Annotated in this window: 99 protein-coding genes, 1 tRNA gene and 2 pseudogenes (1 of these 102 only partly in view); 67 read left to right on the top strand and 35 right to left on the bottom strand. The window is 63.3% G+C overall.

Features of this window, described 5'->3' with window-relative positions; all coding sequences use genetic code 11:
• Window positions 1-164, bottom strand: partial view of a serine hydrolase domain-containing protein gene (locus JQ641_RS08250; RefSeq protein ID WP_211995481.1) — the 5' portion only. Its footprint begins 1,093 nt before the window's first position; 164 of the gene's 1,257 nt are visible here — the first part of the coding sequence; it begins with the start codon at window positions 162-164; its stop codon lies beyond the left edge, outside the window.
• A gap of 182 nt (window positions 165-346) precedes the next feature.
• Here JQ641_RS08250 and JQ641_RS08245 point away from each other — a divergent pair, with 182 nt between their 5' ends.
• The 3 genes from JQ641_RS08245 (at window position 347) to JQ641_RS08235 (ending at window position 6,629) form a co-directional block, all read left to right on the top strand.
• Window positions 347-1,324 carry a sensor histidine kinase gene (locus tag JQ641_RS08245; RefSeq protein ID WP_211995480.1) on the top strand — a complete coding sequence of 326 codons (978 nt, stop codon included), beginning with the start codon at window positions 347-349 and terminating at the stop codon, window positions 1,322-1,324.
• A 181-nt stretch (window positions 1,325-1,505) separates the two neighbouring features.
• Entirely contained in the window at window positions 1,506-3,323 is a 1,818-nt protein-coding gene (locus JQ641_RS08240) for a putative bifunctional diguanylate cyclase/phosphodiesterase (RefSeq protein WP_211995479.1), read from the top strand.
• 198 nt (window positions 3,324-3,521) lie between these two features.
• Window positions 3,522-6,629 carry a bifunctional diguanylate cyclase/phosphodiesterase gene (locus JQ641_RS08235; protein ID WP_502754937.1) on the top strand — a complete coding sequence of 1,036 codons (3,108 nt, stop codon included), beginning with the start codon at window positions 3,522-3,524 and terminating at the stop codon, window positions 6,627-6,629.
• 24 nt (window positions 6,630-6,653) lie between these two features.
• Here JQ641_RS08235 and JQ641_RS08230 read toward each other — a convergent pair whose 3' ends face one another.
• Window positions 6,654-7,733 carry an LLM class flavin-dependent oxidoreductase gene (locus JQ641_RS08230; protein WP_211995478.1) on the bottom strand — a complete coding sequence of 360 codons (1,080 nt, stop codon included), beginning with the start codon at window positions 7,731-7,733 and terminating at the stop codon, window positions 6,654-6,656.
• A 169-nt stretch (window positions 7,734-7,902) separates the two neighbouring features.
• On the opposite strand from JQ641_RS08230, the gene JQ641_RS08225 reads away from it, so the two are divergent.
• Window positions 7,903-8,307 (top strand): YccF domain-containing protein, encoded by a 405-nt coding sequence (locus tag JQ641_RS08225; RefSeq protein WP_211995477.1) that lies wholly within the window; start codon window positions 7,903-7,905, stop codon window positions 8,305-8,307.
• A 40-nt stretch (window positions 8,308-8,347) separates the two neighbouring features.
• Here the strand turns inward: JQ641_RS08225 and JQ641_RS08220 are convergent, their stop codons facing one another.
• A complete protein-coding gene (locus JQ641_RS08220; RefSeq protein ID WP_192736345.1) occupies window positions 8,348-8,821 on the bottom strand; it encodes a universal stress protein in 474 nt (157 codons plus the stop codon).
• A gap of 183 nt (window positions 8,822-9,004) precedes the next feature.
• Between JQ641_RS08220 and JQ641_RS08215 the strand changes: the two genes are divergently transcribed.
• Window positions 9,005-9,081: transfer RNA gene (locus tag JQ641_RS08215), tRNA-Arg, on the top strand.
• 63 nt (window positions 9,082-9,144) lie between these two features.
• Complete coding sequence (locus JQ641_RS08210; protein WP_211995476.1) at window positions 9,145-9,519, top strand: hypothetical protein; 375 nt, start codon at window positions 9,145-9,147, stop codon at window positions 9,517-9,519.
• Window positions 9,520-9,525: 6 nt separating this feature from the next.
• Here the strand turns inward: JQ641_RS08210 and JQ641_RS08205 are convergent, their stop codons facing one another.
• On the bottom strand, window positions 9,526-10,158 hold the full coding sequence (locus JQ641_RS08205) for an aspartate/glutamate racemase family protein (RefSeq protein ID WP_211995560.1): 633 nt from the start codon (window positions 10,156-10,158) through the stop codon (window positions 9,526-9,528).
• Between the two features lie 188 nt (window positions 10,159-10,346).
• Here JQ641_RS08205 and JQ641_RS08200 point away from each other — a divergent pair, with 188 nt between their 5' ends.
• Complete coding sequence (locus JQ641_RS08200) at window positions 10,347-10,550, top strand: hypothetical protein (protein ID WP_211995475.1); 204 nt, start codon at window positions 10,347-10,349, stop codon at window positions 10,548-10,550.
• Between the two features lie 74 nt (window positions 10,551-10,624).
• On the opposite strand, the gene JQ641_RS08195 is transcribed toward JQ641_RS08200, so the two are convergent.
• From JQ641_RS08195 to JQ641_RS08150, 10 genes and pseudogenes are all read right to left on the bottom strand, one after another.
• On the bottom strand, window positions 10,625-11,059 hold the full coding sequence (locus JQ641_RS08195; RefSeq protein ID WP_349628519.1) for an aminoacyl-tRNA deacylase: 435 nt from the start codon (window positions 11,057-11,059) through the stop codon (window positions 10,625-10,627).
• Window positions 11,060-11,321: 262 nt separating this feature from the next.
• On the bottom strand, window positions 11,322-12,068 hold the full coding sequence (locus JQ641_RS08190; protein WP_211995474.1) for a di-trans,poly-cis-decaprenylcistransferase: 747 nt from the start codon (window positions 12,066-12,068) through the stop codon (window positions 11,322-11,324).
• 32 nt (window positions 12,069-12,100) lie between these two features.
• On the bottom strand, window positions 12,101-12,484 hold the full coding sequence (locus tag JQ641_RS08185; RefSeq protein WP_502754936.1) for a transcriptional regulator: 384 nt from the start codon (window positions 12,482-12,484) through the stop codon (window positions 12,101-12,103).
• On the bottom strand, window positions 12,468-13,085 hold the full coding sequence (locus tag JQ641_RS08180; RefSeq protein ID WP_211995472.1) for a hypothetical protein: 618 nt from the start codon (window positions 13,083-13,085) through the stop codon (window positions 12,468-12,470). The genes JQ641_RS08185 and JQ641_RS08180 overlap by 17 nt, the downstream gene beginning before the upstream one ends.
• A gap of 124 nt (window positions 13,086-13,209) precedes the next feature.
• Window positions 13,210-13,572: a DUF1428 domain-containing protein gene (locus JQ641_RS08175; protein WP_192736337.1), complete on the bottom strand. Its 363-nt coding sequence runs from the start codon at window positions 13,570-13,572 to the stop codon at window positions 13,210-13,212.
• 58 nt (window positions 13,573-13,630) lie between these two features.
• Window positions 13,631-14,367, bottom strand: a pseudogene (locus JQ641_RS08170) (DUF899 domain-containing protein).
• A gap of 23 nt (window positions 14,368-14,390) precedes the next feature.
• Window positions 14,391-14,768, bottom strand: a complete 378-nt coding sequence (locus JQ641_RS08165; RefSeq protein WP_349628522.1) for an SRPBCC family protein — start codon at window positions 14,766-14,768, stop codon at window positions 14,391-14,393.
• Window positions 14,735-15,202, bottom strand: a complete 468-nt coding sequence (locus tag JQ641_RS08160) for an ArsR/SmtB family transcription factor (protein WP_211995471.1) — start codon at window positions 15,200-15,202, stop codon at window positions 14,735-14,737. The genes JQ641_RS08165 and JQ641_RS08160 overlap by 34 nt, the downstream gene beginning before the upstream one ends.
• A 58-nt stretch (window positions 15,203-15,260) precedes the next feature.
• The gene (locus tag JQ641_RS08155) at window positions 15,261-15,545 is read right to left on the bottom strand and encodes a DUF3551 domain-containing protein (RefSeq protein ID WP_349628518.1); all 285 of its coding nucleotides are present in this window, start codon (window positions 15,543-15,545) and stop codon (window positions 15,261-15,263) included.
• A 65-nt stretch (window positions 15,546-15,610) separates the two neighbouring features.
• Complete coding sequence (locus JQ641_RS08150; protein WP_211995470.1) at window positions 15,611-16,588, bottom strand: Bug family tripartite tricarboxylate transporter substrate binding protein; 978 nt, start codon at window positions 16,586-16,588, stop codon at window positions 15,611-15,613.
• 134 nt (window positions 16,589-16,722) lie between these two features.
• Between JQ641_RS08150 and JQ641_RS08145 the strand changes: the two genes are divergently transcribed.
• Both JQ641_RS08145 and JQ641_RS08140 read left to right on the top strand, forming a co-directional pair.
• On the top strand, window positions 16,723-17,142 hold the full coding sequence (locus JQ641_RS08145; protein WP_211995469.1) for a VOC family protein: 420 nt from the start codon (window positions 16,723-16,725) through the stop codon (window positions 17,140-17,142).
• 123 nt (window positions 17,143-17,265) lie between these two features.
• Entirely contained in the window at window positions 17,266-18,846 is a 1,581-nt protein-coding gene (locus JQ641_RS08140) for an AMP-binding protein (RefSeq protein WP_211995468.1), read from the top strand.
• Between the two features lie 104 nt (window positions 18,847-18,950).
• On the opposite strand, the gene JQ641_RS08135 is transcribed toward JQ641_RS08140, so the two are convergent.
• Entirely contained in the window at window positions 18,951-20,048 is a 1,098-nt protein-coding gene (locus JQ641_RS08135) for an HD-GYP domain-containing protein (protein ID WP_211995467.1), read from the bottom strand.
• Window positions 20,049-20,935: 887 nt separating this feature from the next.
• Here JQ641_RS08135 and JQ641_RS08130 point away from each other — a divergent pair.
• On the top strand, window positions 20,936-21,724 hold the full coding sequence (locus JQ641_RS08130; RefSeq protein WP_283815172.1) for an MOSC domain-containing protein: 789 nt from the start codon (window positions 20,936-20,938) through the stop codon (window positions 21,722-21,724).
• A 102-nt stretch (window positions 21,725-21,826) separates the two neighbouring features.
• Here JQ641_RS08130 and JQ641_RS08125 read toward each other — a convergent pair whose 3' ends face one another.
• Window positions 21,827-23,134: an aminotransferase class V-fold PLP-dependent enzyme gene (locus JQ641_RS08125; protein WP_211995465.1), complete on the bottom strand. Its 1,308-nt coding sequence runs from the start codon at window positions 23,132-23,134 to the stop codon at window positions 21,827-21,829.
• Window positions 23,135-23,361: 227 nt separating this feature from the next.
• On the opposite strand from JQ641_RS08125, the gene JQ641_RS08120 reads away from it, so the two are divergent.
• Both JQ641_RS08120 and JQ641_RS08115 read left to right on the top strand, forming a co-directional pair.
• Window positions 23,362-24,015 (top strand): alpha/beta fold hydrolase, encoded by a 654-nt coding sequence (locus JQ641_RS08120; RefSeq protein WP_211995464.1) that lies wholly within the window; start codon window positions 23,362-23,364, stop codon window positions 24,013-24,015.
• A gap of 151 nt (window positions 24,016-24,166) precedes the next feature.
• Window positions 24,167-24,784: a hypothetical protein gene (locus JQ641_RS08115; RefSeq protein WP_211995463.1), complete on the top strand. Its 618-nt coding sequence runs from the start codon at window positions 24,167-24,169 to the stop codon at window positions 24,782-24,784.
• Between the two features lie 223 nt (window positions 24,785-25,007).
• On the opposite strand, the gene JQ641_RS08110 is transcribed toward JQ641_RS08115, so the two are convergent.
• Window positions 25,008-27,299 (bottom strand): xanthine dehydrogenase family protein molybdopterin-binding subunit, encoded by a 2,292-nt coding sequence (locus JQ641_RS08110; protein WP_211995462.1) that lies wholly within the window; start codon window positions 27,297-27,299, stop codon window positions 25,008-25,010.
• Window positions 27,296-27,787: a (2Fe-2S)-binding protein gene (locus tag JQ641_RS08105; protein ID WP_192736324.1), complete on the bottom strand. Its 492-nt coding sequence runs from the start codon at window positions 27,785-27,787 to the stop codon at window positions 27,296-27,298. Before JQ641_RS08105 ends, JQ641_RS08110 begins: the two co-directional genes overlap by 4 nt.
• A 324-nt stretch (window positions 27,788-28,111) precedes the next feature.
• On the opposite strand from JQ641_RS08105, the gene JQ641_RS08100 reads away from it, so the two are divergent.
• The 3 genes from JQ641_RS08100 to JQ641_RS08090 all read left to right on the top strand — a co-directional run bounded on the left by JQ641_RS08100 (window position 28,112) and on the right by JQ641_RS08090 (window position 29,986).
• Complete coding sequence (locus tag JQ641_RS08100) at window positions 28,112-28,900, top strand: alpha/beta fold hydrolase (protein WP_211995461.1); 789 nt, start codon at window positions 28,112-28,114, stop codon at window positions 28,898-28,900.
• Entirely contained in the window at window positions 28,897-29,241 is a 345-nt protein-coding gene (locus tag JQ641_RS08095; RefSeq protein WP_211995460.1) for a hypothetical protein, read from the top strand. The genes JQ641_RS08100 and JQ641_RS08095 overlap by 4 nt, the downstream gene beginning before the upstream one ends.
• A 73-nt stretch (window positions 29,242-29,314) precedes the next feature.
• Window positions 29,315-29,986, top strand: a complete 672-nt coding sequence (locus JQ641_RS08090) for a dienelactone hydrolase family protein (RefSeq protein ID WP_211995459.1) — start codon at window positions 29,315-29,317, stop codon at window positions 29,984-29,986.
• Between the two features lie 174 nt (window positions 29,987-30,160).
• Here JQ641_RS08090 and JQ641_RS08085 read toward each other — a convergent pair whose 3' ends face one another.
• From JQ641_RS08085 to JQ641_RS08070, 4 genes are all read right to left on the bottom strand, one after another.
• Entirely contained in the window at window positions 30,161-31,168 is a 1,008-nt protein-coding gene (locus JQ641_RS08085; protein WP_211995458.1) for a Bug family tripartite tricarboxylate transporter substrate binding protein, read from the bottom strand.
• Between the two features lie 181 nt (window positions 31,169-31,349).
• Window positions 31,350-32,084: a polysaccharide biosynthesis/export family protein gene (locus JQ641_RS08080; RefSeq protein WP_349628517.1), complete on the bottom strand. Its 735-nt coding sequence runs from the start codon at window positions 32,082-32,084 to the stop codon at window positions 31,350-31,352.
• Between the two features lie 255 nt (window positions 32,085-32,339).
• The gene (gene msrA, locus JQ641_RS08075; RefSeq protein ID WP_211995457.1) at window positions 32,340-32,999 is read right to left on the bottom strand and encodes a peptide-methionine (S)-S-oxide reductase MsrA; all 660 of its coding nucleotides are present in this window, start codon (window positions 32,997-32,999) and stop codon (window positions 32,340-32,342) included.
• A gap of 166 nt (window positions 33,000-33,165) precedes the next feature.
• Window positions 33,166-33,483, bottom strand: coding sequence for a hypothetical protein (locus JQ641_RS08070; protein ID WP_211995456.1), 318 nt, complete (start codon window positions 33,481-33,483; stop codon window positions 33,166-33,168).
• 347 nt (window positions 33,484-33,830) lie between these two features.
• On the opposite strand from JQ641_RS08070, the gene rpsT reads away from it, so the two are divergent.
• The 12 genes from rpsT (at window position 33,831) to JQ641_RS08010 (ending at window position 53,023) form a co-directional block, all read left to right on the top strand.
• On the top strand, window positions 33,831-34,097 hold the full coding sequence (gene rpsT / locus JQ641_RS08065) for a 30S ribosomal protein S20 (protein ID WP_192736317.1): 267 nt from the start codon (window positions 33,831-33,833) through the stop codon (window positions 34,095-34,097).
• A 1,214-nt stretch (window positions 34,098-35,311) separates the two neighbouring features.
• The gene (gene dnaA, locus JQ641_RS08060; RefSeq protein WP_192736316.1) at window positions 35,312-36,742 is read left to right on the top strand and encodes a chromosomal replication initiator protein DnaA; all 1,431 of its coding nucleotides are present in this window, start codon (window positions 35,312-35,314) and stop codon (window positions 36,740-36,742) included.
• A 240-nt stretch (window positions 36,743-36,982) separates the two neighbouring features.
• On the top strand, window positions 36,983-38,101 hold the full coding sequence (dnaN, locus tag JQ641_RS08055; protein ID WP_192736315.1) for a DNA polymerase III subunit beta: 1,119 nt from the start codon (window positions 36,983-36,985) through the stop codon (window positions 38,099-38,101).
• A 133-nt stretch (window positions 38,102-38,234) separates the two neighbouring features.
• Window positions 38,235-39,374, top strand: a complete 1,140-nt coding sequence (gene recF, locus JQ641_RS08050; protein WP_211995455.1) for a DNA replication/repair protein RecF — start codon at window positions 38,235-38,237, stop codon at window positions 39,372-39,374.
• A 117-nt stretch (window positions 39,375-39,491) separates the two neighbouring features.
• On the top strand, window positions 39,492-41,612 hold the full coding sequence (locus tag JQ641_RS08045) for a hypothetical protein (protein WP_211995454.1): 2,121 nt from the start codon (window positions 39,492-39,494) through the stop codon (window positions 41,610-41,612).
• A 182-nt stretch (window positions 41,613-41,794) separates the two neighbouring features.
• Entirely contained in the window at window positions 41,795-44,002 is a 2,208-nt protein-coding gene (locus JQ641_RS08040) for a hypothetical protein (protein ID WP_211995453.1), read from the top strand.
• 391 nt (window positions 44,003-44,393) lie between these two features.
• On the top strand, window positions 44,394-46,829 hold the full coding sequence (gene gyrB, locus JQ641_RS08035; RefSeq protein WP_211995452.1) for a DNA topoisomerase (ATP-hydrolyzing) subunit B: 2,436 nt from the start codon (window positions 44,394-44,396) through the stop codon (window positions 46,827-46,829).
• A gap of 14 nt (window positions 46,830-46,843) precedes the next feature.
• Window positions 46,844-48,142: a UDP-N-acetylglucosamine 1-carboxyvinyltransferase gene (murA, locus tag JQ641_RS08030; protein ID WP_192736310.1), complete on the top strand. Its 1,299-nt coding sequence runs from the start codon at window positions 46,844-46,846 to the stop codon at window positions 48,140-48,142.
• Window positions 48,143-48,292: 150 nt separating this feature from the next.
• Window positions 48,293-49,696: an MATE family efflux transporter gene (locus JQ641_RS08025; RefSeq protein ID WP_211995451.1), complete on the top strand. Its 1,404-nt coding sequence runs from the start codon at window positions 48,293-48,295 to the stop codon at window positions 49,694-49,696.
• Window positions 49,693-50,160 carry a DUF2867 domain-containing protein gene (locus tag JQ641_RS08020; RefSeq protein ID WP_211995450.1) on the top strand — a complete coding sequence of 156 codons (468 nt, stop codon included), beginning with the start codon at window positions 49,693-49,695 and terminating at the stop codon, window positions 50,158-50,160. The genes JQ641_RS08025 and JQ641_RS08020 overlap by 4 nt, the downstream gene beginning before the upstream one ends.
• Before the next feature lie 168 nt (window positions 50,161-50,328).
• Window positions 50,329-51,657, top strand: coding sequence for an SMI1/KNR4 family protein (locus JQ641_RS08015; protein WP_211995449.1), 1,329 nt, complete (start codon window positions 50,329-50,331; stop codon window positions 51,655-51,657).
• Between the two features lie 40 nt (window positions 51,658-51,697).
• A complete protein-coding gene (locus tag JQ641_RS08010) occupies window positions 51,698-53,023 on the top strand; it encodes an SMI1/KNR4 family protein (RefSeq protein ID WP_211995448.1) in 1,326 nt (441 codons plus the stop codon).
• 176 nt (window positions 53,024-53,199) lie between these two features.
• Here JQ641_RS08010 and JQ641_RS08005 read toward each other — a convergent pair whose 3' ends face one another.
• Window positions 53,200-54,318 (bottom strand): FUSC family protein, encoded by a 1,119-nt coding sequence (locus tag JQ641_RS08005; RefSeq protein WP_211995447.1) that lies wholly within the window; start codon window positions 54,316-54,318, stop codon window positions 53,200-53,202.
• Window positions 54,319-54,450: 132 nt separating this feature from the next.
• Between JQ641_RS08005 and JQ641_RS08000 the strand changes: the two genes are divergently transcribed.
• Window positions 54,451-55,821, top strand: coding sequence for an MmgE/PrpD family protein (locus JQ641_RS08000; protein WP_192736304.1), 1,371 nt, complete (start codon window positions 54,451-54,453; stop codon window positions 55,819-55,821).
• A 192-nt stretch (window positions 55,822-56,013) separates the two neighbouring features.
• Here JQ641_RS08000 and JQ641_RS07995 read toward each other — a convergent pair whose 3' ends face one another.
• Together JQ641_RS07995 and JQ641_RS07990 are read right to left on the bottom strand one after the other, a co-directional pair.
• Window positions 56,014-57,459 (bottom strand): serine hydrolase domain-containing protein, encoded by a 1,446-nt coding sequence (locus JQ641_RS07995; protein WP_211995446.1) that lies wholly within the window; start codon window positions 57,457-57,459, stop codon window positions 56,014-56,016.
• Window positions 57,460-57,770: 311 nt separating this feature from the next.
• Window positions 57,771-58,881 (bottom strand): annotated as a pseudogene (locus JQ641_RS07990) (AraC family transcriptional regulator).
• 190 nt (window positions 58,882-59,071) lie between these two features.
• Here JQ641_RS07990 and JQ641_RS07985 point away from each other — a divergent pair.
• From JQ641_RS07985 to JQ641_RS07965, 5 genes are all read left to right on the top strand, one after another.
• Window positions 59,072-59,989 carry a pirin family protein gene (locus tag JQ641_RS07985; RefSeq protein ID WP_211995445.1) on the top strand — a complete coding sequence of 306 codons (918 nt, stop codon included), beginning with the start codon at window positions 59,072-59,074 and terminating at the stop codon, window positions 59,987-59,989.
• Window positions 59,990-60,058: 69 nt separating this feature from the next.
• Entirely contained in the window at window positions 60,059-60,973 is a 915-nt protein-coding gene (locus tag JQ641_RS07980; RefSeq protein WP_211995444.1) for a phosphoribosylaminoimidazolesuccinocarboxamide synthase, read from the top strand.
• Window positions 60,974-61,144: 171 nt separating this feature from the next.
• Window positions 61,145-61,951: a crotonase/enoyl-CoA hydratase family protein gene (locus JQ641_RS07975; RefSeq protein WP_211995443.1), complete on the top strand. Its 807-nt coding sequence runs from the start codon at window positions 61,145-61,147 to the stop codon at window positions 61,949-61,951.
• Window positions 61,952-62,044: 93 nt separating this feature from the next.
• The gene (locus JQ641_RS07970) at window positions 62,045-64,243 is read left to right on the top strand and encodes an SLC26A/SulP transporter family protein (RefSeq protein ID WP_211995442.1); all 2,199 of its coding nucleotides are present in this window, start codon (window positions 62,045-62,047) and stop codon (window positions 64,241-64,243) included.
• A 27-nt stretch (window positions 64,244-64,270) separates the two neighbouring features.
• Window positions 64,271-65,311, top strand: a complete 1,041-nt coding sequence (locus JQ641_RS07965) for an alpha/beta fold hydrolase (protein ID WP_211995441.1) — start codon at window positions 64,271-64,273, stop codon at window positions 65,309-65,311.
• 150 nt (window positions 65,312-65,461) lie between these two features.
• Here the strand turns inward: JQ641_RS07965 and JQ641_RS07960 are convergent, their stop codons facing one another.
• Entirely contained in the window at window positions 65,462-66,955 is a 1,494-nt protein-coding gene (locus JQ641_RS07960) for an NAD-dependent succinate-semialdehyde dehydrogenase (protein WP_211995440.1), read from the bottom strand.
• A 146-nt stretch (window positions 66,956-67,101) separates the two neighbouring features.
• A complete protein-coding gene (locus JQ641_RS07955) occupies window positions 67,102-67,419 on the bottom strand; it encodes a hypothetical protein (RefSeq protein WP_211995439.1) in 318 nt (105 codons plus the stop codon).
• A gap of 352 nt (window positions 67,420-67,771) precedes the next feature.
• Here JQ641_RS07955 and JQ641_RS07950 point away from each other — a divergent pair, with 352 nt between their 5' ends.
• Window positions 67,772-68,965, top strand: coding sequence for a serine hydrolase domain-containing protein (locus tag JQ641_RS07950; RefSeq protein ID WP_211995438.1), 1,194 nt, complete (start codon window positions 67,772-67,774; stop codon window positions 68,963-68,965).
• 159 nt (window positions 68,966-69,124) lie between these two features.
• Complete coding sequence (locus tag JQ641_RS07945) at window positions 69,125-70,819, top strand: AMP-binding protein (RefSeq protein WP_211995437.1); 1,695 nt, start codon at window positions 69,125-69,127, stop codon at window positions 70,817-70,819.
• Window positions 70,820-71,656: 837 nt separating this feature from the next.
• Here JQ641_RS07945 and JQ641_RS07940 read toward each other — a convergent pair.
• The 3 genes from JQ641_RS07940 to JQ641_RS07930 all read right to left on the bottom strand — a co-directional run bounded on the left by JQ641_RS07940 (window position 71,657) and on the right by JQ641_RS07930 (window position 74,726).
• Window positions 71,657-72,658 carry an adenosine kinase gene (locus JQ641_RS07940; RefSeq protein ID WP_211995436.1) on the bottom strand — a complete coding sequence of 334 codons (1,002 nt, stop codon included), beginning with the start codon at window positions 72,656-72,658 and terminating at the stop codon, window positions 71,657-71,659.
• A 167-nt stretch (window positions 72,659-72,825) separates the two neighbouring features.
• Entirely contained in the window at window positions 72,826-73,896 is a 1,071-nt protein-coding gene (locus JQ641_RS07935; protein WP_211995555.1) for a PAS domain-containing sensor histidine kinase, read from the bottom strand.
• Window positions 73,897-73,937: 41 nt separating this feature from the next.
• Window positions 73,938-74,726, bottom strand: a complete 789-nt coding sequence (locus JQ641_RS07930) for an alpha/beta fold hydrolase (RefSeq protein ID WP_211995435.1) — start codon at window positions 74,724-74,726, stop codon at window positions 73,938-73,940.
• Window positions 74,727-75,084: 358 nt separating this feature from the next.
• Here JQ641_RS07930 and JQ641_RS07925 point away from each other — a divergent pair, with 358 nt between their 5' ends.
• The 18 genes from JQ641_RS07925 (at window position 75,085) to trmB (ending at window position 92,825) form a co-directional block, all read left to right on the top strand.
• Window positions 75,085-76,920, top strand: coding sequence for a cation:proton antiporter domain-containing protein (locus JQ641_RS07925; protein WP_211995434.1), 1,836 nt, complete (start codon window positions 75,085-75,087; stop codon window positions 76,918-76,920).
• 53 nt (window positions 76,921-76,973) lie between these two features.
• Window positions 76,974-78,533 carry a murein biosynthesis integral membrane protein MurJ gene (gene murJ / locus JQ641_RS07920; RefSeq protein WP_211995433.1) on the top strand — a complete coding sequence of 520 codons (1,560 nt, stop codon included), beginning with the start codon at window positions 76,974-76,976 and terminating at the stop codon, window positions 78,531-78,533.
• Between the two features lie 53 nt (window positions 78,534-78,586).
• The gene (gene trpS / locus JQ641_RS07915) at window positions 78,587-79,639 is read left to right on the top strand and encodes a tryptophan--tRNA ligase (protein WP_211995432.1); all 1,053 of its coding nucleotides are present in this window, start codon (window positions 78,587-78,589) and stop codon (window positions 79,637-79,639) included.
• 93 nt (window positions 79,640-79,732) lie between these two features.
• Window positions 79,733-80,227, top strand: coding sequence for a universal stress protein (locus JQ641_RS07910; RefSeq protein ID WP_211995431.1), 495 nt, complete (start codon window positions 79,733-79,735; stop codon window positions 80,225-80,227).
• Between the two features lie 122 nt (window positions 80,228-80,349).
• The gene (locus tag JQ641_RS07905; protein ID WP_192736285.1) at window positions 80,350-80,919 is read left to right on the top strand and encodes a NifU family protein; all 570 of its coding nucleotides are present in this window, start codon (window positions 80,350-80,352) and stop codon (window positions 80,917-80,919) included.
• A 144-nt stretch (window positions 80,920-81,063) separates the two neighbouring features.
• The gene (gene tsaB / locus JQ641_RS07900; protein WP_211995430.1) at window positions 81,064-81,759 is read left to right on the top strand and encodes a tRNA (adenosine(37)-N6)-threonylcarbamoyltransferase complex dimerization subunit type 1 TsaB; all 696 of its coding nucleotides are present in this window, start codon (window positions 81,064-81,066) and stop codon (window positions 81,757-81,759) included.
• Between the two features lie 29 nt (window positions 81,760-81,788).
• On the top strand, window positions 81,789-82,274 hold the full coding sequence (gene rimI / locus JQ641_RS07895) for a ribosomal protein S18-alanine N-acetyltransferase (RefSeq protein WP_249150262.1): 486 nt from the start codon (window positions 81,789-81,791) through the stop codon (window positions 82,272-82,274).
• 50 nt (window positions 82,275-82,324) lie between these two features.
• Entirely contained in the window at window positions 82,325-82,774 is a 450-nt protein-coding gene (locus tag JQ641_RS07890) for a Fur family transcriptional regulator (protein ID WP_211995428.1), read from the top strand.
• Window positions 82,775-82,779: 5 nt separating this feature from the next.
• Window positions 82,780-83,454, top strand: coding sequence for an HAD family hydrolase (locus tag JQ641_RS07885; protein WP_211995427.1), 675 nt, complete (start codon window positions 82,780-82,782; stop codon window positions 83,452-83,454).
• Window positions 83,455-83,521: 67 nt separating this feature from the next.
• A complete protein-coding gene (locus JQ641_RS07880; RefSeq protein ID WP_211995426.1) occupies window positions 83,522-84,205 on the top strand; it encodes an HAD family hydrolase in 684 nt (227 codons plus the stop codon).
• Window positions 84,206-84,352: 147 nt separating this feature from the next.
• The gene (gene miaB, locus JQ641_RS07875) at window positions 84,353-85,771 is read left to right on the top strand and encodes a tRNA (N6-isopentenyl adenosine(37)-C2)-methylthiotransferase MiaB (RefSeq protein WP_249150261.1); all 1,419 of its coding nucleotides are present in this window, start codon (window positions 84,353-84,355) and stop codon (window positions 85,769-85,771) included.
• Window positions 85,772-85,775: 4 nt separating this feature from the next.
• Window positions 85,776-86,831, top strand: coding sequence for a PhoH family protein (locus tag JQ641_RS07870; protein ID WP_211995425.1), 1,056 nt, complete (start codon window positions 85,776-85,778; stop codon window positions 86,829-86,831).
• Window positions 86,832-86,914: 83 nt separating this feature from the next.
• Window positions 86,915-87,439: an rRNA maturation RNase YbeY gene (gene ybeY / locus JQ641_RS07865; protein ID WP_249119654.1), complete on the top strand. Its 525-nt coding sequence runs from the start codon at window positions 86,915-86,917 to the stop codon at window positions 87,437-87,439.
• A 1-nt stretch (window position 87,440) separates the two neighbouring features.
• Window positions 87,441-88,559 (top strand): hemolysin family protein, encoded by a 1,119-nt coding sequence (locus tag JQ641_RS07860; protein WP_249150260.1) that lies wholly within the window; start codon window positions 87,441-87,443, stop codon window positions 88,557-88,559.
• Window positions 88,556-90,166 (top strand): apolipoprotein N-acyltransferase, encoded by a 1,611-nt coding sequence (gene lnt / locus JQ641_RS07855; RefSeq protein ID WP_211995423.1) that lies wholly within the window; start codon window positions 88,556-88,558, stop codon window positions 90,164-90,166. Before JQ641_RS07860 ends, lnt begins: the two co-directional genes overlap by 4 nt.
• Before the next feature lie 248 nt (window positions 90,167-90,414).
• Complete coding sequence (locus JQ641_RS07850) at window positions 90,415-90,831, top strand: helix-turn-helix domain-containing protein (RefSeq protein ID WP_192736276.1); 417 nt, start codon at window positions 90,415-90,417, stop codon at window positions 90,829-90,831.
• A 120-nt stretch (window positions 90,832-90,951) separates the two neighbouring features.
• The gene (locus tag JQ641_RS07845) at window positions 90,952-92,085 is read left to right on the top strand and encodes a M20 family metallopeptidase (protein ID WP_211995422.1); all 1,134 of its coding nucleotides are present in this window, start codon (window positions 90,952-90,954) and stop codon (window positions 92,083-92,085) included.
• Window positions 92,082-92,825: a tRNA (guanosine(46)-N7)-methyltransferase TrmB gene (gene trmB, locus JQ641_RS07840; RefSeq protein WP_211995421.1), complete on the top strand. Its 744-nt coding sequence runs from the start codon at window positions 92,082-92,084 to the stop codon at window positions 92,823-92,825. The genes JQ641_RS07845 and trmB overlap by 4 nt, the downstream gene beginning before the upstream one ends.
• Before the next feature lie 151 nt (window positions 92,826-92,976).
• On the opposite strand, the gene JQ641_RS07835 is transcribed toward trmB, so the two are convergent.
• Entirely contained in the window at window positions 92,977-94,059 is a 1,083-nt protein-coding gene (locus JQ641_RS07835; RefSeq protein WP_211995420.1) for a DUF2336 domain-containing protein, read from the bottom strand.
• A 336-nt stretch (window positions 94,060-94,395) separates the two neighbouring features.
• Between JQ641_RS07835 and rimP the strand changes: the two genes are divergently transcribed.
• From rimP to JQ641_RS07790, 9 genes are all read left to right on the top strand, one after another.
• Window positions 94,396-95,172: a ribosome maturation factor RimP gene (gene rimP, locus JQ641_RS07830; protein WP_211995419.1), complete on the top strand. Its 777-nt coding sequence runs from the start codon at window positions 94,396-94,398 to the stop codon at window positions 95,170-95,172.
• Between the two features lie 3 nt (window positions 95,173-95,175).
• A complete protein-coding gene (nusA, locus tag JQ641_RS07825; RefSeq protein WP_211995418.1) occupies window positions 95,176-96,789 on the top strand; it encodes a transcription termination factor NusA in 1,614 nt (537 codons plus the stop codon).
• Between the two features lie 15 nt (window positions 96,790-96,804).
• Entirely contained in the window at window positions 96,805-97,488 is a 684-nt protein-coding gene (locus tag JQ641_RS07820; protein ID WP_211995417.1) for an RNA-binding protein, read from the top strand.
• Between the two features lie 59 nt (window positions 97,489-97,547).
• Window positions 97,548-100,202 (top strand): translation initiation factor IF-2, encoded by a 2,655-nt coding sequence (gene infB / locus JQ641_RS07815; protein ID WP_211995416.1) that lies wholly within the window; start codon window positions 97,548-97,550, stop codon window positions 100,200-100,202.
• A gap of 157 nt (window positions 100,203-100,359) precedes the next feature.
• Window positions 100,360-100,773: a 30S ribosome-binding factor RbfA gene (gene rbfA / locus JQ641_RS07810; RefSeq protein WP_211995415.1), complete on the top strand. Its 414-nt coding sequence runs from the start codon at window positions 100,360-100,362 to the stop codon at window positions 100,771-100,773.
• Window positions 100,774-100,778: 5 nt separating this feature from the next.
• Complete coding sequence (gene truB / locus JQ641_RS07805) at window positions 100,779-101,930, top strand: tRNA pseudouridine(55) synthase TruB (protein ID WP_502754938.1); 1,152 nt, start codon at window positions 100,779-100,781, stop codon at window positions 101,928-101,930.
• Window positions 101,931-101,932: 2 nt separating this feature from the next.
• Window positions 101,933-102,202, top strand: a complete 270-nt coding sequence (gene rpsO, locus JQ641_RS07800) for a 30S ribosomal protein S15 (protein WP_027538116.1) — start codon at window positions 101,933-101,935, stop codon at window positions 102,200-102,202.
• Between the two features lie 316 nt (window positions 102,203-102,518).
• Entirely contained in the window at window positions 102,519-104,678 is a 2,160-nt protein-coding gene (pnp, locus tag JQ641_RS07795) for a polyribonucleotide nucleotidyltransferase (protein WP_192736266.1), read from the top strand.
• 200 nt (window positions 104,679-104,878) lie between these two features.
• A complete protein-coding gene (locus tag JQ641_RS07790) occupies window positions 104,879-105,631 on the top strand; it encodes a superoxide dismutase (protein WP_211995413.1) in 753 nt (250 codons plus the stop codon).
• A gap of 84 nt (window positions 105,632-105,715) precedes the next feature.
• Here JQ641_RS07790 and katG read toward each other — a convergent pair whose 3' ends face one another.
• Window positions 105,716-107,854: a catalase/peroxidase HPI gene (gene katG, locus JQ641_RS07785; protein ID WP_211995412.1), complete on the bottom strand. Its 2,139-nt coding sequence runs from the start codon at window positions 107,852-107,854 to the stop codon at window positions 105,716-105,718.
• 103 nt (window positions 107,855-107,957) lie between these two features.
• Between katG and JQ641_RS07780 the strand changes: the two genes are divergently transcribed.
• The gene (locus JQ641_RS07780) at window positions 107,958-108,893 is read left to right on the top strand and encodes a LysR substrate-binding domain-containing protein (RefSeq protein WP_211995411.1); all 936 of its coding nucleotides are present in this window, start codon (window positions 107,958-107,960) and stop codon (window positions 108,891-108,893) included.
• 251 nt (window positions 108,894-109,144) lie between these two features.
• Window positions 109,145-109,741 (top strand): glutathione S-transferase family protein, encoded by a 597-nt coding sequence (locus JQ641_RS07775; protein ID WP_211995410.1) that lies wholly within the window; start codon window positions 109,145-109,147, stop codon window positions 109,739-109,741.
• Between the two features lie 143 nt (window positions 109,742-109,884).
• Here JQ641_RS07775 and fabB read toward each other — a convergent pair whose 3' ends face one another.
• Together fabB and fabA are read right to left on the bottom strand one after the other, a co-directional pair.
• A complete protein-coding gene (gene fabB, locus JQ641_RS07770) occupies window positions 109,885-111,108 on the bottom strand; it encodes a beta-ketoacyl-ACP synthase I (RefSeq protein WP_211995409.1) in 1,224 nt (407 codons plus the stop codon).
• A 79-nt stretch (window positions 111,109-111,187) separates the two neighbouring features.
• Window positions 111,188-111,715 carry a 3-hydroxyacyl-[acyl-carrier-protein] dehydratase FabA gene (gene fabA / locus JQ641_RS07765; protein ID WP_192736260.1) on the bottom strand — a complete coding sequence of 176 codons (528 nt, stop codon included), beginning with the start codon at window positions 111,713-111,715 and terminating at the stop codon, window positions 111,188-111,190.
• Between the two features lie 385 nt (window positions 111,716-112,100).
• Between fabA and irrA the strand changes: the two genes are divergently transcribed.
• Window positions 112,101-112,556, top strand: a complete 456-nt coding sequence (irrA, locus tag JQ641_RS07760; protein WP_283813786.1) for an iron response transcriptional regulator IrrA — start codon at window positions 112,101-112,103, stop codon at window positions 112,554-112,556.
• A 106-nt stretch (window positions 112,557-112,662) separates the two neighbouring features.
• Here irrA and JQ641_RS07755 read toward each other — a convergent pair whose 3' ends face one another.
• Window positions 112,663-113,190: an SH3 domain-containing protein gene (locus JQ641_RS07755; protein ID WP_211995408.1), complete on the bottom strand. Its 528-nt coding sequence runs from the start codon at window positions 113,188-113,190 to the stop codon at window positions 112,663-112,665.
• Between the two features lie 444 nt (window positions 113,191-113,634).
• On the opposite strand from JQ641_RS07755, the gene JQ641_RS07750 reads away from it, so the two are divergent.
• Both JQ641_RS07750 and JQ641_RS07745 read left to right on the top strand, forming a co-directional pair.
• Window positions 113,635-114,636: a 2-hydroxyacid dehydrogenase gene (locus JQ641_RS07750; protein ID WP_192736258.1), complete on the top strand. Its 1,002-nt coding sequence runs from the start codon at window positions 113,635-113,637 to the stop codon at window positions 114,634-114,636.
• 19 nt (window positions 114,637-114,655) lie between these two features.
• A complete protein-coding gene (locus JQ641_RS07745) occupies window positions 114,656-115,327 on the top strand; it encodes a nucleoside/nucleotide kinase family protein (protein ID WP_211995407.1) in 672 nt (223 codons plus the stop codon).
• Window positions 115,328-115,343 lie beyond the last annotated feature (16 nt).

The following is a 115,343-nucleotide window of genomic DNA, read 5'->3' as shown; positions in this document are numbered from 1 at the left end:
ACGTATTTCTGGGTCACCGCCTCGATGCGCGCCAGCTGGCTGGAGGACAGGCCGACGTCTTCGGGTGTCACGGCCATGGGGAGGACCGGGTCCGCCCAACTGTTCCCGGTCGCTGCAAGGATAAAGAGAGCCGAGGCGCCGAACGCGCGAATGAGACGGTTCATCCATTCCTCCCGTTTTTGTTGATGCCAATATTCCCGCCCGCCGGGAACAACGCAAGCGAGCTTATCGCGCTGACTTCGCCATGGCAGAACCGCCTTATCGTCGCCGGCGGGCTCGAAATCCCCGGTTTCCGTCAGGGTCGGCCTTATTTTGGATTCGCTGATCACGTGAAGTGACAACACCGATGACGAAATTGATCGACGAGTTCAGGCGCGGCTGGCAGGGAATTTCCCAGCCCTCACTGCTGTTCAGCACCGCTTTTGCGGTCTGCTGCCTTGTCTTGGCGACCCTGGCGCGGTGGGGACTGGCCCAGATCCGCCCCGACGTGTTCTTCACGCCGTATTTTCCGGCTGTGTTCTTTGCCACCGCCTTTGGCGGTTTCCGGATCGGGATCGCAACGGCGCTTGCCGGCGGCACGCTGGGCGTCGCCGTCAATTTCAGCGACGCCGTGGCCGATTCCGCCCGCCTGGCTTTGCTGCTGATTTTCTGGGCGGTCTGCGGCATCACGATATGGGGTGTCGAGCACTACCGGACCCTCGTCGCGCAACAGCGGCAGATCGCCAGGCGCCTGATCGAGGAAGAAGAATACCGCAAACTGATCGTCGAAGAGCTGCAGCACCGGCTGAAGAACAAGACGTCGACGATCCACGCCGTTCTGCACCAGGTCTTGCACGAAGAACCGCAGGCCTGGAGCAGCATCGATCACCGGATCCGCGCACTGTCGGCAACCGACGATCTGATCGCACGGATCGACGGCAGCGGCTGCGATATCAAGGACTTGCTGCGCTCCGAACTCGGGCCTTACGGCCATGTCCGGTTCAACCTGAACGGCGATCCGCTATTCCTTCCAGCCAAGCTGGCGGTCAGCCTGGCGCTGATCTTCCACGAATTGGCCACCAATGCCGGCAAGTACGGCGCGTTTTCCGCTGCGAATGGCATGTTGCAGGTGTCGTGGACGGTGTTAGACGACAAACTCAACGTGGCCTGGCTCAAGATCACCTGGGACGAAACCGAGGGGCCCGCGGTCGAAAAAATCGGAGCGCCAGGCTTCGGCACCAAGCTGTTGCAATCGGCACTCCGCTCGTTCGACGGCAGGACCGAAGTCAGTTTCCTGAAGACCGGCGTTCACTGCACGATGCAGTGTCGCATCCCCGCGAGCTGAACGCGGTTGCACAACCTAAAGGCACAATTCTCAATTATCGCAAGCGGCCGCATTCCGAATTGAGATTCTGTTAATGACGATTGCGGCCGTGTGGTCCGAAAGCGCCAACTTGTAGGAGTGTCGCGGTTTTTCACAGTTCCACTTAACCAAAATTAGAAGGGACTTTGGCAAGCTCCGCTGCATGCATAGTCCCCATAAACATGACCTTCAGGCGGCTGCGAATGACGCCGGTAATGAAGGCGCTTTTGATATCGAATTGAGCATTCTGCGGGATATCCTCAGATTGCTTCCGACCGCCGTGACGGTTCAGGACGAGCAAGGCGAGTTCCTGCTGGTGAACGACGCCGCCGCGGCGTTACTGCAGATGGCCGCGGCAGCGCCTGCACCCTCGCAATTGAGCGATCGCCAGGAGACCTGTCTCGAATTGCTCCGCAGCGGCCACGCGGCCACACTGGAAGAGGCCGTGACATCAGGTCCGGCCAAGCACGTATTTCTCACCTCACACCGGCCGATCCAGATCGCCGGACGCAATTTGCTGCTCTCGAATTCCGCCGATATCACCGAACAAAAGGCGTTCGAGGACGCGTTGTTCCGCTCGGCCTATTATGACGAACTGACGGGATTGCCGACCCGGCGGGTGATCGAACACCGCGTCAACACGCTGCTTTCGCGCGACAGCGCCCAGGGTCATTTGCAGCAAGGCCATTTGCAACACGGCAATGTCCACGGCCACTTCGCGCTCGCGTTTCTCGATGTCGATAATTTCAAGCACATCAACGACTATTACGGCCACGCGATCGGCGACACCTTGCTGGTCGAAATGGCCAAGCGGCTGGGCATGGATTTGCGCGAATCCGACATCCTGTCGCGGATCAGCGGCGACGAGTTCATGCTGCTGCTCAATCCGGTCCAGAGCGAGAGCGAAGTCGCCGAATACATCCATTTCATGCTGCAACGGCTGAAGGCGCCGTTCTTCATCGACGAATCGGAGATATTCGCCTCGACGTCGATCGGCGTCAGCCTTTATCCCGAGCACGGCAAGACCTACGACGCGCTGCGCCAGAACGCCGATATCGCGATGTACCGCGTCAAGAACGGAGCCAAGGGCGGGGCAGCGTTCTTCGACTCCAGCATGGAGCGCGAGGCACTGGCGCGGATGAAGGTCGAACAATCGCTGCGGCTGGCTATCCTGGAAAAGCGCTTTTGCTGTGCGTTCCAGACCAAGGTCGATATCCGCACCAAGGCGGTCACGGGCATCGAAGCGCTGGTGCGGCTGAGGGATGACGAGGGCGTGATTCAGGCTCCCGGCACCTTCATCAACCTCGCCGTCGAACTGGGGTTGATCGACGAACTGACACATCTGGTGCTGGCGGAGATCGTCAAGTCGATCGACCTGATCAACGAGACCTTCGGTCCCGATACCACGATCAGCATCAACGTCGCGGCCAAGCAGGCCGGCAATCCCGAATTCATGCGACCGTTCGCGCAGGCGCTGGAGGCCACCGGATTTCCGAAGCGCTTCATGATCGAGGTGACCGAAGACGCTTTCGTCACCAAGACGCATTTCCAGGATGAAATCCTGCCGATCTTCCGCAAACTCGGCGTCGGCATCTCGATCGACGATTTCGGCATCGGCTATTCGTCGCTGTCGGCGCTGGCCGACATCACCGCCGACGAAATCAAGATCGATCGTTCCTTCATCACCGATATCCATCTGCGGCCGCGCAGCCAGGGCATTTTGCGGGCGATCGAATCGCTGAGCGAAGCGCTCGGCATGACGGTGGTCGCCGAAGGCCTCGAAACCTTCGAGGAACTGGCCTATCTGCAGGCCGCCACCAAGATCCGCTATGCGCAGGGCTATTACTTCTCCAGGCCGATCTTCCTGGAAGACCTCAGGCCGGCCGCACCGCTCGCCAGCGAAACCCGCGCCAGCCTGTCGAGCCGACCGGCGCAGGAAACCCGCCCGGCCTTTTCCCGCGCCAGCGGCTATCGCCGCTGAGGCAGCCTGAGCCAGTGTCCGCCCAAGCCCGTTGGTTGCACTACGAGATAGACACCACCATGCGCTGCGTGCAGCCAGCCATGCGCGTAGCGCTGCCGTAAAACGGCATTCCGGGGCCCGATTAAACCTTAGGTAACCGGTTTTCCTAACGGCTTATGACATGTGCGCATCGTATGAAGTTCCCCGGGAGAAGGGGGAATGCGCGTTCTGTTTGGCGACCTGAAGAGCATGGTGTTCCGAGCCGCGGCGGCCAGCCGGCGTCTCGGCGCGACCATCCGTGGTCCGGTGCTGTGGCTGACCGTTTGCGGGGCGCTGCTGGTTACGGCGATTTTTGCCGGCACGATCATGATGGTTGCGGAATTCCGCGAGCGCGCGCTGGCCAACAGCGAACGCGAGCTGCAAAACACCGTCCTGCTGCTCACCCGTCACTTCGACCAGCAATTCGAGGACTCCGACACCATCGCCGCCGACGTGATAGCGCGGTTGCACATTCCCGGCATCGCTTCGCCGCAGGCGTTCAGGGAATTGATTTCGAGTTCGGAATCCCACGAAATCCTCCGATCCAAAGCCGGTGTCCTGTCCTATCTCGGCGACATTTCGATCTATGACGCTGACGGCAACATCATCAATTGGTCGCGGCCGTTACCGACGCCGGCCCTCAACATCTCCGAACGCGCCTACTTCCAGTCCTTTAAATTCAATCCGCGATCACCGTCGGTCCAGACCGAGGGGCTTCGCAGCCTTATCAGCGGCAGTCTGAACACGGTCGTCGCCCATCGACTGACCGGCGAAGACGGTGTCTTTCTCGGCGTGATGACGCGGCGCATCGATCCTTCCAATTACGTGAAGTTCTTTGCTTCCGTCGCGATCGGAGCCGACGCCGCCGTTTCGATGTTTCACACCGACGGCACCCTGCTGGCGCGACATCCGCGCGCCGAGCACCTGGTCGGACAGAAATTCAAATCGGCGCCGCTGCTGCAGCGCGTCCTGACGCAGGGCGGCCAGCAGACGCTGCGCGTCAAAAGCCCGATCGACAACAGGGACCGGCTGGGGTCCGCGGCCCAGTTGAGCCGCTTCCCGATCATCGTCGTCGCGACCAATTCGATAACCGCCGCGCTTGCCGATTGGGAGGCCCAGACCAGGTTCCTGGTCAGCGCCGCCATATTGGCGGCATCGACGATCGCGTTGATCCTGTTCCTCATCATCCGGCAGATGACCCGGCAAAGCAGAGAGGCGCAGCAACGGCTGGAATCGGAACGGCACCGGCTCGACACCGCGCTCAACAACATGATCCAGGGCCTGGTGATGTACGACGCGTCCGCGCACATCGTCACCGTCAATCAGCGCTACATCGACATGTTCAACCTGTCGCCGGACATCGTAAAGCCCGGCTGTCATTTCTCCGACCTGATCCAGCACCGCAAGGACAAGGAAGCCTTTAGCGGCGACGTCAAGGAATTCTGTTCCGGCGTTTTGCGCAATATTGCCCATGGCCGGATCGATCAGAGCATGATGATGTGCCCGGATGGGCGAAGCTTCCTGGCCATCAGCCGGCCGCTGGCGCATGGCTGCTGGATCGCCACCATCGAAGACGTCACGGAGCGTCGCAAGCTGGAGCAGGAACGCGACCGCAACCATGCCTTCCTGAGCCAGATCATCGATCACATCCCCTCGCAGATCACGGTGAAGGGCGCCCAGGATCGCCGCTACCTGCTGGCCAACCGCGTGGCCGAGACTCAGTTCGGCATTTCCCGCGACAGCATCATCGGCAAAACCGCCTTCGACATATTTCCGCAAGCGTCCGCCGAGATCGTCACGGCCGACGACGACAAGGCGCTGCGATCCGCCGACGGCCTGTTCAAGGACGAGCATCTCTGGGAAACCCAGGCGATGGGCCGTCGCTACATCACCTCCAGGCGGCTCGGAATTCGCAATCAGGCCGGCGAACCCAGCTACATCGTCCATGTCGTCGAGGATGTTACCGAGCGCCGCCGCGCCGATGAAAAGATCGCCCATCTCGCGCATTACGACGCGCTGACCGACCTGCCGAACCGGGTGCTGTTCCGCGAACAGATCGAGCGCGAGCTGCAGAAGGCCGTCGGCGGCGAGCAATTCGCGCTGCTCTATATCGATATCGACGAATTCAAGGGCATCAACGATTCGCTCGGGCATCATGTCGGCGACGAACTGTTGAAGGCCGTCGCCTCCCGCATCAAGGACTGCCTCAAGCCGACCGATCTGATCGCGCGGCTCGGCGGCGACGAGTTCGCCGTGATCCAGACCGCGGCCGGCGACCGCGACGACGTCGTCGAATTCGTGACGCGGATTCAGGAGGCGATCCGGCAGCCGCATCACTGCCTCGGCCATCATCTCTCGACCGACGCCAGCATCGGCATCGCGCTGGCGCCGCAGGACGGCACCGATCTCGACCAGCTGATCAAGAACGCCGATCTGGCGATGTACGGCGCCAAGGCCGGAGGCCGCCGCACCCATCGTTTCTTCGAGCCGGTCATGGATGCCCGCGCCAAGGCGCGGCTGACCATGGAACAGGACCTGCGGCAGGCGATGGTCGATGGCGGCTTCGAAATTCACTATCAGCCGCTGCTCGATCTCGGCAGCAACGACGTGGCGGGCTGCGAGGCGTTGCTGCGCTGGCGCCACCCCGAGCGCGGAATGGTCTCGCCGGCGGAATTCATCCCGCTGGCGGAAGATATCGGCCTGATCAACGAACTCGGCGATTGGGTGCTGCAGACGGCATGCATGGAGGCCGCAGGCTGGCCATCCCATGTGCGGCTGGCCGTCAACGTTTCGCCGGTCCAGTTGAGATCCCAGACGCTCGCACTTCGGATCATGGGGGCGCTTGCTTCCTCCCGCCTCCCGCCGGACCGGCTGGAGATCGAAATCACCGAAGCCGTGCTGATCCATGACGACGAGACCGCGCTGGCGATCCTGCATCAGCTCCGCGACATCGGTGTACGCATCGCCCTCGACGATTTCGGCACCGGCTTCTCCTCGCTGAGCTATCTGAAGCGCTTCCCGTTCGACAAGATCAAGATCGACCGCTGCTTCGTCAGCGACATCGAGGTCGACGGCTCGGAGACCATCGTGCAGGCGGTGGTGAACATCGCGACTTCGCGCAACATGATCACGACCGCCGAGGGCGTCGAAACCGAACAGCAGAAGGCCTTGCTGAAGAGGCTCGGCTGCACCCAGATGCAGGGCTATCTGTTCAGCAAGCCGCTGCGGGCCTCTGACGTGCGGCAATTGCTCGGCGTTGGCAGCGAAGCCGCGCTCGTCTCGGCCTGACCCGCGATGTCTGCTCCCGCAGCCCTACGCCGCCAAGCGGCCCCGATTGTTCTCGGCGAGGATGGGGCGGATCATCCGGCCGAAACGCTCGGCCTCCTCGTCATGGAGATAGCCGGACAGGCAGAACGAATGGCAGCCAGCATCGATGAATTGCTGCAGCGTATCCGCGCATTGCGCGGGATTGCCGACGACGGCGATGCCGGCACCCGGGCGAACCTTGGTGATGCCGGTCCATAGATGCGGCAGCAGCAGGTCGCCATGTTCGCGGGCAAGCTGCTGCACGCGCTGGTTCGCCTCTGACTTGTTGTAGAGCGTCTTCATCTCCTGCTTCTGCCGCTCGGTGGCATGGCGCACCAGCTGATCCGCGGCCTCCCAGGCGTCCGCTTCGTTTTCACGGCAGATCACCTGCAGCCGCATGCCGAAGCCGATGTCGTTCTCGCGGTCATAGGCGCGGGCCATCTGCCTGATCTCGGCGATATTGCCCGCGATCCGCTCCGGCAGGTCGCCCCAGAACAGATGCACGTCGGAATGCTTTGCGGATAACTCCCAGGCCTGGCGCGAGCCGCCGCCGAGATAGAACTTTGGAAACGGCTGCTGCAGGGGACGCGGCCTGATATGCGCGCCCGACAGTTGGTGGAACTTGCCTTCGAACGTCACAGGACCGCGTGTGGTCCACAGCGCCTTGAGGATCGAGACTTCCTCCTCCATCAGCGCGTAGCGCTCCTCCTTGGCGTAACGCACGCCCTCGCCTTCGACCTCGCTCTCGTTCTGGCCCGCAATCAGATTGATGCAGATACGCCCGCCCGACATCTGGTCGAAGGTCGAGATCATCTTGGCCAGCAGCACCGGATTGATGTAGCCCGGCCTTGCGGCAATCAGCGGCTTGATCGCCCGCGAGCGCGCCGCCATGAACGCGCCTGTTATCCACGCTTCCCAGCACACCGAGCCTACCGGGATCAGCAGATATTCGAAGCCGGCCGCTTCCGCCGCCTGCACCACGCGGTCGCAGAGTTCAGGCGAGCCCGGGATCTGCGCCTCCATCAGCCCATAGGCCGTGGTGTCGCCATGCGTGGGCAGATACCAGCCGAATTCTAGCGGACGCATCGACGCTTCTCCCTGCAAACGCCGGTCTATCCGGCTCGTGTTGCGCGACAGTCTAGCGTCCCAAACGCGTGCCGCAAATCGGGTTCCGGATAGCGATGCGCGCAAGCCAATTTGTGCCGCCGCGGCTTTTTCGATTTCAATGGCTTCCCCGGCACGATAGAGATGGGCGATGTCACCCGTCTCGTTGCTTTTGAACATTGTCTGGATCGTGCTTGGCGGCGCGTGGATGGCATTCGGCTGGCTGGTGGCCGCCGTGATCATGGCCATCACCATCATCGGCCTGCCTTGGGCACGGGCGGCGTTCAATATCGCGGCCTACACGCTGTTCCCGTTCGGGTTCAGGGCGGTGTCGCGCGACCTCTATACCGGTGAGGAGGACATCGGCACCGGACCGCTCGGCGTCGTCGGCAACATCATCTGGCTGGTGCTGGCGGGATGGTGGCTGGCGCTCGCGCATGTCGTCACGGCGGTCGTGCTGGCCGTGACCATCATCGGCATTCCCTTCGCCTGGGCACACCTCAAACTCGCCGGCATCGCACTCTGGCCGATCGGCAAGATCATCGTCCCGGCGTAACGATCTCTCCGATCGATCCGGCGCGGGTGCAAACCTGAGCCTAGGCTGCCGTCTCGGCCGGCGGCTTCAGCCGTTCGAATTCATCGTCGCTGATCTCGGTCTGGGCGACCAGCACGCTGCAGCGCAGCCGCTTGACCAGATAGCTGCCGACGGAACCGAACCACCGCGCCAGCGGCCCTTGCGGGCGATGCCCGACGACCACGAGATGCGCGCCGATTTCCTCGGCCACTTCCGCGATCTTTTGCCCGGCATCTCCCACCTCCAGCCGCGAGGTCGGCGTAAAGCCCACCGCTTTCAGCCGCTCCGTGCCTTCGGCCAGAATCGCCTTGTAGTCTTCGGTTTGCAGCTCGATCGGAATGGTAAGCCCGGCCTCCGGCGTCATGATCGAGGAAACCTCGACAACCGCCAGCAGGAAGACCTCGGCACGGCACATTTGCGCGAGCTTGGCGCCCTCCCGCAGGGCGCGCCGGCCCTCAACGGACCCGTCATAGGCCAGAAGAACCTTCTTATACATCGGACGTCCCCATCGATGGTCGAGAAGATCAACAAACCAAGACTAGCACCAATCCGGCAGAACGGATCAGATTTTTGACGAGGACGAGGCCCGCCGTCCTGCCACCTTCGTATTGCCGGGCGCCTCAAGGTGCCCCAAAGGCCGTTGCCGATGCCGGACCAATCGGCTAAATGAAGCCCCACTGCACCCGTAGCTCAGCTGGATAGAGCGTTGCCCTCCGAAGGCAAAGGTCACACGTTCGAATCGTGTCGGGTGCGCCAATAAAGTGCACCCCAATATCCTTGTTCCCCGGGGTCACGCAGCGGAGTGATGAGTGACCCGGAATGGCTGAAGCTGATCTAGACGCCGTAATCCGGCAACTCGCCAAAGCACAGAACAAGAGCCTGATGGCCGCCGCCAAAAAGCGGCAGGGCCTGTTTATGGCCAAGGCCGCCTCGGCCAAGGACAAGGAAGCCAAGGCGCGGTTCAAGCTGCTCGCCCAGAGCGCGATGCTGCATGGCACGGCGGCGGCGAAACGGCTGCAGAACTCCGCTGACAATGCCGCCGACAGCTACGCGCGGGCGATCAAGAACGCTGCGGAAGAAATCGCCGCGATGAAGCTCGCCAAGAAAACTGAGAAGAAGGCTGAGACGAAGGTCGAGAAGCAGCCTGCGAAGGCCGCGAAGAAGGCCAAGAAGGCCGCCAAGAAAAAGGCCTGAGCGCGGCTAGCGGCGCAGCATTTCCTTCAGCTTCAGCACCGCGCTGTCAGGCGTGGTGACGACCGGGCGGCCTGAGGCTTTCGCGACCATCTCGGCCGCGGGCGCCATGCTGTATTGGGCCAGCGCGATCAGGTCGCAATCACGCAAATCCCTGGACGCCTCCACCACCAGGCGATCATGGGTGGCGCGATCGCCGCGATCGAGCGCGGCCATGGCACCATCAGCCAGTTTCGGCACCAGCTCGATCGAAGCCGGAAATTCCCGCGGCATCGACACCAGCGTCGGCGGGAACGAGGACAACAGACCGATTTTGCGGCCCCTGGTGACGGCCTGCTCGATCATCGCCTCGTTCGGCTTGAGCACCGGCATCGGCGCATGCGCGCGTGCCACCGCTTCGATGCACGGACCGAAGGCGGAACAGGTGAACAGGATCGCATCCGAACCAGTGCCCGCCGCGTAGCGCCCAAGTTGCAGGAAGCGCTCGGTCATGGCCTCGGTGAGCCCGCCATCGCGCGCCAGATCGGCCGACAGGCTGTCGTCCAGCAAATTCATCAGCCGCGCGTCAGGCCAAAGTTTCGCGAACGAAGCCTCGATCGGCACAATCGAGTGTTTCAGGGCGTGGATGAGGGTAATGCGCATGCTGATCAGTGTGGCGGCGGTGCGATCGGTGTCAACCCGGTGCGCCGGCATTGTCCCCGCCAGCGCCGGGGCGAGAGGCGATTAACGCCGATTCGACCTTGCCGGGAACTCCCGCCGGGTGAACCCCCAAGCCCATTGAACCTGTCGCCGGCGGTCTCCGACCAAGAGGCTCGTTCGGAGATAATACGATGGCACTTGCCCAATCAATCGACGCCTGCATGACCTTCGCCGCCGGGATCCTCGCGGCCTATTACGGCTGGCGCCCGGTGCCGGCCGGCCCGAAGCATCTCGAATGGATCGCCTGGCAGGAACGCTGGGGCATGCCCTGCCGCATCGCCGGCGTCTTCCTGATCGTCACATCGCTGATACAGATCCTGGCAAAGGCATTGTGATCGGCGCGACGGTTCGGAGATTGTCCATCGCAGCCTAACGCTGACGCTGAACACGGACTGACGACGCCGGCACCTTACACGTTTGAATCGTGGCGCGGCCGCCGGCGCTGATTACGTTGCAGCTGGGCGGGGTCGCGATCCCTACGGGTGCGATTCTTGAAACGGTGACCGACGACGATGAGGGCACCTTGACGACGCCCGGCATCATCGACCGCCTGCGATGCAGGCAAACCCGTTTCAGCCGGCTGGTTATCCTGACTCACGGCTTCGAGCGCCGCGAGAAAATCGCGGCCCGCTGACGTGATCTGCCATCCCTCGTCGTCACGCAACACATAGCCGGCGCCAAAGATGTCGATCGCCGGAACGCGTCGGGCCAGGCGTTTGATGCGCGCGTTCCAGTCCGGGCCGCTGGCGGAGAGAATGTTGATGTCCCGCTTGAGCGAAGCAAGCGTAGCCCGGCCGCTGCCGTGACTGGCCAGGACCTTCAGAATAGCAACCTGTATGCTCACGCCAACGCCTCGGACCGCGACGGTTCTTTTTGTTCTGTGCGATCGACAGCGAAAGTATGTGGTTCGCGGGTCAGCCGTCCAGCCGGCGCGGCCAGTTATCCGCAGCCTTGAGAGGGGCTTACACATTGCGTTGGCAAGCAGTCGCCCGTGCAATTCCGCGGAGCGGCATGCGTGCCCTTCACGCAGCGTCGCGCACGCCGACACGGCGCTCGGGCCGCGCTGATGACATCGGCTCCTCCTCGCTGTGTACTTTGGCGATGCACTAAAGGCTCGGCACCTCTTCCGGTGCGATCGCCTGCAGGCCGCCGAAGCGGCGCTCGCGGCGATGGAACGCGCCGAGGGCTTCGGCAAGATCCTGCGCCTCGAATTCGGGCCACATCCGTTCCGTGAAGTGCAGCTCGGCGTAGGCGGCTTCCCAGAGCAGAAAGTCCGACAGCCGCTTTTCACCGCTGGTGCGGATGATTAGGTCGACGTCGCGAAGGTTTTTTTCGCCGGTGATGAGTTCGGCGAGCCTCTCGCGGGTGAGATCGACAATGCCCGCCGCGCGCGTTGCGGCGTTGAGGATGGCGTCGCGGGCCGAGTAATCGATCGCGATGCGCAGATGCAGCGCGTCGCCGGCGGCGGTAGCCGCTTCCGCGCGGGCGATGGCATGGGCGATGCCCTCGGGAATGCGATCGCGGCGTCCGATCACGGTGAGACGAACGCCGTTGCGGACCAGCGCCTCGACCTCGTTGGCGAGATAGAATCGCAACAGCGCCATCAGCGCAGAGACCTCGGTCTTCGGCCGACGCCAATTATCGCTGGAGAAAGCATACAGCGTCAGCGCACCGACGCCCTGCCCTGGCGCCGCCTCGACCACGCGCCGGATTGCTTCGACGCCGGCCTCGTGGCCGCGCAACCGTGACATCCCGCGCCGCGTCGCCCATCGGCCATTGCCATCCATGATGATGCCGACATGCAGCCGGGCATCGGGTGTGGCCTCAAGTTTGGGGGAGAGGTTACTTTGCACGACAAAGTCTCCGACTAAAAAAGGGATGGCGGTCAGACCGGCAGGATGCCGAGCCGGGCGATCGCGGTGTCTTCCTTGCCCGCGGCCTTGGCGGCGTCGCGCACCAGACGCTCCAGCACGGCGAGGTAATCGAGGAAACGGCGACGGCCGCTCTTGGTCAGGCGGCAGGTGGTGTGGGGACGGTTGCCTTCGTAACCTTTGGTGACCTCGACCAGGCCCGCCTCCTGCAGAACCTGCAGATGCCGGCTGAGATTGCCGTCGGTGAGGCCACAGAGTTGCTTGAGGTCGGCGAAGGCCAATCCCTTGGGATGAGCCATCAGCGAGGTCAGGAGCCCGAGCCGCGCCTTCTCGTGGATCACGCGATCGAGCCCGTCATAGGAGAACGGCGCGTTGTTGGCTTCAGTCTTCGGCATCATTCTCTCCGGACGCAAAATGCAGCAGTGCGGCCATCAGGAGCTGCCCGACCGCGAATGGCACGCCCATCATCCAGGGCGACAGCAGATGGTTTTGGCTGGCGAGCAGCAGGACCGTAAAGCCCGACAGGAAATACCAGGCACCGCCGAAGGCGATGCTGCGCGGCAGTGTGCGAACCGAGGCGAACACGCCAAGGCTGACCAGCACCTGACACAGGCCCGGCAGCATCCACAGCGTTTCGGGCGCGAACTTCCACAGCATGATCCCCAGCAGCAGGCCGGCGACGCCGGGCGGGAGAAATTGCTCGAACGCCTGCTGGATCATGGCGTCGGCGAGACCCGAATGATGTCGGCGCGAGCGCGCCAGCATCTCGATCCAGATCAGCGCGCCGGAAAACAGCGCGGCGGCCGCCCAACCAGCAAAGAAAATGACCGGTTGCCCGGTCGGATCGTTGAGCCAGAGGAATTGCAGGATCGCGGTCAGCAGAGCGATGCCGCCGGTGGCGGCGACCGTTGCCGGACCATAGCCGCGAAACGCGGTGCCGGCCGCAATCTGGCTGCGGATCGCCAGGATATCAGCCAACGCCTTGTCAAGGTCGCGCATCGCCCACCCTTACTTTGTATCACAAAGTATACCGGGTTACAAAGTAGATGCAAGCGGGATGCGCGAAGCCGCGATTGCGCGGTTACCTCAACAGCTTATTAGCGTGTGACACTTGGCGGCGGCTTCAGACCTTCACCAGGCTCTCGAAACCGCCATAGATCATCCGCTTGGGGTCGAATGGCATCGACTTCATATCGCCCATCGATGATTTGAGCCTGGGATCCGCCATCACCTTGGCATTGATCTTGTCGCGCTGCGCGCGTGACTTGTAGGTGATCCAGGCGAACACCACAGTCTCGCCCGGCTTCTGTTTGACGCTGCGCGGAAACGAGGTGAGCTTGCCGACCTTGACGTCATCCGCAACCCATTCGCGGTAGTCCAGCGCGCCGTATTCGCGCCAGATCTTGCCGGCCTTGGTGGACATCTTGCGATAGGCCGCAATGTTCTTCTTTGGAACTGCGACGATGAATCCGTCGACATAGGCCATAGGTTTTGTTCCCTCTGTTTGTTCGCGTCATTGCGAGGAACGCAAGCGACGACTTCTGTTAGGAGTGGCAGCAGGATGCCTGAACCGGCACCGGTGTGTATTGGTCACGTAGCCGCACCCAGTCCATCGGGTATGGCAGATCCTCCTCGTGACGACCGAGCGGCGTCAGGTCGAGATAATGATAGGTGGCGCTCATCATGTCGAGGCCGCGCGCGAAACACGAATAGGTGTGGAAGATGTTCTCGACCTCGTCGCGATAGAACACGCTGATTCCGGGCGCTTCCTCCATGCCGATGCGGGTGGTTCCGAAATTGTACTTGTCGTCGCCTGAGTTGAGCGCCTCCGGCGTGAACGACACCTCGTAATCGTAGTTGAAATCGTTACCCCCCACGACAGCCAGTCGAAGGTCCAGCCCATCCGCGCCTTGAACGCGGCGAGTTTTTCAACCGGCGCCCGCGAGATCGCGACCAGCGTGGTGTCGCGCGCGGCAAGATGCGGAATGATGCGCTCAAATCCATCGGCCCAGAACGAGCAGTGCTTGCAGCCTTCGCTCCAGTCCGGCGCGAACATGAAATGCTGCACCACGAGCTGGCGACGCCCCTGGAACAGCTCGGCCAGCGTCATCCGGCCGCCGGGCCCGTCGAACACATAGTCCTCGTCGACCTTGACCCAGGGCAACGCGCGACGTTCCTCGCTCAAGCGCTCGCGCGCCTGCGTCAGCTCCTTCTCATGCGCAAGATGGGATTTGCGCGCGGCGATCCACGCTTCGCGCGAGACGACATTATGCGGCTGCATGGGCAGCTTCCTGCGTTGAAGGTTCAACTGACAAATTGTTCGAGCTTGCCAAGCAATTCGGTCCAGCCCTTCTCATGGCCGTCGCGCGCGGCCTCGTTGAAGAACTGCTCGTGATGCAGCGTCAGCAGCGTGCCGGCGCCGTCCGGCTTCAACATGATGGAGAGCTGCGATTCGCGTTCAGGCGTCGAATGCCAGGCCCAGCTCATCACCAGCCGCTCGTTCGGCACGATTTCGCGATAAACGCCGCCGGCCTCAAAATACTCGCCGTCGGTGGCATAGAAGCTGATGCGGTAGCGGCCGCCGACGCGCAGGTCGGTCTCCGCCTGCACCGAGCCTTCCCTGACCTTCGAGGGCCCGAACCACGCCGCTAGTTTTTCCGGGTCGGTCCACGCGGCGTAGATTTTCGCCGGCGCCGCATTGATACGACGCTTGAGGGTGAGGCTTGGGCTGGTTGCGGGACCGGTGTCGCGGCGAGAATCTGGCTGGATGCTTGACTGGGTGGCCATGGGTCTTCCTCCACAAAAGCTGCAAGACGGTCGAGATTATCGGACCAGAAGCGCTGGTAGCGGTTCAACCAGTCCATCGCCTGCTCCATAGGCTTGGCGGTCAACCGGCACGCCACGGTGCGGCCGGTCTTTTCGCGTGCGATCAGGCCGGCATCCGACAACACGTCGAGATGCTTCATGATCGCGGGCAGCGACATCGCAAAGGGCTGCGCCAGTTCGCTCACGGAAAGGCTTTCGCGGTCGCCGAGCCGCGCCACCAGTGCGCGCCTCGTCGGATCGGCGAGGGCTGCGAAGGTGCGGTCCAGGACGTCTTCTTGATACTTAACCATATGGTTTAGTATATGCGCAAAAGATCAGGCGTCAAGCGCCTGCTGCTGATTTTCCTGATCAGTAATCCCGATAGACCCGGCCGCGCCGCGGCTGCTGGTTCAACGCCGCGCGCGGATTGACGTTGCAATAAACGCCGCGCCCGGCCGCCGAGGCCATGCACTGCTGATAGGTCTGGTAAGAACAGTCGCCGGGAATGCCGACGCCCCGGCCCTGAACGCAATAGGGGTAATCGTAGGCGGCGGCGGGGGTCGGGCCAGCCATCGTGGCCGATCCCGCCGCCAGAAAAACCAACATGGCCAGTTTCGCGTTGCGCATGATCGAGTCCTCCTCCACGGCAATCATACCGCGTCACCGGGTCGCCTCAGGTTCAAAACCTCGCGACCCGGAGAAGGTTCCCGAGAGGCGCGTTACTGCACCTTCTCGATATTGGCGCTGTCGATCACTTTCTTCCACTTCTCGGTTTCTTCCACGATCATCTTGCCGAACGCGTCAGGCGGCCCGATCAGCGGCTCACCGCCGAGATCGATCAGCTTCGCCTTGATCGCCGGCTCCGCCAGCACCGCGTTCACTTCCTTGTTCAGCTTCTCGATGATTTCCTTGGGCGTGTTCTTCGGAACCCCCATGCCGAACAGCGCGCTCGCCTCGTAGCCCGGAATGGTGTCGGCGAGAACAGGCACGTCGGGCAGTAGCCCGGACCGTACCGTCGAGGTCACCGCCAGCGCGCGCAGCGAACCGGCACGGATGTGCTGCAGGATCGAGGGCATGTTGTCGAAGATCACCTGAACCTGGCCGCCGAGCAGGTCGGTGATCGCAGGCGCAGCGCCGCGGTAGGGCACGTGCTGCATCTTGGCGCCCGACATCATCATGAACATTTCGCCGGACAGATGCACCGAGGTGCCGTTGCCCGATGACGCCAGGTTCACCTTGCCCGGGTTGGCCTTCACATAGGCGATGAACTCGGCAACCGTCTTTGCCGGCACGTTGTTGTTGACCGTCATCACGTTCGGCACGCGATTGAACGCCGCGACCGGCGCGATGTCGCGCACGACGTTGAATTTCAGGTTGGCGTACAGCGATGCGTTGATGTAGTTCGCCGGATTGACCAGCAGAAGCGTGTAGCCGTCCGGTTCGGCGTTGATCACCGATTCGGTGGCGATGTTGTTGCCGGCGCCGGGCTTGTTTTCGATCACGAATTGCTGGCCAAGCCGCTCCGACAGCCGCTGGCCGAGCAGGCGTGCAATGATGTCGGTGGCGCCGCCGGGCGGATATCCGACCACCCACTTGACCGGCCGCGTCGGATAATCCGCCGCCACGGCAGTGCCGATCGAAGCGGTCATCGAAAGGCCGATTGCCGTCAGGCAGATCGCGGTACGGCGTGAAATCATGAGTTATTCTCCCTGGGGGCCCGGGTTCACCCGGGCCGTTTCTATTGAACTGGGCAAGGGCCGCGTTGTAACAAACAAACATCCATGCGACCAGTGCGACGCAACGCCCTCAAGGCGCGACCAAAGGATTAGGCATGTCCGTCAAGGTGAATGCGCTCGATCATCTCGTGATCAATGTCTCCGACGTGGCGCGCACCGCCGAGTGGTACCGGAGCATCCTCGGCATGGAGATCAGGGTGTTCGATCCGGGCCCGGGCAAAACGCCGCGGACATCGCTGGTGTTCGGGAACCAGAAGATCAACGTGCGGCCGCGCGATGCCGACAAGGTCGAATGGTTCACCGCCGATCATGAAACCGTCGGCAGCGACGATCTGTGTTTCCTGACCGCGAGCACGCCGGACCAGGTGGTCGCGCACCTCAAGGCCAACGGCGTCGCGATCGAGGAAGGCCCGGTCGCCAAACAGGGCGCGCGCGGCACGCTGCGTTCGGTCTATTGCCGGGATCCGGACGGGAGCTTGATCGAGATTTCGTCGTATGAGGATGGTGCGGCGTAAGGCACCGCTGTTTCCGTCATGGCCGGGCATGACGAGCTTCAACAATTTGCGCACCGCCCGATCCAATGGCAGAACTGCTCCCAAGCAATAACCAGGCAGCGGCCAGCTGCACCGGGAGGACATATGTCTATTTCACAGGCAGCGCCGGGAATTGTCGGACCATTCGCCGGCCTCGACGTGCCGTGGCTGCTGCGGATGCGGGCCGAGAGCCGCCGCGATCATCCGTTCCTGATCTGGGCGCCGTTCGAGGCCCCGGCGCGGAGCTGGTCCTACGGCGAATTTCACGAACGCGTCGGCGCGCTGGCGGCGGGCCTGGTCAAGCGCGGCATCAAGCCCGGCGACTATGTGCTTGTTCATCTCGACAATTGCATCGAAGCGATGCTGGCGTGGTTTGCCTGCGTCGAACTCGGCGCCATCGCCGTCACCACCAACACCCGCTCGGCCGCCGCCGAAATGAAATATTTCGCCGGCCATTGCGGCGCGGTCGCCGCAATCACCCAGCCGGCCTATGCCGAATTGATCTCGGCCCATTGCCGCGATCTGCGCTGGATCGCGGTGATCTCGCATGACGCCGGCGCCGTGCCGGCGCAGGGCGCCGCGCGCGGCGACAGTTTCGAATCGTTGTTTGCCGACAGCGCCGACCGGCCGCGCCGCGCCACCGACCCGCTCGCGCCCTGCAGCGTGCAATATACCTCCGGCACCACGTCGCGCCCGAAGGCGGTGCTGTGGACGCATGCCAACGCGCTGTGGGGCGGCAAGATCAACGCCGCCCATGAGGATCTGCATCAGGGCGACGTGCACCAGACCTATCTGCCGCTGTTCCACACCAACGCGCTGGCCTACTCGATGCTGGCTTCGCTGTGGGTCGGCGCAACCTGCGTGATCCAGCCGCGGTTTTCCGCGAGCCGGTTCTGGAACGTCGCGCTGGAACATGGCTGCACCTGGACCTCGACGATCCCGTTCTGCCTGAAGGCGCTGCTGGAGCACGAGATTCCGAAGCATCACAAATTCCGGCTCTGGGGCACGGCGGTGAACGATCCGCCGCCTTTCGCTGCCTTCGGCGTCAAGACCATCGGCTGGTGGGGCATGACTGAGACCATCACCCATGGCATCGTCGGCGAGGTCGATCAGCCCAATACGCCGATGTCGATCGGCCGTGCGGCTCCGGAATACGAGATCCGCATTACCGATGACGACGGTTCACCAGCGCAGGTCGGCGACACCGGCAATCTCCTGATCAAGGGCATTCCCGGCCTGTCATTGTTTTCAGAGTATCTGCACAACGACAAGGCGACGCGCGAGAGTTTTGACGAGCACGGCTATTTCATCACCGGCGACCGAGTCACGCTGCTGGAGGGCGGCTTCATCAAGTTCGGCGACCGCGCCAAGGACATGCTGAAGGTCGGCGGCGAGAACGTCGCGGCGTCCGAGATCGAACAGGTGGTCGCGCTGGTGCCCGGGGTGCGCGAGGCCGCAGTGGTGGCGAAGAAGCATCCGATGCTGGACGAGGTGCCGGTCGTGTTCATCATTCCGCTGGAGGGCGTCGCGGCCGCGCCGGCCGAACTGCAGCACAATGTGATGGCGGCCTGTCGCAATGCGCTGGCCGACTTCAAGGTGCCGCGCGAGATCATTTTTGTCGACGAGATGCCGCGCTCGACGCTGGAGAAGGTCGCGAAGGCGGAATTGCGGAAGTTGCTGGAGTGAGGTGCGCCTTAGCACGTCATTCCGGGGCGATGCGCAGCATCCAGCCCGGAATCTCGAGATTCCGGGTCTGGTGCTAGCGCACCATCCCGGAATGACGGTGGAGACTAGCCATACCCGAACGCGATCGGGCGGAAGGCCTGCAGCAAATGCTGGTCGAGCTTGTCGCCCATCTCTTCCATCACCCCGAACGCCTTGACGTGGGTGAACTGCAGCCGGTAGGCGCGCTTCTCGACGAGCGCGGCGTAGATGTCGACGATCGTCGTCAGGCGCACGATGTCGCTGATCTCCTTGCCGGAGAGGCCGTCGGGGTAGCCGGTGCCGTCGAGGAATTCATGGTGGTGCAGCACCACATCGAGCATTTCCGGCGGAAAACCGCCTTGCGCCGCCAGCGCCTCATAGCCGCGGCGCGGATGCTTGCGCATCTCGTGCATTTCCTCCGGCGTCAGCGGATCCGGCTTGTCGAGGATCGCGACCGGAACGAACGCCTTGCCGACGTCGTGCAGCAATGCGGCGCGGGCGAGACGGCGCTGGTCGTCCTCGCGCATGCCGAGGTGCTGCGCGAAGGCGACCGCAAAGCCGGTCACGAACAGGCAGTGCCGATAGCTGTCGGTGTGGTGGCAACCGACCGTCGTCAGCCATTCACGCAGCGAGGTGTGCTTGATGGCTTTCAGAATCTTGTTCTCGGCCTGCACGATGTCGCTGTATTTCAGCGGCTCGCCGGCCCGCATGCCGTTGAAGATCCTGACCATGACGCCGTGCGCGGCTTCGACGCCGCGGTTCAGCGCCTTGCCGCGGTCGGTCTCGTTGTAGGAACTGTCGTCCGGGAATGCGGCCCGGATGCGCTGCAGGATGCCCTGCGCGTCGAACGGGCGCGCGATGGTGTCGGTGGCGCCGAGCGCCCAAGCCTGCATCGATCCGTGATGCAGCGCGTCCGCCAGCACGAACAGCCGCGGCATTTCGCGATAGGCCTCGGTGCGCAGCTTGTTGCGCACCATCTGCACGCTCTCGGCCGAGCGCAAATTGATGTCGACCACGATGCCGGAGAGATCGCGCGCCGGCGCGTCGGGAATATCCGTGGTGGCGATCATGTCCACCTGGCCGACCGACTGCAGAATGCCGGCCAGTTCGCTGCTTTGATCGCTCCGATCCGACGCCAGCAGCAGCCGGCGCTTGGACGGAGTCTTGTTGGTTAATGCTGTCATAGGACCCCAGGGCCTTGCGGTGATGACCGTCCGCCAAGCTACCGGATAAGGAGTTCCCTGTGGCTTAAGACGTATCGTGAATGTTGATTGATCGGGATCGATAGAATTTTAGGGATTCACTGTCGTCCCGGCCTTGAGCCGGGACCCATACGCCGCGGCGGTCGTTGCTGTAGAAGGTCTCTAACGCCGGCGCCCTCACCGATGGGCCGCGGCGTATGGGTCCCGGGTCAAGCCCGGGACGACGTGGATATAGTTTTCGCATTCTCGCGACGCATTGCGCCCGAGCTGTTGAAAATTCTTTCGCACCCAAAGAAATCAGAGGGCGCAGGGAATGCCGGATGCGCGCTGCACCCGCGGTCTCGTGTGCGAATAGTGCAAACAAAGCTGCACACGAGCATACAGGGCAGCGGAGAGCATCCGACATTCCCTGCGCAATGGCTTTACGGCTTATAACGCGCTCTCCCCGGTGAGACGGCCTCTATTGCCACCGTCGCCCCTCGGAAGCGTTAGCTCCCTTAAGGACTTGACGCCGTTACGGGCGCCAGGACCACACGCTTTCACCGTACGCTTCAGCCGCGACCGTCAATCGCAACTGTCACGTCCACCGCAACCCGCCCCTCGTTGTGACGATGGCCAACGCCCCTCTGAGTGGGACGGGATAACGCAAACTCGTAGAGATGATTTGCTCGACGGCGAAAGCAAAATATTTTTTGTTTCGGGGCTTGACATGATTTCTGTAAATCGGAAGTGATTTGCCCGTCGGGTTGATTTGCCGCACGTGTGCCGCAACATTCTGCTTGCGGGCGGGGCGACTCAGTCCGGCTTTTGCAATTCATCTGAAAGGAAACTACGGTGAAAAATAATGCAATCAGCCGCGGTCGATTTGGATGAATGTTGTTGGTCGGGTCGAAAGTGTTTGGCGCTATCCCGTGAAGAGCATGCGCGGCGAAATGCTGCCGGAAGCCTATGTCAGTTTCTCCGGAGTTTTGGGCGACCGCCTTTACGCGGTCCATAACTCGGCCGCGCCCACCGCATTTCCGTATCTGACGGCGCGGGCTCGCCCGGATATGCTGCGCTATCGTCCGTTTTTCCGCGAGCCGGCGCGTTCGGTGCTGCCGAGCAACCTTGCCGAGGCCGAGGCGCGCGGACCTGGCATCACCCCGCTTTATCCAAGCCTTGAGGATCTCGCTGTCGATGTCGCGACACCGTCGGGAGAAATTCTTAGGATTGATGATGAAAGATTGCTCGGCGCACTGACCGACAAGTCCTCGCCGGGTGAACTGACCATGCGACGGTCCGATCGCGCGATCACGGATTGCCGTCCGCTTTCGCTGCTTGCGACCCGGACGATTGACGGCATCGGCCGCGCGGTGGGTTTGAGGCTCGACAAGCGCCGCTTTCGCGAAAACCTTTATGTCGATCTCAATTCCGGCGAAAGCTTTGCCGAAGACGCCTTCGTCGGCCGGCGGCTTCGGATCGGCCCGAAACTGACGGTTCACATTCTGGAACGCGACATCCGTTGCCGCATGATCAACATAGATCCGGAGTCGCTGGAGGAGAACACCGATATTTTGCAGTATGTCGCCAAGAATCATGACAACAGAGCCGGCGTCTACGCCGCCGTGCTGGTGGAGGGATTGGTTCGCCCGGGTGACGAGATCATTCTTGAGGATTAGGAGCGGTGTCGGGCGGCTGTCCTTAACCCGCAGATCCATACGAGATGGCGGATTAAAGCGAATCCGCCCTACGGCCTCGCGCTTGCGGCACGGAGCTTGACTTCAACCCATATTCGTCTCAACCGCGAGAGCGGCGACGAAGCGATCGAGTTCTTCCTCGGTCGTGTAGAGCGCGGGGCTGACGCGAATGCACTGCCCCCTGGCTACGCCATCGCGGCGCACGGTGAGAACCTTGTGCCTGTCGCGCAAGGCGACAACCAGCGCATTGTTGTCCTCGCGCGATCCCTTGTTCTTGACCCGGAATGAAGTGATCCCTGCAGCCAACCCCGGCTCGTCCGGCGTCAGCACCTCGATGTTCGGCAACGCGCGCGCCTTTGCGACCCAGCGGTCGCGCAGATAGCGCAGACGTGCGGCCTTGGCCGCCGTGCCGATGGTCTCGTGTAACTTCAACGCCAGCGGAAGCGTCAGGATGGTCGCAAAATTCGCGGTACCGGTATGGACGCGCGTGCGGATGTCGTTCGGATCGAAACTGCCGTCGCCATAGTGCCGGTCGATCGCGTCGAGACGGCCCTTCCGAATATAGAGGAAGCCTATGCCGACCGGCGCCCCGATCCATTTGTGCAGGTTGAAGCCGATGAAATCGACGCCGAGATCGGCGATCTGAAAATCGACCTGACCCCATGAATGCGCGGCATCGAGAATGACGTCGATGTTCTTCTCACGCGCCATCGCGGCGATTTCCTTGACCGGGATGATCAATCCGGTGCGATGGCTGAGATGGGTAAGCAGGATCAGCTTCAGCTTCGGCGTTTCGCGGATGGCTTTGGCGTAGGCATCGAGAATGGCCTGCCTGGTGGCAGGTTCCGGCAGCGCGATCTTGAAAACGCCGACGCCGCGCCGGTCTTTCAGCCACTCCATCGCGAATTGCATCGAGTCATAGTCGAGATCGGCGTAGAGAACGGAATCGCCGGGCTGGAGACGGTTATAGTTGACGATGAGATTCTGCAGCGCCTCGGTCGCCCCCCGGGTGATGGCGATCTCGTCCTTGTCGACACCGGCCGTACGTGCGAGCGCGCTGACGACCGCGTCGGAATCCGCGCCGAATTTGGTGCGGGCATAGGCGGTATTCTGCTGATTGATCCTCTCGGTCTGGCGAACGAATTCAGCAAGAACCGGCCTGGCCATGATGCCCCAATAGCCGTTCTCCAGATTGGCCATGCTGCGATCGACGTCATAGAGCGACGCGACTTGCTCCCAGAACGTCCGGTCCTGCGCGATGCTGTCGCCAGTCCGCGTGAACGACGGAAGTGACGATGCGCCATTTTGCGCGCTGGCGCTGCTGGCCGTGACGATAGCCGCCGCCGTGCCACCCAGCACGCCGCGCCTGGAAAACTGCGGGGTCCGGTTCATGATAGCCTCCCTCGGATCAGGGGCGCTTGATCTCAATTTGAGACGACAGCTTCATGACATCAGCGTGTAAGGCGGGTTCTCCTTGACCCGCCGATCGGTACGAGATGGCGGATTAAGGGGACGTCGCTCTACGAGCTTCAATTTAGCACAGTCCGTCGGCACGTGGTCTTGATTTCGGCGAAAGCGATGCCGAAGTTTCGCAGGTGTCAACGTCAGGAAAGAATCACATGGCCACCTTTATCCTCATCGCCGGAGGCTGGCAGGGCGGCTGGGTCTACCAACAGGTGGCCGAGATACTTGCCGCGCACGGGCACAAAGCCTTGCCGATCACGCTCTCAGGGCTCGGCGATGAACCCGCCCCGACGGCGAATCTTGAAACCCACATTGGTGAGGTCGTCAGTACCGTGAAGTCGCAGCAGGGCGACGTGGTCCTTGTTGGTCAATCCTACGGCGGGATGGTCGTGAGCGGCGCGGCCGATGCTGCGCCGTCGAAAATCCGGGCGCTGGTCTATGTGGACGCCTATGTGCCTGATTCCGGCGACTCGGTCTGGTCGCTGACGACGCCGCGTTTTCGAGACATGTTCGTCACGGGCGCGCAGGCCGACGGACTAAACTCCGCGCCGCCTCCCACGCTTGACCCGCGCTGCCGGCCGCATCCGATGGGGACGTTTCTCCAGTCGATCAATCTCAGCGGACGCTGGCGCGAAGTGCCGCGCAAGACCTTCGTCGGCGCGCATGGATGGGAGGGAAGTCCGTTCCTCGACCTTTATCAACGCCTGAGCCGCGAGCCGGAGTGGTCGACCTTTGCCTTCGATTGCGGGCACAATGTAGCACGGCTGCAGCCCGAGGCTTTGGCCGAGATATTGCTGGCGCAGGTTTGAGCAACTAACGACTGCGAACCATCCAAAGCGGAAGCTTAGCTGCGTAGGGCCTTGAGGGTCAGTCCGCGGGGGGGCGCGCAGGAATTACGCATTTCAAGTCGGCGTGTGTATCCTGTGCGTAGATCGCGCCATTACGGGTTAGGAGAGAGAGATGACCGATCACGTATGGGTCAGCAAGGCTATGCAAACTTCCATGCTCATTTTGTATGCCTACACGGATATCTTCCAGAATGATCGAGCGCGGGCTATCGAAGGAGTAACGCGCAACGATCGTGGCGAATTCGTTTCCGCGGACATGTGCCCTAAGCGTGTATGGCTCGACAAAGACGAGGATCGTTCCATCCCCGATATGTTTTTTGCGGAGGGGCAATGTATCGTGTCCGCTCGCGTGGCAGAAATCTTGAGTCAATTCGATCTCGGCAATGGGGCGCTCTACCCAGTTACTGAAGGGGCGTTCCGAAGTGACAACACGACCCCGATCGCAGGATCATATTTCTCCTGGATATTTGGAGGCATGAAGAGCGCATTTTTGGAAGCCCACTCTCCGGCTGCAAGGCCGAACAGCGGAGGCAGTCGGGACTGGTGCGTATTTCCATTCGCGATGTCTGACGGTGCGATCGCGGTTTCTCGCGATGCGCTGGGTGGATCTGACGTTTGGGTTGACCCTCTGCTTCTGAAATCGATCTTCGTAAGCGGAGCGCTGGGCGATGCGCTGGAGGCCGCGGGCCTTCGCGAAGCTCTTTGCCTGTTCAAGTGTCAAATTATTTAAGGCTGAGCCCGTTAAAGGTCCAAACGGGAGTTACGTTGACAGTGCGTAGGGCGTGCTTCCCCGTCATTGCGAGCGAAGCGAAGCAATCCATAGCGCGGCATGCGGAGGAATGGATTGCTTCGCTGCGCTCGCAATGACGGGTGTGGGAGTTTCGCGCCAACAACGCAAAAATCCGCCGGAGACATCTCCGGCGGATCGTTGTTGTTGCGTAACTTGAGTCGCCCTACGCCTTCATGTTCGCCTTCACCGCCTCCGCCGTGATCGGCAACGCCCGAACGCGGGCGCCGCAGGCGTTGAAGATGGCGTTGCCGAGCGCGGGCGCGATCACCGTCACCGCCGGCTCGCCGACGCCGGTCGGCTTTTCGCCGTTGGCGATGACGTTGACGGCGACTTCCGGCACCTGGCTCATGCGCAGCGGGGTGTAGGTATCGAAGTTGGTCTGTTCGATACCGCCGTCCTTCAGCGTCGCCTTTTCATACATCGCGAGCGACAGGCCCCACAGCGCCGCGCCCTCGACCTGGGCGCGGATGTTGTCGGGATGCACCTGCATGCCGACGTCGGTGGCCACGGTCAGTTTCTTGACCTTGACCTCGCCGCTCGGCGACACCGCGACATGGGCCACGCAGGCGGTCCAGCTCGCGGTGGCCCGTTCCTGCGACGACACGCAGGCTACGCCCATGCCTTCGCCCTTGGGGAGTTTGACGGTGCCGTAGCCGGCCATGCCCATCGCCGCAAGGAGTGTGCTGCGCAGACGCTGCGCCCCACCATCGTTCTTGCCCTTGCCGTCAAGCAGGGAGATCCGGTACTCGGCGGGATCCTTGCCGGCGGCATGGGCGAGTTCGTCGATCATGCTTTCGACCGCCCAGAAGGTCCAGCCCGGTGCAACCGACCGCAGCTGTCCCGACGGGGTGGCGTTGTGCGCCATCTCGTTCTTGATGGCGCGCACATTGTGATTGGGCACGGAATAGAAGAAATCCGCGCCGTTCACGGTGAACGCATCCAGCGGCCCCTTCTTGTCGACCGAAGGCGACAGGAAATCGGGGATGCCCCAGCGCTGCGTCGGCCACGCGCTGACCACGTCGTGATTGAGCGCGATCAGCTTGCCGTCGCCGTCGAGGCCCGCCTTGACCTTCTGGAAGGTCAGGGGGCGCGAATAGTCCATGGTCATGTCGTTTTCGCGGGAGTAGATCACCTTGACCGGCTTGCCGACGGCTTTCGCCGCCTGCACGGCGGGCACCATCATGTCGGCGTCGAGACGCCGGCCGAAGCCGCCGCCCAGCCACATCTGATGCATCACGACGTACTTTGGATCGATCCCGGCGGCGCCCGCCGCGATCGCGCCGGAGCGCGTCGCGAACTGGTTGCCGGAATAGATATTCAGGATGTCGCCCTTGAACTCCGCGGTGGCGTTCATCGGCTCGAGCGGCGCATGGATGTTGATGCTGGTGGTGTATTCCGCCTCCAGCACCTTCGCCGCGGTACCGAAGGCCGCCGCGGTGTCACCGTCCTTGACGAAGAACTGCCCGGAATCATCCAGTTTCTGCAGCCGCTTCGCCTCATCGAGCAGCGACTCGCTCGACAGCTTGGCGTTCGGACCACCGTCATAGGCGATCTTCAGCGCTCCCGCCGCTTTCTTCGCATTGGCATAGGTATTGGCTACCGCCACCACCCAGCCAGTCGTGCTGCCGGTCTTGTCGTCGAGCGTCACCACCTTGATGAAGCCCGGCACTTTCTTGGCCGCGGAATCATCGACCGATTTCACTGTGGCGCCAAACCGCACCGGCGGGGTCACCACAGCGCCGTAGACCATGCCCGGCACATTGACGTCGATGCCGTATTTGGCCGTGCCGTTGCTCTTCGGGGGAATGTCGAGCTGCGGCACCGAAACGCCGACCATGGTGTATTGATCCGGCGTCTTGAGCTTGATCGCCTTGAGCTCATCGGGTGTGAAAGTCTTGGTGATCTTGCCGCTCTTGACGATGTCGGCAAAACTCATCGACTTCTTCGACTTCGGATGCGACACGGTGGAATCGCGCACCACCAGTTCGCCGGCGGGAACGCCCATGATCGTGGCCGCCGCCTGCGTCAGCGCGATCCGCCCCGCGGCGCCCGCGCGGCTCATCGCATCGAAGTTCATCATCGTCGACCAGCTGCCGCCGGTGATCTGCGCGCCCAGGACGGGATCGTTGAACTTCGGATCGTTGGAGGCCAGCTGAACCCGCATGTCCTTCCAGGACGAGCCGAGCTCTTCGGAAACGATCTGCGCCATGGTCGAGGCGATGTGCTGGCCCATATCGGCCTTGCCGCACGTCACGGTGACCAGGCCATCCGGCCCGATCGAGTACCAGACGCTGGGATCGAACTTGGCCGGTGCCGCCAGCGCCTGATCGGCGCCGAGCAGGCCTGGGACGGCGGAGTAGCCGAGCGCAAGGCCCGCGGCGGCGGTGCCGACGAGGAAGGAGCGGCGGCTGAGGTCGGCGGGTTCGCCGGATATCTTTTTCACGTGCGTATTCATGTGGGCCTCCGCTCGGTGCCGGCGTTGGACGCGGTGCGCATGTCGGCGGCGGCGCGCAGGATCGCCTTCTGGATGCGGGAATAGGTCATGCAACGGCACAGATTGCCGTCCATATGCGCAACCACTTCTTCCTTGGTCGGATTGGAATTCTTGGACAGCAGGGACGCCGCCTGCATGATCTGGCCGGACTGGCAGTAGCCGCATTGCGGCACCTGCTCGAGGATCCAGGCCTTCTGCAGCGGATGATCGCTCTTGGGGCTGAGGCCTTCAATGGTGGTGATCTTCTTGCCGACGGCGTCGCTGACCAGGGTCTGGCAGGACCTGACGGCTTCGCCGTTGACGTGAATCGTGCAGGCGCCACACAGGCCGGCGCCGCATCCGAATTTCGTGCCGGTCATCTGCAATTGCTCGCGGATGACCCATAGCAGCGGCGTATCGCCCGCCGCCTCGACGGACATATTCCGCCCGTTGATGTTCAGATTAGGCATTTGCGCTTCCCCTTCCGATGTATGAAGCCGCTTACGGCGGCAGCTCACTGTTGGGTATTCCTGGCACCCACCGGCTCGATGTCAGTTGGCGCGCAGAATGATACCGATCGGAATTAGAGGCAATGCAATTTGGAATCGTTCGAAGAGAATAAAATTTTGAAAAATCTGGTTGTGCGCTGCGGCAAGATCGTGCGCGTGCAATTGAGATTTCGAATGCCCGCGGCGTGGGCACGGTCCGCCATTTCCGCATTTCCCAACCGCTGACGGATCGCGCTAGGATACCACCGGATCGAAATCACACATTATCCTGGCCGGGAATCCGAAATGCCGAAAATCAACCGTGACGGCGTCAACATCTATTACGAGGTGCATGGCAGCGGCCCACCGCTGCTCTTAACCCACGGTTATTCCTCGACCTCCGGGATGTGGCAGGGCCAGATCGAGGCGCTGTCGAAACATCACAAACTTGTGTTGTGGGACATGCGCGGCCACGGCCAGTCGGATTATCCCGATGACCCGGCGGCCTATAGCGAAGCGTTGACGGTGGCCGACATGGCCGCATTGCTCGACGAGGTCGGCGCGGACAAGGCTGTGGTCGGCGGGCTATCGCTCGGCGGCTACATGTCGCTGGCTTTCTGTCGCAGCCACCCGGAGCGCGTGCGGGCGCTGCTGATCATCGACACCGGACCCGGCTTCAAGAAGGACGATGCGCGCGAGGTCTGGAACAGGCGCGCCCATGAAACCGGCAACCGGTTCGATCGCGAGGGACTGGACGTTCTGAAATCCGCCAGCCGCGAACGCTCCGGCGTCAGCCATCGCGACGCGTCGGGACTGGCGCGGGCCGCGCGCGGCATGCTGATCCAGCGCGATGCGCGCGTGATTGAATCGCTGCCCGACATCAACGTGCCGTCGCTGGTGGTGGTCGGCGCCGACGACACGCCGTTCCTGGCCGCATCCGATTACATGGCCGCGAAGATCCCGGGTGCGAAGAAGGTGGTTGTTCCGGCCGCCGGCCACGCCGTCAACATCGATCAGCCGCAGGCTTTTATCGAAGCGGTGCTGCCGTTCCTCGATCGCCTCGATGCAAAGGCAAGCGCGAGGGCCGCGACATGAAGGCGATTGCCGCGGCTTCTCTGCTTCTCGTCGCCAGCGCGGCATCTGCGCTTGCGCAAAAGCTGCCGCCTTTCGGCGGCCCCTACCCGCCGCCGTTCACCGAAACCCTGTCGAACACCACGCCGCTCGCATTCGGCATGGATGCGATGGAAGCCGAACGCGCACTTGGAACGCCGCTCAACTACGTCAGGGGACGGCCGGGCGACGAGGTGTTCCTGACCTTCCGCGATCTCGGCGGCAGTGGATTGTTTCCGAGCAAGCACCGGCTCTATCTGCAATTCCGCAAAGGCCGGCTGGCCGGCTGGAAGGGCGACTGGGGTCACAACTGGATGTGGCAGTAACCGCCGCCTTCCCTGCAACAGGCTTCGTGCAACCCTTCGACAAAAAGCAACACTGCAACAAAAAGGATAACCCGTGGGACAGGATATTACACTGACGGCCTCGGACGGTTTCAAGCTCGGCGGCTATCGCGCCGATCCGGCGGGCGCGCCCAAGGCGGCCATCGTGGTGATCCAGGAGATCTTTGGCGTCAATCACCACATTCGTTCGGTGTGCGACCGGCTCGCGAGCGCCGGCTATGTCGCGATCGCGCCGTCGATCTTCGACCGCATCACCCCGAATTTCCAAAGCGGCTATTCGCCGGACGAAGTCGCGAACGCGCGCAAATTCGTCGCCAATCCGGATTGGGCCGCGATGCTGCTCGACACCCAGGCCGCGATCGATGCGGTCAAGAGCGTGGGTCCGGTCGGCATCATCGGCTTCTGCCTCGGCGGCAGTATCGCGTTCGCCGCCGCGACCAAGCTGACGGGGCTATCAGCCGCGGTCGGCTATTACGGCGGCGCCGTCGTCCGCTTCGCCGACGACAAGCCGAAAGTGCCGACGCAATTGCATTTCGGTGAAAAGGACGCCGGCATTCCCTTGACCGACGTCGAGACCATCAGGACCAAGCGGCCCGACGTCGAAGTCCATGTCTATCCCGGCGCGCAGCACGGCTTTCACTGCGACGAGCGGGCCAGCTACGACAAGGCCAGCGCCGACATCGCCTGGCCGCGCAGCCTCGATTTCTTTGCCCGGCATTTGAAGTGACGACGTAGCCGTCATTCACCGCCGTCGTCCCGGCCTTGAGCGCAGATGCGCAATTGCGCATCGGGGGACCCATAACCACCAGCGGCAATTGGCTTACACGCTGGTCGTTATCTTCCTTTTCCAACAACACGGGCCGCGGCGTATGGGCCCCGGCCTTCGCCGGGGCGACAATGATCACTCGCCCTTGACGCCGGTGGCTTTCACCACATCGGCCCAGCGCGCGGAGTCGCGGCGCAGGGTGGCTGCGAAGGTTTCCGCCGTACCGCCGACCGGCATCAGGCTGACCGTCTCGAGCCCTGCTACTCCCTCGGGGGATGCGATGATGCGGGCCAGTTCCGCGGACAGTTTCGTGACGATGTCCTTGGGCGTCGCCGCGGGCACGAACACACCGACCCAGCCTTCGGCCTCGAAGCCCGGGAAGCCGAGTTCGGCCATCGTCGGCACGTTCGGCAACTGGGTCCTGCGCTTTTCGCCGCCGACCGCCAACGCCCGGACCTTGCCGGCCTGGATTTGCGGGCCGGCCGTGGTCAGATCGACGAAGCCTGCGGTCACCGTGTTGTTGAGCAGATCGTTCACCAGCGGCGCCGCGCCACGATAGGGAACATGGGTCATGTCGATGCCCGCGTTCTTCTTCAGGAGTTCGCCGTAGAGATGCGACGTCGTCGCGTTGCCGAACGAGCCGTACGGCACCTTGCCGGGGTTCGCCTTGGCGTGATCGATCAGTTCCTTGACCGTCTTGATCGGCTGCGCCTCAGGGACCGTCAGCACGATCGTCGACAGCCCGACCTGGGTCACCGGCGCGAGATCCTTGAAGACGTCGTAGGGCAGTTTCGCAATCAGGCTCGGCGCCTGGATGATCTGGGTGATGGCAACCAGCACGGTGTAGCCATCGGGCTGCGCCTTGGCGACGTAATCATTGCCGACCACACCGCCGCCGCCCGACTTGTTTTCGACGACGACGGGCTGCTTCCACGCTTCCGACAGTTTGTTGGCCAGCAGGCGTGCCGAAACGTCGGTGGCTCCGCCCGCGGGATAAGGCACCACGAAGGTTATGCGCCGGTCCGGATAGGACTGCGCCGCTGCCCGGTCGGCGGACACGCACACCGCCGTCATGGCAATGCCTGCGATCATGGCAGCTGAAATGGCGGTGCGCACGAGCTTGATTGGCAGCCGGATGCTCATCTTATCTCCAAGTGATTTTGATAGGTTGATTTCGCTGAATTGCGTTGACGGCGGCTTATGCCGCTGGCCTGTGAGAGGCAAGTTCCGATCCGGCGCTTCGCGCTTAATGCGCTGATTCACCACAGCCAGCCAATGGCTGATAACGGTAATGCCGCTGCACGGAATGATCGGAACAGCGCCGCTAGAACCAGCGCTCGCCGACCAGCACCGTATCGCCCGGGCTGATCGAGGTGCCGGGCGGAACGACGTAGCGCGCGGTTCCCGAGCCATCGGTGTGTGTCACCGTCACGCGGTCACGGCGCGCGCGGGGCGAGAAGCCGCCGGCGATCGCAACCGCGCTCTCGACGGTCATGTTGGGCACGTAAGGATATTGGCCGGGCGCCGCCACTTCGCCGAGGATGAAGAACGGCCGGTAGGCTTCGATCTCGACCGCGACGGAGGGATCACGGATGAAGCCGGCGCGCAGTTTGGCTGCGATCTCGGCCGCGAGACCGGCGGGCGTGCGGCCGCGCGCCGGCACCGAGCCGATCAGCGGAATCGTGATCGAGCCGCCGGCATCGATCGCGTAAGTATTGGTGAGGCCTTCCTGGCCGTAGACCACGACGCGCAGCCTGTCGCCGGCATCGAGATGATACGACGTGTCATATCGGACCGGTTCGGCATAGGCGACGGGCCCCGCGACAACGACGGGCGCGTAACCCGGACGCGGCGCTCTGGCAAAGGACGCGCGCATCGCGCTGATGGCGCCGCCGCCGCTATTGTCCACGACGGCGACCGGCGCCGGGCCATAGGTGATGGCGTCGAGATCGGCTTGCGGCGCGACCGCCACGGGTCCGGCCGTGCGCATGCACCCCGACAGAGCGAGCGCGGCCATCATCGCAGTGATCGAAAACAGAAACGCGCGCGCAACTCGCACCGGAGCATCCCTCAAAGCGAGACAGCTCTAGTCTTGCACCGGTTATGGTTAACAAAGCGTTTTTTGGGGTGCGGTGCGGGCGAGCGGAAGCGGTGAGACTCCCTCTCCCCGTTCTTACGGGGAGAGGGTTGGGGTGAGGGGCTCTATCAACGCACGCTGATGCAAGTTGATAGACCTGTACCCCCTCACCCGGATCGCAAGAGCGATCCGACCTCTCCCCGCAAGCGGGGCGAGGTTAAGGAAGAAGCAGCGCAATCAGGCGGCGTTTACGCCGACGCCGATCGGACACGACACGCCGGTGCCGCCCAGCCCGCAATAGCCGGCCGGATTCTTGGCGAGATATTGCTGATGATAGTCCTCGGCAAAATAGAATTCGCCTGAGGCTGCGATCTCGGTGGTGATGGCGCCAAGACCCTTGGCTGCCAGTGCCTTCTGGTACATCGCCTTCGACGCATCGGCGGCTTTGGCTTGCGCATCGCTGCGCGTGTAGATCGCGGAACGATATTGGGTGCCGACATCGTTGCCCTGGCGCATGCCCTGCGTCGGGTTGTGATTTTCCCAGAACGTCTTCAGCAGCGCCTCAAAGGAGATCTTCTTCGGATCGAACACGACGAGCACCACTTCGGTGTGACCGGTGCGGCCCGAGCAAACTTCTTCGTAGGTCGGATTGGGCGTGTGGCCGCCGGCGTAACCGACGGCGGTCGCAAAAATGCCCTCGCCGAGTTGCCAGAACTTGCGCTCGGCGCCCCAGAAACAGCCGAGCGCGAACACCGCCTGCTCGAGACCCTCAGGATAAGGCGGCTGCAGCTTGCGGCCGTTGACGAAATGGGTTGACGCGGTCGGGATCGGCGTGGCGCGGCCCGGCAGCGCTTCGGCGGCACTCGGCAACGCGGTGGTCTTGCGCATGAACAACATGGATTGCCTCCAGGCGGAACATCGGCTGGCGCGCAAACGGCGGCAGCCGGCTGACTTCTATATAAGGCTTTACGCGGGTTGCCGCAGCCCTGTTACGCAAGCCTCCTTGTGCAAGCCTCCTTACGTAAGCCTTGGCAACACCCTGCCTTTGCTGAAGCAAAGCCTGTCAGTCGCGCGAATAGCCGATCAGCGGCTTGCGGGGCCGGAACAGGATCATCAAGAGAATGCCGAACACACCCAGCACCGCGAAAACCGGCTGGTCCAGCAGGACCCTGATGACACTGTTCCAGAGCCAGGGCGCGGCCCCCTCGACCGAAGTGCGAAACGCCAGCTGGCTGGACTGGTGGATGTCGTTCCAGAACTGCCCGAACCGGGTGAAACGCAGAGTCTGGTCGGCGACATACCGTGCGCCGTCATAGACCATGAAGATGAATCCGCCGGCCAGGAGCAGCAGGCCAATTAGCCGGAAGAAACCGCGGATCATGCGTCACCTTATACCTGTCGGGCCCGGAAGGCCGTCAGCCCAATACCGGGCTCCCTTAATAAATTCAACCTCGTCAGCACCTTATGCGCCATTTCCGGCCGGATTTTCCGATTTTTGGAGGATCCGGAAAGCGTTGACGGTGCAGGACCAGCCCTCTATAAGACCCCCAATGGCGGCGGGCGCAATCCCGCCGCCGCTGTTCTTTGAGCCGCGCCGCGGTGGGAGCATTTTGGCTCCCGAGCATGGCGACCTCAAGGACACCCTAGAAACACACCAGCGCAATTTGAACGGCCGGCGCGCTCAAGCCCGACCACCCGAGCGATGACAGCCGAAGGATAGTTGAGAACATGGCCAATACCACTTCCGCCAAAAAGGCGACCCGCAAGATTGCCCGCCGCACCATCATCAACAAGTCGCGCCGCACCCAGATGCGTGGTGCGGTTCGCACCGTCGAAGAAGCCATCAAGAGCGGCGACCGCGATGCAGCGTTGAAGGCGATGGCGCGCGCGGAACCGGAACTGATGCAAGCCGCGCAGCGCAACATCATTCACAAGAACAACGCGAGCCGGAAGGTGTCACGCCTGACGCACCAGATCGCCAAGCTCGCGAAATGAACTGACGGAAAAAAATATTCGTCAAAGAAGCCCGGCCCTGGCCGGGCTTTTTCTTTTTTCCAGTTCGATTGTCCCGTTGCTGCACAGCCGAGTGCGTGTCATATTTCTTCGCGCCCGTAGTTTTACGGCGGTGCGATTGGTGCAACGGCAATGCTGTGCGCAGACGCGAGATGCACAGACGGTATCGCTGTGCAAATCGGATGAAGCCCGCTCTTCAAGCCCACGAAAGTGCTGCGGGAGTTACCCTGAAAAACAATCGCGAAAAACTTCGCTTCGCTAGTTACTTATCAACATAGCAAGCGCAAGCGGTTCGAAAATCGGCCCGCTAACGAACTTAAGTAAAAATTTTATGAAAATTTTTTGAGAGCGTGACACGAATTGTCACGCGCGCGATTCTCTGCGCGGATTCAGAAGCTTGCTTTCCCGCTCCTCGAGTGCAGTGCTGCAACACAGCCACAGAGTCTCTCCCGCACGTCGATTCACGGATTGTCAGAATTTCCGCTTGGTGTACATCTAGTGTCGTTCGCGACGCCCGCGGCTCTCCAGACCAGCGCGGTTTGAGACCCAAGGGTGGACGTGCAAATCGGCGGCGGTGTGCGCGTTAGCGACGCTTTCCAAGCGATGCTAAGTTGGTAACTCATAGCAATATGAGAATGGTTGTTCTGTGTCTAAATTTCTCAGGCGTGGCGTGCATGGTTCGCGTGTCGATGCCTAGAGAGATAAGGCAAGTCTTGGGGCAGCCGCAGCGTTGGGAACGCGTAGCGCGTGAACGTGTTGAAGACGGCAGACTGAGGTTACGCGGCGGCGCAGCGCCGGGCATTCGATGTTCGGTAGCGGCAGACTGACTTTGAAAAACACTTGCGACATGACAACTCGCCGCGTTCTCGCGGCGAGAGGGGGAGGCACTATGCTTTACGGAATCATCGCGGCATTTGACATGCGAATTTCATACGAGACCGTGTCGGTTACTCCAGGTATCATTTCCAACCATTCCTCGGTGCGAACTCCGAAAAGACCGTCGAGTACGCGCTGACCTCACGGGAAACCTTCTTCTCCAACTGACAATCTGACCAGCGGCGGTTCGCGCCGAACGGTCGATCCATGTCCGGAGTTGAAGTCCCGTTTGAGGTCGCGCCTTGCAGCACCCCTGCTGGCAGGAACCCTGCAAGGCGAATTAGCAACGAACATTACTCCTTCAGAAAAGTTATCAGGCAATGACGAATATCGAACAGGATCGCTGGTCGCGGGTGAAGGGTCGGTTGCGGACGACGGTAGGCGAAGACGTCTACACGAGCTGGTTCGCGCGCATGGATCTGGAAGGCGTGCAGGACGAGAACGTCCATCTGTCGGTCCCGACCCGGTTCCTCAAGAGCTGGATCCAGGCGCATTACGCCGATCGCGTTCTCGCCTGCTGGCAGGCGGAGATGCCCGAAGTGCACCGGATCGACCTCACCGTGCGCACGGCGATGCGATGCGCCGCACCCGCGAAGGAGGCTCCCGCGCCGGCCGATCAGCGCCGCGTCGAGCATGCCAACGGTCGCCCCGCGCCCGAGCTGCGCGCCACCGCGACCGCGCCGGTGTCCGCGAGCCATGATGCGCTCGGCGGTTCGCCGCTCGATCCGCGCCTCACCTTTGCAAGTTTCGTGATCGGCCGATCCAACACGCTGGCGCATGCGGCGGCACGCCAGGTCGCCGAAGGGCGCCGCGGCGATCCCGTGATGTTCAATCCTCTCTATATTCACGCCGGCGTCGGCCTCGGCAAAACGCATCTGCTGCAGGCCGTCACATGGGCCGGCAATTCCGGCAACGAGCGCAAGGTGCTCTATCTCACCGCCGAGAAGTTCATGTACGGCTTCGTCGCAGCGCTGAAGACGCAGACGGCGCTGGCGTTCAAGGAAGCTCTGCGCGGCATCGACGTGCTCGTGATCGACGATCTGCAGTTCCTGCAGGGCAAATCGACCCAGGCCGAGTTCTGCCATACGCTGAACGCGCTGATCGATGCCGGCCGCCAGGTCGTGATCGCGGCCGACCGTCCGCCGTCCGATCTCGAAAGCCTCGATGATCGCGTGCGCTCGCGGCTGGCCGGCGGCCTCGTCGTGGAAATGGGTTCGCTCGGCGAAGAGCTTCGGCTCGGCATCCTCAAATCTCGCGTCGCTGCGGCCCGCGCCCATCATGCGAGCTTCGACGTGCCGGAACCGGTGCTGGACTATCTCGCGCGCACCATCACCCATAACGGCCGGGATCTCGAAGGCGCCATCAACCGGCTGCTCGCGCACTCCAAGCTCAACGCCCAGCCGGTGACGCTGGAAATGGCCGAGCGCGAAGTCCGCGACCTGATCCGTCCGCAGGAGCCGAAGCGGATCAAGATCGAGGACATCCAGCGCGTGGTGGCCCGACAATATAATGTCAGCCGTTCGGACCTGTTGTCGTCCCGGCGTACCGCCAATGTGGTTCGTCCGCGCCAGGTCGCGATGTACCTGGCCAAGACGCTGACGCTGCGATCGCTGCCCGAGATCGGCCGCCGGTTCGGCGGACGCGACCACACCACGGTGCTGCACGCCGTGCGCAAGATCGAGGCACTGGTGTCCCGGGATACCGCGCTGTCGGAAGAGGTGGAATCGCTGAAGCGCCAATTGCAGGAATGAATTCTTCTTCTCCCTGCCTCCTGAGGGGGCAGGGAGAAGGTTTTCCTCCCGCAAAACGTGGGGAACGGCGCCGCGCTCCCTGCGACTTGCCCTTGCGCTTGGGCCATATCCGCGCCACCTTGCGGTCCCCCCGAAGGTTTGATCAAGTCCACCTTGATCCGGCTTTTCGGGTTTCAATGGCCGCGGCGCGCCTTCAGGGCCGCCCGGCTTTTCCATCTTAGGGATCAGGCGGGTATTGCAATGAAGGTCACCGTCGAACGCGCGCAACTCCTGAAATCGCTGGGTCACGTCCATCGCGTGGTCGAGCGCCGCAACACCATCCCGATCCTCGGCAACGTGCTGATCCGTGCCGAAAACGCCAAGCTGTCGCTGAAGGCGACCGACCTCGACCTCGAGGTAACGGAAACCCTGGCGGCGGAAACCGGAACCGCCGGCTCGACCACCGTGCCGGCGCACATGTTCTACGACATCGTCCGCAAGCTGCCCGACGGCGCGCAGATCGTGCTGGAGGCCGACGGCGACCGTTCGGTGCTGGCGATCCGCGCCGGCCGCTCGCGCTTCACGCTGCAGACCCTCCCCGAAAGCGATTTCCCCGATCTGGCCGCCGGCGACATGACGCATTCGTTCTCGCTGGCCGCCGCCGACGTCAAGCGCCTGATCGACCGCACCCAATTTGCGATCTCGACCGAAGAGACCCGCTATTACCTCAACGGCATCTACCTGCACTCGGCCGGCAGCGCCAAGGCTGCGACCCTGCGCGGGGTGGCGACCGACGGACACCGCCTGGCGCAGATCGATCTGGTTCTCCCGAAGGGCGCTGTCGGCATGCCCGGCGTGATCGTGCCGCGCAAGACCGTCGGCGAGGTGCAGCGGCTGATCGAGGACAATGAAGCCGAAGTCTCGATCGAATTGTCGCAGGGCAAGATCCGCTTCACCCTCGGCAATGTGGTGCTGACCTCGAAACTGATCGACGGCACCTTCCCGGACTACGGCCGCGTCATTCCGCAGAACAACGACAAGGAACTGATCGTCGACAAGAAGGATTTCGAGGCCGCGGTCGACCGCGTCTCGACCATTTCGAGCGAACGCGGCCGCGCGGTGAAACTGGCGTTGTCGGCCGGCAAGCTGGTCCTGTCGGTGACCAACCCGGATTCCGGCAGCGCCACCGAAGAACTCGAAGTCGAATACGCTTCCGACGCGCTCGATATCGGCTTCAACTCGCGCTATCTGCTTGACATCGCCGCCCAGATCGAAGGCGAGGTCGCGGTGCTGCGGCTGGCCGATCCCGGCTCCCCGACGCTGGTGCAGGACAAGGACAACAAAGGCGCACTCTACGTGCTGATGCCGATGCGGGTGTGATAGCCCACTTGTCATTGCCGGGCTTGCTGCCCAAATTACGTCATGGCCGGGCTTGTCCCGGCCATCCACGTCTTAGGCGCTGTAAAGACGTGGATGCCCGGCACAAGGCCGGGCATGACGAAAGAGTTTCGTTATGACCCCCTCCCGTATCCACAAGCTGACGCTGACGCATTTTCGCAATTATCGGGCGGGGAGCGTGCAGACGCGCGGCGACGTCGTGGTGCTGGTGGGACCGAACGGCGCCGGCAAGACCAATTGCCTCGAGGCGATCTCGTTTCTGTCGCCGGGACGGGGCTTGCGGCGCGCGACGCTGGAAGATGTCGCCGACAATCAGGGCGACGGCTCCTGGGCGGTCTCCGCCGAAGTCGAAGGCGCGCTGGGGCTTGCGACGCTGGGCACCGGCATCGATGCGCCGGGAAATGAAAACAGTTCCACCGGCCGGCGCTGCCGGATCGACCGCGAGCCGGTGAGCTCGGCGACCGCGTTCGGCGATCATCTGCGCATGGTGTGGCTGACGCCGGCGATGGACGGGCTGTTTCTTGGCGCCGCCTCGGAACGGCGGCGCTTTTTCGACCGGCTGGTGCTGGCGATCGACAGCGAGCATTCCAGCCGCGTGTCGGCGCTGGAGCGTTCGCTGCGCTCGCGCAACCGGCTGCTCGAAGTGCGCAATTACGACGACCATTGGTGCGACGCGATCGAGCGCGAAACCGCCGAGCTTGCGGTCGCGGTCGCCGCCACCCGCGGCCAGACCGTCACAAGACTCGCAGCGATGCTGCGCGAGCGCGGTGCGGCTTCCGCATTTCCGTCGGCACAGATCATGCTCGACGGCTGGATGGAGAACGCGCTGGTGAGCGAACCTGCGACGGCCGTGGAAGATCGCTACCGCGAGATTTTGCGCACGAATCGAGCCCGCGACGCCGCCGCCGGGCGCACGCTGGATGGACCCCACACCACCGACCTGCAGGTGATCTACGCGCCGAAGAACATGCCGGCGCGCGATGCCTCCACCGGCGAACAGAAGGCGCTGCTGATCGGGCTGGTGCTGGCCCATGCCACGCTGGTCGCCGAGATGACCGGCATCGCACCGCTGTTGCTACTCGACGAGGTCATCGCACATCTCGATCCGGGCAGGCGCAAGGCGCTGTTCAATGAGCTCGCAAAACTCGGCGCGCAGGTCTGGATGACCGGCGCCGATCCGGCGGCATTCGCCGATATCGGCGCGTCCGGCGAGGTTTTCGACGTCGATTCCGGCCACGTCTCCCGTCGCGCCTGAGCAACAGGCGCCCGGTTGAACCTCAACGACCACCCGCGCGACTAGAGTCCAGCAATCGCGCCATCGACGCGCGGCCATCGCTGCTGCGCCAGGCATCGGCAATATCCGGAGATACCCATGTTTGGAACGACGCGCGGGACGCTGGTCCCGGCACGAAAACATCTGTTTGCTGTCGCCCTTGCGGTGATCGCGAGCATGCCGGTTGCCGCCAGTGCCAACCCCGACACGGTCGATGTCCGCACCCTGCCGCGGCTCGAGGGCGCAGTGGAACGAACGGCCAGCACCAAAAGCCATCAAATAACCTACGACGTTCCGACCGCCGCCGGGGTCACGACCGCAGCGGTGAAGCAATTGTTGGTTGCCGACGGCTGGAAGCAATTTGTGCGCCCACTCGAAAACAGCAAGTCCTCGTCGAACTTCAAGAAGGGACGGCTAGGACTGCAGGTGTGGGTCTCGGCAGCCAAGCCCGATCAATCCACCATGGGTTACAGCGCCACCAGAGCCTCTGTGGACGTACCGTTCCCGCCAGATGCTGCCGACATCATGTTTGACGAGTGGCGGCCCTATCTCGGCTGCATCGCCCCGACTGCGCTCGACGCAACGCTCGACTTCTTCCGCAAGGAGATGGAAGCGAGCGGCTGGAAGCCGCTCAACGCAGCGGAGGCCGCCGCGCGCTGGCCGAACGCGCAGCTCAGTGAGACGATCGAGAATGGCGCCCGCGCCTATTACGCCCATGATGACCGCTACGACCGGCAGCTGCCGGTCATGCTGACATTGCAGCGCCGCGACGACGGACGGACCGGCGTGGAGATCCGGGTCGCGCCATTTGCGTTGCCCGACACGCTGGAAGCCTATTCCGAAATAGCGGGCCTGCCGAGGCCGAAATCAACCAAGACCGAGCGGAGCTCCGGCGATTCGAATTCGGCCCGGCGCACGGTGGAGCTGGCGGTCATTGCCGAAATTCCCGCAACACTGGCCTTCTATCGTCGCGAACTCGCGGCACGAGACTGGACCGAAGAAGCCAGCGGTGCTGTCGTCACGGCTGATAATGTCACGCTGAATTTTTCCTCGGCCGAGCAAACCGCCACACTGAAACTCAGCCGCCGATATGATCTGACGATGATCAATATTGTCACTCAAGTGAAGGAAGCCGTCCTCGCGGCCGCCACGGCCAAGAAGGAAGCCGACGCGGCCCAGGCCGCCAAGCTGGCGGATGCGCCGCTGCGCGCCCTTGCCGACAATTCGAAACCCGTGCCGCTGCCGGAGAATGCCGAAGAGGTGCAGTTCGACGGTGACAAAGGCCGGATCGATTTCTATTCCCCCTCGACCGTCCGAGCCGTCGCCGCGTTCTATCGTGACTCGCTGCAGGCCCAGGGCTGGAAGGAAAAGCCCTCCATCATCAACGGTCCCCGCATGGTCGTGATGGAGTTTTTCAAAGGCGGCAACGCGATGTCGTTCACCGTCATGCAGATGGGTCCGAAGGCGAAGATCATGGCCTCTGGATCGGGTCTGGTGACGGCCGATGCCAAGGTGGCCGCCAAGCCAGGCGTGGTAGCCGCCGCTCAAGCCTCTAATGCTGCTGGCGCCAAAGCGGCGGTAAAGATTCTCGAAGCCGACCCCGAAATAGATCCCGATGCGCCGTTTCCGATGCCCAAGCAGCGTGGTTCGACCGTCTCGCGCGGCAGCGGAAAGGTCCCGGGCAGCGACGTCCCGTTCCGCAGGGAACTCGAAATCAGCATTCCTGCGGATCTCGCTTCCGTGCTCGCCTTCTATCGCACCGAACTCGGCAAACGCGGCTGGAAGGAATCCGCCGAGCGCGCCGTCATGCAGGCGGACCGCGTGCAACTGGCATTTGCCTCGCCCGACGGGCCGGCGTTGTTGAAGCTTGGCCGAGCTGAGGACGAGACCACCGTCAGCCTCGCACAGAAATATACCGAAGTCGCCGCGAAGGCCGGCATGATCCCGAAGCCGGGCCAGGCCAAGCTGGTGTTCGGCAATATCGGCAGCAGCGAGGCTGCCGTCACCATCAACAAGCAGACGATCAAGCTCGCTGCCGGCGCCGGTGGGCCGCAATCGCAGAAGCCTCCGATGCTCGACCTGCCGCCGGGCAAATACAGCTATTCCGTGAAGGTCGCCGGCCGTCCGGCGCGCAACGATACGGTCGAGGTCACCGCTGATGACGCCTGGGGCTTGATGATTGCCCCGAGCGGCGAAGCATTGTCGCTGCAGATGTATTGATACGAGCGGAATGGAGCAATCCTCGCGCGGCTTGCTCCATTCCGCCCAAACCGCCGCGCCTGAGCCGGCAAGAGGCCGGTTGAACCTCGACGTCCACCGGCGCGACTAGATTACAGCAATCGCGCCATCGGCGCGCTCGATCACTGCTGCGCGTCAGGCGTCGGCAAATACCGGAGATACCCATGTTTGGAACGACGCGCGGGACGCTGGTCCCGGCACGAAAACACCTGTTTGCGTTCGCCCTCGCGGTGATCGCCGGCGTGCCAGTGGCTGCCAGCGCCGATGATTACACCGGTGACGCCATGGTCGATGTCCGCACCCTGCCGCGGCCCGAAGGCGCCGTGGAAAAAACGGCCGAGACCAAAACCCATCACGACAAAACCTATCGATTGACCTACGACATTCCGGCTTCCGTCGCGGTCACGGCCGCGGCCGCGGCAACCAAGAAATCGCTGGCCGCCGACGGCTGGGTGCAATATGTGCGCCCGCTCGAAAGCACCTCCTCGTTGGCCTTCAAGAGGGGACGGCAAGGACTGAGTATGAGCGTCTGGCAGGGCAAGCAATCCACCCTGTCCTATAATAGCTACATCCCAATTTATGCGAACGTGCCGTTTCCGCCAGGTGCTGTCGACATCTTCTACGATGAGCGGCGGCCCTATCTCGGCTGCATCGCCCCGAACGGGTTCGACGCAACGCTCGACTTCTTCCGCAAGGAGATGGAAGCGATCGGGTGGAGGCCGCTCGAAGCCGCGGAGGCAGCCGCGCGCTGGCCGAACGCGCAGCTCAGCGAGACGGTCGAGAACGGCGTGCGCGCCTATTACAGCCATGATGCCAAGAATGACTCTGATCAGCAGCGGCCCGTCATGCTGACACTGCAGCGCCGCGACGACGGACGGACCGGCGTGGAGATCCGGGTTGCGCCATTTGCGATGCCGGAAAAGCTCGAAGCTGCTGACGACGTGTCCGGCCTGCCGATACCGAAGACAACCCAGAGCCTGCGCGGTTCCGGTGATTCCAATTCGGTCGACCGCAGCCTGGACATCGGCGTCGTAGCCGAGCTTCCCGCAACGCTGGCGTTTTATCGCCGCGCGTTTGCGGCGCGGGGCTGGACGGAAGAGACGCGCGGCGCCGTCGTCACTCCGGACAACGTCACGCTGAATTTTTCCTCGGCCGAGCAAACCGCCACGCTGAAGTTCAGCCGCCGATATGACATGACGATGGTCAATATCGCGACTCAAATGAAGGAAGCCGCCCTCGCCGCACGCGCCAAGGCCAAGAAGGAAGCCGACGCGAAGTTTCTCAGCGATGCAGCGACAATGGCAAAGGAGATCATCGCGGCGGACGAAGTGCGGCGGGTGGCCCAGGCCGCCAAGCTGTCGGACGCGCCGCTTCGCACCCTTGCGGACAATTCGAAACCCGTACCGCTGCCCGAGAACGCCGAAGAGGTGAAGTTCGAAGCCGCCGATGGCCGCCTCGATTTTTATTCCCCCTCGACCGTGAGAGCGGTCGCGGCGTTCTATAGCGGCGCGCTGAAGGCTCAGGGCTGGAAAGAGAAGCCCTCGCCGATAAACCATGCCGCGATGGCCGTGATGGAGTTCTCCAAAGGCGGCAAGTCGATGTCGTTCACTGTCATGCAGATGGGTCCGAGGGTGAAGATCAGCGGCTACGGATCGGCGCTGGTGATGGCCGATGCCAAGATGGCCGCCAAGCCCGGCGCGGCAGGCGATCAGGCGGCTGGCGGCGCAGCCGCCAAAGCGGCGGTGCAGAATCTCGAAGCCGACCCCGACGCGCCCTTTCCGGTGCCGACGCAGCGCAGCGCGATGAGCACGTCGGCGAGTGGAAAGCTGCCCGGCAGCGACGCCCGGTTCCGCAGGCAGCTTGACGCCAGCATTCCAGCGGAACTGAGCACCGTGCTCGCCTTCTATCGTCGCGAACTCGGCAAACGCGAATGGAAGGAATTGGCGGAGCGCGCCGTCGTGCAGGCGGACCGCGTCGAGCTGGCATTCACCTCTCCCGACGGGCCGGCGTTGTTGAAGCTTGGCCGAGCCAAGGACGAGACCTCGGTCAGCCTCGTGCAGAAGTATCCTGCCGTCGCCGCCAAAGCTGACATGATGCCGAGGCCGGGCCAGGCCAAGCTCATGTTCGGCAATCACGGCGGCAGCGAAGCTGCCGTTACCATCAACAAGCAGACGATCAAGGTCGCCGCCGGCGCAGGCGGGCTGCAATCGCCGAAGCCCCCGATCCTCGAACTGCCGCCGGGCAAGCACCGATATTCGGTGAAAGTCGCGGGCCAGCCCACCCGAAACGACACCATCGAGGTGACGGCCGACGGCGCCTGGGCTCTGGTCATTCCCCCGAGCGGCGAGGCATTGTCGCTGCAGATGTATTGAAACCTGGCGCGGCGTGCTCGCGGGCGCTTGCGCCCCGGGCACGCGGCCGATGACGGTAGGCCGAGCCCCTTCCGGTGAGGGGAATCGGTTCTCCGGCAACAACCCGCCTGCTGCGCCGTTCTTCGGCAGGTCCGTTGCAGCCTGCCATTCTCTGCCGCGACGACGTCTCAAAAACAGGCACTTCGAGGCTCGGAATCATCCTTCGAATCGTCCTTTTCAGAGGCCGCCGAATCGCCCTTTGAGCGCCTTGAAAGAGCGACAAAAAACACCATTTATTCAATAGCTTGTGGATCGAGACTTTGCGCTAGGCGCATCGCCTCTTTCATGGCACAAATAGAGCAATCAGCGCCTCATATTGCGCAGCTGATTCGGGACACCTCGAAGGCCTTACATGACAGAACCTGCCCGGCAGACACCTGCCGACACTGAGCATCCCATTCCGATTGAATATGGTGCGGAATCGATCCGGGTGCTGAAGGGCCTCGACGCCGTGCGCAAGCGGCCGGGCATGTATATCGGCGACACCGATGACGGATCCGGCCTGCACCACATGGTGTACGAGGTCGTCGACAATGCGATCGACGAAGCGCTTGCCGGTCATGCCAGCGCGGTCGAAGTTGTGCTCAATGCCGATGGCTCGGTGACCGTGCGTGACGACGGCCGCGGCATTCCGGTCGACATCCACAAGGGCGAAGGCATTTCCGCGGCCGAGGTCATCATGACCCAGCTGCACGCCGGCGGAAAATTCGACCAGAACTCGTACAAGGTTTCCGGCGGCTTGCACGGCGTCGGCGTCTCCGTCGTCAACGCGCTGTCGAGCAAGCTGCAGCTGCGCGTCTGGCGCGACGGCAAGGAGCATTACATCGAATTCGCCCACGGCGATTCCGTTGCCCCGCTCAAGGTGGTGGGTGAAGCCAATGGCAAGCGCGGCACCGAGGTGACGTTCTTTGCGTCGTCCGAAACCTTCACCAATGTCGAGTATGATTTCGCGACGCTGGAGCATCGCCTGCGCGAGCTCGCGTTCCTGAATTCCGGCGTCAATATCGTGCTATCAGACATGCGCCACGCGGTCGAAAAGCGCGAGGTGATGCAATATGCCGGCGGCGTCGAGGAATTCGTCAAATATCTCGACCGCAACAAGAAGGCGATCGTGCCCGCCGCGATCATGGTGCGCGCGGAACTGAACGACATCGGCGTCGAGGCCGCGCTGTGGTGGAACGACAGCTACCACGAGAACGTGCTGTGCTTCACCAACAACATCCCGCAGCGTGACGGCGGCACCCATCTGGCCGGCTTCCGCGGCGCGCTGACGCGCCAGGTCAACGGCTATGCCGAGGCCAACGCCAAAAAGGAAAAGATCGCGCTGACCGGCGACGATTGCCGCGAAGGCCTCACCGCGGTGCTTTCGGTCAAAGTGCCCGACCCGAAATTCTCGTCGCAGACCAAGGACAAGCTGGTCTCCTCGGAAGTGCGCCCGGTGGTCGAGAACGTGCTCAACGAAGCGCTGGCGGCGTGGTTCGAGGAACACCCGTCCGAGGCCAAGGTCATCGTCGGCAAGGTGATCCAGGCCGCCGCCGCGCGCGAAGCCGCCCGCAAGGCGCGCGAACTGACCCGGAAGAGCCCGCTCGGCAGCTCCTCGCTGCCCGGCAAGCTCTCCGACTGCCAGGAAAGAGATCCCGCCAAGTCCGAATTGTTCATCGTCGAGGGTGACTCCGCAGGCGGCAGCGCCAAGATGGGCCGCAACCGCGAATTCCAGGCGGTCTTGCCGCTGCGGGGAAAGATTCTCAACGTCGAGCGCGTTCGCATGGACAAAATGCTGTCCAGCGAACAGATCGGCACGCTGATCGCAGCGCTCGGCACCGGTATCAGCGACGATTTCAGCGCCGACAAGCTGCGCTACCACAAGATCATCCTGATGACGGACGCCGACGTCGACGGCTCGCATATCCGCACGCTGCTGCTGACGTTCTTCTATCGCCAGATGCGCGAATTGATCGACCGCGGGCATCTGTTTATCGCCCAGCCACCGCTCTACAAGGTTACGCGCGGCAAGTCCGAGCAGTACCTGAAGGACGAGCGCGCGCTGGAGGATTACCTGATCGCAACCGGCCTCGACGATTGCGTGTTCAAGCCGGCCACGGGCTCGGACCGCGGCGGCCGCGATCTGCTGTCACTGGTGGAGGACGCGCGCATCATCCGCGGCATCCTGCACAATCTGCACAGCCGCTATAACCGCATGGTGGTCGAGCAGGCCGCGATCGCCGGTGTCTTGAGCCCGAAGATCACAAGCGACATCGGCACCGCCAATGCCGCCGCCGATTACATCGCCAAGCGGCTCGATGCACTGACCGACGAAGTCGAGCGCGGCTGGAGCGGACGCTTTACGGAGGGTGAAGGGTTCCTGTTCGAACGCACCGTCCGCGGCGTCAAGGATGCCGCCATCATCGACGACGCGCTGCTCGGCTCCGCCGACGCCCGCAAGCTCGACGATTACGCGGCGAAGCTGCAGGAGGCCTATCCGAAGCCGGGCCTGTTGCGCCGCAAGGATGCCGAGATCGCGATCCACGGGCCGATCAGCCTGTTCGAAGCGGTGACCGATGGCGGCCGCAAGGGCGTGGCGCTGCAGCGCTACAAAGGTCTCGGCGAGATGAATCCGGAGCAGCTCTGGGAAACCACGCTCGATAAAAACGAGCGCTCGCTGCTGCAGGTGAAGATCAAGGAGGTCGATGAGGCCGACGACATCTTCACCAAGCTGATGGGCGACGTGGTCGAGCCGCGCCGCGAATTCATCCAGGATAACTCGCTCAGCGCCAATGTCGACGTGTGATGCACGGAGTTCCAGTGGCGCCCATCCAGTACATCGTTGAAGGCGGCCACCGGCTTGCGGGCACGATCGAGCCGTCGGGCAACAAGAACGCGGCGCTGCCGATCATCGCGGCGGCGCTGCTGACCGACCATCCGGTCACGCTCGAAAACGTTCCCCGGATTCGCGATACCGAGACGCTGGTCGAACTGATCCGTTCGGTCGGCGCGTCGGCCGAGTGGGTACAGCGCAATACGCTGAAGATCCACGCCAAGGAAATTCGCGCCGCCGATCTCGATCCTGAACTTTGCGCGCGGATCCGCGCCTCGATCCTGCTGGCGGGCCCGCTGCTGGCCCGTTGCGGCGAGGTGGCGCTGCCGCCGCCCGGCGGCGACGTGATCGGCCGCCGCCGCCTCGACACGCATTTTCTGGCCTTCGAACAGCTTGGCGCCACCGTCACGGCGACGCACCGGCTGGAATTCCGCGCCTCGCGGCTGAAGGGCGCCGACGTCTTCCTCGACGAGCCCAGCGTCACCGCTACCGAAAACGCACTGGTCGCTGCGGTCGCCGCCCACGGCACCACGCACCTGCGCAACGCCGCCTCCGAGCCGCATGTGCAGGACCTCGCCAACTTCCTGGTGGCGCTCGGCGCCAAGATCGAGGGCATCGGCACCAACACCATCATCATCCACGGGCCGGCGACGCTGGGCGGGACCAGCTACGCGATCCAGCCCGACCATATCGAGGTCGGCTCGCTGATCGGGCTCGCTGCCGTGACGCGCTCGCCGCTGCGCATCGCCCGCGCCGGCGTCGAGCATCTGCGCTCGGTCCGGATGGGCTTTGAGCGGCTCGGCATCGTCTGCGGCGTCGAAGGCGACGATCTCGTGGTGCCGTCCGGCCAGACCATGAAGATCCAGGATGATTTCGGCGGCCATGTGCCGAAGCTCGAAGACCAGCCATGGCCGGCCTTTCCCGCCGACCTGATGTCGATCGCCATCGTCACCGCCACGCAATGCGACGGCGTGATCCTGATGTTCGAAAAGATGTTCGAATCCCGGATGTTCTTCGTCGACAAGCTGATCTCGATGGGCGCCCGCATCGTGCTGTGCGACCCGCACCGCGCCATCGTGGCGGGCCCGAGCCGGCTGCGCGGGGCGTTGATGACGTCGCCCGATATCCGCGCCGGCATGGCGATGCTGCTGGCGGCGGTGGCCGCGGAAGGCACCTCGACCATCAACAATGCCGACCAGATCGAACGCGGCTATGAGCGGATCGAGGAACGGCTCAATGCACTCGGCGCCAGGATTACGCGGGTGCCGGCGCGAGACGGCGGATAGAGCGTTTTCAAGCGAAGTGGACGCCGGTTCGCATAGCAATCAAGTTTACGCAGATTGCGTAGACTTATCTGCGTAGAAAACGCGTCAAAACCAAAATCTACCGCAAGCCACCGTCACTTTTTCGGCCCCTCGCCGTGTTAGTCCTGATCCATGACCTCGCTCGACAAAATCGACGCAACCTCGCTCGCGCCTGCCCCGGCGGCGCGGACGCGCGGCCATGTCGCTGAGGAGTTCGCCGAAACACTGAAGCTTGCGGTGCCGCTGGCGCTGACGCAGCTCGGGCAGATCGCGATGATGACGACCGATCTGGCGTTCATCGGCCGGCTCGGCGGCGAAGCGGTCGCTGCGGCAGCCCTTGCGCATACCGTCTTCTTCGTGATCTTCACGTTCGGCCTTGGCCTGGTGTCCGCCGTGGCGCCGCTGGCGGCACAGGCTTTCGGCGCGCGCGACCCGCGCATGGTGCGGCGAGCGCTGCGCGTCGGGTTGTGGGCGGCGGTGCTGATCTCGGCGCCGCTGATGATCCTGCCGTTCCGCGGCGAGGCGATCCTGATCGCGCTCGGCCAGGCGCCAGCTGCCGCAAAGCTTGCGCAACAATATCTGTTCGGCCTCGCCTGGGGCATCCTGCCGGCGCTGTGGTTCATCGCGATACGCGGCTTCATGAGCGCAGTGAACCGGCCTGAGCCGGTGCTGTGGATCACGCTGGCCGCGATCCCCGCCAATGCGCTGCTGGTCTATCCGCTGCTCTACGGCAAATGGGGCCTGCCTGAGCTTGGGCTGTTCGGCGCGGGACTTGCGACCAGCATCGTCAATCTCGGAACGTTCCTCGCCGGGCTGTGGTTCACCGCGCGCCGCCGGCCGTTCCGCAAATATCATGTGCTGGGCCGCATCTGGCGGATCGACTGGCCGTTGATGGGCAAACTCGTCGTCATCGGCGCGCCGATCTCGATGGCGTTTATGCTCGAATACGGATTGTTCGGCGCGGCCGGCCTGCTGATGGGCCTGATCTCAACCACCGCGCTCGCCGCGCACCAGATCGCCCTGCAGATCGCGGCCATCCTCTACATGGTGCCGTTCGGGATCAGCATGGCGGCGACGGTCCGGGTCGGGCATGCGGTCGGGCGCCGCGACCGCGACGCCGTCAGGCGCGCTGGCTATGTCGCGATCCTGCTAGGGACGGCGTTCATGGCGACGATGACGCTCGCCGTGATGCTGGGGCGATTCACGATCGCCGAGCTGTTCCTCGGCGAAGCCGTCGACGCCACGGCGACGCTGACGGCAACGCTGCTGCTGGTCGGAACCACCTTTTTCATCACCGACGGGATTCAGACCGTCGCCAACGGCGCCCTGCGCGGGATGAACGACACGCGCATACCCCTGTTGTTCGCGACCCTCAGCTATTGGGGGATCGGCTTTACCTGCGCCTGGGCGCTCGGATTTCGGACATCGCTTGGCGCCGGTGGCGTCTGGGTCGGATTGTCTGTCGGCACCGTCGTGTTTGCTATTCTGCTGATCTGGCGCTTCCGCCTGCTGTCGAACAGACTGGCGTTGCAATGACCGTTCGTGAAGTCACACCCGCCATCGACCCGAACACACTGCCCGGCGCGCAGTTCGCCGATGCTTTCCGTATCGAAATCGGCGATCGCGCCCTCAATGCGCGGCAGGCGGCCGAGCGCATGATGGCGCGGCAGCCGCGATGGGCCGAAGCGCTGCTGACCCTGCGCAACATTCTGGTGACGCCGTTTGGCCTCAAGACGTCAGGCGCAAGTTCGACCCCCAGAGAGATGGTCGGGATATTCCCGATCGTGAGCGAGCAGCCCGAACGGCTGGTCGCCGGCTTCAACGACAAACACCTGGATTTCCGAATCGTTGTCGACGTCGCGACATCAGGCGCCGCCCGGGAGGTCACCGCGACCACGCTGGTGCTGACGCACAACTGGCTGGGGCGGACCTATCTGGCCGTCATCATGCCGTTTCACCGGCTGATCGTCCGCAGCCTGCTGCGTCAGGTTGCGGCCTGAATCGGGCACATAAGCGGGCCTGACGGGCCTGTTGTCCGGCGTGAACCTGTTGTTCCGAACCTGCGACTGAAACCGGGAGACCGCGGCTGACGGCCGTGGCCGCACGACCCTTTTGCGTCGGCTGCAGCTTCTGCCTGCGGCCTAGCGCCCCCGCGTTCGGAGACCCTCATGCGTCTGGCAAAGTTCTTTCACCACCCGCCGGGCGATGATGACCGCGGTCTGGTGTTCCACCCCGGCGGCAAGCCCACAGTCATCGGCAAGTATATGAACGAGGCGCCGGGCGCGCGGAAAAAAGACGAGTTCCTGCGCAAGGAATATTCCAAACCCAAGACCGCCGTCGCCACGTTCCGCCGGCAAGTCGCCGAACTTACCGCAGCCGGCTATATCGAGACCGCGCACACGGATTACATGCTGCGCAATCTGCTGCCGGATCCGCAGCCCAAGCCCGACTGGCAAAAAGGCCTCGACGATCTGATGCTGGCAGCATTGGGCGAGCCGCTTGACGTGCAGGCCAAATATCTTGCCGCGCTTCGGGATACGCCGGCGGCAAGCCAGCCGCTCTATCTCTGGCTCGCCGCCCATCACTTCTATGCCGACGATCAGGACAACGACCAGATCATTGCGCTTGCCGAACGCGGCCGCGACACCATCGCCGCCCACCGCGCCGCCAGGACGCCGCACTATTTCTGGTCGATGGAGGATCGCGACCTCGAGGCCCGAATATTGGAGGTTCTGAGCTGGGCGCATCTGCGCGCCGATAATCCAAAGGCCGCGCTGGAGGCGATCGAAGAGGCCTGCCGGATCGACGCAAGCCAGGACCGCGGCGTGCAGCGCGCGACGCTTCTGGTCGAGCATTTTCCGGAGCGGCAGGACGAGGCTTTCGATGACGCCTACAAATATCACGAGTTTGGCGGCTACGAAGACATCATCGCGCTGCCGGCCTATGCCGACTATGTCGCACGGAGAAAACGCAAATCGAAATCCGACAAGGGCTGGCGTTGGCACACCAGGAAGCCCGCAAGCGAAAGCGACGTGTTGCAGGCCGAGCAAGCGCTCGGCGCCAAGCTGCCGAAGGATTATCGGGAGTTCCTCACGACATACGGCTCGACCGAATTGCAGGTCCGGCTGCCGGAAGAATCGGCCGAACTGTGCTTCTACCGGCCGACGGAACTGGCGACCCAGCGCAGCAATGTGTTCAACTACATCACGCGCTTCGAGAAGGATCCGGAAAAGGTCGACGCATACTTCCGCGAGCAGTACGGCGTGGCCGCGCGCGATCTGCTGCCGGTCGCCGCGCCCTCGCAGCACAGCCGCTGCCTGGTGATCAATCTTGGGCAGGGCGAACGCTTTGGCTGGTGCTTTGAGTGGGACCATGATGGCAGCTGGGAACTCACACAGCCCGCGCCCAGCTTCGACGCCGCGCTGAAGGCGCTGACCTCCGGCATCGAGAAGCGCGATGCCGCCATGCTCGGTTTTCTCGGCATTTATCTCGACTGACCATCAGCGGCGTTGTGCCCGCGCGTTCGGAGATTCCCACATGTATCTGGCAAAATTCTTTCACCGCCCGCCGGGGGATGATGACAGGGAGCTGCTGTTAATTCCCGGCGACGTTCCGATCGTTCTGGGCATCCTCATGCGTGAGGACCTCGAACCCGGGGAAGACCAGTATTTGCGCGAGGAATTTTCCGACATGGAAACCGCCGTCGCGGCGTTCCGCCGGCAAGCCGCCGAACTCGTCGCGGCCGGCTACATGGAAACCACGCACACGGATTACACGCTGCGCAATCTGCTGCCGGACCCAGAGCCCAAGCCCGACTGGCAAAAGGGCCTCGACGACCTGATGCTGGCAGCGCTGGGCGAATCCCTCGAAGCGCAGGCAAAACATCTTGCCGCGCTTCGGGACACGCCGGCGGCAAATGAACCGCTCTATCTCCTGCTCGCCGCCAACCACGGTTATTTCGACGATCAGGACGATGAAGGGATCATGAAGCTTGCCGAACGCGGACGCGACACCATCGTGGCCCGCCGTGCGGCCAGGACGCCGTATTACGCCTGGTCAATCAGGGAAAGCGACCTCGAGGCCCGCACGCTGGAAGTCCTGAGCTGGGCGCATCTGAGCGCCGATGATCCGAATGCCGCGCTGGAGGCAATCGAAGAGGCCCGCAGGGTCGACGCAAGCGTGGACCGCGGTGCACAGCGCGCGATAATTCTGGTCAGGCACTTTCCGGAACGGCAGGAAGAAGCTTTCGATTACGCCTATAAGTTTCGCGAGTTTGCCGGCTTCGAAGAGATCGTCGAGCTGCCGGCCTATGCCGACTATGTCGCGCGGCGAAAAGGCATATCGGAATCCGACAAGGGCTGGCGTTGGCACACCAAAAAGGCGGTGAGCGAAAGCGACCTGCTTCAGGCCGAGGAGGAACTCGGCGCCAGACTGCCGAAAGAATACCGCGAATTCCTCGCGCAGCATGGCGAGAGCGAATTGCAGGTCCGGCTGCCGGACGATTCGGCCGAATTGTGCTTCTACCGGCCGACGGAACTGGCGACCCAGCGCAGCAATCTGTTCAACTTCATCGCGCTCACCGAGGACGATCCGGAAAATGTCGACGCCTACTTCCGCGAGGAGTATGGCGTTGCCGCGCGCGACCTGCTGCCGGTCGCCGAACCCGCCCATCACAGCCGCTGCCTGGTGATCAATCTCGGGCAGGGCGAGCGCTTCGGCTGGTGCTTCCAATGGGACCATGACGGCGCCTTCGAACTGGAACAGGCAACGCCCAGCTTCGACGCCGCATTGAAGGCACTGACCGACGGCATCGCGAAACGCGATGCTGTCATCCTCAATTTTCTGGGTGTGTACATCGATTAGGGTCGGTGGCCACATCCTTCGAGACGCCGCTCCGCGGCTCCTCAGGATGAGGGTCTAGCAATTCAGGATGACGTCTTAGACCCTCATGGTGAGGAGCGCGGCAAGGCCGCGCGTCTCCGGACGATGCGAAACATCGCCGGTCGAACCACGAGGCCCGTCAACAACGCAACATTGGTCTAGCTTTCGATTCCAGTTGGCTTCATCGGCGGCTTTGCCGACCACTCCGCGACGCAGCGATCGAGATCGCCGATATTCTGGCGCATCTGCTCCAGCGAAAATCCGAGTGCGTAGAAGCGCTCGGCGACATCGCCCGGCAGGACGCGGATCAGGCCATCGCGGCGAACCGAGGCCACCTCCTCCGCGTAGCCCTGCAGCGCGAATTGCACGGGGTCGATCACCGGCGGGCTGGCGCCGCTGCGCAATGCGGCCGCCGACGCGCGCAGATGGGCGTCGATCGCCTCACGCACGCCGGACAAGGGCGTATCCAGCCGCGCCTGCAAATTCGCAGGCAATGCGATCAGACATTCCCTTCCGATCATCACGACGTCATGACGCAGCCGCAGGATGGTCCGCAGCAGCGGGCCGGTGTCCGGCCCTGATGATAGACGCGCTGCGCGTTCGCGCTCGGCTTCCTGCCCCATCGCGTGCAAGGCCGTCACCGCAGCACCGATGCCGTCCTGGATCCGGTGCGCCGCGTCGTTGTCGAGACCATGCGTCAGGCCAGCCAGCAATTGCGAGAATGCGCCCGCGATCAGTTCGATCAGGCGCGCCGCATTGGCGCGGATCTGACGATGCGCCCGTGACGGCAGCACGAGAAAGGAAGCCGCAAGTCCGGTGGACGCGCCGACGGTGACCTCGATCAGGCGATCGATCACGGAAGCCAGCGGACTGGTGTGGTGCATCTCCGGGATCAACAATACGATGACACCTGTCACCGTGGCCGCGGTCAGGCTGGGATTGAGCGATCCGATATAGGCCAGCGGCGCCACCGTCAGCACCAGCAACGCCAGCAGGGCCGCTTCGCTCGAATGCGGAATCAGCACCGCAAGCGCTCCGCCGTAGATCGCGCCGCCGATCGTCCCCAGCATGTAGTCCGTGGTCGCCTTCAGCGACCGCCCGACGCTCATCTGGGTGACGATGAGGGAGGTCAGAACGGCCCATAGCGGCAGCGTCAGATGCAAGGCGTTCGCGATGGTGTAGGCCACAACCGCCGCCACCGTCACCCGGATAGCCAGCGCCAGTTGCGTCCGCCGCGACCGAACGCGAGCCGCCACGCGCTTCAGAAAGCCAGCCATGCGCTCCATTCCGCAATCTGCAGGCGATCCTGCCTGTAAATGAGCTTTAGCATAGCTGGTGCCCGCGACCCGGAGACGGCTTGAAAGGTGGATTCAGCCCGCCTACCCTGCGGGCCAAAACGAGGAAACACGATGGCCAACGAAACCGCAACGCTCGCCTCCTATGTCGCCAATCTGAAGTTCGAGGATATTCCGCCGGAGGTATTGGCGCGCGCCAAGGTGCTGACGCTCGATTTCCTCGGCAGCACGATCCGGGCGCGGCGCGATGCGGAATCCACGGCCTCGCTGCTGAAGATGCTGGAAGCCTTGGCGCTGGACGGCAAGGGTGAATCCACCGTGTTCGGCGACAGCAAAACCTGGACGCCCGCGGTCGCCGCTCTGCTCAACGGCGCGCTCGGCCATTCACTGGATTTTGACGACACCCACGCGGATTCCTCGCTGCATCCGAGCGCGCCCGTGGTGCCGGCGGCGTTCGCGGTCGGCGAGATGGTCGGCGCGTCGGGCCGCGACGTGCTCACCGCCATCGTCGCCGGCTATGAAGTGTGCTGCCGGCTCGGCAACGCGCTCGACCCCACCTCGCATTATGCGCGCGGCTTCCATCCGACCGCGACCGCGGGAACCTATGGCGCCGCCGCTGCCGCCGGAAAGCTGTTCGGCCTGTCGAAGGATCAGATCGTCTCGGCGTTTGGTGTTTCCGGCAGCCAGGCCGCCGGCTCGCTGCAATTTCTGGTCAATGGCGCCTGGAACAAGCGCTATCAGGTCGGCGCCGCCGCAATGAACGGCGTGATCGCGGCTACCCTGGCGCGCAACGATTTTGTCGGTTCGAGCGAGTCGGTCGAGGGCAAGCATGGCCTGCTCGTCGGCTACAGCGACAACGCACATCCGGACAAGGCGACCGCCGGCCTCGGCAAGACCTATGAGACGCTTCGAATTGGCGTAAAGCCCTATCCGAGTTGCCGCTACACCCATGCCGCGCTGGACGCGCTGATCGCGATGCGCCGGGAGCACAATCTGACGCCGGACCAGATCAAGCGCGTTGAGATCGGCCTGCACCGCAACGGCATCACGCTGACCGGCGATGCCGCCACCAAGCGCCATCCGACATCGATCGTCGGCGGGCAGTTCTCGATGTTCTTCACCGGCGCGCTGGCGCTCGACCAGGGCCGCTTCGGCTGGGACGATTACGAACGGCTCGGCGACGCCGCCGTCAACGCGCTCGCCGACAAGTTCGACGTGGTGCAGGACGATCGCCTTGAGATCGGCCGCACCCATCCCTTCGGCGCGCGCGTCTCCATCACGACAGACGATGCCGTGCATGAGCGGCTCTACGCCGACCCCTCCGGCGAGCCGGATTCATTCCCGGACGCGCAAGCGATGCAGCAGAAATTCCTCACCCTCGCCCGCCCGGTGCTGAACGGCCGCGCCGACCAGCTTGCGGACGCGATCCTCTCGCTCGAGCGATTCGATCGCGTCGCGAAGGCCACGCAGTTGGGACGGCAGTAAGCAGAGCTAGCGCCACGTCCACGGTCGTCCCTCTCCCCTTGTGGGAGAGGGTGGATCAATCGTGCGAAGCACGATTGAGACGGGTGAGGGGTTCTCTCCTCACGGCATAGTTTGCGTTGCGGATAGAACCCCTCATCCGGCGCTTCGCGCCACCTTCTCCCACAAGGGGAGAAGGGAAAACTGCCACGCCCTTCAATGACCGCGCGCTACTTTCGCTTTGTCGCCCGCCGCCGCGACCACGTCGCTGACCAACCTGAACACGCCATCCGCCTCCGGTGGCCCGTTCGGCGAGCGGCCGAGCCGCACGATGACGAGCTTTTCGCTGGGGATGATGATGACATATTGCCCCATCGTTCCCTTGGCGAAGAAGGCATCGCGCGGCCAGCCGTGCTGGCTGCGATAGTTGGCGCCAAAGCTGTCGCCGAGATTGGTCCAGAAGCCGGCGCCGATGCCGACCCAGGCTTTCGGCGTCGGCGAGGCCGAATATTTCACCCATCCCTCAGGCAAGATGCGTTTGCCGCCGACCACGCCGTCATTGAGATAGAGCTGACCGAAGCGCGCCCAGTCGCGCGCGGTCGCCAGCATCTGGCTCGATCCCTCCGCATTGCCTGCGGCATCGAACTCGATGGTGACGTTGCGCATGCCGAGCGGTGCGAACAATTCGGCGCGCGCGAACCGCAGCAGGTCCGCCGCTTTGCCGCCTGCCGCTTCGCGGACCAGGTGTGAGAGGATGACGGTATTGCCGTCATTGTAATTCCATTGGCTGCCGGGCGGCGTCTCGAGTTGAACGCTCTCGGCATATGCAGCCATGTCTGATTCCATGAACTTCATCCGGTTGACCGGCTCGAACACCGAACCGAGCGAGGCTTGCAGCGAACTGCCGAGCGCCAGCCCTGCGGTGTGACGCAGCAGATGATCCACCGTGATCGCACACCTGGGATCATCAGCGCCTTGCCACGCCGCAACCGGCGCGGGCTGGTCGAGCGTCAGCGCGCCCTTGCGCACCAGAATGCCGGTCAGCGCTGACATCACCGACTTGGTCGCGGAGAAGCCGAGGATCGGCGTGTCGATGCCGTAACCTTCGGCATAACGCTCGGCGACGACGCGGCCATCCCTAAGCACCACAATCGCTTTGGTCGCACGCTTCGGCGGCTGCTCGGGCTCGGCAAAGGCGCGATCGAGCGCGGCCGCCAGTTGGAGATTGGCTGGCGCGACGACCGAAGGCCCTGCGATTTCGGGCAACAGCGCCTGCGATGATCTGACCTCGATTGATGGCACCGCGATTTCGGCGACCGCACCGCCGTGATCGAGATAGCAGCCGAGACCTTCGCGGTAGACCGCGTGGCTGCGGCCGAGGCCGAGCAACGTCACGCTGGTTTCCTTCCGCGTGCGATCGACGCGATAGTCCATCGCCCAGGTGATCAGGCTGACGCCGGGCATCGCGGCGGTGGTTTCGCGAAAGATCCGGTCCGGCTGCTGGCCGGACACGAAGGTCTCCGAGCACAGGATGTTGGCGACAAAGCCGGTGGCAATTTTGGGAACATCGCGTGCCCACGCCGCCGAGAGCGCCAAGGCGCCGAGCGCGGTGGTCGCGAGGATGAGCAGCAGGTTTCGTCTGAACACATTGGCCTCCGGCATGACGCATGAGCGCGTGCCGGGCATGTTGGCGAAGGGGCTGCTGGCCGCTCGCCGGATTTGAAAATCGGGCTGGCCGAAACTGACGGGCGTCTCGCCGATTTTGAAATTGTGATGGAATTACAAGAATCTACGGATGACGGCCCGTGCTTCCCTTCTCCCCTTGTGGGAGAAGGTGGCGCGCGAAGCGCGCCGGATGAGGGGTCTCTATCCTCATCTCTAGCCCTACCGTGAGGAGAGAACCCCTCACCCGTCCGCGATGCTTCGCATCGCGTCCACCCTCTCCCACAAGGGGAGAGGGGAAGAGGCACCGATCAAACTGCCGAAGCGTTCTGCCGCCTATATTCGGTCGGAGTCACGCCCGTGACGGCCTTGAAGGCCCGGTTGAACGGGCCGAGCGACTGGAAGCCGGCGTCCATCGCAATGGTGATGACGGGGACTTCGGCCTGCGTCGGGTCTGACAGCGCGGCCTTGGCCTCCTCGATCCGGTGGTTGTTGAGGAAGACATTGAAATTGCGGTAGCCGAGCCGCTGGTTGATCAGCCGCCGCAATCTGTATTCGGGAATCCCAAGCTTGGTCGCGAGCGCGCCGATCGTGATGTTGTCGTGGCGGTAGATGCGCTCATCGGCCATCAAGCGCATCAGCGCATCGGTGAGTTTCTGGTCGGCGGCGCTGGATTCGGCCATGGCCGATTCGCCGGCATCCGCCCTTGCTTCGGGCGCGACCGGAAACAGATCGGCGCCATCCACGCGCATCATCGCGATCGCGATCGACCCAACCACCGCAGCCAGGGCCGCCGAATTCAAGGTGTTGGCGATTTCGGTCGCGCCATTGCCGGACAGCACTATCTGCAACACCGCATTTAGCCCGCCATAGAGCGCCGCCGCGCTCACAATGAAGACACGGACGCGCCGGCGGCCTTCGACCAGATCGGTCGACCACGACGCGATGGTCTGGACAACGGCCATGGCAATGAAGCCGAGCACAAGCAAATTAATCGCCACGAACAAGCTTCGCATCGCGAAGACGATGGTTACCACCCCCTCGCCAACGACGAAGCTGTTCCGCATCATCGCGATTGGTGCGATGAACAGGCAATTCGTCAAGCTAAGGACGACAACCACAATCCAGATCAGAGCGTGCCACCAGCGCAGCTTGAACCCGTCATCAAACAAGGCGCGGGCGAAGCCAGAAGACAACGACATTGCCGGTCGAGAGCGCGATCACTGGTGCAAGCGCTGGCGAGACCGGCGACGTCCAGCCGATCGAATAGCTCACCGCGTGCGCGGCCGATCCCAGAGCGAACGCCGCCGCCAGCCGCCCTGAAAGCACGGTGCCGAACCCGCGAAACAGCGATGCCGCGAGCACCAGCAGCAGCGCCACGATGGCGCCGCGCAAGGCGATGTCGATTGTGGACAGCAGCATCGATCGACCCAGAAGCGCGGTCAGCCGCGCAAACCGCTTTTAGTGCAGATCGGCGCACGATTCAATTTTTTGCAAGATTGTCGGCTTACCGCCGTCTCTTTGATGCGATCAAGCCGGGACCGACGATAGTGTGTTTGGACGACGCGGGACAAGTGCTGCTATGATCGCCGCAAATGCAAAGGAGCTTCTCATGAGCTGGCAACCTTCCAACGATCCCGTGCTCGGCGATCCCAAAACCTGCGACGCGCTTGACCTCATCATCGTGCCGCGCACCCGCGATCTCGGCGATGGATTCGTGGTGCGGCGCGCGCTGCCACATGGCAAGCGGCAGATGGTCGGTCCCTTCATCTTCTTCGATCATTTCGGCCCGATGCAGTTCATCGCCGGCAACGGCATGGACGTGCGCCCGCATCCGCATATCGGGCTCGCCACCGTCACCTATCTGTTCGACGGCAGCATCATGCACCGCGACAGCGAGGGCAACATCCAGGAAATCCAGCCCGGCGCGATGAATTTGATGACCGCCGGCCGCGGCATCGCGCATTCCGAACGCACACCCGACGTGCAGCGCCGCGACGGCCAGAAGATGCTGGGCCTGCAAAGCTGGATCGCGCTGCCCGCAGGCTCGGAGGAAATCGCGCCGTCGTTCCAGCATTACGCCGCCGACAGCCTGCCGACCGTGAACGATGGCGGCTTCACCGCGCGCATCATCGCCGGCAGCGGCTTCGGCGTGAAATCGCCGGTCACGATGGTATCGCCGTGGTTCTATAGCGAGGTGACGGCCACCGCCGGCACCAGCGTCCCGCTCGACCCCGACCACGAGGAGCGTGCCATCTACGTGGTCGATGGCGAAGTCGAGATCGCGAACGAGCGCTACGAGGCGCCGCGCTTGCTGATCTTCCGGCCCGGCGACCGCATCACCGTGAAGGCGATCAAGCCGACGCGGATGATGTTCCTCGGCGGCGACGCGCTGGAGGGCCCGCGCCATATCTGGTGGAATTTTGTCTCCTCCAGCAAGGAGCGGATCGAACAGGCCAAACAGGACTGGAAAACCGGCCGTTTTGCCCATGTTCCCCAGGAACACGAGTTCATTCCGCTGCCGGAGTGAGCTATCCCTCCGCTAACAACTCCACCGCCCGCGCCTTGCCCGCGCGAACGCTTTTGAAAGCATGACACCATGAACGCGATGCTCGCCAGCGATTTGCCCCTGCCACGGATCGGGCGCGGCAAGGTCCGCGATATCTATGCCGTCGGCGACGACCGCGTGCTGCTGCTGACCACCGACCGCATCAGCGCGTTCGACGTCGTGATGGCTGAAACCATTCCGATGAAGGGCGCGGTGCTGACCCAGATCAGCGCCTGGTGGTTCCGGCAGCTCGCAGATGTCGTGCCGCATCACATGATCAGCGCCGATGCCGACGAGATCATCGCGCAGGTGCCGGCGCTGAAGGCGCACCGCGCCGACATCGCCGGACGCGCGATGCTCTGCCGGCGCACCACCGTCTTCCCGGTTGAGTGCGTGATCCGCGGCTACATCTCGGGATCGGCCTGGAAGGAATATGCCGCATCGTGCACGCTGGCCGGCGAGAAGCTCGCGGCGGGCCTGGTCGAGAGCGAGAAGCTGGAGCCTTCGATCTTCAGCCCGGCAACCAAGGCCGAGACCGGGCATGACGAGAACATCACGGTCGCGCGCGTCCGCGAGCTCCTTGGCGACGAGGTCGCCGCCACGCTGGAGCGTATGGCGCGCACCATCTACGAATACGGCGAGAAGACCGCCCGCAAGCAGGGCATCATCATCGCCGACACCAAGTTCGAATTCGGCCGCGACGGCGACGGCCGCATCATCCTGATCGACGAGGTGATGACGCCGGACAGTTCGCGGTTCTGGGCGGTCGATGTCTACAAGCCGGGCCAGCCGCAACCGAGCTTCGACAAGCAGCCGCTTCGCGATTACCTCGACGTCGAGCGCCGCGCCGGCCGCTGGAACGGCGACGCCCCGCCCCCACCGCTCCCGGCGAGCGTGGTCGACGCCACCAGCAAGCGCTATCTGGAAGCGTATCGCCGTGTGACGGGGACTGAGCTGAAGATCTGACGGGCATCATCGCGTAGGGTGGGCAAAGGCGCACTTGCGCCGTGCCCACCATCACGGGCAAGGCAAGAAATGGTGGGCACGCTTCGCTTTGCCCACCCTACACAGCATTGGTGCGGCAATAATCCGGCAATGCTAGGCTCGCCCCATAAAATCAAAATGGGAGCGCCCGCCATGACCGAAACCGATTCCGTGCTGGTCGAACGCGATGGACCGGTGACCATTGTTTCCATCAACCGTCCGCATTGCCGCAACGCCGTCGACGGCGCGACCGCGCGCAAGCTCTACGATGCGTTTCTGGCGTTCGACGCCGATGAAGCGGCATCGGTTGCGGTGTTCAACGGCACCGGCGGTTATTTCTGCGCCGGCGCCGACCTCAAGGCGGTGGCGGCGGGCGATCCCAACAAGAAGCGCGAGCTCGGCGGCCATGACTCGATTGCGCCGATGGGGCCGAGCCGGTTGCGGCTGTCAAAACCCGTGATCGCCGCGGTCGAGGGATTTGCCGTCGCCGGCGGCATGGAGCTCGCGCTGTGGGCGGACATGCGCGTCGTCGCCGAGGACGCCACCTTCGGCATCTTCTGCCGCAGGTTCGGCGTGCCGCTGATCGATCTCGGCACCATCCGCCTGCCGCGGTTGATCGGCCATTCCCAGGCCATCGACCTGATCCTGACCGGACGCCCGGTCGGCGGGCCGGAGGCGTTGCGCATAGGCCTGGCCAATCGACTGGTGCGAAGAGGCGAGGCCGTTGCACAGGCCATTGCGCTGGCCAGGGAAATCGCGGCCTTCCCGCAGACCTGCATGCGCGCCGACCGGCTGTCGGCGCTGCGGCAATGGGACCTCGCGGAGGAAGACGCCATCGCCAACGAAATGCGCGGCGGGCTGAAGGTGATCGCCTCGGGCGAGACACTCTCAGGCGCTGCACGATTCGCGTCCGGCGCCGGCCGCCATGGCGCGTTCGGCGGAGACGCAGCGAACGACTGACGGCGCCGTCACGCGTCCCCCGTCACAAGAATAACGTTGTGATCTCTGTCTGCGGTCTCTACCACTGGCAGGGGTGCCGGGGGCAAACGGGGCGTGGTCAGTCGATCTCTCAAAGGCGAGCCGGAGTTCATTCGGAAGGCCTTCAATGACATTCTCGGCGGCAGCGCCGCCAGTGTCCTCACGATTACATTTGGCCTGTCGTATTCGCTGCTGATTTTTACCGGCCCGCTGGCGCCATATCTGTCCTACGGACTTGCCGCGACCTTCATCTCCTCGGCGATCCTCGCCGCGGTCATCGCCTGGGGAAGCTCCTTCCCGTTCGCGATTGCGGCGCCCGAGAGTTCCACCGCGGCGATGACCGGAATATTGGCGGCGTCGCTGGTCGAGCACGTCATCGCCAGCGATCCCTCGGCATCGCCGCTGGCCCCGGCACTGATGACGCTTGGGCTTTCGGCCATTGTCACCGGCATCGTGCTGTGCGGCTTCGGGGTGACGCGGATGGGCCGCGCGATCCGTTATGTGCCCTATCCCGTCGTGGGCGGGTTCCTCGGCGCCACCGCCTGCCTGATCATCCTGGGGGCGATCCGCGTCATCACCGGCCATCGCCTTCAGCTGACGACGCTCGATCAGTTCGCCAACATCCTGACCCTGTCCGAATTGGCGGCGGCCTGCGCCATGGCGCTGGCGCTGTATCTGACCTGGCATCGCACCCGCACCTCGTTTGGCCTGCCGGCCATGCTGGTCGGGGGCGTGGTCGCTGGGCATATCGCTTTCTGGCTGGCAGGATTCAACTCGGCAGAAGCGCAGGCCTCGGGATGGACATTTCAACCACCCCCGACCGTCAGCATCATGCTGCCGTGGAGCACGGCGGAAATGGCCCGCTATCCCTGGCATGCCGTGCCGGATCTGCTCGGCAATCTCGTCGCCGTCATTTTCGTCACGGCGTCGAGTACGCTGTTCAACACCGCGGGCATCGAGGTTGTCGCGCACCGCGAAGCCAATCTCGAGCGCGAATTGAACGTCACCGGCCTTGCCAACATCCTGTCGGGCGCGTTCGGCGGCTATACCGGCTGCATCTCGGTGAGCCGCACCATCCTCAACTTCAGCAGCGGCGGGACCGGCCGGCTCGCCGGCCTGACGGTGGCCGCGATCTCGGTGCTGATGCTGGCGGTCGCTCCGGTTCTGCTCGGCTATATGCCGAAATTCGTGCTCGGGGGTCTGCTGATCTATCTGGGCGCCGATCAGCTGCACAAATGGATCATCGAATCGCGGCGGCGCCTGACCAAGACCGAATATGTCTCCCTGCTGGCGATCATCGTCATCATCCTGCAGTGGGGCTTTGTCGCCGGCGTGCTGATCGGCGTCGTCATCGGCTGCGCGACATTCGCGTTCACGGCCGCACGGATCGATCCAATCAAATTCAGCTTTGACGGCTCCGAATATCGCAGTTCGCTGGATCGTTCGCGCGACGACCAGACGGTTCTGACGGCGCATGGCGGACAGATCCAGGGCCTGAATCTGCAAAGCTATCTGTTCTTCGGTTCCGCCAACCGGCTTTACCAGCACGTCAAGGCGCTGCTCGGGCAGCGTCCGGAATGCCGCTATCTGGTGTTCGACTTCAAGCTGGTTACAGGGTTTGATTCATCGGCGGCCTACAGCTTTGCCCAGATCAAGCGCAGCGCTGACGAGCGTCACATCGAACTGGTGCTGGTTCATTTGCCAAAACTCGCCGAGAAGGCGCTGCGGTCGAGCGGATTCATCACCGGCCGGGTTCGTATCGTACCTGAGCTCGATCGTGCACTGGAGCAATGCGAGAACGAGATCATCGCGAAGCATCAAGGGCACGAGCTGGAGGAGGCCAATCTGCGTGACTGGTTCACGCAGATTCTCGGAACCCCGCGCGACGCCGTGGCGCTGATGCATCGCTGCGAGCGTGTCGAGATCGACGCCGGAGAGATCATTGTCAGCGCCGGCGACGCCGCCGATTCCATGCATTTCATCCTGGACGGCCGCGTTGGTGTCATGGTTCCGGCGGACGAAGGAAGCACGCGGGTTCGCAGCCTCGGCCGCTACACGACGATCGGCGAGATGGGCCTGGTGTCGCAAGCGCAACGCAGTGCGACGATTCAAGCCGAGGTCGCGAGTGTCCTGTACGTCCTCAGCGCGCATCAGTTTGAAGCGCTCAAGATCGACGATCCCTCGCTCAGCCAGAAGCTGCTGACCTATTTCGTATCTGTCATGGCCGAACGGCTTACTTTTGCCAATCGCACCATTGCAGTGTTACGGCGATAGAACGCTTCCTCACTTCCGGATTGGCATATGACGGCACTGGCCGACGCGAAGACCTTTTCCACCCGCGATTATCGCCTGCAAAGCGGCACCGTGATGCCGGAGGTGACGATCGCCTATGCGACGCTTGGCACGCTGGCGCCCGACCGCAGCAATGCGGTGCTGGTCACACATGGCAACACCAGCGGCCCGCACATCATCGATCCCGGCGGCACGACGGGCGAAGGCAGTTGGAGTGAGATCGTCGGACCTGGCAAGGCTGTCGACACCAACCGCTATTTTGCGATCTGCCCGAACATGCTGGGCTCCTCCTACGGATCGACCAATGCCGGGAGTATCGACCCCGCAACCGGCAGGCCTTACGGGCCGCGATTTCCTGACATCAATGTCAGCGACATCGTCGGCACACAGCGGCTGCTGCTCGATCATCTCGGCATCGAAAAACTGGTTGCGATCGTCGGCCCGTCCTATGGCGGATTCCAGGCGCTGCAATGGGCCGTCAACTATCCCGACGCGATGAAGGGGATCGCCGCCGTCGTCACCTCGCCACTGGTGCCGCGCGAACGATCCGAGGGCAATGTCGCGCGCCTGCTCGGAGCGCTGTCGAAGGACCCGAACTGGAACGGCGGCGATTACTACGATCGCGGCGGTGTGCTGGAGACGATGACCCAGATCCGCATGGCGACGCTGAAGACCTACGGCATCGAGACCCGCCTGAAAGCGACGATGTCCGATCCCGCGGAGATCGAAGCCGCGATCCGCGACGAGGCGGCGCGCTGGGCAGAGGGATTCGACGCCAACTCGCTGATCATTCTTGCCAAAGCGCTGCGCGGCTTCGACGTGACGGGGCAATTCGGCCAGATCAAATCGAAGGTTCTGTTTGTGCTGTCGCGGACGGACAAATTGTTTCCGCCTGACATCGCGCCCGGCGTGATGCAGGGGCTGAAGGCCGCCGGCGTGGATGCCGATTATTTCCTGCTCGACAGCGAACTCGGCCATTCGGCTTCAGGCCTCGACGCCCATAAATGGGCGCCGCGGCTGAGGGAGTTTATGGATGGGCTTCAGGCGTAACTCTATCCACTTGTCGTCCCCGCGAAGGCGGGGACCCATAACCCCAGGGTGCAGTTTGGGGCACTCCGATAGAGTGCAGGCAATTACCACTTCCCGTAACCACTGCTTGCACGGCGTATGGGTCCCGGCTCAAGGCCGGGACGACAGCGGTTAAATCCCCGCCATCATCACGTATTTGATCTCGACATATTCTTCCATGCCGTGATGCGAGCCTTCGCGGCCGAGGCCGGACTCTTTGACCCCGCCGAAGGGTGCGACTTCGGTGGTGATCAGTCCGGTGTTGACGCCGACCATGCCGGACTCCAGCGCCTCGGCGACCCGCCAGACCCGGCCGAGATCGCGCGAATAGAAGTATGACGCCAGACCGAACGGCGAGGCGTTGCACAATGCGATCACGTCGGCCTCGTCCGTGAAGCGGAACACCGGCGCCAGCGGCCCGAAGGTCTCTTCGTGCGCAACCAGCGCGTCGGGCTTGACGTTGGCGAGCACCGTCGGCTCGAAAAAGCTGCCGCCGAGCGCATGGCGCTTGCCGCCGGTGACGATTTTTGCGCCGCCCTTGACCGCATCCGCAATGTGCTTCTCGACCTTGTCGACCGCTTCCATGTTGATCAGCGGGCCCTGCACCACGCCGGCTTCGGTGCCGTCGCCGATCTTCATCGCCGCGACCTTGGCCGAGAGTTTTTCGACGAACTGGTCGTAGATCTTGTCCTGGGCGTAGATGCGGTTGGCGCAGACGCAGGTCTGGCCCATGTTGCGATACTTGGAAACGATGGCGCCTTCGACGGCGGCATCGATATCGGCGTCGTCGAACACCACGAACGGCGCGTTGCCGCCGAGTTCGAGGCCGAGCTTCTTCACGCCGACGGCAGCCTGCTGGTACAGGATCTTGCCGACTTCGGTCGAGCCGGTGAAGCCGACGAAGCGCACCGCCGGGTGCTCGCACAGCACCTTTCCGATCGCCGAGGAATTGCCGGTCAGGATGTTGAACACGCCCTTCGGCACGCCGGCCTTCTCCGCGAGCGCCACCAGCGCCAGCGCCGTCAGCGGGGTTTCATTGGCGGGCTTCAGCACGACCGTGCAACCCGCAGCCAGCGCCGGCGAGACTTTGCGGGTGATCATCGAGCAGGGGAAATTCCACGGCGTGATCGCGCCGCAGACGCCGATCGGCTGCTTGATCGCCAGCAACCGCGCATCGGCGCGCTGGGTCGGAATGGTTTCGCCATAGACGCGGCGGGCTTCCTCGGCGAAAAACTCGACATAGGCGCCGCCGATATCGACTTCGCCGAGCGCCTCCGTCAGCGGCTTGCCCTGCTCCGAAGTCAGGATCAGCGCGATGTCTTCGCGGTTGGCGATGATCAGGTCGAACCATTTGCGCAGGATGTTGGAGCGCGCCTTGGCGGTCAGCTTGGCCCAGGCCGGGAACGCGCGCTCGGCGGCCTCAACCGCCTGCGTCGTCTCCGCGGTGCTCATGACCGGAATTTTTGCGAGCTCAATGCCGTTGACCGGATTGGTCACCGGCTTTGACGCCTTCCCGGTCCAGGCGCCGTCGATATAGCACTGCTCGCGCAGCAGCGAGGGATCCTTCAGGCGGTCGCGCAGGGAGGGGGCGGATTGCGAAGCGCGTGCGGCGACGGGCGGGTTCATGGCGTAACTCCTCGGAGTTTTCTTGGGATTTTTTGGGGTACTGATCCGAGTATAGGCCTATTCAGCCGGCAATGCATCGGCCGGAAACGCGCGGCTGATGATCGTCATTCCGGGGCGCGAAGCGAACCCGGAATGACAGCCTCAACTCACGCCGTGCCGTTCATATAGGTTTCGCGGCGGCCGATCATGCGTTCGGCGGCGGCCTTGGCGTCCGCCCGCGAGGATGTCGCGCAGGTACGGTATTCCAGCTCCGGCGGCTTGGCGTTGCGGCGCGAGAACCAGGATCTGGAACCGACTTGCAACTGCGCCAGCGCCACGGCGACATTGTCGACCGCCTCGAACGAGTGCAGCGCGCCGGTGCCGGCAACACGGACCTCATAGATACCGGGGCTGATCGGGGCTTCGATGTTCTCAGCGCGGCCGGGGCGGGGGTATCGTTTCCACTCACTCCAGGTCGAGATCATCGCGGCATCCTCGCAATGGGAAAAACTACAACCATTTTCATCAAATCGTTCAGTTCGGGGGCAGCGTTTCCGCTGGAATCTGAATGTCTTACTGCAAAGAATCAGCACCGGGAATCATTATGGAATCAACTTATCGTTTGCGCCCGGACCGGTCACCGATATTGCCGCTGATCCACCGCGAATTGTGGCGGAGTGTTGCAGTTTTGTGTCGCTCTCCTTCCCCTCTCCCTGCGCAAGCCATCAGCCCATCACGAGATCGCGACATCAACGGCAAGGCGCCGCGAGCGCTTGCGGGATTGCAACGCCGGGGGGAAGATCGCGGCACTCCATAACAACGAACGGGAGGTGACCCATGCAAAGCAAAGCTCAGATCGACCAGGTTCTGCGTCAAAAATCCGAGGCCAAGGAGATTCCCGGCGTGGTCGCCATGGCGGCGACCGGCAGCGAGGTGATCTACCAGGGCGCGTTCGGCAAACGCGACCTCTCCAAGGACGATCCGATGACCGCCGACAGCGTGTTCTGGATCGCCTCGATGACCAAGGCGATCACGTGCGCCGCCGGCATGCAACTCGTGGAGCAAGGCAAGCTCTCGCTGGACGAGCCGATCGGAAAGCTGCTGCCTGATCTGGCCTCCCCGCAGGTGCTGGAAGGTTTTGACGCCAAGGGCGAACCGAAGCTGCGGCCGGCCAAGAAGCCGATCACGCTGCGCCATCTCATGACCCACACCGCCGGCTACTGCTACGACGTGTGGAACGGCGACATGGGAAAATACATGGAGAAGACCGGATTCCCGTCCATCTTCAGCTGCCTGAATGCCGCGCTGAAGGGACCGATCATGTCCGATCCCGGCACGCGCTGGGAATATGGCATCAACATCGATTTCGTCGGCAAGGCAGTGGAAGCCGCGAGCGGCAAGCGTCTCGATGCCTATCTGCGCGACCATATGTTCGCACCGCTCGGCATGAACGACACCAGCTTCAAGATCACGGACTCCCAGCGCCAGCGCCTGGTCGGCATGCATGCGCGCGGCGAGGACGGCTCGCTGGCGCCGATCCCGTTCGAGCTCGAACAGAATCCGGAATTTCACATGGGCGGCGGCGGCCTCTACAGCACGGCGGCTGACTACATCAAGTTCACCCAGATGATTCTGGGCAAGGGCAAGGGCAACGGCAACCAGCTGCTGAAGCCGGAGACCGTCGCGTTGATGGGCCAGAACCACATCGGCGATCTCACCATAGGCAAGATGCCCACCATGGCGCCGATGTATACCAACGATGTCGACCTCTATCCGGACATGGTGAAAAAATGGGGGCTGAGCTTCCTGATCAACACCGCCAAGACGGCGGAGGGCCGCAGCCCCAATAGCCTCGCCTGGGCCGGCCTCGCCAACACCTATTTCTGGATCGATCCGGCGCGTAACGTCGCTGGCGTCATCCTGATGCAGCTGTTGCCGTTCGTGGACGCAAAGTGCCTGGAAGCCTTTGCAGGCTTCGAGCGCGGCATCTATGCCGGGCTTGATGCAGGGAGCGGGCAGAGGGCGGCTTGAACGCGAATTGTCGGGACGCAGTCCGACCCATCCACAAATCGTCGTCCCCCGCGCATGCGGGGGACCCAGTACGCCGCGGCCTCTCGGTGCTATAATTGACGCCTCTGGGATACTGGATCCCCCGCATGCGCGGGGGATGACAACCACGGGTGTGAAACGATGACCGAACCAACCGCCAGCTACGTTTGCGGTACCGCCGATGCGCCATTGCTTGGCGATACCATCGGGCAAAGCCTCGATCATGCGGTGCGGCGCTGGGGCGACCGCGAGGCGCTGGTTTCGCCAAGCCACAATGTCCGCTGGACCTGGAAGGAATTCGCCGAACGCGTCGATGCGCTGGCGGCCGGCTTTCTCGCGCTTGGGCTGGAGCGCGGCGCGCGGATCGGCGTCTGGTCGCTCAACCGGCCGGAATGGACGCTGACGCAGTTCGCCGCCGCCAAGGCCGGCATCATCCTCGTCACCATCAACCCGGCCTATCGCCTCAGCGAACTCGAATTCGCCTTGGCAAAGGTCGGTTGCGCGGCGATCGTGACCGCGACCGCGTTCAAGACCTCGAACTACATGGAGATGCTGAATACGCTGCTGCCCGAGCTTGCCAAATCGACGCCCGGCGAATTGCAGGCGGCGCGGCTGCCCAAGCTGCGCGCGGTGATCCAGATCGGCGGACCGCCTTCGCCCGGCACCATCGCATTCGCCGACGTGACGCGGATGGGCAGCGCGCGGCACCGCGAGACGCTGGCGGAGCTGGCCCAAACGCTGCAGTTCGACGATCCCGTCAATATCCAGTTCACCAGCGGCACCACAGGCTCGCCGAAGGGCGTCACGCTGACGCATCACAATATTCTCAACAACGGCTATTTCGTCGGCCGCGCCATGCGCCTGACCGAACAGGACCGCATCTGCATCCCGGTGCCGCTGTATCATTGCTTCGGCATGGTGATGGGCAATCTCGCCGCGGTGACGCTCGGCGCCACGATGGTTTATCCCGGCGAGGGTTTTGATCCGCTGGCGACGTTGCAGACCATCGAGAAGGAGAGATGCACCGCGCTCTATGGCGTGCCGACCATGTTCATCGCCGAACTCGATCATCCCGAATTCTCGCGCTTCGATTTGAAATCGCTGCGTACCGGCATCATGGCCGGCGCGCCCTGCCCGGTCGAGGTGATGAAGCGCGTCAACAACGAGATGAACATGGGCGAGGTCACCATCGCCTATGGCATGACCGAAACCAGCCCTGTCTCGTTCCAGAGTTCGACGGATGAGCCGCTGGAACGCCGCGTCTCCACCGTCGGGCGCATTCATCCGCATGTCGAGGTCAAGGTGGTCGATCTCGAAGGCCGCATCGTGCCGCGCGGGATGCGCGGCGAACTCTGCACCCGCGGCTACAGCATCATGCTGGGTTATTGGGACGAGGCCGAGAAAACATCGGACGTGCTCGACGCCAATGGCTGGATGCACACCGGCGACATCGCCATCATCGACGCCGAGGGCTATTGCAACATTGTCGGCCGCATCAAGGACATGGTGATCCGTGGCGGCGAGAACCTCTATCCGCGCGAGATCGAGGAATTCCTCTATCGCCATCCCAAGATCCAGGACGTGCAGATCTTTGGCGTCGCCGACGAGCGCTACGGCGAGGAGCTGTGCGCCTGGGTTCGCGTCAGACCCGGCGAAACGCTGACCATTGAGGAGGTCCGCGCCTTCTGCCACGGCCAGATCGCGCACAACAAGATCCCGCGCTATGTCGAGTTCGTCGACGAATTTCCAATGACGGTGACGGGCAAAATTCAAAAGTTCCTGATGCGCGATGCGGTCGAGGCGAGGCTTGGATTGAAGGCTGCCAAGACGGCGTGAGTTGGAGGGCGTCACACGTCTCCGTTTTGTCGTCCCGGCCTTGAGCCGGGACCCATACGCCGCGGCCGGCTTTGTCGGAAAAGGAAGATCACGACCAACGTGCCAAACAACTGCTGCCTGTGGTTATGGGTCCCGGCTCAAGGCCGGGACGACGTGGATATAGCTTCACGTTCCCGCTGCGCGATGCGCCCGAGTTGTACATGTCGTTTCGCGCCTTGCGTGAACAGAGGGCGCGGGGAATGCCGGATGCGCGCTGCACCCGCGGTCTCGTGTGCGAATTGTGCAAAAAGCTGCACACGAGCATACAGGGCAGCGGAGAGCATCCGACATTCCCTGCGCAGTGGCTTTACGACTTATGACGCGCTCTCCCCGGTGAGACGGCCTCTATTGCCACCGTCACCCCTCCGAAGCGTTAGCTTCTTCAGAGCTTGACGCCGTTACGGGCGCCAGGACCACACGCTTTCGCCGTACGCCTTTGCCGCGACCGTCAATCGCAACATCAGCGTCCACCGCAACCCGCCCCTCGTTGTGACGATGGCCAACGCCCCTCTGAATGGGACGGGATGGCTATTGATGTGCAGGTGATTTGGGGGTGGCGTCAAGAACTATTTCTGTAAATCGGAATACGATATCGGCAGCAGCGCGTAGGATGGGTGGAGCGCAGCGATACCCATCAATCGCTTCGGATGCTGAAAGACGATGGGTTTCGCTGCGCTCTACCCATCCTACGCACTACGCACCCCAAAGACGTGGATGCCCGGGTCATCTAGCGCGAAGACGCGCTTCGCGCTTTAGCCCGGGCATGACGAGGCGAGAGGTCGCCCTCTCGCGGGCTCCCTAAACCGGCAACCCGTTCTTCTTCGCCAATTCCTTCAGCGAAACCTGCGGCCTTGCGCCGATGTGCTGGATCACTTCAGCCGCCGCGAGCGCGCCGAGACGGCCGGAATTTTCATGGCCGGCGTTGCGGACGAGGCCGAACAGGAAACCGGCGGCGAACAAATCGCCGGCGCCTGTGGTGTCGACGAGTTTCGTGATCGGGAAAGCCGGCACCGCGACGACGCCGTCTTTCGACGCGACGACGCAGCCCTTCTCGCTGCGGGTGACGATGCCGAGTTTGGTGTCGGCGCGCAGCTGTTTTAGCGCGGCATCGAAATCCGATGTCTCGTACAGGGATTGCAGCTCGGCCTCGTTGGCGAACACGAGATCGACGGTGCCCTTGCGCATCAGGTCGAGAAACTCGTCGCGGTAGCGGCCGACGCAGAACGAATCCGACAAGGTCAGCGCGACCTGACGGCCGGCGCCATGCGCGATGGTCGCCGCCTTGACGAAGGCGTCCTTGGCGTTCTTCGGATCCCAGAGATAACCTTCGAGATAGATGATGCTGGAGGCTTCGATCTGCGCCGCGTCGATATCGTCGGGCATCAGCTCCTGCGCGGCGCCGAGATAGGTGTTCATGGTGCGCTCGCCGTCCGGCGTCACCAGGATGTAGGAGCAGCCGGTGGCGGGGCCGCCGCTTGCCGCTTTGGTTTCGAATGCGACGCCGGCGGCGCGGATGTCATGGGTGTAGAGGCCGCCGATCTGGTCGTCGCGCACCTTGCCGACATAGGCGGCGCGCGCGCCGAGATTGGCGATGCCGACGATGGTGTTGGCAGCGGAGCCTCCGGACATTTCGGTGGCCGGGCCCATATCGGCGTAGATCGCCGTGGCGCGCGCCTCGTCGATCAGCGCCATGCCGCCCTTGGTCATGCCATGGCGGCCGAGAAAGGCCTCGTCGGTCTGCACCAGCACGTCGAAAATCGCATTGCCGATCCCGAGAACGTCATATTTTGCGTCGGCCATCTCACCGTCCTGTTGCAGCCATCATGAAGGGCGGGGCCTATCACGGCCGGCGCAAGGCGTGAACCCATAAATGGCGTGAATCGATAAATTCAGATGGCCGGCCGATGTCCGCCTTGCACGATAAACGGACTGCATCCGCCGGGAAATGAACCGCCAGCGAAGCTGCGCTATCGCAGCGGCATGACAAAGGTAAAGCAGGTTTCCTCCGCCGTCGATGTCACGTTAAGCGAACCCTCGTGCGCCTTGGCGATCTGCGACGCGATGTGCAAGCCGAGGCCGAGGCCCTGCCGGCTGGCACGTACCTCGCCGCGGAAGAACGGCTCAAACAGCTTCTCCATCGCGGCCTCCGGTATCGGCTCGCCGCCGTTGGCGACCGACAATTTGAACAGCCCATCCTCCGTCACGGCGCGGACGCGCACCGGCTCGTTGGTCGCGCCGTGGCTGAGCGCGTTTCCGACCAGATTGGAAACCAGCTGCCCAATCCGGATTCGATCGCAATTCACGGGAGCGTCGATGGCATAGACGGCTTCGATCTGGCGTCCCGGCGACGCCAGCCGCAGTTCGTCGATCACCTGATGCAGCATCTGTTCCACCGGTGCGTTGGCATTGCGGGCCAGGACAATGCCGCCGCCAAGCCGGCCCCGCGCAAAATCGAGCACATTGTCGATCAGCCCGGCCATCCGCATCACAGTGGTCTCCAGCATCGCCAGGATCTGGTGCTGTTTTTCCGTGGTCGCATCCCGTCCCAGAATGCGCGCGCCGGCGCTGATCGATGCCAGCGGGTTGCGCAGGTCATGCCCCAGCACCGCGATGAACTGCTCGCGCAATTCGGAATTCTCACGCTCGCGCGCAAGGCCCGTGGCGGCCATGTCGCGCGCTTCCAGAAGTCCCCGCTCGTACAGTCTTCGATCGACGGCCTTGATCAGGGCAACACGCGTGAACTCGGTCTTTCCGCCGGCGTCCCGGCCATCGGTGGCGCTCGCAATCATCTGCAAATGTTCGCCGCTTGCTGTCACCATGTCGATGGCAAAGCCGTCGAAGAAGCCCTGCATCCTGAGCAGCGGCGCGATGTGGGTTTCGTAGTAGATGCGGCCCGCCATGTTGAGGAAGCTGCTGAAGGGCTTGCCGATCATTTGATCTGAGGTGTGGCCGGTCCAGCCGAGAAGCGTCCGGTTCACACGCGCGATACGGCCGTTGGTCAGCAGCGTGACATAGCCGCAAGGGGCGTTGTCGAACATGTCCTCGAAGTCATCGATGCGGGGACTGTCCACCGCGCCACTCAGACGAACGTCTTCATGGCGGCGATCACTTCATCGGGCGCGCTCAAATTGGGGCAATGCCCGGTCGCCTCCAGTATGATGAGTTCGCTGCCCGGAATTCCGCGGTGAACAAACTCTCCGACCTCCTTTGAGGCGATGATGTCCTCGCTGCATTGTAATATCAGCGTTGGAATATCGATTTTGGCCAGATCGGCGCGATTGTCCGATTTGAAGGTGACGCGGGCGAACGCCTTGGCGATTTCGGGATCGGTTCGGCAAAAGCTGTTGGTCAGCTCTTCGCCGAGTTCAGGGCGATCCGGATTGCCCATGATCGCCGGCGCCATCTGGGCCGACCATCCCATGTGGTTGGAATCAAGAAACTGCAGTAGTTCCTCGATCTGCTGTTCGCTGAATCCGCCGACGTAATTGTCGTCGTCAATGTACCGGGCGGAAGGCCCGACCATGACCAGCTTGCCAAACATGCCGGGCGCCTTCTGCACCGCCAGCGCGCCGATCATGCTGCTGACGGAATGCCCGACGAAAACGGCATCCGTCAGGCCGAGTTCGCGGCCGATCTCGACGACGTCGTCGGCGTAACCGCCAAGCGTCGAATATTTCGATTTGTCGTAAGCCTTGAGGTCGGATCCGCCGGCGCCGACGTGATCGAACAGCACAGTCTTGAAATCCCCGGCGAAGGCCGGCTCCACGAACCGCCACATGTTCTGGTCGCAGCCAAAACCGTGGGCGAACACCATCGCCTTCTCACCCGTCCCGCGGACGCGGACGTTATTTCGCGCAACGACGCCCATATCCCGCACCGGTCTGAGCCATTTCGCCGCGAGGCTATCACCATTGCTTCCGCGCGCGCCACTCACTCCGGCGGACAGCCCTCGAATGAGTTAGCGCGGGATTGCATGGAACCCGCAGACCCAGGACGATCGGTGCTGTTGGATACCGGTGTCCGGATCGCTCATCAGGTCAGTCATCCGGTCGCGAACGATACAACTTCAGATAGGCCGGCCGACGTCCGCCTTGAAGCGCCGAACGGACTCAAAGCCGGACCCCAGCGCCATCGCCGCCGGCTTTCTCATCCCGCCCTGACTTGCACAAGCACACCCCATTTGATCCAGTACAGCGAGCGCATCGGACCAGCGCAGGGAGCAATGAGTGGCGGCGCAGTTCAACATCGATGCCTATAGCGACGCGCTCGTCCTGCTGGGGACGGCCGGCATCGTCGTTCCCATGGTGCGGCGCTTTGGGTTTAGCCCCGTGCTCGGCTTTCTGGCCGCGGGCGCGCTGCTCGGCCCGCTCGGACTGGGCTCGCTGATCCACGCGTTCCCGTTCCTGTACTGGCTCACCGTCGTCGATGCCAAGAACGTGGCCGGCATCGCCGAACTCGGCGTTGTCTTCCTGCTCTTCCTCATTGGCCTGGAGCTGTCCTACGAACGCTTGAAGGCGCTGCGCCGGCTGGTGTTCGGCCTCGGCAGCCTGCAATTCATCCTGACGACCGCCGTGCTCGCCGGCATCGCGGCGCTGTTCGGCAACCCCTCCGCCGTATCGATCATCCTCGGCGCCTGCCTTGCGTTATCCTCGACCGCGATCGTCATCGAGGTGCTTTCCAACCAGGGCCGGCTCGGCACCACGGCCGGCCGAACCAGCTTCGCCATTCTGCTGGCGCAGGATCTGGCGGTCATTCCGGTCCTGGTCTTCATCTCCATCCTGGGCAAGGGCTCGAGCAGCTCGGTCATGACCAGCCTCGCTCTCGCGCTGGTCAATGCCACCGTCGCCGTTGTCGCGATGGTCATCTTCGGACGTCTGCTGCTGCGGCCGCTGTTCCGGCTGGTCGCGGCCACCGGCGCCAGCGAATTGTTCGTGGCGGCCACCCTGTTCGTCATCATCGGCACCGGCGTCGCCGCCGCCGTGGCCGGCCTTTCGATGGCGCTGGGCGCCTTCATCGCCGGGTTGCTGCTCGCCGAGACGGAATTTCGCAAGGCCATCGAAACGACCATCGGCCCTTTCAAGGGACTGCTGCTTGGCTTCTTTTTCTTTACCGTCGGCATGAACATCGATGTGCGCGAAGTCGCACGCGAACCATTCTGGCTCGTTGCCTCCGTCATCGGCCTGATCGGCATCAAGGCCGTCCTGCTCACCGGCCTCGCCCGGACCTTTCGACTGCCTTGGCATGCGGCGATCGAAACCGGTCTGCTGCTGGGCCCCGGCGGCGAGTTCGCGTTCGTCGGCATCGGCCTTGCCACCTCGCTCGGCCTGATCAGCGCCAATGTGTCGAGCTTCACGCTCGCGGTGACATCGATCACGATGGCGCTGATTCCGGTGCTGGCCCTGGTCGCACGGCGGCTGACGCCGAAGTTTCGCGAGCCCAAGGCGCTGGATCCGGAGCTCAGCGTTGCACCGAGTGGAGGCGCCGGGCACGCCATCGTCATCGGGCACGGCCGGGTCGGTGAGGTCGTCTGCTCCCTGCTGGGCCGACACAATTGTACCTATCTCGCCGTCGACAACGACGCCGATGCGGTCCCGGCCCAGCGCAGGAGCGGGCGCGAGGTCTATTACGGCGACGCGACAGACCCGGAATTTCTGAAGAGCTGCGGCGTGATGAAGGCAAAGGCCGTCATCGTAACGGTGGCCGCCAAGGACGCGATCGACGAAATCGTTCGTCAGGTACGCGCGCTGAGGGCGGATATCGTCATCGTCTCGCGCGCCCGCGATGCCGACCATGCACGCCACCTGTACGAAATCGGCGTTACCGACGCCGTGCCGGAGACCATCGAGGCCAGCCTGCAGCTGTCGGAGGCGGCACTGATCGGACTGGAGCAGGCGATCGGGCCGGTCATCGCCTCCATCCACGAGAAGCGCGATGAATTCCGGCGCGAGCTGCAGCAGGCGGCTGCAAAAAGCCCCGCCGAAACCACGCGTGCGATCCGCGCGAAAAGCTTTCGATCGCCCAGGCCAAGGCAAGACCATCACGGGCAAGCGCAGCCTGATTGAGGGCAAGCGGCGGGGCTAGAGCCTCCACGCCAAACCGCTGCTATAGAGACGCGATGATCCGCTCCTTCCTCACGGTATCGACGGGAACGCTGGCCTCGCGCCTGCTCGGATTCGTGCGCGATTCGCTGGTCGCCGCGCTGCTCGGCGCCGGCGCTGTTGCGGATGCGTTCCTGGCGGCCTTTCAACTGGTCAATGTGATCAGGCGCCTGCTTTCCGAAGGCGGGCTGAACGCCGCGCTGGTGCCGGCGTGGCTGCGCGTGCGCGAGACCAGCGGCGCGGTGGCGGCCGCCGCCTATGCGGGCCGCGTGCTCGGCACCGTCACCGCGGCGCTATTCGTCGCCACGCTGCTGCTGGGTTTGCTGATGCCATTCGTAATCATGGCGCTGGCGCCGGGGTTTTCAGGCCATCAGACGCTGCAGCTCGCCGTCGACAATGCCCGCCTGATGCTGCCTTACCTCGCCTTTGCCGGGCCGGTGACCGTGATGATGGCGCTATTGAACGCGCAGGGCCGTTTTGCACTCACGGCGTTCTCGCCGCTGCTGTTCAATATCGCGCTGATCGCGGTCATGACCGTGCTGCTGGCATCGCGCTCCAATGCGGTGCTTGCCGCACAGATCCTCGCCGCCACGGTCGGCGTCGCCGGCCTGCTGCAACTGTCCATCCTGGTGCTGCGGCGTGGCGGCACCATCGCAACGCCGCTTCGGGTCTCGTTCGATGCGGAAATCCGCGGCTTTCTCGGCAAGGCGATCCCCGGCATGATCGCGAGCAGCACGCCGCAATTATTGATGGTCGCCGGCGCGATCGTCGCATCGTCATCGCCCTCGGCGGTGTCGTGGCTCTATTTCGCCAACCGCCTGGTCGAGCTGCCGCTCGGCATTGTCGGCGTCGCCATGGGCACGGTGCTGATTCCGGAAATGACGCGCGCGTTGCGCGGCGGCGATCAGGCCGCGGTCGCGCAGGCGGAATCGCGCGGCCTCGAACTCGCGGTCGGGCTGGCATTGCCGGCGATGCTGGGGCTGATCGTGCTGAGCGAGCCTGTCGTGCGCATGCTGTTCGAACACGGCGCATTCACCTCAGCCGACACCACCGCGACGTCTCGCGCCCTGATGTGGCTCGCGTTGGGGCTGCCCGCCAATGTGCTTGTCAAAGCGCTGTCGCCGGCGTTCTTTGCGCGCGAGGACACGCTGACGCCGCTGCTTGCGACGCTGATGGGTATCGTCCTTGCCATCGTCCTTTCCGTCCTGCTCGGCCATTGGTTCGGCGCCAGCGGCATCGCCGCCAGTCTCGCGATCGGGGCATGGAGCACCGCCTTCAGCTTGATGCGCAGGGGCGGCGAAACCTTTGGATTTTCGATCGACGCCGCCGCGCGGCGGCGGTTGCCCGGCATCCTCGCCGCCGCGCTGGCGATGGGCGCGGCCTTGTGGCTGGCGACGCGGCTTACGCCGGCCCTCGCGCCTGACGCCCACGGCCTGGTGCAGGCGATCGTCCTGCTCCTCCTGATTATCGCCGGGATTGCGGTTTACGGCCTGTTTTTGCGGCTTTTCGGCATCGCCGGCTGGCGCGAGACGGTTAACGCGATCCGGCAAACCAAGCCCGCCGACTTGCGCGATTAGGGCTTAAATGGCAAACGAGCGCGCCAAACCGACAATTCGCAGGAAGCACTACCATGGCCATGGTTGAACGGGTTTTTTCAGGCGTCCAGCCGACGGGCAATCTGCATCTCGGCAATTACCTCGGCGCGTTCGTCAACTTCGTGAAGTTGCAGGAAACGCACAACTGCATCTATTGCGTCGTCGACATGCACGCGATCACGCAAGGGCTCGACGTCTGGGGCGGTCCAGCCGAACTGACGCGCTGTACCCGCGAGGTGACCGCGGCCTTTATCGCCAGCGGCGTCGATCCGAAAAAGCATATCGTGTTCAACCAGAGCCAGGTCACCGGTCATGCCGAGCTGGCGTGGATCTTCAATTGCGTGGCGCGGATGGGATGGCTCAACCGCATGACGCAGTTCAAGGACAAGGCCGGCAAGGATCGCGAAGCGGCGTCCGTCGGGCTTTACGATTATCCGGTGCTGATGGCCGCCGACATCCTGGTCTATCGCGCCACCCACGTGCCGGTCGGCGAGGACCAGAAGCAGCATCTCGAACTTTCCCGCGACATCGCGCAGAAGTTCAACAACGACTTCGGCGACTCGATCCGCGGCCATGGCTTCAACGACGGATTGTTCTTTCCGCTGCCGGAGCCCGTGATCACCGGGCCCGCGACGCGGGTGATGAGCCTGCGCGACGGCACCAAGAAAATGTCGAAGTCGGACTCATCGGATAATTCGCGGATCAATCTCACCGACGATGCCGAGACCATCGCGGCGAAGATCCGCAAGGCCAAGACCGATCCGGAACCGTTGCCGTCGGAGGAAAAGGGGCTGGAAGGCCGGCCGGAGGCCGACAACCTCGTCGGCATCTATGCGGGGCTGTCCGGCCTCAGCAAAGCCCAGGTGCTGGCCGAGTTCGGCGGCGGACAGTTCTCCAACTTCAAGAACGCGCTGGTGGAACTTTGCGTCACCAAGCTCGCGCCGATCGCCTCGGAAATGAAACGCCTGGTCGCCAACCCCGATCATGTCGATTCGATCCTGATCGACGGCGCCGAGCGCGCCGAGGCGATCGCCACTGAGACCATGAAAGCCGCCAAGGACATCGTCGGCTTCATCCGCAAGCGGTAGTATCTGGCGCGATCACAGGATTTGCGACGGCGCTTGTCTGACACGGCAGCGCCGTGGCAGCATGCGTCGGTTTGGCGCAGCACCGGGACATGCATGACCACCCAGCGACGAAGCTACGAGACGGGTCACAGGCCAAAATGTCTTGTCATCGTTGACGACACCGCGGAGTGGGACCGCGCGGTCTACTATGCCAGCCGCTGGGCGATCCGGGTCGGCGGCGGCGTGGTGATGCTGCGCATCATCGAGATCGAGGACCAGAACCAGCAATGGCTGGGGGTCGCCGACATCATGCGCGCCGAAGCCGAGGACGCCGCCAACGAGGCGCTCGACCGCGCTTCCGGCCGCGCCAACGGCATCGCCGCGATCACGCCGGAGCGGGTGATTCGCGAGGGCAATCCGACCGAACAGATGCTCGACGTGATCGACAAGGACGTCGACATATCGATGCTGGTGCTGGCGGCTAATCCGGGCGCCGAAGGCCCCGGCCCGCTGATCGCCATGATCGCACAGGCCGCCGGCTCGTTCCCGATCCCGGTCACCATCGTCTCCGGCGACCTCAAGGACGCCGAAATCGACGCACTTTCCTGAGCGAAATGAGGGAATTGCGCCAGGAAGGGCTGGTCTGCGCCTCTTGACCGTGCGCCGGCCGTTGCCATCTGCTAAAGAGCGCCCACGCGCCGGCCTTGAACCGGCGACGCCGGAGAAATCAGATGTTTATCCAGACCGAAGCGACCCCTAATCCCGCCACCCTGAAATTCATTCCGGGCCGAACCGTGCTCGATACCGGCACGATGGAATTCGCCAACCGCGAAGCCGCCGCGCGCTCGCCGCTGGCCGAACGGCTGTTCGACGTCCAGGGCGTCAAGAGCGTGTTCTACGGTGCCGATTTCGTCACCGTGACCAAGGACGACAGCGACTGGCAGCATCTCAAGCCGGCGATCCTCGGCGCCATCATGGAACATTATATGTCCGGCGCACCGCTGCTGGCCGACGGCACCGCCGGCAATGACGAGGCGCTCGACGAGGAAGAGGAATTCTTCAACGAGGCCGACGCCGACACGGTGGCGACGATCAAGGATTTGATCGAGACGCGGGTGCGCCCCGCGGTCGCCAATGACGGCGGCGACATCACCTTCCGCGGCTTCAAGGACGGCGTCGTCTATCTCAACATGAAGGGCTCCTGCGCCGGCTGCCCGTCCTCGACGGCAACGCTGCAGCACGGCATCCAGAACCTGCTCAAGCACTTCGTGCCCGACGTGGTCGAAGTCCGGCCGATGTGAGCTGGCTGCGTAGGGTGGGCAAAGCGCAAGCGTGCCCACCACTTCTGATCGCGGTAAAGTACCGGTTGCCAGCAGCAGGATAAGAGGTGGGCACGGCGCGAAGTGCGCCTTTGCCCACCCTACGAAGCTGCTATAAACCTCTTCATGTTAATCCTTGCCATCGATACCGCGCTTGATGCCTGCGCCGCGGCCGTGCTCGATACCGACACGACGAAGATCATCGCGCAGGAATCGCAGCCGATGAAGCGCGGCCACGCCGAAGCCCTGATGCCGCTGATCGCGCGGGTGATGAAAGCGTCCACCATCGCGTTCACATCGCTCGACCGTGTCGCCGTGACCAAGGGGCCCGGCAGCTTTACCGGATTGCGTGTCGGCCTCTCGGCCGCCCGCGGCATTGCGCTGGCGGCCGGCAAGCCGGTGGTGGGATTGACGACGCTGACCGCTTACGCGGCGCCTTTCGTCGGCGAGAACAGCGAACATCCGATCATTTCCGCGATCGATGCGCGCCACGATCATGTGTATTTCCAGGTGGTCAGCGGCGACGGCGGTTCGCTGGTCAAGCCGAAAGTGGCGCCGATTTCGGAAGCACTCGACGCCTCCCGCTTCGGCACACCGCACCTGGTCGGCAATGCCGCGAAAATCCTCGCCGACCGCTGGCCATCCGATGCGCCGCCGCCGTTCAGGGTCGACGCACAGCCGGCGCCCGACATCACCTGGGTGGCGTGGCTCGGCGCCGCCGTCAGCCCGGAAATGTCGCCGGCCAGCCCCTATTATCTGCGCGCGCCCGACGCCAAGCCGCCCAAGGACCCGTTGCCGCAAGCCTCGCAGCCGGCATCATAATGGCCGTGAGAATGGGCGTAACAATAGCCTTGGGATCCCTGATTTCCAAATGGTGGCGCGGCGGCACGCCGGTGATTGAGCCGGCCAGCCAGCGCGACGCGGCACGGCTGGCGCAGCTGCATGGCGCCTCGTTTCACCGCGGCTGGGGTGAGGGCGAGTTCGAGGCCATGCTGGCCGAACGAAACACGCTGGTTCATCGCCTCCGGCAGGGGCGCAAGGTGATCGGCTTTGCGGTCTCGCGCATGGCCGCGGACGAAGCCGAAATCTTGTCGATCGCGATCGACGCCAGCGAGCGCGGCCGCGGCCTGTCGCGCAATTTGCTGCTGACCCATCTTGGCCATCTCGCCGGCCGCGGCGTGCGTTCCATCTTCCTGGAAGTGGAGGAAAACAATCAGCCGGCGCGGCGGCTGTATGAATGGGCCGGATTCGGCGTCGTTGGGCGCCGCGAACGCTATTATCAGCAGCCCGGCGGGGAGCAATTGAACGCACTTCTGATGCGGCGCGACTTGTCGTAAACTGCGCGGGGTGGCAAAACACCCTGCCCTGCTCTCTAAGGCAAGACCATATGCCCGTCCTGAAATCCCCGCCCGCGCACAAGAATACCGGTATCGAGGCACGCTGCGCCGCCACCGGCATGCGCATGACCGAGCAGCGCCGCGTTATCGCGCGGGTGCTGGCGGATTCGGTGGATCATCCCGACGTCGAGGAACTTTACCGGCGCTGCGTCGAGGTCGACGACAAGATCTCGATCTCGACCGTCTACCGCACCGTAAAGCTGTTCGAGGACGCCGGCATCATCGAACGGCATGATTTCCGCGAGGGCCGGGCGCGCTACGAGCAGATGCCCGACAGCCATCACGATCACCTGATCAACCTGCGCGACGGCAAGGTGATCGAGTTCACCTCGGAAGAAATCGAGAAGCTGCAGGCCGAAATCGCCCGCAAGCTCGGCTACAAACTGGTCGATCACCGGCTCGAATTGTATTGCGTGCCGCTGGACGAAGATAAGTCGTAGTCAATTTGAGCCCACAACTCATCATTTTCGATTGCGACGGCGTGCTGCTCGACAGCGAGGTCATTTCATGCCGCGCGCATGCGGAGACGCTGACGCGCCACGGCTATCCGATCACGGCGGATCAGGTGCTGCAACGGTTCCTCGGTGTTTCCGATCGCGAGGCGCGCCTGACCGTCGAGGCCGAACTGGGTTGCAGCCTCCCGGACGATTTCGAAGCGCAGATGAAGCAGGCCGCGCTGCAACGATATGCTGATGAACTCGGAGCCATTCCCCATATCGGCGAAGCGATCGCCGCAATCGATCTTCCGAAATGCGTGGCATCGAGCGGTACGCCGGAGAAGATTCGTCACGGCCTCACCTGCGCCGGGCTCTACGACGTCCTCGCGCCCAACATCTTTTCCGCCACGCAGGTCACGCGCGGCAAGCCTGCCCCGGATCTGTTTCTGTTCGCTGCCGAACAGATGAATATCCGGCCGGCTCAATGCCTTGTCATCGAGGACAGCGTTGCCGGCGTCACCGGTGGCCGGGCCGCCGGGATGACCGTGCTTGGCTTTCACGGCGGCAGCCATTGCGGCGCAGGTCACGCTGAATTGCTGCGCACGGCGGGCGCGGCCGTGACATTCGACGATATGCGGCAATTGCCCGATCTAATCGGGCGGATTGGTCCCGGTCAGTCATAGTCATTCCGGGACGTGCGAAGCACGAACCCCGCATTCACGTTCCATCAATCGCCAAGGATGAAGCCGCGTGCAAACCTCGAACGCCCATCTCGATCTCATCATTTTCGATTGCGACGGCGTGCTGGTCGACAGCGAGGTGATCTCGTGCCGCGTTCACGCCGAGGTGCTGACGCGTCACGGCTATCCGATCACCGCCGAGCAGGTGCGTCAGCGATTTCTCGGGCGCACATCGCTCGATGCAACCACCGAAGTCGAGCGGGAACTCGGGCGGCCGTTGGCCGAAACGTACGAGCATGAACGGCAAACGACATTGTTTGCAGCGCTCGCGGACGCGGTTGAGCCAATTCCGCATCTTCACGAGACGCTCGACGCCATCGACCTGCGCAAATGCGTCGCCTCCAGTGCCGTGCACGAAAAGATTTTCACGAGCCTGTCACGGGTGAAACTGTACGAGCGCTTTGCCCCTCATATTTTTTCGGGATCGCAGGTGCGCAACGGCAAGCCGGCACCGGATCTGTTTCTGCTCGCGGCGGGGCAGATGAATGTCCCGCCGGCGCGATGCCTCGTGATCGAGGACAGCGTGGCCGGCGTCACCGGGGGCCGGGCCGCCGGGATGACCGTGCTCGGCTTTCACGGCGGCAGCCATTGCCGTCCGGACACCGCGGATACCCTGCGTGCCGCAGGCGCCGCGGTCACTTTCGACGATATGCGGCAATTGCCCGATCTAATCGCGCGGATTGGGGCCGATTAGGCGTTTTACACCGCCATTCCGGGATGGTGCGCTGGCACCACACCCGGATGACGGGGCTAATAAGCTGGATTTTCGGCCACTTAGGCTATAATTGACCCGGTAGACGGGCGCCGTATGGGGCCCGCGCCAACTCCGCAATCAGGTTCCATGAAGCCGCCGCGCAAGCTGCATATCAAGTCATATGGCTGCCAGATGAACGTCTACGATGCGCAGCGCATGGTGGACACGCTGGCGGGCGAAGGCTTTGTCGAGACCGACAGCGCCGAGGATGCGGATCTCGTCATCCTCAACACCTGCCATATCCGCGAGAAGGCTTCCGAAAAGGTCTACTCCGAACTCGGGCGGTTGCGCGTCGCCAAGGATGAGGCCGCGCGCCAGGGGCGCGAGATGCGCATCGCGGTCGCCGGCTGCGTCGCGCAAGCCGAGGGCGAAGAGATCATCCGCCGCGCGCCGACCGTCGACGTCGTGGTCGGCCCGCAGAGCTATCATCATCTGCCGCAGCTGCTGGCCCGCGCCAAAAGCCATGGCCGCGCGCTGGAGACCGAATTCCCGGTCGAGGACAAGTTCGGCTTTCTGCCGCCGCCGAAGCCCGCGGCGATCCGCGCGCGCGGCATCTCCTCGTTCGTCACCGTGCAGGAAGGCTGCGACAAGTTCTGCACCTTCTGCGTGGTGCCTTACACGCGTGGTGCGGAAGTCTCCCGGCCAGTTGCAAAAATCATCGACGACGTGACGCGGCTCGCCGACAATGGCGTGCGCGAGATCACGCTGATCGGGCAGAACGTCAACGCCTATCACGGCGAGGGTCCGGACGGACGAACCTGGCCGCTCGGCGCGCTGCTCACTCGCCTCGCCGAAATCCCGGGCATCGTGCGCCTGCGTTATTCGACCAGCCATCCCCGCGACGTCGATGATTCGCTGCTGGAAGCGCATCGCGACCTGCCCGAACTGATGCCGTTCGTGCATCTGCCGGTACAATCCGGCTCCGACCGCATTCTGGCTGCCATGAACCGGAAGCATACCGCCGATGATTACCGCCGCGTCATCGACCGATTTCGCGAGAGCCGCCAAGATATTGCATTTTCATCGGATTTTATCGTCGGCTTCCCCGGCGAAACCGAGGGAGAATTTGCCGCCACCCTCGCGCTTGTCACGCAAATCGGATACGCTGGGGCTTATTCGTTCAAATATTCGCCGCGGCCCGGCACGCCGGCGGCGGACATGCGGGAGACGGTGTCAGCGGCAGAAATGGACGAGCGATTGGGGCGGCTTCAGGAATTGATCGACAGCCAGCAATCGGCCTTCAACAAGGCCATGATTGGCAAGACTGTCGATGTGCTGTTCGAACGCGCGGCCCGCAACCCCGGCCAGATCGTCGGCCGCACCGCCTATCTGCAGCCCGCGCATGTGATGGCATCACCGGATATCATCGGAAAAGTGCTGCCGGTCTCGATCGACAGCCTGGAGCGCTACAGCCTGCTCGGCGAACTCGCGGGCGCCTCCGCGCGCCCCACTTTATCGACGCTTTCACCCACGACCGATTCTTCTCAAGTCAACGCGGGAGCCTGAACCCTTGCCCAAAAGCGCATCGGATTCACCTTCGCTTGCTCCCAGCCGCAAATTTGATCGCGACATGCAAATTCCGCCCGAAACCCAGGTCGTCATCGACTTCGACGACAACCGCGCCGCTTCCGCGCTGGTCGGCCCTTACGGGCAGAATCTGGCGCTGATCGAACGCCGGCTCGGCGTCGTCGTGGATTCGCGCGGCAATCACATCACCATCGCCGGATCGCGCGACGGCTGCGACGCGGCGCGGCGCGTGCTCGAGACGCTCTACGCCCAGGCGGTGCAGGGACAAGACCTGGCGCAGGGCGACGTCGAAGGCGCCATCCGCGCCGTGATCGCGCAGGGATCGCTGTTCGAATTCGATCCCAAGGCCGCCAAGAACGCCTTCGAGACCATCAATCTGCGCAAGCGCCCGGTGCGGGCGCGCACCGCCGCGCAGGACTCCTACATCCGCGCGCTGAAGCGCCACGAGATGGTGTTCGGCGTCGGCCCGGCCGGCACCGGCAAGACCTGGCTTGCGGTGGCGCATGCCGCGCAATTGTTCGAGCGCAAGGAAGTCGATCGCATCATCCTGACGCGGCCCGCGGTCGAAGCCGGCGAACGGCTCGGCTTCCTGCCCGGCGACCTCCGCGAAAAAGTCGATCCCTATCTGCGGCCGATCTACGACGCGCTGTACGACCTGATGGACGCGCGCGTCGTCGAGCGCGCGCTGCAGGGCGGTGAAATCGAGATTGCGCCGCTCGCCTTCATGCGCGGCCGCACGCTGACCAACGCCGTCATCATCCTGGACGAGGCGCAGAACACCACGTCAATGCAGATGAAGATGTTTTTGACCCGGCTTGGCGAGAACAGCCGCATGATCATCACCGGCGACCCCTCGCAGGTTGACCTGCCGAACGGCCAGACCTCGGGACTTGCCGAGGCCGTCAAGCTGCTCGACGGCGTCGAGGGGATCGCGCAGGTGAAGTTCACCGCCGAAGACGTCATCCGCCATGAACTGGTGGCGCGGATCGTCGCCGCCTATGAGGGCTTGCCGCAAAAACCGGCGACCGGCAGATCCTGATGGCCAGACCTTTGGCTTTGGGCCCGCAGCAGGCGGGCCCGGGCCGCAACCAAAATGCTGGACTGCAAAACCCTGGAACGAAATTGTCTTCCGTCCACCCCGTAACCGAAGTCCTCGTGGTCGCCGATTGCTGGCAGACCGAGCCCGACGCCGAGGCGGTGATCCATCGCGCCATCAACGCGGCCGCTGAAATCGCCGATGCCGATGTCGGCGAGGCGGAACTGGCAGTCATGCTGACCGACGATTCCGGGATTCGAACCCTGAACAGCAATTGGCGCGGCATCGACAAGCCGACCAATGTGCTATCGTTTCCGGCGTTGCAGCCGACCGGTGCGGGAACGCCCGACGATGCACCGCGCATGCTCGGCGATATCGCCATCGCCTATGAGACGACGCGCAAAGAGGCCGACGACGAACAAAAACCGTTCGATCACCATCTCAGCCATCTTGCGGTGCACGGGTTCCTGCATCTGATCGGCTACGATCACGAAAAAGACGACGACGCCGAAGCCATGGAGAGTCTCGAGCAGGAGATCCTCGCGCAGCTCGGCATTCCGGATCCATATGCGGATCGCGATCCCCATGCGGACCGGGAGCGGATGGACTGACATGCCGGACTCCGACCCTACCCACGACAATCCGCGCAACACGCCCAACCTTCCGGCCGTGGTGCAGGATGGCGAGGTGCTGCGCCCGACAGCGGAAAACTGGCTGACTCGCGCGATCCGCACGCTGTTCGGCTGGAAGCCGGGATCGGTCCGCGCCGATCTGCAGGTCGTGCTCGATGCCTCGACGCCGGACGAGGTCGGCTTTTCCGCCATCGAGCGCACCATGTTGCGCAATATCCTCGGGCTGCACGAACGGCGCATCGCCGACGTGATGGTGCATCGCGCCGACATCGTCGCGGTCAAGCGCGACATCCCGCTCGGCGAATTGATGAGCCTGTTCGAGAGCGCGGCGCATTCGCGCCTCGTCGTCTACAACGAGACCCTCGACGACCCCGAAGGCATCGTGCACATCCGCGACCTCCTGGCGTTCATGACCGCGAAGGCGCGGGTCGGCGACACCACCAAGGCAAAGCGCAAGAAACCTTTCCCCGCGGGCCTCGATTTGCGCGCGGTCGACCTGGCGCAGCCGCTGGCGGACGCCAACATCATCCGCAAGCTGCTCTACGTGCCGCCATCGATGCGGGCGATCGACCTTCTGGCGCAGATGCAGGCCTCGCGCATCCATCTGGCGCTGGTGGTCGACGAATATGGCGGCACCGACGGGCTGGTGTCGATCGAGGACATCGTCGAACAGATCGTCGGCGAAATCGACGACGAGCATGACAGCGACGAGCCGCCGGCGATCGTGCGGCAGGCGGACAATTCATTCATCGCCGATGCCCGAGCCAGCCTCGAGGACGCCCGTTCAGTGATCGGCGAGGACTTCATCACCGGCGAGGCCGGCGAAGAGGTCGCAACCCTTGGCGGCTACCTGGTGTCGCAAGTCGGCCGCCTGCCGGTGCGCGGCGAAGTCATTTCAGGCCCCGGCACTTACGAGATCGAAGTGCTCGACGCCGATCCGCGGCGGGTCAAGCGGCTGCGCATTGCGGTTCGCAAGGAACGGCCCGCCCCCCGCACGCAGCGCGAAAGCCGCCGCCGTGAAGCTACGCCCGACGCCAATGCGCCGCAGGCCAATGACAATGCGCCGCCATCGTCCAGCGATGGAGCCGGCTCGCAGTGATATCAGCCAACAAACTTCGCACCGCCGGTCTTGCGATCATCCTGGCGTGGGGATGGAAGCGCGCCGCCCTCGCGCTGGTGGCCGGCGCATTGTCGGCCCTGGCGATGGCGCCGTTCAATGCATGGCCGGTGCTGTTCCTGACCTTTCCGGTCGCGGTCTGGCTGATCGACGGCGCCGGTGCGGGGCGATGGCGCGGTGTGCCGGCGGCGGCGATGTCGGGCTTCTGGTTCGGGCTCGGCTATTTCGTCGTTGGACTTTACTGGATCGGTTACGCCTTCCTGGTCGATGCGCCAACGTTCGCCTGGCTGATGCCGTTCGCGGTGCTGGGCCTGCCGGCCTATCTCGCGCTGTTCACCGCGGCAGGCTTTGCGCTGGCGCGCCTGCTCTGGACCCGCGACGCTTCGCGCCTGCTCGCGCTCGCGGTCAGCCTGACGATAACAGAGTGGCTGCGCGGCCATCTGCTGTCGGGATTTCCCTGGAATTCGTTCGGCTACGCGCTGTCGGAGCCGCTGGCGCTGGCCCAGACGGCATCGCTGATCGGGCTGTGGGGGATGACGTTCCTCACGGTGGCGATCTTCGCAAGCCCGGCGGTCCTGATCGATGGCACCTCACGGGGACGCAAACCATGGCTCGCGCCGGCGGCGGCGCTCGGCCTGCTCGCGGTGATGGCCGTGTTCGGCGCCGTCAGGCTGTCGATGCAGCCGACCGTGCTGACAAAGGTCAAGCTGCGCATCATGCAGCCCAATCTGCAGCAGGACGTCAAATTCAACTACGCCGCCAAAGCGGAGGTGATGCAGAAGTACCTGACGCTCTCCGACCGCGCTTCCGGACCGCAATCGACCGGCGTGAGCGATGCACAGATTTTGATCTGGCCGGAATCGGCGTTTCCGTTCTTTTTGACCCGCGAAGCCGATGCGATGGCGCAGATCGCCGAGCTGCTGCCGAGGGGCACCGTGCTGATCACCGGCTCGGTGCGCGCGCCCGACCTCCCGCCGGGCGTGCGAGTGACGCGTGCCTACAACTCGATATATACAATCGACCATGACGGCAGCGTGCTGTCGGTCTATGACAAGCTGCATCTGGTGCCGTTCGGCGAATATCTGCCGTTCCAGAGCCTGATGGAAAAACTCGGCTTCGTGCAGTTAACGAGGGTCCAGGGCGGGTTCATTCCGGGCACCCGCCGCCGCAACATGGAAATACCGAACGCCCCGCGCGCGCTGCCCCTGATTTGCTATGAGGCGGTATTTCCCGGAGATATAACGACTGGGGACGAACGCCCGGGCTGGATCATCAACGTCACCAATGACGGCTGGTTTGGTATTTCGACCGGTCCCTATCAGCATCTGCAGCAGGCGCGCCTGCGCGCCATCGAGGAAGGCCTGCCCGTTGTTCGTGCAGCAAATACAGGCATTTCAGCCGTGATCGATCCGTCGGGGCGGATTGTCGCACGGCTCGGCCTTGGCATTGAAGGTGTGCTGGACGCCAACCTGCCGACGGCTTTGTCGCCGACGATTTACGCGCGTATTAGAGACATTCCAGCCGGCATGATGGTGGCTGTTGCGTTGCTGCTGGTCACCCGGCGCCGCTTTGCGAGGCGAAAAGCCTAAAGTTTTGCATATTGCCGGTGTTGCGGCCGTCGCAAAAACTCAACCTGCTCCAATCCACTAACTAGTTGACAGACCGACCGCGCAATTCGCATTCTGGGTTCCGCAACCAAAAACAAGAACCAGTCAGTTCATTGCTCAAATTGTCCGCAGTTCAACCCGATCCTCCGAGCAGGATTTGACGGTACCGGCGCCTGAGGCATGGTCCGCTATGCCTCATTCCCCGGCGCGTAATCCCAGGAGTGTTGGAGATGTCCACCAAAGCGCCAGACCCTGTTGACAAATATGTCGGCAGCCGCGTTCGCATGCGACGCATCATGCTGGGCATGAGCCAGGAAAAACTCGGCGAGGCATTGGGCCTCACCTTCCAGCAGGTTCAGAAATACGAAAAGGGCACCAACCGGGTCGGCGCCAGCCGCCTGCAGCGGATCTCGGAAATCCTGCAGGTGCCGGTTTCGTTTTTGTTCGACGGCGGGCCGAGCGGTGCCGTCAATGCCGACGGCTTCGGTGAATCCGGCTCGCCCGCCTACGTTTCCGACTTTCTCGCCACTTCCGAAGGCCTGTCGCTGACGCGGGCGTTTACGCGCATTACCGACGCCAAAATGCGCCGCAGTATCGTCGAACTGGTCGAACAGATCGCCGCGCGCGAAGGCCCCGACCAGCGCTGATTTCAGCTGCCATAACCGGATCTTCCGATTGACGCGCCCGCCGGCGCGAGCGCATGACATTTGGCTGAAATTGCTTGGACCGAAAATCCTTGGGCCGAATTCCTTGAAGGCAAAGCGCTGATGACCGGAACCACCGCCAATCCGTTTGATTCCAGTTCGATCCTCGACGGCATCCGCCGCTGGGTCGAAATCGAGACGCCGACCGAGGTGCCCGCACAGGTCAACAAGCTCGCCGACCTCGTCACTGACGGCTACCGCGACCTGCCCGCGACCGTTGAGCGGATCGCAGGAAAGGACGGATGCGGCGATCATCTGGTCGCGCGTTCGTCATGGGGGCAGGATGCGCCGGGCATCCTGGTGCTGAGCCATCTCGATACCGTGCATCCGCTGGGATTCATCGAGCGGCTGCCGTTCAAGATCGAGGGCGACAGCGCCTTCGGTCCCGGAATTTATGACATGAAGGGCGGCGCCTATCTCGCCTACCATGCCTTTCGCCAGATTTGCGCCGACAGCGCGCGATCGCCGCTCGGCATCACCCAGATGTTCGTCTCCGATGAAGAAATCGGCAGCCCGACGTCGCGCGCCCTGATCGAGACGGAGGGGCGCAAGGCAAAATATGTGCTGGTGACCGAGCCCGCCCGCGACGGCGGCAAGATCGTCACCGGGCGCAAGGGCGTCGCGCGCTTCGAGGTCTTCATCAAGGGCGTGCCGTCGCATGCCGGCACGCGGCCCGAGGATGGCCGCAGCGCCATCCGCGAACTCGGCAACGTCATTCAGGCGCTGGAGGCGATGAACGATCTCAAGCGCGGCGTATCCGTCAATGTCGGCGTCGTCAGGGGCGGCACCAAGCCGAACGTGATTGCGGAGGAGGCCTATGCCGAGGTCGACATGCGCGTGCCCAGCATTGCCGATTCCGAAGAACTGGTCCCAAGAATCCTCGGCCTGAAATCACGCACCGAAGGCGTCAGCGTCACTGTCACCGGCGCACTGAACCGCCCGCCTTACGAAAAGGGCAATGCCGGTGCGGCGCTCTTTGAGCACGCCAAGACGCTCGCGGCCGAAATCGGTTTCGATCTGGTCGACACCTTCACCGGCGGCGGAAGCGACGGCAATTTCACCGCGCCCCACACGGCGACGCTGGACGGCCTCGGCGTTGACGGCAAGGGCGCGCATACCCATTACGAGCAGATGTACATCTCCTCGATCGAGCCGAGGGCGCGGCTGCTGCACCGGCTGTACCAGACGCTGCGATGACGGTCTCACCCCGCGACACCGGCGATCGCGACGCGCCGCCGGATGACGGCGCCGCCGCGCATGCGCACGGCTCGTTCTTCGGCCGCCGCAAGGGTCACAAGCTCCGCATCCATCAGGCCGACCTGATCGACAATCTGCTGCCGCATCTGGCGCTGGATATCGGCAGCCCCGCGCCCGATGATCTCACCGACATCTTCGAGTCGAAGCCCGATGCTGTCAGACTGGAAATCGGATTCGGCGGCGGCGAACATCTGATCGCCGAAGCGCAGGCGTTTCCCGATATCGGATTCATCGGCTGCGAGCCCTATGTCAACGGCATGGCGAAAATCCTGACGCAGATCGAAGCCCACAACATCGGCAATATCAGGCTTTACGCCGGCGACGCCGCCGAATTGCTGGCGTGGGCGCCGCCGCGATCCCTGGCGCGGATCGATCTGATCCATCCCGATCCCTGGCCGAAGCGCCGTCACTGGAAGCGGCGCTTCGTGCAGGACGCCACGGTGGCCGCGATGGCGCGCATCATCAAATCAGATGGCGAGTTTCGCTTCGTCAGCGACATCGACGATTACTGCGCATGGACGCTGGCGCATCTGCTGCGTTCGCCGGATTTTTCCTGGATGGCAGAACGCGCCGCCGATTGGCGCGAGCCGTGGGCGGGCTACACGATGACGCGCTACGGACGGAAGGCCGAGCGCGAGGGGCGTGTTGCGGCGTATTTGAAGTTTCGGCGGGTGGGATAATTCTTTCAGCCGTCATTCCGGGGCTCGCGAAGCGAGAGCCCGGAATCCATAACCACGACAATGAGTATGGATTCCGGGCTCGTGCTTCGCACGCCCCGGAATGACGCAGGATAAATCTGTTGCTTCGCCGCTCGTAACGACGGTCGCGCCTTCAAACCGTCGGGCGGGTCTTCCAGAAGCCGACGACGCGCTCGGCGGTCGTGGGCATCAGGCGCGCGAAATTCATGCGGGCGCTTTCGATATCGGCTGACGACGCCGTCCGGTTCGGGCCCAGCCGCAGCAGGATCAAAGCGCGCACGGTGGCCCATTCGAGGCCGACCGCCTTGCCGGCGATCAGGATCGGATCGTAGCGGTCGCCGGCAATCAGCCGGTCGAGGGTCGCGATCTTCACGCCGGTCATCGCCGCCAGCGCGGCGACGGATTCCTCGTATTTGTTTGCCTTGGCGAAGTTGAGCAGCGCGCTTTCGACCAGTTGGCCCTCGCGATGCAGCGACAGGATCGTGCGCTGTGCCGCCTCGAAGTCGCGGCCGCTGTCGGTTCGTTCGACAGCGCCGGAGATTTCGTTGATCGCCCGCTTGATCGCCACCTGCCGCGCCGGCTTGACGACTGTGAACAGGCGGCGGCGGACCACATCGATCGTTCCGGCCAGAAGGTCCTTCAGTTGTTCGCTGGAGAGATCGTCGCGCTGGCCTATCTTGAGCGTCAGCACGCCGTCCTGGCTGGCGCGCTTGATCAAGGTCGAATAGCCGTCCGACGAGAACGCTGCACCGGCATTGCCCACCGTGCGCCTGACGACATCGCGGTCGCCGCGGCGCACGATGACATCGGTAAGATCGGGAGAGAGCGTCGGCCGATCCGACATCGCCAGCAGATGGCCCTGCCCCTTCACGCTGGCGATTTCGACCAGGATCTGTTCGTCGATGACCGGCGAGCGCCGCAGCAGCGGGCCGGCGATGGCAATTTCGTCCTCATGGGCGAGCTGTCCGACCAGCCCGCGCGGCGCGTTGACAAGCAGCGACAGCCGCTCGGCGAGTTCGGCCCGCGCGGCAAGGTCGGCATGGGGGACCAGGCTGCTCAATACGCCGTCGAACAGATCGACGTGATCGGCGCCGAAATTGGCAGCCCCCTGCAGGAATAATTCACTGATCCGGCGCGCGGCATCGGCGCGGCGCTTGGGATCGCCGCCCCTGACGATGTCGTCCAGTCCTGGGATCAGCGTTGTCGCTGGCGTCATAAACCTATCCAAACCGGCCGAATTGGCTGGTTTTCGGCAATCTAGGTTCCGTTCGTGAATGAAGGGTTAGGCTTTGGCCCGCCCGGACAGGACTCAAAATCTCCCTTAACGGGGCGTGCAAGGCCTTGCCGGATTGCGGAAAAACCGCTATATCCGCCGCAACTTATGGTTCTCATACGATCGCGTATTGAGAGTGGGCCCTTCGGGACCCGCTCTTTTTTATTACCTGAACGAGCCCAGCCCAGAAGGGCCTCACGGCACAGTTCAGGGAACCGGCCGGATCCGGGTTAGACCCGGCCTAACCTCATGTAAGTAAAGACGCTTTTGACCCTGGACATGACCGAGCCAACTGCTGTTTCAGAGGATCTTGACCTGCTCGCCGAGCCGCGGCTCGTGGTCGAGCCGGGCGTCGCCGCGCGGGTTTCCGCCGTGGCAGGGCCGGTATTGCAGGGCATGGGCTACCGGCTGGTGCGGATCAAGATTTCCGGCGAGGCCGGCTGCACGGTCCAGATCATGGCCGAACGGCCCGACGGCACCATGCAGATCGAGGATTGCGAGGCGATTTCGCGTGCGCTGTCGCCGGTGCTTGATGTCGCCGATCCGATCGAGCGCGCCTACCGGCTGGAGATCTCATCGCCCGGCATTGATCGTCCGCTGGTGCGCCGTTCGGACTTCGAACGCTATGTCGGTCATCTCGTGAAGGTCGAGATGGCACTCGCCCATCAGGGCCGCAAGCGCTTTCGTGGTACGCTGCAGGGCGTCGAGGGCGACGCCGTGCGGCTTCATCGCGACGAAATCCGCGCGGACGAAGATGCGGACGTGCTGCTTGTGATGGAAGACATCGCCGATGCCCGGCTGGTGCTCACCGACGAGCTGATCGAAGAATCGATGCGGCGCGGCAAGGCCGCCGAGCGCGAGCTGCGGCAGAATCTCGGGCTCGAGCCGCCGCCTCCGCCGCACGCCAAGAAAAGCGATCCGGCCAAGAGCAACAAGCCGAAGCCCAAGACACTGAACAAGCCGCTGAAGAAGCCGTTACCGAAAAATACCAAGAAACATCGCCTCGCCGCGCAAGGTTTGCCCGGCGGCGAATTCGATCCCACCGAAGGAGACTGAGCCATGGCAGCTGTCAGCGCCAATAAACTCGAACTGCTGCAGATCGCAGACGCGGTTGCCCGCGAAAAGTCGATCGACCGTGGCATCGTGATCGCGGCGATGGAAGACGCCATCGCGAAGGCAGCTCGCGCCCGCTACGGCAGCGAGACCGACGTTCACGCCGAGATCGACGCCAAGAAGGGCGAGCTCCGGCTGTCGCGCCACATGCTGGTCGTCGACGTGGTCGAGAATTCGTCGAACCAGATTTCGCTGGCCGATGCGCAGCGCGCCAATCCGGGCGCCCAGGTCGGCGACACCATCGCCGACACCCTGCCGCCGCTGGAATATGGCCGCATCGCCGCCCAGTCCGCCAAGCAGGTGATCGTGCAAAAGGTGCGCGAGGCCGAGCGCGACCGGCAGTACCAGGAATTCAAGGATCGCATCGGCGACATCATCAACGGCATCGTCAAGCGCGTCGAATATGGCAGCGTGATCGTCGATCTCGGCCGCGGCGAAGCCATCGTGCGCCGTGACGAGATGCTGCCGCGCGAAGTGTTCCGCAACGGCGACCGCGTCCGCGCCTACATCTTCGACGTCCGCCGCGAAACCCGCGGGCCGCAGATCTTCCTGTCCCGCACCCATCCGCAGTTCATGGCAAAGCTGTTCGCGCAGGAAGTGCCGGAAATCTATGACGGCATCGTCGAGATCAAGGCGGTGGCCCGCGATCCCGGCTCGCGCGCCAAAATCGGCGTTATTTCGCGGGATTCCTCGGTCGATCCGGTCGGCGCCTGCGTCGGTATGCGCGGTTCGCGCGTGCAGGCGGTGGTGAACGAACTGCAGGGCGAGAAGATCGACATCATTCCGTGGTCGCCCGATATCGCGACCTTCGTCGTCAACGCGCTGGCGCCCGCCGAAGTCGCCAAGGTCGTGATCGACGAAGACCGCGAGCGTATCGAGGTCGTGGTGCCCGACACCAACAACCAGCTGTCGCTGGCGATCGGCCGCCGCGGACAGAACGTGCGGCTCGCTTCGCAGCTCACCGGCTGGGACATCGACATCCTCACCGAGCAGGAAGAATCCGAGCGCCGTCAGGCCGATTTCGAGAACTCGACGCGGGTGTTCATGGAAGCGCTGAATGTCGACGAAGTGGTCGGCCAGCTGCTGGCGTCGGAAGGCTTCACCTCGGTCGAGGAACTCGCGCTGGTCGACGTCAAGGAACTCGCCGGCATCGAGGGCTTCGACGAGGAAACCGCCAACGAACTGCAGAGCCGTGCAAAAGAATACCTGGAGCAGCTCGAGACCGAGCTGGAAAACAAACGCAAGGAACTCGGTGTGGATGACGCTTTGAAGACAGTGCCCGGCGTGACCTCGAAGATGCTGGTCAAGTTCGGCGAGAACGACATCAAGTCGGTCGAGGATCTGGCCGGTTGCGCCACCGACGATCTGGTTGGCTGGACCGAGCGCAAGGAAGGCGCCGAGCCGACCAAGTTCCCCGGCATTCTCGACGCCAACGAAATCTCGCGCGACGATGCCGAGCGCATGATCATGCAGGCCCGCGTCATCGCCGGCTGGATCACCGAGGCCGACCTTGCCAAGCAGTCCGAGGCGGCGGAAGCCACCGAAGACCAGACGGCGTAAGGAGATGCCCCGCGCATGCTCGCCATGGTTGACCCCGATCTCGACAACGGACCGCGGACCGACAGGTCCGCGACGATGCGGATGTGCGCGGTCACCCGTGAGGTGCGCCCGATCGACGAACTGATCCGGTTCGTGGTCTCGCCCCAGGGCGAGGTCGTTCCGGACCTGAAGCGCAAGCTTCCCGGCCGCGGCCTGTGGGTCTCGGCATCGCGCCGGACCGTTGCGGAAGCGGTGCGGCGTAACCAATTTAGCAGGGGTTTCAAGCGCGACATCCGGGCCGCTGCGACCCTCCCCGCCGACACCGAGGCTTTGCTGGTTCGAAGCTGCACCGAGGCGCTGGCGATGGTCGCCAAGGCCGGCCAGGTCGTCTCCGGTTTCAGCAAGGTCGAGGGCGCGCTCCGGGACGGGCAGGCCCAGGCCCTTATCCACGCTTCCGACGGGGCGATCGACGGAATCCGCAAATTGGACGCGATCGCGCGGCAAAAGCGTGGAAATGCGGATGATTCGACGGAATTTCCGATCGTCAATGTTCTGACGTCGGCAGAATTGGATTTGGCACTGGGGCGGTCAAATGTGATACATGCTGCCCTGCTCGCGGGCCCGGCGAGCAAGACGTTCCTGTCGCGCTGCCAGATCCTGGTCCGATACCGGATGGCCGATGACGACAAGACCGCCCAAGCGGCCAGAAATTCTGACTAACAAGACGTGCTTTAACGACTGTGCGAATGCGCACAACGCAACAAGATTAGGACTGCTGAATGGTTGATACCAAAACGCCTGGCGACAAGACTTTGAGTGTCCCGACCAAGACCTTGACGCTCAAGCCGCGCGTCGAGACGGGCACCGTACGCCAGAGCTTCAGCCATGGCCGGACCAAGCAGGTCGTGGTCGAGAAGCGCGGCAAGCGCCGCCTCGGCGGCGACGCGCCCGCCGGCGAAACCCATGCGCCCGAGCCGGTGGTCGCCAAGCCGGCGCCGGTCGTCGCCAAGGCACCGAGCCGGCCCTCCGCGCCAGCCGCACCCCGCGCCGGCTCCGGCGTGGTGCTGCGCACGCTGACCGAGGATGAACGCTCCGCGCGCGCCAGCGCCTTGGCCGACGCCAAGGTCCGTGACATCGAGGAACGTCGTCTAGCCGAAGAAGAAGCCAAGCGCCGCGCAAGCCGCGAAGGCATCGAGCAGGCCGAGCGCGAAGCCGCCGAAGCGCGCCGCAAGGCCGAGGAAGAACGTCACCGCATCGAAGAGGAAGCCAAGCGCAAGGCGGAAAGCGAAGCCAAGAAGCGATTTGGAGAAGCCGAAGCCAAGACCGCGACGACGACCGCACCCGGCACCACTACGACCACCACCACCGCGCGTCCCGCGGCCCGGCCGACGGCGTCCGCAGTGCCGCCCGCGCGCGCGCCGGGCGTCGCCGCCGACGCCTCCGATGAGGATGAAGGTCCGCGCCAGATCCGCCGTGGCCCTGGCGGCGCCATGCGCCCCGCCGTGCCGCCGAAGACGACCCACAAGCCCGGGCCGCAAAAGGAACGCGGCCGCCTGACGCTGGTCACCGCCCTCGACGCCGACAATGTGCGCGAGCGTTCGATCGCCTCGTTCCGCCGCCGCACCCAGCGCCTGAAGGGACACGCCTCGAACGAGCCGAAGGAAAAGATCATCCGCGAAGTGGTGATCCCGGAAGCCATCAACATCCAGGAACTCGCCAACCGCATGTCGGAACGCGCGGTCGACGTCATCCGCCTGCTGATGAAGCAGGGCGCGATGCACAAGATCACCGACGTGATCGACGCCGACACCGCGCAGCTGATCGCCGAGGAATTGGGCCATACCGTCAAGCGCGTGGCCGCGTCCGACGTCGAAGAGGGATTGTTCGACATTGTCGACGATTCCACCGACACCGAACCGCGTTCGCCGGTCGTGACCGTGATGGGCCATGTCGACCACGGCAAGACCTCGCTGCTCGACGCGCTTCGCCATGCCAACGTGGTTTCGGGCGAAGCCGGCGGCATCACCCAGCATATCGGCGCCTATCAGGTGACCTCGCCGGAAAGCGGCAAGAAGATCACCTTCATCGATACGCCCGGCCACGCCGCGTTCACCGCGATGCGTGCGCGCGGCGCCAAGGTCACCGATATCGTGATCCTGGTGGTGGCGGCCGATGACGGCGTCATGCCGCAGACCATCGAGGCGATCAACCACGCCAAGGCGGCGAAGGTTCCGATGATCATCGCGATCAACAAGATCGACAAGCCCGACGCCAAGCCAGAGCGCGTGCGCACCGAGCTGTTGCAGCACGAGGTTCAGGTCGAGTCGTTCGGCGGTGAAGTCGTCGACGTCGAGGTGTCAGCCAAGAACAAGACCAATCTCGACAAGCTCTTGGAAATGATCGCGCTGCAGGCCGAACTGCTCGACCTCAAAACCAACGCGGAACGTCCCGCCGAAGGCACCGTGATCGAAGCCAGGCTCGACCGCGGTCGTGGTCCGGTTGCGACCGTGCTGGTGCAGCGCGGAACCCTGCGCATCGGCGACATCATCGTGGCCGGCGCCGAAATGGGCCGCGTCCGCGCCCTTATCAACGACCAGGGCGTCAACATCGACGAGGCCGGACCTTCGGTTCCGGTCGAGGTGCTCGGCTTCAACGGTCCGCCGGAGGCCGGCGACCGCCTCGCGGTGGTCGAGAACGAAGCCCGCGCCCGCCAGGTCACGAGCTATCGCGCCCACCAGAAGCGCGAAAATGCGGCTGCCTCGATTTCCGGCATGCGCGGTTCGCTCGAACAGATGATGTCGCAGCTCAAGACGTCGGGCCGCAAGGAATTCCCGCTGATCATCAAGGCCGACGTGCAAGGTTCGCTCGAAGCCATCCTGGGATCGCTGGAAAAGCTCGGCACCGACGAAGTTGCCGCCCGCATCCTGCATGCCGGCGTCGGCGGCATCTCCGAATCCGACGTGACGCTGGCGGAAGGTTTCAACGCCGCCATCATCGGCTTCTCGGTTCGCGCCAACAAGGAAGCGGCGGCCGCGGCCAAGCGCAACGGCATCGAGATCCGCTATTACAACATCATCTACGATCTGGTCGACGACATCAAAAAGGCGATGTCCGGCCTGCTCGCGCCGACGCTGCGCGAAACCATGCTGGGCAATGCGCAGATCCTGGAAGTGTTCAACATTTCCAAGGTCGGCAAGGTCGCCGGCTGCCGTGTCACCGACGGCACCGTGGAACGCGGCGCCAACGTTCGCCTCATTCGCGACAACGTGGTTGTGCATGAAGGCAAGCTCTCGACGCTGAAGCGCTTCAAGGATGAAGTGAAGGAAGTGCAGTCCGGTCAGGAATGCGGCATGGCGTTCGAGAATTACGGCGACATGCGTGTCGGCGACGTCATCGAGTGTTATCGCGTGGAGACGATCCAGCGGAGCCTGTAAGTCTGAACCTTACGGCTTCGTCGGAAGACATTGTACTAGTTCGACGTCATGCCCGGATTTAATCCGGGCATCCACGTCCCAGAGAATTCAACAGCAAGAACGACGTCAATGGCCGGGAATAGCCCGGCCATGGCCAATTTTTTTTCGAGAGACGGCCATGCCCCGCCACCACAGCAAGAGTTCCGCCCCCGGCGGCTCGCAACGCCAATTGCGCGTCGGCGAAACCGTGCGCCATGCGGTCGCCGATATTCTGTCGCAAGGTAGCGTGCATGACCCCGATCTCGAGGGTCACATCATCACGGTTCCGGAGGTGCGCATGTCACCGGACCTGAAGCTTGCAACCGTCTATGTGATGCCGCTCGGCGGACGCGACACCGATGTCGTGCTCGCGGCGCTCGCGCGCAACAAGAAATTCCTGCGCGGCGAGATTGCGCACCGCGTTAACTTAAAGTTTGCGCCTGATCTTCGCTTTCGCGTCGACGAACGATTCGATGAAGCGGAACGGATCGAGAAATTACTGAGAACACCTGCGGTGCAGAGAGACCTCGCACCCGATTCGGACGACAAGTGATGATTGTGACCACTGCCAACAGCGTGATCGCTTCGGAAAATGCCGAATCGCACGACGCGGAAAAAAATATTTTTACCGAGGCCCGCAACGACGGCAACAGCCGCGTTGGCGAAGAGGTCCGGCGCGGCGACGATACGCGTCGCGGCAATAACGATCCGCGTCAGAAGCATCAGGGCAAGCAACGCCAGAACAATCAGCCGCGCCGCGACAAGCGCGACGTCCATGGCTGGGTGATTCTCGACAAGCCGATCGGCATGACCTCGACGCACGCGGTTGCCGTGCTCAAGCGCCTGTTCCAGGCCAAGCGCGCCGGCCATGCCGGTACCCTCGACCCGCTCGCCTCCGGCGGCCTGCCGATCGCGCTGGGCGAAGCCACCAAGACGGTCCCGTTCGTGATGGACGGCCGCAAGCGCTACCGCTTCACCGTGAGCTGGGGCGAGGAACGCGACACCGACGACACCGAGGGCCGGGCGACCAGGACCAGCGATGTCAGGCCCTCTGCCGAGGCAATCCGGGCGCTGCTGCCGCAATTTACTGGCCTGATTGAGCAGATTCCGCCGCAATATTCCGCGATCAAGGTCCAGGGCGAACGTGCCTATGATCTGGCCAGAGACGGCGAAACCGTCGAACTGAAGCCGCGGCCGGTCGAGATTCACGAATTAACCCTTGTAGAACATGGGGATAACGGCCAATCCGTGTTCGAGGCCGAGTGCGGCAAGGGAACCTATGTCCGGGCGCTGGCCCGCGATATCGGCCGGATTCTGGGCTGTTTCGGCCATATCAGCGCCTTGCGGCGGACCCTGGTCGGTCCATTCCGCGAAGCGGACATGATTCCGCTGGAACAGTTGGAGGCTTTGTGTAATAGAGCCGCGTCGGGCGAGGGCAGCCTCGCCGACGCGCTTTTGCCCGTTGAGACCGCGCTGGACGACATCCCGGCACTGGCCGTCACACGGGCTGATGCGGCAAGGCTCCACCGGGGCCAGGCCGTTTTGTTGCGCGGACGGGATGCGCCCAATTGTAGCGGCACAGTCTATGTCACGGTGGCAGGCCGGCTTCTGGCCCTCGCCGAAATTGGCAATGGCGAACTCATCCCCAAGCGTGTGTTCAACCTGACCGGACTGACTGCCAGTTCCGGTCGTAACGATGAGAAAGTTTGACGATGTCGATTACCGCCGAACGCAAAGCGGAAGTCATCAAGACGAATGCCAACAAGGCCGGCGACACCGGCTCGCCCGAGGTTCAGGTTGCGATCCTGTCGGAACGCATCACTAACCTCACCGGCCACTTCAAGACCCACGTGAAGGACAATCATTCACGCCGCGGCCTGTTGAAGCTCGTGTCGACCCGCCGCTCCCTTCTCGACTACATCAAGAAGAAGGACGAGGCGCGTTACAAGGCGCTGCTCGAAAAGCACAACATTCGTCGTTGATATAAGAGAGTACGCGCGCGCCTGTTGCGCGCGTTTTCGTATGGTCTTCCGGAAGAAACCGGACTCCGAATTCTCGGAGACGATCATGCGCAAGGGCATGATGAAACTCATGTCCGATAGACGTCCAGCAGCAATCCGGCCGCTGGGCAGGGCAAGGTGCCCAGACTACCGAGAGGATGGACGCCATCCGAAATATAAAGACCATGGCAGGATCGCCGGATGCTGATCATTTGTTGCGATCAGTGTCTCGCAATCTTGCGCATGGTCTTTGTGTTTCAGGCGCCCCTGCTTTCGCGAAACCATGAAAGAAATCGAAATGTTTAATGCTCATTCAGTCGAGATCGACTGGGGTGGACGTCCCCTCAAGCTTGAAACCGGAAAGATCGCCCGTCAGGCCGACGGCGCCGTATTGGCGACCTATGGCGAGACCATCGTGCTCGCCACGGTCGTCGCGGCCAAGAACCCGCGCGAAGGCGTCGACTTCCTGCCGCTGACCGTCGACTACCAGGAAAAGACCTATGCCGCGGGCCGCATTCCCGGCGGCTATTTCAAGCGCGAGGGCCGGCCGACCGAAAAGGAGACCCTGGTCTCCCGCCTGATCGACCGTCCGATCCGTCCGCTGTTCGTCGATGGCTGGCGCAATGAAACCCAGGTCATCGTCACCGTGCTGTCGCATGACATGGAGAACGATCCCGACATTCTGGCGCTGGTCGCGGCCTCCGCGGCGCTGACGATCTCGGGCGCGCCGTTCAAGGGCCCGATCGGTGCGGCCCGCGTCGGCTTCGCCAACGACGAATATGTGCTCAACCCGACGCTCGACGAAATGCTCGAGACCCAGCTCGATCTGGTCGTCGCCGGCACCGCCGACGCCGTGCTGATGGTGGAATCGGAAGCCAAGGAACTCAACGAAGACATCATGCTCGGTGCGGTGATGTTCGGACACCGCCACTTCCAGCCGGTGATCAAGGCGATCATCGAGCTCGCCGAGAAGGCCGCGAAAGAGCCGCGCGAAGTCAAGGTCGTCGACGAGAGCGCGCTCGAGAAGGAAATGCTCGGCCTGATCGAGCAGGAGCTGCGCTCGGCCTACGCGATCCCGATCAAGCAGGACCGCTACGCGGCGGTCGGCAAGGCCAAGGAAAAGGTGATGGCTCACTACTTCCCGGAAGGGCAGGAGCCGCAATACGACAAGCTGCGCATCGCCGGCGTGTTCAAGGAACTCGAATCCAAGATCGTCCGCTGGAACATCCTCGACACCGGCAAGCGCATCGACGGCCGCGATTCCAAGACCGTGCGCAGCATCATCGCCGAAGTCGGCGTGCTGCCGCGCGCCCACGGTTCGGCGCTGTTCACCCGCGGTGAAACCCAGGCGATGGTCGTGACCACGCTCGGCACCGGCGAAGACGAGCAGTACATCGACTCGCTGTCAGGGACCTACAAGGAGCAGTTCCTGCTGCACTACAACTTCCCTCCCTACTCGGTGGGTGAAACCGGACGCCTCGGCGGCACCAAGCGCCGCGAAATCGGCCACGGCAAGCTCGCCTGGCGCGCGATCCATCCGGTCCTGCCGCCGCACCACGAATTCCCCTACACGGTGCGCGTGGTTTCCGAGATCACCGAATCCAACGGATCGTCGTCGATGGCGTCGGTCTGCGGCGCCTCGCTGGCGCTGATGGATGCGGGCGTTCCCCTGAAGCGGCCGACCGCGGGTATCGCGATGGGCCTGATCCTGGAGGGTTCGCGCTTTGCGGTCCTGTCCGACATTCTCGGTGACGAGGATCATCTCGGCGACATGGACTTCAAGGTGGCCGGCACCGACCAGGGCATCACCTCGCTGCAGATGGACATCAAGATCGAGGGCATCACCGAGGAGATCATGAAGGTCGCACTCGGCCAGGCCAAGGATGGGCGTATCCACATCCTCGGCGAAATGTCGAAGGCGCTCACCAATGCCCGCGCCGAGCTCGGCGAATACGCGCCGCGCATCGAGACCTTCAAGATCCCGACCGACAAGATCCGTGAAGTGATCGGCACCGGCGGCAAGGTGATCCGCGAGATCGTCGAGAAGACCGGCGCCAAGGTCAACATCGAGGACGACGGCACCGTGAAGGTCGCCTCCAACGACGGCGAGGCGATGAAGGCCGCGATCAAGTGGATCAAGTCGATCGCCTCCGATCCGGAGATCGGCCAGATCTACGAAGGCACCGTGGTCAAGGTGATGGAGTTCGGCGCGTTCGTGAACTTCTTCGGCGCCAAGGACGGCCTCGTCCACATCAGCCAGCTCGCCGGGGCCCGGGTGCAGAAGACCTCCGACGTCGTCAAGGAAGGCGACAAGGTCAAGGTCAAGCTGCTCGGCTTCGACGATCGCGGCAAGACGCGGCTGTCGATGAAGGTGGTCGATCAGGCGACCGGCGAGGACCTCGAAGCCAAGCAGAAGGCGGCGGAAGCCTCGGCGCCCCGCGAAGCGGCCGGCGAGTAAGAGCCTCGACATCGAAAATCAGAAAGGGGCGGCTGCAAAGCCGCCCTTTTTATTTGCCGCAGATGTGATCATGCGCTCTTACGCCGCAGCGCCTAACCCATTTAAAATGAAACCGGAATGGGGCTGACTTCGCAGCTGGAAGCTGGACCCGTTACGATCGTCCGAACCGAGCAACAGGCTCGTCACGCAGGGAGAGACTTATGTCCGCACTTTCGCGCCGTCATTTTTTCAGCGCCGCCGCCGGCCTCGTTGCCGTCGCGGCGGCACCGCGTGTCGTCTTTGCCCAGGCGCCCGCCGCGGCACCTGCGGCTGCCCCGGCCGCGGCAGGTCCGTTCACGCTGCCGCCGCTCCCTTACGCCTTCAACGCGCTTGAGCCGCATATCGATGCCAAGACCATGGAAATCCACCACGGCCGGCACCATGCCGCTTACGTCAACAACCTGAACACCCTCGCCAAGACCAATCCGCAGCTCGGCACCAGCAAGGTGACGGATATTCTCGGCAATCTGAACGCCCTGAACGACGACATCAAATTCGGCGTGCGCAACAATCTCGGCGGCCATGCCAACCACACCATGTTCTGGGAAACCATGGCCCCGGGCGGCGGCAAGCCGGAAGGCGAGGTGCTGGCCGCGATCGACAAGGACCTCGGCGGCCTGGAAAAATTCCAGAACGACTTTAACGCTGCCGGCGGACGTCAGTTCGGCTCCGGCTGGGTGTTCGTGACCGTTGCCAAGGACGGCAAGCTTGCGATCGAAACCCGCCCCAACCAGGACAGTCCGATCATGGACGGCAAGCGCGCACTGCTCGGCAACGACGTCTGGGAGCACGCCTATTATCTCAACTACCAGAACCGCCGCGCCGATTATCTCAAGGCGTGGTGGAACACGGTGAACTGGGCCAAGATCGCGGAGCGCTATGCGGCGGCGAAGGCCGGTACGCTCGGCGTTTGATTGCGCCGTTCATTCCAAAAGTAAAAGGGCGGCTCGTGAGCCGCCCTTTTTTGTCAGTGTTGCGTTGGTCCAGCGCTCAGGTGATCAGAAACGATCGGCGTTCATCACCTTGGTCCAGGCCGCCGCGAAGTCCTTTGCGAACTTCTCTTTCGAGTCCGCGCAGGCATAGACCTCGGCGAAGGCGCGAAGCTGCGCGTGCGAACCGAAGATCAGGTCGACGCCGGTAGCCGTCCACTTGACCGCCTTGGTCTTCCGGTCGCGGCCCTCGTAGACGTTGTCGCCCGACGGCTGCCACTCCGTGCTCATGCTGAGCAGATTGACGAAGAAATCGTTCGTCAATGTCCCCACCTTGCTGGTGAAGACGCCGTGCTTTGATCCGGCATTCGCGCCGAGTACGCGCAGGCCGCCGACCAGCGCGGTCAGCTCGGGTCCCGTCAACCGCAGCAATTGCGCACGGTCCACCAGCGCTTCCACGGGCGCCAGGAACTGATGCTTCTTGCCGTTGACATAGTTGCGGAAGCCGTCGGCACGCGGTTCGAGCGGAGCAAAGGAAGCGACGTCGGTCTGATCCTGCGACGCATCCATGCGCCCCGGTGTAAACGGCACCTTGACGTCGACGCCGGCATCCTTTGCGGCCTTTTCGACCGCCGCGGAGCCGCCGAGAACGATCAGGTCGGCAAGCGAAACCTTCTTGCCGAACTCCTTCTGGATCGCCTCCAGCTTCTGCAGCACCGTGTTCAGCTCGGCAGGCTGGTTGACCTCCCAGTCCTTCTGGGGGCTGAGACGAATACGCGCGCCATTGGCGCCGCCGCGCTTGTCGGAGCCGCGGAACGTCGATGCCGACGCCCATGCGGTCGAAACGAGCTGCGACACCGACAGGCCCGAGCCGAGAATCCTGGTCTTCAGCGCGGCGATATCAGCATCGCCGATCAGCGGATGATCCACCGCCGGGATCGGGTCCTGCCAGATCAGCGTTTCCTTCGGCACCAGCGGGCCGAGATAACGCACGACCGGACCCATGTCACGGTGCGTGAGCTTAAACCAGGCACGCGCGAACGCATCTGCGAACTGGTCCGGGTTTTCGTAGAAGCGCCGCGAAATCTTCTCGTAAGCGGGATCGAAGCGCAGCGACAGGTCGGTGGTCAGCATCATCGGCAGATGCTTCTTCGACTTGTCGAAGGCGTCCGGGATCGTGGCTTCCGCGCCCTTCGCCTTCCACTGCTTGGCACCGGCCGGACTCTTGGTCAGCTCCCATTCGTTCTCGAACAGGTTCTTGAAGAACAGATTGCTCCACTGCGTCGGCTGCTGCGTCCAGGTGACTTCGGGGCCGCCGGTGATGGTATCGGCGCCGATGCCGGTACCATGCTTGCTCTTCCAGCCGAGGCCCTGATCCTCGAGAGCGCCGCTTTCCGGGTCCGACCCCACCAGCGACGGATCGCCGGCACCATGGGCCTTGCCGAAGGTGTGGCCGCCGGCAATCAGCGCAACGGTCTCTTCGTCGTTCATGGCCATGCGGAAGAAGGTTTCGCGGATGTCTTTCGCCGCCGCGAGCGGATCCGGGTTGCCGTTCGGGCCTTCCGGATTGACGTAGATGAGGCCCATCTGCACGGCGCCGAGCGGCTCGGAGAGCTGGCGTTCGCCGCTGTAGCGTTCATCACCCAGCCAGGTGCCTTCGGGGCCCCAGAACAACTCTTCAGGCTCCCAGACATCGGCGCGGCCACCCGCAAAACCGAAAGTCTTGAAGCCCATCGATTCGAGCGCGACGTTGCCGGCGAGAATCATCAGGTCGGCCCACGAGATCTTGCGGCCGTATTTCTGCTTGATCGGCCACAGCAACCGGCGCGCCTTGTCGAGGTTGGCGTTGTCAGGCCAGCTGTTCAGCGGCGCGAAGCGCTGCTGGCCGGCCCCGGCGCCGCCGCGGCCGTCCGTGATGCGGTAGGTGCCGGCGCTGTGCCACGCCATGCGGATCATCAGACCGCCATAGTGACCGAAATCGGCCGGCCACCATTCCTGCGATTCCGTCATCAACGCGGTCAGGTCCTTGACCACGGCATTAAGGTCGAGGCTCTTGAATTCCTTGGCGTAATCGAACGCCGTGTCCATCGGATCGGACAGGGAGGAGTTGCGGTGCAGAACCGAGACGTCCAGCGCATCCGGCCACCAGTCGCGGTTCGTGGGTCCGCCTTTGCCGCCCGAGAACGGGCATTTTGTTTTGTCGTCCATGATTGCCTCCTGAGGGCCGCTTCCGGTGAGATTGGAAGCACTCTAAGAGCCGCTTTCCATCAGGGGAAGTTGATTTTAATGATCGAACCGATAAGATATTCTGATGATCCAGATGACGCTCAGACAGCTCCGCTATTTTGATGCGCTGGCCCGTCACGGCCATTTCGGGCGCGCGGCGGAAGCCTGCTCGATCTCGCAGCCGGCCCTGTCGATGCAAATCAAGGAAATGGAGCAAGCGCTCGGCGGCGCGCTGCTGGAACGAAGCGCGCGACAGATCACGCTGACGGAATTCGGCGAAGAGATCGTCCAGCGTGTCCGCGACATCCTGCGCTCGGTCGATGAACTCGGCGACTTCGCGCGCGCGGCGCAGGACCGGCTTGCCGGACGGCTGCGCATCGGCATGATCCCGACGATCGCGCCTTATCTGTTGCCGAAAGTGATCGAGAACCTCGCGCGCATGCATCCGGAACTCGACATCCACGTGCGCGAGACGCTGACGCCGAAGCTGATCAAGGAGGTCGTGGAGGGCCGGCTCGATACGGCGATCGTGGCATTGCCGGTATCGGAGCCATCGCTGACCGAGGTCGCGTGCTTTTCCGAGAACTTCCTCTTGGTGCGGCCGGGCGAGGACGAGGGCACGCCGGTGCCGAGCCACGAGACGCTGCGCGAGATGCGGCTATTGCTGCTCGAAGAGGGACATTGTTTCCGCGACCAGGCGCTGTCGTTCTGCAACATGCAGTCGCCGCCGCGCGAGGTGCTGGACGCAAGCTCGCTGTCGACGCTGGTTCAGATGGTCGGCGCCGGCATCGGCGTCACCCTGATTCCGGAAATGGCGGTCACGGTGGAAACCCGCTCGGCACAGGTCTCGGTCGCGCGGTTCTCTAATCCGCAACCGTCGCGGACCATCGGCATGGTCTGGCGCAAGACCAGCCCGCTGGCCGCACAGCTGCAGCAAATCTCGGAAGTGGTCTGCCTCGCCGCCGACGCCCTGCGCGAACAGCGCAAGGCAAAAGCCTCGCCGAGAAAATCGCGGGCGTGATGAGCGAAGGCCTCACGGCCGCGCTTAATTTTTGCTAGCCGTGCCTCCTGCCGCCCAACTACCTCAAAGACAATTGAGCAGTGGCTCTCCTGATTCGCCCGAAATCGCCGGCCAGTCGACCGCCCGAAATAAAGTTGACCAACATATCGCTCGACGTTGAACCGTTCGTCCTAGGCGTAGTGCGTTGCCAATTCGCGTCAGACGCGCAATGAAGATGGCATTGTCCGCCCCCGCCGATGAAAGGTTCCGCCATGATGCAGCTTTATTGGTCGCCCCGTTCGCGTTCGTTTTCCTCGCTGTGGCTGTTCGAAGAGACCGGGCAACCCTATGAACGCGTGCTGACGGACATCTCGACCGGCGCACAGCGCAAGCTCGAATATCTGGCGATCAATCCGATGGGCAAGGTGCCGGCGCTCCGTGATGGCGAGGCCACGCTTGCCGAGGCCGCCGCGATCGCGGCCTATGTCGCCGAGCGCTATCCGGAAGCGAAGCTGGCGCCGAAGCTCGGAGATCCGCTGCGCGCAAAGTATCTCTACTGGCTGTTCTTCAGCCCCGGTTGTATCGAGCCTGCGATCGTGCAGCTCGCGACCAAGATCGAGATGAATCCGGTCGCGGCCGGCTGGGGCGATTCGCAACGCGTGATCGACGTGCTCGACAACGCGCTGGAGAAAGGTCCGTGGATTCTCGGTGACAATTTTTCCGCAGCCGACATCATCATTGGCTCCGGGCTGAATTTCGCCGTGCGGCTGTTCAAGATGGTGCCGTCACGCCCCTCGTTCGACGCCTACATCGATCGATGCGCGGCGCGGCCGGCGTTCCAGCGCGCCGAGAAGATTGCGGCTGGTTGAACGTTCACGGCTCTCGTCACCGGCAAATGTCGTAGGGTGGGCAAAGGCGCGCCTTCGCGCCGTGCCCACCATCTATCGATAGAACGTTGGCTTGAACGGTGGGCACGCTCCGCTTTGCCCACCCTACGTACCCGCGCTTGGGGTCACGCATCCATGCGCTTGAACACCAGCGTGGCGTTGGTGCCGCCGAAGCCGAACGAGTTCGACAGCACGGTGCCGAGCTTGGCGTTGTCGATGCGCTTGCGCACGATCGGCATGTCGGCAAACACCGGGTCGAGCTCGGTGATGTTGGCGCTCTCGCACACGAAACCGTTGTTCATCATCAGCAGCGAATAGATCGCTTCCTGGACGCCGGTGGCACCGAGCGAATGTCCGGTCAGCGCCTTGGTCGCCGAGATCGGCGGGCATTTTTCGCCGGTGCCGAACACCCTGCGGATCGCCTCGATTTCCGGCGGATCGCCGGCGGGCGTCGAGGTGGCGTGCGGATTGATGTAGTCGATCGGCGTCTTCACGGTCTCCATCGCCATCCGCATGCAGCGCTCGGCGCCTTCGCCCGACGGTGCCACCATGTCGTAGCCGTCAGACGTTGCGCCATAGCCGACCACTTCGGCATAGATGCGCGCGCCGCGCGCTTTGGCATGCTCGAGTTCTTCCAGCACCACCACGCCGGCGCCGCCCGCAATGACGAATCCGTCGCGGCTGACGTCATAGGGACGCGACGCGGTGGCGGGCGTGGCGTTGTATTTCGAGGACATCGCGCCCATGGCGTCGAACAGCACCGACAGCGACCAGTCGAGTTCCTCGCAGCCGCCGGCGAAGATCACATCCTGCTTGCCGATCTGGATCGTCTCATAGGCATTGCCGATGCAATGGTTGGAAGTCGCGCAGGCCGACGAGATCGAATAGTTCACGCCCTTGATCTTGAACCAGGTCGCCAGCGTGGCTGAGGCGGTCGACGACATCGCCTTCGGCACCGCGAACGGCCCCACGCGCTTGGGACCCTTGGTCCTGGTGATATCGGCCGCTTCGACGATGGTGCGCGCGGACGGTCCGCCGGAGCCCATAATGATGCCGGTGCGGACGTCGGAAACTTCGGTCGGGCCGAGACCGGAATCCTGGATCGCCTGCTCCATCGCGATGTGATTCCACGCCGCGCCCTCGCCGAGGAAGCGCATCGCGCGCCGGTCGATGACATCGGCGGGATTGATGGACGGAGCGCCCTGCACCTGCGAGCGGAAGCCGAGCTCGGCGTATTTTTCCGCGCGCGTGATCCCGGATTTTGCCTCATGAAGGCTCGCAAGCACTTCCTGGGTGTTATTTCCGATGGATGAGACGATGCCCATCCCCGTGATGACAACCCGCCTCATGATCGCCTCGTCCTGTCGTTTGCGTTTTGTGTGATGGCCGCCGTCAAACCGAATGCCGCCTTATTGCAGAGCCGGTAACCTACGCTCCCGGCAATGCGGCACCCTGCTTTAACAGCCCCACCCTCAGATCCTTCGCGCGATAGATAATCTCGCCGTCGGCCGAAAGCCAGCCGTCGGCGATGCCCAGCCAGAGCTTTAGACGCATCACGCGCTTGATATCGACGTTGTACACAATCTTGCGGACGTTCGGCATCACTTGACCGGAGAACTTCAGTTCGCCGAGGCCCAACGCCCGGCCGCGGCCCTCGCCGCCGGTCCAGCCGAGATAAAAGCCGACCATCTGCCACAGCGCGTCGAGGCCGAGACAGCCCGGCATCACCGGATCGCCCTTGAAATGGCAGCCGAAGAACCAGAGGTCCGGGTTCACGTCAAGTTCGGCGCGAACGATGCCCTTGCCGTATTCCCCGCCGGTTTCGGAAATTTCGGTGATGCGGTCGAACATCAGCATCGGCGGCAGCGGCAATTGCGCATTTCCCGGGCCGAACAGCTCGCCACGGCCGCAGGCCAGCAAATCCTCGTATTCGTAACCGCCGCGGCGATCCAGCATCGTTTCAGCCTCTCTAAGATGTCCCGATGGAGCGCTTTCGAGCGAACCGGACCGGTTTCCCGCGGGAGAATGACCGTTTCCCGCAAATTGGCGCTACTTAGGGTGCCACCGGCAAATGTCCCTGCCGAATATGCATATGTGGTCCGCGCGCTCTGTAACATAGGCCTTGGCGGGCGGCAAAGCACTGGATACGGGCTAAAAACACCATGTCCCTTCGTGGGTTCCGCCTTAACCTTGGGATCGTTCTAGTTGCGAAAAACTTGCATCTAAAGGATTTCCTTTTATATTGGGCAAGATTATTGCCCAAGTTTGTCAGCGTGGTACCGAAGTGGAAATGAACGACCAGGTCTCGACTGTGAACGACGACGCCGCTGACCTAGCTGCGATGGATCCGGCCGCCCGTGCCGCCGGACATCAACCGGCGTTGACCGGCTGTCCCTGGCATGACGTCAACGAAATGCTGCAAGCTGCCGGCCTGCGGCCGACCCGCCAGCGCATGGCGCTCGGCTGGCTGCTGTTCGGCAAGGGCGCGCGGCATCTGACCGCTGAAATGCTGTACGAGGAAGCGACGCTGGCCAAGGTGCCGGTCTCGCTCGCCACCGTCTACAACACCCTCAACCAGCTCACCGATGCCGGCCTGCTGCGCCAGGTCAGCGTTGACGGCACCAAGACCTATTTCGACACCAACGTGACGGCGCATCACCACTTCTATCTCGAGAACAACCACGAGCTGGTCGACATTCCCGATCCGCATCTGGTGCTGTCGCGGATGCCGGACGTGCCCGAAGGCTACGAAATCGCCCGCGTCGACATGGTCGTGCGGCTGCGCAAGAAGCGCTGATTGATCTGTCATACGCGGGCTTGACCCGCGTATCCATCAATCTTCATCAAAAGCATTTTCTTGAGCGGATGGGTTGCCGGGTCAAGCCCGGCAACGACAAGGTGGATCAATCCACCTTCTCGTCGGCGTAGACGCCCCACAGCCGCTGCTGTTCGATCCAGCCGTCAAACCCGTTGCCGATGACGCGGCACCAGCCGGCGGAGCATTTCTTGACCTGGGCGACGACGCCGGCCTGCAGGCGCGCGGCGACCGCGCTGGACGGATCGGCGCGATCGTAGAGCGGCGCGAGTTCGTCCTTGGTCTTCATGGTGACGACGGCGGTGCGGCGGCCCGACAGCAGGGAGTGATAGACCCAGCCCTCGGCGCCTTCGGAATCGCGCACCCGGCGCCAGTTCTCGAATTCAGCTGTTATTTCGACCGGCAGGCCGGAGCGGGTGTAAACCCAGGCGACGTCATTGTCCTTGGTCGGACCGGCTCTGACGTTCACATGATCGGATTTGAGGCTGACATAACGCGGCACCGGGAGGCCGCTGGTGGTGGAGCCTGCTTCCTTGGCTGAAAAACCTGTGCTGACCGACGCGCCCAGCATGCATCCTGCCAGCACCGCCATCGAACAGAAACGCCCCAACGCCATCAACTCGTCTCCTGCCGAAAACCTCTCAACTCGAATTCTTCGAGTTGAAACAATCCACTCAACGCCTGAAGCCCAAGACCCTTAAACCCAAGATCCTTAAACCCAAGACCCTTAAACTCAGGTCCCCCTGTGCCCGCTTGGTCGCAACTCGGATTGTCGTTCCCGAGGGGTTCTTGTCTTGGCCCGGCCTTCTGCTAGAGAGGACGGAACGCTTGAGAACCAGAACGCCCGAATTTCCCTGATTACCTTGACCCTTCCCCTGGCAGCCCCAAGGTAAGGACCGGGGAACCCGAGGAAGCTTTCAGGAAACCAAAGGAAACGACCAGGTAGCCGTTCGAACCGCGCAGCGAATGCAGTGTCGAACAACCAGGTTAATGAGGCCTCAACGGCGAAGCTTCTGACTCGTCAAAGGTTGGGCGAGCCATTGCCTCATGAGAGCAGGACATGTCGGTTAAGAAAAAGCCTCTCGTCGTCGTCACCCGCAAACTCCCGGACTCGATCGAGACCCGGATGCGCGAACTGTTCGATGCGCGCTTAAATCTCGACGATACGCCGATGACGCCGGAACAGATCGCCGAGGCGGTCCGTACCGCCGACGTGCTGGTGCCGACCGTGACCGACCTGGTCAACGAGGAAATTCTCAAGCAGCCCGACTGCAAGCTGCGGATGATCGCCAATTTCGGCAATGGCGTCGACAATATCGACGTCACGGCGGCGCATGCGCGCGGCATCACCGTGACCAACACGCCGAAAGTTTTGACCGAAGACACCGCCGACATGACCATGGCGCTGATCCTCGCGGTGCCGCGGCGGCTGATCGAGGGCGCCTCTATCCTCACCGACGGCAAGAACTGGCCGGGCTGGTCGCCGACCTGGATGCTCGGCCATCGCATCGGCGGCAAGCGCCTCGGCATCATCGGCATGGGCCGCATCGGCCAGGCGGTGGCGCGCCGGGCGCGCGCCTTCGGCCTGCAGATCCACTATCACAACCGCCGCCCCGTCGCCCCCGTGATCGCCGACGAATTGGGCGCGACCTATTGGGAAAGCCTCGACCAGATGCTGGCGCGGATGGACATCATCTCGGTGAATTGTCCGCACACCCCGGCGACGTTCCACCTGCTGTCGGCGCGGCGCTTAAAACTGATCCGGAAAGAGGCCTATATCGTCAACACCGCGCGCGGCGAGGTGATCGACGAGGATACGCTGATCAAGCTGATCGAAGGTGGCGAGATCGGCGGCGCCGGGCTCGACGTCTACGAGCATGAGCCCGCCGTCAATCCAAAACTGGTTCGGCTGGCCAAGGCCGGCAAGGTCACGCTGCTGCCGCATATGGGCTCGGCCACGATCGAAGGCCGCGTCGAGATGGGCGAGAAGGTGATCATCAATATCAGGACCTTCCTCGACAACCACAAGCCGCCGGACCGCGTGCTGCCCAGCATGCTGTGAGGCGGCCACCGAGGATGATGTGAGCGAAGCCCACGCATCGCTGCTGAACCGTCTCGCCGCCGCCATCGTCGCACGACATCCCACGCGAATCATTCGCGTCGCGATCGATGGCGTCGATGGCGCGGGCAAGACCACGCTGGCGGATGCGCTGGCGCCGCTCGTAGCAGCCCAAGGCCGCCCGACGATCCGTGCCTCGGTCGATGACTTCCATCACCCCCGCGCCGTTCGTTATGCGCGGGGGCGCTACTCGCCGGATGGCTTTTATCTCGACTCATACGACTACGATTCATTTCGGACGCTGTTGCTCGATCCCTTGAGCCCCAGTGGCTCCGGTCGATACGTCGCAAGACGTTTTGATCTCGAAAACGACCGGCCGTTTGAACCGGTCACGCAGCAAGCGCCGCCGACCGCCGCGCTGATCGTTGACGGCATCTTCCTGCACCGTCCCGAGCTTCGCGCTTATTGGGACCTCTCGATATTTCTGAAGGTCGACTTCAATGTCTCGGTGCCGCGCGGCGCACAGCGTGTCCCGACTCTTGACGCGGCCGATCCTGTTTCGCCGTCGAACCAACGCTATGTCGGCGGCCAGCAGCGATACCTGAGCGAGTGTGACCCGGAACAACGCGCCGCTATCGTGATCGGCTACAACGACCTGCGCGAGCCGCAGGTATTGAAGTGGCCGCAGGCATAGCCCGGCGCTTTGCTCA

Source organism: Bradyrhizobium sp. JYMT SZCCT0180, assembly GCF_018130165.1.
Lineage (GTDB): Bacteria > Pseudomonadota > Alphaproteobacteria > Rhizobiales > Xanthobacteraceae > Bradyrhizobium.
The sequence above is the reverse complement of the archived record's forward strand: the minus strand, read 5'-3'. Positions and strand labels throughout refer to the sequence as shown.

Bases quoted from the DNA above. Each gene is read 5' to 3' on its own strand.
- katG (WP_211995412.1), bottom strand. From the start codon at position 107,854: ATGGACGACAAAACAAAATGCCCGTTCTCGGGCGGCAAAGGCGGACCC.
- JQ641_RS08005 (WP_211995447.1), bottom strand. From the start codon at position 54,318: ATGGCTGGCTTTCTGAAGCGCGTGGCGGCTCGCGTTCGGTCGCGGCGG.
- JQ641_RS08015 (WP_211995449.1), top strand. From the start codon at position 50,329: ATGCGTCTGGCAAAGTTCTTTCACCACCCGCCGGGCGATGATGACCGC.
- JQ641_RS07890 (WP_211995428.1), top strand. From the start codon at position 82,325: ATGCCCGTCCTGAAATCCCCGCCCGCGCACAAGAATACCGGTATCGAG.
- rimP (WP_211995419.1), top strand. From the start codon at position 94,396: ATGACCGAGCCAACTGCTGTTTCAGAGGATCTTGACCTGCTCGCCGAG.
- msrA (WP_211995457.1), bottom strand. From the start codon at position 32,999: ATGTTGTTCATGCGCAAGACCACCGCGTTGCCGAGTGCCGCCGAAGCG.
- fabB (WP_211995409.1), bottom strand. From the start codon at position 111,108: ATGAGGCGGGTTGTCATCACGGGGATGGGCATCGTCTCATCCATCGGA.
- JQ641_RS07930 (WP_211995435.1), bottom strand. From the start codon at position 74,726: ATGGGCGTCGTTGCGCGAAATAACGTCCGCGTCCGCGGGACGGGTGAG.
- JQ641_RS08140 (WP_211995468.1), top strand. From the start codon at position 17,266: ATGTCTATTTCACAGGCAGCGCCGGGAATTGTCGGACCATTCGCCGGC.
- JQ641_RS08225 (WP_211995477.1), top strand. From the start codon at position 7,903: ATGTCACCCGTCTCGTTGCTTTTGAACATTGTCTGGATCGTGCTTGGC.
- JQ641_RS07955 (WP_211995439.1), bottom strand. From the start codon at position 67,419: ATGATCTCGACCTGGAGTGAGTGGAAACGATACCCCCGCCCCGGCCGC.
- rbfA (WP_211995415.1), top strand. From the start codon at position 100,360: ATGCCCCGCCACCACAGCAAGAGTTCCGCCCCCGGCGGCTCGCAACGC.
- gyrB (WP_211995452.1), top strand. From the start codon at position 44,394: ATGACAGAACCTGCCCGGCAGACACCTGCCGACACTGAGCATCCCATT.
- JQ641_RS08095 (WP_211995460.1), top strand. From the start codon at position 28,897: ATGAAGGCGATTGCCGCGGCTTCTCTGCTTCTCGTCGCCAGCGCGGCA.
- JQ641_RS07985 (WP_211995445.1), top strand. From the start codon at position 59,072: ATGAGCTGGCAACCTTCCAACGATCCCGTGCTCGGCGATCCCAAAACC.
- JQ641_RS08200 (WP_211995475.1), top strand. From the start codon at position 10,347: ATGGCACTTGCCCAATCAATCGACGCCTGCATGACCTTCGCCGCCGGG.
- infB (WP_211995416.1), top strand. From the start codon at position 97,548: ATGGTTGATACCAAAACGCCTGGCGACAAGACTTTGAGTGTCCCGACC.
- fabA (WP_192736260.1), bottom strand. From the start codon at position 111,715: ATGCTGGATCGCCGCGGCGGTTACGAATACGAGGATTTGCTGGCCTGC.
- JQ641_RS07755 (WP_211995408.1), bottom strand. From the start codon at position 113,190: ATGGCGTTGGGGCGTTTCTGTTCGATGGCGGTGCTGGCAGGATGCATG.
- JQ641_RS08175 (WP_192736337.1), bottom strand. From the start codon at position 13,572: ATGGCCTATGTCGACGGATTCATCGTCGCAGTTCCAAAGAAGAACATT.
- JQ641_RS08040 (WP_211995453.1), top strand. From the start codon at position 41,795: ATGTTTGGAACGACGCGCGGGACGCTGGTCCCGGCACGAAAACACCTG.
- trpS (WP_211995432.1), top strand. From the start codon at position 78,587: ATGGCCATGGTTGAACGGGTTTTTTCAGGCGTCCAGCCGACGGGCAAT.
- dnaN (WP_192736315.1), top strand. From the start codon at position 36,983: ATGAAGGTCACCGTCGAACGCGCGCAACTCCTGAAATCGCTGGGTCAC.
- JQ641_RS08150 (WP_211995470.1), bottom strand. From the start codon at position 16,588: ATGATTTCACGCCGTACCGCGATCTGCCTGACGGCAATCGGCCTTTCG.
- recF (WP_211995455.1), top strand. From the start codon at position 38,235: ATGACCCCCTCCCGTATCCACAAGCTGACGCTGACGCATTTTCGCAAT.
- JQ641_RS08085 (WP_211995458.1), bottom strand. From the start codon at position 31,168: ATGAGCATCCGGCTGCCAATCAAGCTCGTGCGCACCGCCATTTCAGCT.
- JQ641_RS08130 (WP_283815172.1), top strand. From the start codon at position 20,936: ATGAATGTTGTTGGTCGGGTCGAAAGTGTTTGGCGCTATCCCGTGAAG.
- dnaA (WP_192736316.1), top strand. From the start codon at position 35,312: ATGACGAATATCGAACAGGATCGCTGGTCGCGGGTGAAGGGTCGGTTG.
- JQ641_RS07995 (WP_211995446.1), bottom strand. From the start codon at position 57,459: ATGCCGGAGGCCAATGTGTTCAGACGAAACCTGCTGCTCATCCTCGCG.
- JQ641_RS07790 (WP_211995413.1), top strand. From the start codon at position 104,879: ATGTCCGCACTTTCGCGCCGTCATTTTTTCAGCGCCGCCGCCGGCCTC.
- JQ641_RS07940 (WP_211995436.1), bottom strand. From the start codon at position 72,658: ATGGCCGACGCAAAATATGACGTTCTCGGGATCGGCAATGCGATTTTC.
- JQ641_RS08125 (WP_211995465.1), bottom strand. From the start codon at position 23,134: ATGAACCGGACCCCGCAGTTTTCCAGGCGCGGCGTGCTGGGTGGCACG.
- JQ641_RS08010 (WP_211995448.1), top strand. From the start codon at position 51,698: ATGTATCTGGCAAAATTCTTTCACCGCCCGCCGGGGGATGATGACAGG.
- JQ641_RS07780 (WP_211995411.1), top strand. From the start codon at position 107,958: ATGATCCAGATGACGCTCAGACAGCTCCGCTATTTTGATGCGCTGGCC.
- JQ641_RS07850 (WP_192736276.1), top strand. From the start codon at position 90,415: ATGTCCACCAAAGCGCCAGACCCTGTTGACAAATATGTCGGCAGCCGC.
- JQ641_RS07860 (WP_249150260.1), top strand. From the start codon at position 87,441: ATGCCGGACTCCGACCCTACCCACGACAATCCGCGCAACACGCCCAAC.
- JQ641_RS07835 (WP_211995420.1), bottom strand. From the start codon at position 94,059: ATGACGCCAGCGACAACGCTGATCCCAGGACTGGACGACATCGTCAGG.
- JQ641_RS07775 (WP_211995410.1), top strand. From the start codon at position 109,145: ATGATGCAGCTTTATTGGTCGCCCCGTTCGCGTTCGTTTTCCTCGCTG.
- JQ641_RS08155 (WP_349628518.1), bottom strand. From the start codon at position 15,545: ATGATTGCCGTGGAGGAGGACTCGATCATGCGCAACGCGAAACTGGCC.
- nusA (WP_211995418.1), top strand. From the start codon at position 95,176: ATGGCAGCTGTCAGCGCCAATAAACTCGAACTGCTGCAGATCGCAGAC.
- irrA (WP_283813786.1), top strand. From the start codon at position 112,101: ATGGATCCGGCCGCCCGTGCCGCCGGACATCAACCGGCGTTGACCGGC.
- JQ641_RS08160 (WP_211995471.1), bottom strand. From the start codon at position 15,202: ATGGTTAAGTATCAAGAAGACGTCCTGGACCGCACCTTCGCAGCCCTC.
- JQ641_RS08100 (WP_211995461.1), top strand. From the start codon at position 28,112: ATGCCGAAAATCAACCGTGACGGCGTCAACATCTATTACGAGGTGCAT.
- JQ641_RS07980 (WP_211995444.1), top strand. From the start codon at position 60,059: ATGAACGCGATGCTCGCCAGCGATTTGCCCCTGCCACGGATCGGGCGC.
- rpsO (WP_027538116.1), top strand. From the start codon at position 101,933: ATGTCGATTACCGCCGAACGCAAAGCGGAAGTCATCAAGACGAATGCC.
- JQ641_RS08205 (WP_211995560.1), bottom strand. From the start codon at position 10,158: ATGCGCATTACCCTCATCCACGCCCTGAAACACTCGATTGTGCCGATC.
- pnp (WP_192736266.1), top strand. From the start codon at position 102,519: ATGTTTAATGCTCATTCAGTCGAGATCGACTGGGGTGGACGTCCCCTC.
- JQ641_RS07960 (WP_211995440.1), bottom strand. From the start codon at position 66,955: ATGAACCCGCCCGTCGCCGCACGCGCTTCGCAATCCGCCCCCTCCCTG.
- JQ641_RS08105 (WP_192736324.1), bottom strand. From the start codon at position 27,787: ATGCCTAATCTGAACATCAACGGGCGGAATATGTCCGTCGAGGCGGCG.
- JQ641_RS07905 (WP_192736285.1), top strand. From the start codon at position 80,350: ATGTTTATCCAGACCGAAGCGACCCCTAATCCCGCCACCCTGAAATTC.
- JQ641_RS07820 (WP_211995417.1), top strand. From the start codon at position 96,805: ATGCTCGCCATGGTTGACCCCGATCTCGACAACGGACCGCGGACCGAC.
- JQ641_RS08235 (WP_502754937.1), top strand. From the start codon at position 3,522: ATGCGCGTTCTGTTTGGCGACCTGAAGAGCATGGTGTTCCGAGCCGCG.
- miaB (WP_249150261.1), top strand. From the start codon at position 84,353: ATGAAGCCGCCGCGCAAGCTGCATATCAAGTCATATGGCTGCCAGATG.
- JQ641_RS07945 (WP_211995437.1), top strand. From the start codon at position 69,125: ATGACCGAACCAACCGCCAGCTACGTTTGCGGTACCGCCGATGCGCCA.
- JQ641_RS08185 (WP_502754936.1), bottom strand. From the start codon at position 12,484: ATGATGCCGAAGACTGAAGCCAACAACGCGCCGTTCTCCTATGACGGG.
- tsaB (WP_211995430.1), top strand. From the start codon at position 81,064: ATGTTAATCCTTGCCATCGATACCGCGCTTGATGCCTGCGCCGCGGCC.
- JQ641_RS08135 (WP_211995467.1), bottom strand. From the start codon at position 20,048: ATGACAGCATTAACCAACAAGACTCCGTCCAAGCGCCGGCTGCTGCTG.
- JQ641_RS08210 (WP_211995476.1), top strand. From the start codon at position 9,145: ATGGCTGAAGCTGATCTAGACGCCGTAATCCGGCAACTCGCCAAAGCA.
- JQ641_RS08180 (WP_211995472.1), bottom strand. From the start codon at position 13,085: ATGCGCGACCTTGACAAGGCGTTGGCTGATATCCTGGCGATCCGCAGC.
- JQ641_RS07845 (WP_211995422.1), top strand. From the start codon at position 90,952: ATGACCGGAACCACCGCCAATCCGTTTGATTCCAGTTCGATCCTCGAC.
- JQ641_RS08230 (WP_211995478.1), bottom strand. From the start codon at position 7,733: ATGCGTCCGCTAGAATTCGGCTGGTATCTGCCCACGCATGGCGACACC.
- JQ641_RS07935 (WP_211995555.1), bottom strand. From the start codon at position 73,896: ATGTTCGACAACGCCCCTTGCGGCTATGTCACGCTGCTGACCAACGGC.
- JQ641_RS07750 (WP_192736258.1), top strand. From the start codon at position 113,635: ATGTCGGTTAAGAAAAAGCCTCTCGTCGTCGTCACCCGCAAACTCCCG.
- JQ641_RS08070 (WP_211995456.1), bottom strand. From the start codon at position 33,483: ATGATCCGCGGTTTCTTCCGGCTAATTGGCCTGCTGCTCCTGGCCGGC.
- JQ641_RS08025 (WP_211995451.1), top strand. From the start codon at position 48,293: ATGACCTCGCTCGACAAAATCGACGCAACCTCGCTCGCGCCTGCCCCG.
- rpsT (WP_192736317.1), top strand. From the start codon at position 33,831: ATGGCCAATACCACTTCCGCCAAAAAGGCGACCCGCAAGATTGCCCGC.
- JQ641_RS08240 (WP_211995479.1), top strand. From the start codon at position 1,506: ATGCATAGTCCCCATAAACATGACCTTCAGGCGGCTGCGAATGACGCC.
- murJ (WP_211995433.1), top strand. From the start codon at position 76,974: ATGATCCGCTCCTTCCTCACGGTATCGACGGGAACGCTGGCCTCGCGC.
- JQ641_RS08110 (WP_211995462.1), bottom strand. From the start codon at position 27,299: ATGAATACGCACGTGAAAAAGATATCCGGCGAACCCGCCGACCTCAGC.
- JQ641_RS07950 (WP_211995438.1), top strand. From the start codon at position 67,772: ATGCAAAGCAAAGCTCAGATCGACCAGGTTCTGCGTCAAAAATCCGAG.
- JQ641_RS08220 (WP_192736345.1), bottom strand. From the start codon at position 8,821: ATGTATAAGAAGGTTCTTCTGGCCTATGACGGGTCCGTTGAGGGCCGG.
- JQ641_RS08120 (WP_211995464.1), top strand. From the start codon at position 23,362: ATGGCCACCTTTATCCTCATCGCCGGAGGCTGGCAGGGCGGCTGGGTC.
- trmB (WP_211995421.1), top strand. From the start codon at position 92,082: ATGACGGTCTCACCCCGCGACACCGGCGATCGCGACGCGCCGCCGGAT.
- JQ641_RS08115 (WP_211995463.1), top strand. From the start codon at position 24,167: ATGACCGATCACGTATGGGTCAGCAAGGCTATGCAAACTTCCATGCTC.
- JQ641_RS08245 (WP_211995480.1), top strand. From the start codon at position 347: ATGACGAAATTGATCGACGAGTTCAGGCGCGGCTGGCAGGGAATTTCC.
- JQ641_RS07910 (WP_211995431.1), top strand. From the start codon at position 79,733: ATGACCACCCAGCGACGAAGCTACGAGACGGGTCACAGGCCAAAATGT.
- JQ641_RS08045 (WP_211995454.1), top strand. From the start codon at position 39,492: ATGTTTGGAACGACGCGCGGGACGCTGGTCCCGGCACGAAAACATCTG.
- JQ641_RS07965 (WP_211995441.1), top strand. From the start codon at position 64,271: ATGACGGCACTGGCCGACGCGAAGACCTTTTCCACCCGCGATTATCGC.
- JQ641_RS07975 (WP_211995443.1), top strand. From the start codon at position 61,145: ATGACCGAAACCGATTCCGTGCTGGTCGAACGCGATGGACCGGTGACC.
- JQ641_RS08020 (WP_211995450.1), top strand. From the start codon at position 49,693: ATGACCGTTCGTGAAGTCACACCCGCCATCGACCCGAACACACTGCCC.
- JQ641_RS08145 (WP_211995469.1), top strand. From the start codon at position 16,723: ATGTCCGTCAAGGTGAATGCGCTCGATCATCTCGTGATCAATGTCTCC.
- JQ641_RS08000 (WP_192736304.1), top strand. From the start codon at position 54,451: ATGGCCAACGAAACCGCAACGCTCGCCTCCTATGTCGCCAATCTGAAG.